We start from the raw sequence: 112,360 nt of genomic DNA, 5'->3' as shown, positions 1-112,360 counted from the left end.
ATCCGCGAGGTGGTGGGCGGTTGGGGCAACCAGATGTGGCGCCTCGGCGACGAGTTGGTCGTGCGCATGCAGCGCATGGACCCCACCCCGGAGCTCCAGCTCAACGAGCGGCGGTGGTTGCCCGTACTGGCCCCGCGCCTGCCGCTCCCGGTGCCGAACCCGGTACGGTTCGGCGAACCGTCCGAGCGCTTCCCCAAGCACTGGACCGTGATGACGTGGGTTCCCGGCGAGCCGCTGGACCACGGCTCGATCAGCCGCGGCGCCCACGCGGCCGACACACTGGCGGACTTCCTCAAGGCACTCCATGTGGAGGCGCCCGCCGAGGCGCCGATCAGTACGGACCTCGGCGCCCATCCCAGGGACTGCACGGACGGTTTCGAGAACTTCCTCCAGGCCGTTGCCCTCGGCGACATCGCTGCCGACGTCCGGGCCGTCTGGGCCGACGCCGTTGCGGCCCACGCGTGGGAGGGTCCGCCGGTGTGGGTGCATGGCGATCTTCATCCCGCGAACGTCGTCGTCTCGGACGGAACGCTCTCGGGCGTCATCGACTTCGGTGCCATGTTCGCCGGTGATCCGGCGTGGGATCTCGCCGCCGCATGGGTGCTGCTGCCCGCGGGCACGGCCTCACGGTTCTTCGACAGGTACGGGCGTGCGGACGAGGCGGCGATCCGGCGCGCCCGCGGGCTGGCCGCCATGAAGAGCCTCTTCCTGGTGCTCATGGGACAGAACGGAGATCGGGGCCTTCCCGGCGGCAAGCCGCACTGGGGACCTGCGGGCCGGGCGGCACTTGATCGTGTTCTGAAGGGCGTTTAACGCGCCTACTTCTGAGACCGGTCGAGGGCCATACGGCAGCCCATCTGCGTGGGGTTCGCCGGTCACCGCGCGTGGCGGCATGCCTAGGTCCACGGCAGACCGTCTGTGATCGGCCGTTCAGGTCTGTTCGTGCGGCCTCCGTCACCACCAGGCACCCAAATGCCGCTCTGCGCGGAAGCAGCAACCGCGCAGGAACTCGTCATGACGCTCAGGCGCCCGGGCGGTCGACGGAGTCCATCGCCTCCGGACGTCCTCGCTCCGGGACCAGTGGCGTCAAGGTGGCCGCCGGGCTTCGGGGCCTGAGCCCCTGGACGATGCATGGCGCGCACGACGCCTGGTGACCTACGCGGCATCGTCCCTTCGGATAAGGATCATGTCGCCATCGTGTCAGGGGCAGGGAGGGGGTGGCCGTTCGTCCGGGCTCGGCTGGTCCTTGTGAGGTCCGTACGGGTTGGGCCACGGAGGTCGCTGAGGTGGGGGAGCCTCGGAAGGGTGTTGCGCGGCGAGGCCATCGCTAGGGGTGACGTTCCTGCACGTGGGTCAGGGGACGACCCCAAGGACGCGACCGGGGCGACGGCGACGAGTGCGGGTCAGGGGTGGCGTTCCTGGATGCGGATCAGGTTGCCGGAAGGATCGCGTACGGCGCAGTCGCGAACGCCGTACGACTGGTCCATCGGTTCCTGGACGATCTCGGCGCCGTTGGCCTTCAGTCGTTGGAACGTGGCGTCGAGGTCGGTGGTGGCGAGGTTCACGCCGGCGAAGGTGCCCTTGGCCATCATCTCGGTGATGGTGCGGCGTTCGTCGTCGGTGATGCCGTAGCCGTTCGCGACCGGTGGTTGCAGGACGATGGAGGTGTCCGGCTGCCCGGCCGGGCCGACCGTGAGCCAGCGCATCCCCTTGTAGCCGACGTCGTTGCGGACCTCGAAGCCGAGGACGTCGCGGTAGAAGGCCAGGGAGGCTTCCGGGTCGGTCTGTGGGAGGAAGCTGGAGTGGATGGTGATGTCCATGGAAGTCACGCTAATTGGGGTCAGGTAAGCGCGGTCTCTCGGTTCCTGACGGGTCTGGTCACCTGTTTGGCCACGCACGACGGCATGCCCGCGGTCGCGCTCGCCGCGCGGCGGCGGTAGACGCTGGGGGGTACGCCGACCAGTTCGGCGAAGCGGGTGCTGAAGCTGCCCAGCGAGGAACAGCCGACCGCGAAACAGACCTCGGTGACGCTCATGTCGCCGCGGCGCAGGAGCGCCATCGCGCGTTCGATGCGGCGGGTCATCAGGTAGCCGTACGGGGCCTCGCCGTACGCGCGGCGGAACTCGCGGCTCAGGTGGCCGGCCGACATGTTCACGCCGCGGGCCAGGGCTTCGACGTCGAGCGGTTGGGCGTAGTCGCGGTCGATGCGGTCGCGGACGCGGCGCAGCAGGGCGAGGTCACGCAGGTGCTGCGCTTCGGCGGGTCTGCTGGTCACATGCGCCATCGTACGTCGCTCGGAGGGCGGGACGCGCCGCAGGACTCCCAGCTCACAGCGGGCCCGTGCCCCTCCAGCCCCGCACAAGGACGATGGGGCCCCCAAAGCCGGAAGGCCCGGTTGCCGCCCCTCAAGAAGGCCGCCCAACAGGATCACAAACGCGCCAAGGCCCTGGGTTGCGGCTCGGGGTGAAGCCCGGCGGCCAGACGGCGCGTGACGGAGGCCGGTACAGAGAGGCGCTCGGAAAGACGCGTGACAGAGGCGGAGGTCTTGAAGGAATCGCCCTGCACCGGCGCGTGACAGAGGTCGGTGCAGAAGCGGCCACATGGAAAGAGCCGGGCGCTGGGTGCGCCCGGCTCTTCTGGTGCAGGTGAAGATCAGGAGATCCTGCGCCGGCGGCAGGACCTCCGCGATCACATCTGCTGACCCAGCGCCCTTCGCAAGCGGTCGTTGGCCCGCTTGACCTCGCGTCGCGCCCGCTGTACGCGGCTTACGCGCAGGATGAGACGCTGCTCCTCCGCCTCTCGGTGGAGAGTTTGTATTCGGTCGTTCACCAAGTCATGAAACAGATACGGCACGGCCAGGCTCCTGGTGGAAGAAGTGTTCATCGGTGTTCTGGTTCTTTCTCGTTCGTAGGGCCGGAAGGTGGTCAGGCAGCGACCGGGTGCTTGCGGGGACGCCCGCGCGGACGCTTGCGGGGAACAACCGTTCCCCTGAGGATCAGTTCGCCGCCCCAGACTCCCCAGGGCTCCTCGCGCTCCAGCGCGCGGGCCAGGCAGGCCTGCTGGATCGGGCAGCCGCCACAGAGAGCCTTGGCGAACTCGACGTCCTCGGGTGACTCTGCGAACCACAGGTCAGGGTCGGTACGACAGGGGATCTTGGCTTCGTCGATCAGGTCCATGATCGTCTTCGCCCCCATCTGCTTCTCCTTTTGATCGAGCTTTTTGATCTTGGTCGGGCACCTCGGAGGTGGTCGGGGATCGCGGAAAAACAAAGAGGCCGCGGATCCTGTGTGCGGATCCGCGGCCTGGGGGCTGCTATGTGCCGGTCAGGTTATGACCGGAGCATCCCTCCAGGGTTGCGGACCGCACAGTCCACCCTTGGTGAGCTGGTTGGTCGGGGCAGCGATACCTGCGCCATAGACAGGAACGCCTTGCGGAGCGGCGACACCCGCGTGAGCCCTCGCACGGAAGGCGGGGGCCTGGATACGGGCAGACTTCTCCTGCCGCAGCTTGGCCGGCCCATCGGCGAGCCTCACCGAGTCACGGCGTGCGGAAGCGAGCCACTGCGTGGCCGACATCTTGATGCTCATCACCGGGGCTCACCTCCACTCATTTGATCGTCGGAAACAGGAGTGTCCGACTCGCTTGTCCATGACCCTAAACCGGGAAGCCGGGAAGGGGCAACATATTTTCTACCTGCGATTTTGTGACACAACCACGGTGTCACAACCCGCTGTGACGCGACTACTTCGCCACGCGGATCATCGCCTCCTGGACGACGGAGACCACCAGCTCGCCCGACGCGGTGAACATCTCGCCGCGCGCCAGGCCCCGGGCGCCCGCCGACCAGGGGGCCTCCTGGGCGTACAGGAGCCAGTCGTCGGCCCGGAACGGGCGGTGGAACCACATCGCGTGGTCGAGGGACGCGCCGATGACGTTCGAGGCTCCCCAGGCCATCCCGTGGGCCAGCAGGATCGTGTCCACGAGGGTGAAGTCGGAGGCGTAGGCGGCCAGGACGACGTGCAGCAGCGGGTCGTCCGGCAGATCGGCGTCGTAGCGGAACCACACGTTGGTCTGGGCGCTGCGCAGCTCGGGGTTCAGGTGCGCCTCCCACGTCAGCGGCGAGACGTAGCGGGCGTCCACGGGCCGCGGGCGCGAGAGCCATTCCCGCAGCTCGGGGTGGTCGCCCAGCACCTCCGACATCCTGTTCTGGAACGTCGGCAACGTCTCGGGGGCGGGCACGACCGGCGCCACCGACGCCTGGTGCTCCACGCCCTCCTCGAAGATGTGGAACGAGGCCGACATCGTGAAGATCGCCTTGCCGTGCTGGACGGCGACGATCCGGCGGGTGGTGAACGACCGGCCGTCGCGCAGGCGCTCGACGTTGTAGACGATGGGGATGGACGGGTCGCCCGGCCTGATGAAGTAGGCGTGCAGCGAGTGGACGTGCCGGTCCTTGGGGACGGTGCGGCCGGCCGCCACGAGGGCCTGCGCGGCCACCTGGCCGCCGAAGACGCGCTGGATGCGCTCCTCCGGGCTTCTGCCCCGGAAGATGTCCAGCTCGATCTGCTCAAGGTCGAGCAGGTCGAGCAGCTCCTTCAGCGCCTCGTTCACAGGGCCCCCTCACAGACGAACATTCCACGGACAAGTCTGACGTGCCCCGCCTGTTCCCCCAAACCCGCCCTGCCTTGCCGGAAAACCGCCTGGCCATCGTTTCGGCCGGTGGCGAAGGACGTCACACGCGTGAGGGGCCCGGCCGTACGTGAGGGATCTCACCCGCGGCACAGGCCGAGGACGGCCTCGCCGTAGCGGTCGACCTTGACCCGGCCGATGCCGGCGATCGACAGCAGCTCCTGCTCGGTGGCCGGCGCGCGTTCGGCGATGGCCTGGAGGGTGACGTCGGTGAAGACGACGTACGGCGGGATCTTGGCCTCCTTGGCGGTGGCCGTGCGCCAGACCTTGAGGCGTTCGAGCAGGGCCTCGTCGTAGTCGGCCGGGCAGGTCGCGCAGCGGCCGAGCTTCTGCTCGGCGGCGGCCACCAGCGTCTTGGCGCAGACCCGGCAGCTCACCGGCGCGGCGACCTGGCGTCGTTCGCCGGCCGGGGTGCTCATGCGGGGCGGCGTCGAGGCGCGGCCGGTGAGCCCGTCGAGGAAGCGGGAGGGGCGGCGGCTCTTGCGCCCGCCGGGCGCGCGGGCCAGCGCCCAGGACAGCGACAGGTGCTCGCGGGCGCGGGTGACGCCGACGTAGAGCAGGCGGCGCTCCTCCTCGATCTGCTCGGGGGTCTCGGCGTAGATGATCGGCATCATGCCGTCGGTGACGCCGACGAGGAAGACCGCGTCCCACTCCAGGCCCTTGGCGGCGTGCAGCGAGGCGAGCGTGACGCCCTCCACCGGCGGCGCGTGCTGCTCGGAGGCGCGGCGTTCCAGCTCGGCGACGAAAGCGGGCAGGTCGGCGCCGTCGGCGGCCATGTCCTCGGCCAGGTCGGCCAGCGCCTTCAGCGACTCCCACTTCTCCCTGGCCTTGCCGCCGCCGGGCGGGGAGGGGATCAGTCCGACCCCGCCCAGGATGTGGTGCACCTCCGAGGCCAGCGGCTCGCCCGCGGCCGACCGGGCGGCGCCGCGCAGCAGCACGACCGCCTGCCGCACCTCCGGACGCTCGAAGAAACGCTCGGCGCCGCGCAGCACGTACGGGATCTCGGCCTTGGACAGGGCCTCCTCGTAGGACTCCGACTGGGAGTTGACCCGGAACAGCACGGCGATCTCGCGCGAGGGCACGCCCTTGTCGATCAGCTTCCTGATCGCCCGCGCGACGCCCGCGGCCTCGGCCGGCTCGTCGTCGTAGTCGGAGAAGACCGGTTTGGGGCCGTCGGGGCGCTGGGCGATGAGTTCGAGGCGGTTGGGGGTCTTCGACTTGGCGATGACCAGGTTGGCCAGGTTCACCACCTGCGGGGTGGAACGGTAGTCGCGGACCAGCCTGATGACGGCGGCCCCCGGGTGCTCGACGGCGAAGTTGGTGAGGTAGCGGGGGCTGGCGCCGGTGAACGAATAGATGGTCTGGTTGGGGTCGCCGACCACGCAGATGTCGTCGCGGCCGCCGAGCCAGGTGTCGAGCAGGAGCTTCTGGAGCGGGTTGACGTCCTGGAACTCGTCCACGACGAAGTAGCGGTACTGCTGGCGGATCTGGGCCGCGACCTCCTGGTGCTCGGTCATCACGGCCGCGGTCAGTTCGAGGATGGTCTCGAAGTCGACCAGGTGGCGTTCGCGGCGGAGGCGTTCGTACGCCTCGTAGAGCCGGGCCACCTCCTCCGGGGAGCCGGGCGGCGTGCGGTGGTGCTTGGCGGCGGCGGCCACGTAGTCCTCCGGGCCGACCTGGGAGACCTTGGCCCATTCGACTTCGGCCGCGATGTCCCGCAGCTCGGACCGGTCGGGATTTTTCCGGATCTGGCGGCAGGCTTCGACCAGCACCGGCAACTTCGACTCGATGACCGAAGGGGCCTCGCCGCCGATCACCCGGGGCCAGAAGTAGGTGAGCTGGCGCAACGCGGCCGCGTGGAACGTCCGGGCCTGGACGCCCGGCGCCCCCAACGCCCGCAGCCGCTGCCGCAACTCCCCCGCCGCCCGGGTGGTGAACGTCACCGCGAGCACGCTCGGCGCGTCGACCACCCCGGTGCGCACCGCGTGGGCGATGCGATGGGTGATCGCCCTCGTCTTGCCCGTGCCGGCGCCGGCCAGCACGCACACGGGGCCGCGCACGGCCTCGGCGACCTCCCGCTGCTCCGGGTCGAGGCCGCTCAGGACGTCATCCACGCTGTTCACCCGATCTTCCTCCCCGCAAGTGGCGCCGAAGCACTTTATTCTGGCAACATGCGGCCCGACGTATGTTCATAGTCACCGAGATGCAAAGGAATGGTCTCTTCCCCCACAATGGGGCCGACCATGCTGCATGGGGGAAAGGAAGGCCGTGCGAACAGCGGTTACGGTGAGCGCGCTCGCGCTCGCTGCGGTGGCGCTCACACCTGCCGTCGCGTTCGCGACCGAGCCGCCCGTGCCCGTGGTGACCAACCCCACAGACCCCGACGGTCTCGGCGGGCTGGCCACGGAGACCCTTTCCTACGGTTCCCAGCGTCATCAGGACATGGACGTCTGGTGGACGCCCGACGGCCAGAAGCGCCCCGGCGTCTTCCTGATCCACGGCGGCTGGTGGTCGAGCGGCGACAAGAAGTACATGAAGGAGATCACCCGCAGCTACGCCGACCTCGGGTACACGGTCTTCAACCTCAACTACCGCCTCTCCGGCGAGGCCGCCTGGCCGGCGCAGCGCACCGACGCGCTGGCCGCCATCGCCCTGGCACGCAAGCAGGCCGACCGCTGGGCCTTCGACGCGAGCAAGTACGTCGTCGTCGGCTTCTCGGCGGGCGGGCACATCGCCGCCTCGGTCGGCACGTACGGCAACGGCATCGCCGGGCTGAAGGGCGTGGTCGGGCTGTCGCCGATCATCTCGCCGCTGCGCGCGTACGCCGACGGCGAGAAGACCGCCGACCACGACAAGCGCAAGCTGCGCGAGGCCGCGATCCGGCTGGCCGGCGGCTGCGAGCCCAAGGGCAAGTGCTCGCGCGTGTGGGCGAGCATGGAGGTGGCCTGGCACGCCAGCGCCAAGGACGCCCCGATCCTCACCGTGCACTCCGAGGACGAGTTCGTGCCGCCGACGCAGAGTCAGCTGCTCAAGCAGATGCTCGGTCAGGTGGGCGTGCCGATGACGATCATCACGGCGCCGGGTACCAATCACAGCGCTCCTCTCTACCGGGAACCGGGCGTGGCCGAGCGGGTGCAGGCGTGGATCGCCGAGCGCATCGGCTAGAGCGCCTCGGGTAGGGATTAAGCGGACGCCTCCACGTTGTTGCACGGAGCGCCTGATTTCCTGACCTTGGAGGGACAACCCGACATGGCGCTCACGGTCTACAGCACTACCTGGTGCGGCCCCTGCAAGCGGCTCAAGTCGCAACTCGCCCGCGAGGGCATCGCGTTCGACGAGGTCGACATCGAGCGCGACCCGGCCGCCGCCGAATTCGTCATGAGCGTCAACAACGGCAACCAGACCGTTCCGACCGTGGTGATCGAGACCGCCCACGGCCGGGTCGTCCGGACCAATCCCTCCGCTCGGGAGGTCAAGGCCCTGCTCGGCGCGGCCTGATCACCAGTCGCCGATGAGCTCGCCGCCGTACCACGTCTCGATCAGGCGGCGGGCTATCGACACCGGGGGCGGCAGGCGCACCTCGCCCGACCGCAGGGCGGCCACCAGCTCCTCCCGGCTGAACCAGCGCGCCTCGGCGATCTCGTCGGCGTCGGGGATCAGCGCGGTCGTGGTGGCGTCGGCGAAGAAGCCGAGCATGAGGCTGCGCGGGAACGGCCACGGCTGGCTGCCCAGGTAGCGCGGGTTGACGACGTTGACGCCGACCTCTTCGGCGACCTCGCGGACCACCGCGTACTCCAGGGACTCGCCCGGCTCCACGAAGCCCGCCAGGATCGACAGCCGCCCCTCGGGCCACTGCGGGCCGCGGGCCAGCAGGCAGCGGTCGTCCTCGTCCCTGATCAGCATGATGACCGCCGGGTCGACGCGCGGGAAGTGCTGGCTGGCGTCTTCCGGGCACACCCGGACGTGGCCGCCGGCCTGCACCGCCGTGCGGGCGCCGCAGCGCGGGCAGAACTGGTGGGTGGCGTGCCAGGCCTCCAGCGCCACCGCGTGGACCAGCAGGCCCGCGTCGCGGTCGCCGAGCAGGCCGCCCACCTGGCGCAGCCCCGCCGGCACCGGACGGCCCTCGGGCGTGTCGGACAGGCTCATCGGCATCGTCACCCGGCCGTTGAGGTCGCCGGCCGGCGTGCCGGGCAGCGGCGCGGACACCGCGAAGTAGACCGTGCCGCCCTCGACGCCGAGCAGGTAACGCTCGCCCGGCGGCGCGTCGGCGGGGGTGTAGAGCACCGCGTGCACCTCGTCCCCGGACCGCCGCACCAGAGTGTGGCCGTTGTCGATCACCAGCACCCTGGTCCCGGGGTCGGCCCACGCCTTCTCCAGCCATCGATCGTCGGCGCGCAGCGCCGACGATCTGTCGATGGTCCCCCGTGCCAGGAGCAGTGGGCCGATGAGTTGCTCTTCCGCGGTCTTTTCCACTGGCCGCCCCTCCCCAAGTTCCTTGTCATCCTATGACCTCGCGGTTAGCCGCCGATTAGGCTGTGCGGGCCCCGGAACGATCATCGACAGGCTAGGATCGTCGAGTTAGGTTAGCCTTACCTGATTCTTCCTCGGGGGTGCCTTGGCGTTGCGGCTCTACCTGACCGCCCTCAAGCCGACGGACTCGGTGACGTACGGCTTCCTGCCCGCCGCGCGGGCCCTCGGGTGCGAGGTGATCGTGCTGACCGACCGGCCCGAGCGGCATCCCGGCTCCGTACGCTGCGACGTCCGCGACCCGCGGGCCCTGATCGACGCGGTCGAGCACCTGGGCAGACCCGACGCGATCTTCTCCAACTCCGATCACCTCCAGGCGGAGACCGCTCTCGCGGCGTCGTACTTCGGGCTTCCGGGCAAGGACTGGCGGGCCTGCCTGGCCGCCAAGAACAAGTTCCTGATGCGACGGGGGCTGCTGGAGGCCGGCGTCGAGACCGTGCGTACCGTGCGGCTCGCGCCCGCCGACCCGGTGCCCGCGCGCCTGCCCTGTCCCGTGGTGCTCAAACCGCGCGAAGGGGTGGCCAGCGAGGACGTCGTGCTGGTCGAGGACGACCTCCCCCGCGCCGTGGCCGAGGCCAGACGGCGGCGTCCGGGCGAGACGCTGGTCGTGGAGGAGTACCTCGAAGGCCCGCTGCGGACCCTGGAGACCCTCGGGGACGGCTCCGCGACGCGGGTGCTGGGCGGGTTCGCGACCACGCTGGGCCCGCTGCCGCACTTCGTGGAGGAGCGGCTCGACTGGGCGCCCGACGCCGACGCGCACGTGCTCGCCGCGCTGCGGGCCCTCGGCGTGGGCTTCGGCGCCTGCCACACCGAGTACGTCCTGACGGCCGCCGGGCCCCGGATCGTCGAGGTGAACTACCGGGCGATCGGCGACCACTGCGACTTCCTGCTGGCCGACGTGCTGGGCGTGCCGCTGTTCGAGTGGATCCTGCGCACCCATCTCGGGGAGCCGGCACCCGGGCCGCCGCCTTCGTCCCGGCACGGCTGCGCGGTCAGCGTGGTCGCGGACCGGCCGGGCGTCATCCGGGAGGCGCCGCCGCAGGAGGACGTCGAGGACGGCGGCGTACGGCTGTGGCACCGGCCGCTGCGGGCGATCGGGGACGTCGTCGAGCTGACCCACACGAACCGGGACTACCTGGGCGTCATCCGGGCCGTGGGACCGGACCGGGCCCGCGTGGACGCCGCCGTCGAACGGTACCGGGCGGCCCGGCCGTGGGTGGTCGGGTGAGGTCGCGGGAGGCGTACCTGGCCGCCCGGGTGCTGGACGCGCTGGTCCGCGAGGACTACGGCGGGCTGGCCGCCCGTCTCGACCGGACCAGGGCCGGGGCCGGGCTGCTGCTGGCCGACGGGCGGTGGGTCCGGCTGGTCCCGGGATCGCCGTTCCAGGACTTCGTGGTGGCGCCGGACGAGCGGCTGGGGCTGGAGCAGGTGCTGGAGACGCTCGTGGAGGTGGCCGACCCGGCCGACGCCGAGGGGGTGGCGGCCTTCTTCGACGAGTGCCTGACCGCCCTGTCCGCGCTGGAGCTGCACGACGCGCACGCCGAGGAGGTGCTGCGGCGCGGGCCGTCGTACGAGTCGCTGGCGGCGTTCGCCGACCATCCCGTCTATCCCACCTCGCGGGCCAGGATCGGCGCCTCGGACCGGGACCTGCTGGCGTACGCGCCGGAGTTCGCGCCCTCGTTCGCGTTGCGGTGGGCGGTCGTCCCGCACGCGGCGACGGGCCTGCCGGCGGACGTGCCGCGGCCGGCGGGCGAGGGCGTGCTGTTCCCGGTGCACCCGATGGCCGTCGAGGAGGTGGCGAAGATCGACGGGGTACGGGTGCTGGCCGAGGAGGCGGTCACCGTACGGCCCACCCTGTCCATGCGGACCGTCGAGGTGGGGCCGCGTACGCACCTCAAGCTGCCGCTGCCGGTGAGCACGCTCGGCGTGCGCAACCGGCGCTCGATCAGGCCGGGCACGCTGGAGGACGGCGCCAGGGCCGAGCTGCTGCTGCGCCGGCTGGCCGATCCCGGCGTGCTGCTGGCCGACGAGCAGACCCACGCGCACGCGGGCCACGAGTACCTGGCGTGGATGGTCAGGCGGCTGCCGGAGGGCACGATCGTGCCGGTCGCGGCGCTGGCGGTGCCCGGCGTGCTGGACGGGCTCGGGCCGGACGTGCTGCCCCGCTACCTGCGCCTGCTGCTGCGCTGGAACGTGCGGCTGTTCGTCCGGTACGGCGTCGCGCTGGAGGCCCACCAGCAGAACCTGGCCCTCGTCCTGCGGGACGGCGACCTGCGGCTGCTGGTCAAGGACAACGACGGCCTGCTGGCCTCGCCGGCCAGACTGGCGGCGGCCGGGATCGAGGTGCCCGACTTCTCCGACGGTCGCATGCTCACCGACGACCCGCACGCGCTGGCCGACGTGTTCGTCACGATCACGCTGCACCTGGCCGCGGCGGCGGTGGCGTTCGCGGTGCTGCCGCCGGGGCGGGCGGCGGCCCTGGTGCGCGACACGCTCGCCGCGGCGCTGGACGAGCACGGCGACCACCCCATGGCCCGGCTCCTGCGCGCCAGGACGCTCGGCGCGGCCAGGCTCACCGGCAAGTCCATGGTCACCGCCGGGACGCTCGTGGCCAAGGAGCGGTCCGGGGCGCGGGACGTGAACAAGTTCTACGGCATCAGCGGGCCCAACTACCTGAGGAGAGCGTGAATGGACGTCCTGGCCATCGGGGCGCCGGCCGAGGAGGCGACGCTGGCGGCCCTGCTGCGGTGTTGCGTGCGCGAGGTGGCCGGGCCCAGGGGACTGGTCTGGCCGGCGCCGCCGTACGTGCTGCTGCGGGTGGCCGGGACGCTGCTGCGCGCCCGTACCCACGGCGGGGCCGCGCTGCGCCTGGACGGCCCGCCCGAACGCCTGGAGGGCGGCTCCTGGCGGCCGCTGACGGTCACCGAGCTGGTCCGGCTGGCCGAAGCCGACCTGGCCGACCGGCAGGACGAGCACGCGCGCCAAGGGCTGGGAGCCGGTCCGGCGCACCTCCCCGTCGAACCCAACGGCGAGTTCGCCGGCCAGGTGGCCGCCAGCCGGGACGCCATCGCGGCGATCCTGGCGGCCAGGCCGGCGGCCGAGCCGCCCGCCGATCCCTGGCTGGCCTCGGAGCAGGCGCTCGTGTACGGCCACCCCTTCCACCCCACCCCCAAGGCCCGCGACGGCGCCGACTGGCTGCGCTACGCGCCCGAGGCCCACGCCGCCTTCCCCCTCCGGCTCCTCGCGGTACGCCACGACGCGCTCGCCGAGGAAGGCGACCTGACGGCCCTCGACGCGCTGGGACCGGCGCCCGGGGGCTACCGGCTGCTGCCCGCCCATCCGTGGCAGCTCGCCCTGCTGCGTCCCGCGTACGGTCCCGAGCTGGTCGATCTGGGGCCGGGACCGGTCGCGGTGCCGACCTCGTCGGTCCGGACGGTGTACGTCCCGGACGCGGAGGTGTGCCTGAAGTTCTCCCTGGACGTGCGGATCACGAACTGCGTGCGCAAGAACGCCTGGTACGAGCTGGCCGGAGCCGTCGAGCTCACCTCCCGGCTGGCCCCGGTCCTGGCCGAGGTGGCCACGCGTCACCCGGCCGCCCGCTGGCTCCCCGAGCCCGGCTACCGCACGGCACTCGGGCAGCGCGAGGGCCTGGGCGTGATCGTCAGGGCGAGCCCGTGGACCGTCTGCGACCCCGGCGTCACCCCGGTGCTCGCCGCCGCCCTCGCCCTGGACGCCGCCCCCCCGGACCCCCTGGCCTGGTGGACGGCGTACGTGTCGGCGGTCGCGCTCCCGGTCGTGGACCTGTACTTCACCCACGGCGTCGTCCTGGAGCCTCACCTTCAGAACGTGCTCGTCGGCCTGGACGCCGCCGGGACGCCCGTCCAGGCGATCTTCCGCGACCTGGAGGGCGTCAAGCTCGTCGCGGGCCGCCACAACCTCGGCGGACTGCACCCGGCCGTGGCCTCCGCCCTCACCCACGACCCGGCGCGCGGCTGGGCCCGCGTCGTCTACTGCCTGTTCGTCAACCACCTCACCGAGATCGCCGCCACCCTGGCGGGCCGCGACGACGGGCTGCTGCGGGCGTTGTGGCGGGCCGCCCGCGACCTGCTCGACCGGCAGGCCGCCGAGCTCGGTCGGCCGCTCCCGCTGCGCGACCTGCTGGCCGGGGCGCCGCTGCCCGCCAAGGCGAACCTGCGGGTGCGGTGGGCCAGGGCGGCCGACCGCGGTGCCGGTTACGTCCCGATCGCGAACCCGCTCGCGTGAACGGCGTCCTGGAGCGCGAGCCCGCTCGCCCGGACCGCGTCCTGGAGGCCGCGGCCCGGCTGCCCGCGCTGCCCGCCTACCTCTACGACCTGCCCGCGCTCGACGAGCATGCCGCGTCGGTGCGCGCGGCGCTGGGCGAGGTCGAGCTGTTCTACGCGGTCAAGGCCAATCCCGACGCCGAGCTGCTGCGGGTGCTGTCAGCGCACGTGGACGGGTTCGAGGTGTCGTCGGCGGGCGAGCACGCGCATGTCTCGGCGCTGTTCCCGGGCGCGCGGCTGGCGCTCGGCGGGCCCGGCAAGACCGACGCCGAGCTGCGGCTGCCGCATCACCGGCTGCACGTCGAGTCGCCGTACGAGCTGCGCCGTCTGCTGGCGACCGGGCTGGAGGCGGACGTGCTGCTGCGGGCCAACCCGGACCTGCCGGTCGAGGGGGCCGCGCTGACGATGAGCGGGCCGTTCGGCATGGACGAGGCGGGCCTGGCCGAGTGCCTGCCGCTGTTCACCGGCCGGGTACGGCTGCGCGGCCTGCACGCCCACCTGGCCAGCGGACTGGCCGCCGCCCAGCTCCTCCGGCTGGCCGAGGCCCTGCTGGAGACCGGGCATCCGGAGGTGAACCTGGGCGGGGGGATGGCGGTGTCGTACACGTCGGGCGAGCGGTTCGACTGGGCGGCGTACGGCGAGGGGCTGGCCGCGCTGCGGGCCGGACGGCGGCTGCGCGTCGAGCCGGGCCGGTCGCTCACCGCCTACTGCGGCCACTACGCCACCGAGGTCGTGGACGTGAAGCGGGTGCGCGGGCGGGCGTACGCGATCGTCCTGGGCGGGACGCACCACCTGCGCACGCCGGTGACCAAGGGCCACGACCAGCCGTTCACGATCCTGCCCACGGGCGGCCGCGGGCCGGGGGTCACCGACGAGCCCGTGACGTTCGCGGGCCAGCTCTGCACCCCCAAGGACGTCTTCGCCCGGGACGTCGTGACCTCGGTGCGGGTGGGGGACAGGGTGGTGTTCGGCATGGCCGGGGCCTACGCCTGGAACATCTCCCACCACGACTTCCTCATGCACCCCGAGCCCGCCTTCCACCACCTAGGACTCTGAGACCGGCTCCGCCGCCGGGACCGCCTCGATGAGCGCGACCAGCCCGGCGGCGTCGAGCAGGTTCACCGGCCGCACGGTCCTGTTGGCCCGGACGTAGTGGAAGGCCGCGCCCACCTTCTCCAGCGGCACCCCGGCCAGGTGCGACCACGCCAGCCGGTACGCGGCCAGCTGCACCGACGCCGTCCGGGCCGCCTTGCCCCTGGGCGGGACGCCGGTCTTCCAGTCGACCACCTCGTAACCGCCGTCGGGCAGCTCGAACACGGCGTCCATCCGCCCGCGCACCAGCCGGTCGGCGATCATGGTCTCGAACGGCACCTCCAGGTCGACCGGCCGCCGGTCGGCCCACTCGCTCTCCTCGAACCGCTCCTGCAGCTCGGCCAGCCGCACGTCGGCCTCCTCCAGCTCGTCCAGCGGGTCGAGGTCGAAGTCGTCGATCAGCCGCTGCTGGTCCCAGCGGCCCTCCAGCCACTTGTGGAACGACGTGCCCCGGCGGGCCAGCGGCGCCGGCTTGCGCGGCACCGGGCGGCGGATCCTGCGGGCCAGCTCGCGCGGGTCGGTGGCCAGCGTGACCAGCGACGACACCGTCAGCTTGGCCGGCAGCTCGACGGTGGTGGCCGGTCTGCGCCGGTTCAGCTCGCGCTCGCGCAGCAGCAGGTCGGTGTCGCGCTCCCAGGCGCGCAGGCGTTCCTCCTCGAACGGGCGCAGCGGCTCGTCGTCGTCCTCGCCCAGGTTGCCGGCCAGGGCGTCCTCGACCAGCCGGGCCCCGTCGAGCACCGACTCGTAGCGCAGGCCCTCGGGGGTGACCGGCCAGACGGCCTCGGCGGGCTCGGCGAGCAGCGGGTTCGTGGCGCCCTCGGCGAGGTCGCCCGCCCAGTAGGACACCCGGTCGGCCGTGTCGCGGATCTCCAGCAGGAACTCCGACGGCTCCAGCGGCTTGGTGGCGGTGCCCCAGCGGTAGCCGGAGGCGATGAGGTGGTAGTGGGCCCGGGTGACGGCCACGTACGCCAGCCGCCGCTCCTCCATCAGGTCGCGCTCGCGGCACTGCTCGTCGAACGCGGCCAGCTCCTCCTTGCTCAGCCCGCCCAGCCGGGGCAGGTCGGCGGCGTCGCCGCGCAGCGGGTAGGGCAGTTTGCGCGGGTTGTCGGTCCAGCGGCTGTTCATCACCGGCGTGGCCGGGAACACGCTGCCCGTCGCGATCGTGCCCTTCGAGCTGACGAGCTGCGACAGGCCGGGCACGACCACGATCGGCCACTCCAGCCCCTTGGACGCGTGGACGGTCATCAGCTTGACGCTGTTGCTCTCACCCACCCGGCCGGCCTCAAGCCCGAACTCCTCGCTCTCGGCCGCCTGGAGATAGGCCAGGAACGCGCCCAGCGTCGGGTCCTCGGCGTCGCCGGCGAACCTGGCGGCCGCGTCGATGAAGGCGTCGAGGTCGGCCCGCGCGGCGAACGCCGAGACCGTGCCGCTGCGGGCGGCCACCTCGATGTCCAGGCCGAGCCTGCGTTCGACCTCGGTGACCAGGTCGGGCAGCGGCTGGGCGGTGTGGCCGCGCAGCTGGCGCAACTCCTGGGCGAGCGCGACCAGCCGCGTACGGGCCAACGGCGAGAACGACTCCAGCCACTCGGGCCGGTCGGGCAGCTCGTCGAGCGCGTCGACCAGGCTGCCGCGCTCCTCGGCCAGGTCGGCCACCACCTGGTCGAGCGGGTCGTCGGCGCGGTGACTCTCGCTCAGCTCGCGGGCCAGCTCCCTGGCGTGCTCCCCCAGCACCCGCAGGTCGGCCGGGCCCACCCGCCAGCGCGGCCCGGCCATCAGTCTGGCCAGCGCGTCGCCGGCGGTCGCGTCGTAGAGCACCCGCAGGGTCGCCACGATGTCGTTGACCTCGGGCACGGTCAGCAGGCCGCCGAGCCCGACCACCTCGACCGGGATGTCGCGGTCTTCGAGCGCCTTGCGCAGCGCGGGGAACTGCGAGCGCTTGCGGGCCAGGATCGCGACGTCCTGGGGCTGGACGGCGAGCGTCTTCTTGCGCTCCCGCTCGCCCCAGGGCAGGCCGTCGGGCGCGGTCTCCTGGCCGAGGATCCTGGCCACGCCGTCGGCGATCCACTTCGCCTCGTCCTCGGCGGTCTCGTGGAAGGCGCAGGTGACGCGGCCCCGATCGACCCGGTTGGGCCCCGGCACCAGCACGGGGACCTCGCGGGCCTCCATGCGCAGCGGGAGCTGGACGCGGGCGGCGACGTCGAGCACCCGGTCGCCGTTGCGGAAGCTGACGCTGAGCTGGCGGACCGGCGCCTGCTCACCGGCGCCGGTGCGGAAGTCGCGGGGGAAGCGGCGCAGGTTGCCCGCCGAGGCGCCGCGCCAGCCGTAGATGGACTGGCAGGGGTCGCCGACGGCGGTGACCGGATGGCCGCCGCCGTAGAGCGAGCGCAGCAGGACGAGCTGGGCGTGGCTGGTGTCCTGGTACTCGTCGAGCAGGACCACGGAGTAGCGGGACCGTTCGATCTCGCCCACTTCCTTGTGGTTGGCGGCGATCCGGGCGGCCAGCGACATCTGGTCGCCGTAGTCGATGACCTCGCGGCGGCGCTTGAGCCGTTCGTACGCCTCCACCAGCGGCAGCAGCTGCTCCCTGGCCGCCTGCACGCCGACCGGCTTGCGCTGGGCCAGGGTCGTACGGCCGGGCAGCGCGGCCAGCCGGGCCTCCAGCCACTCCCCCATCCGCCGTACGTCGGCCGCGGTGCGCAGGTGCTCCGACAGCTCGCCGGCGAGTTCGAGCAGGGCGGCGGTGACCGAGGGCGGGCCCAGCTCGATCTTGTCCATCGGCCCGTCGTACAGGGCCACCACCCGCGAGGCGAGCTGCCACGACACCGCCGGGGTGACCAGGCGCATGGTGGGTTCGAGCGCCTCGCGCAGGGCGTGGTCGGTGACCAGCCGGGCGGCGTAGGCGTGGTAGGTGGAGACGGTCGGCTCGTTGTCGAGCGCGCCGGGCGCGACCAGGCCCGCCTCGGCGAGCCCGGTCAGGCGCTCCCTGACCCGGACGGCCAGCTCGGCCGCCGCCTTGCGGGTGAACGTCAGCCCCAGCACGTTCTCCGGTTTGACCAGGCCGTTGGCCACCAGCCAGACCACCCGCCCGGCCATCGTCTCGCTCTTGCCCGAGCCCGCGCCGGCCATGACGACCATCGGTTCGAGCGGCGCCTCGATGACCGCGGCCTGCTCGCTCGTCGGCGGCAGGATGCCGAGCTTGTCGGCCAGTTCGACCGGGTTCAGCACACCTGGCCCCCGTTGTCGTTGACCGGGCAGCTCGCCCGCGCCGCGCACGTGCGGCAGCCGTCGTTCACCTTGGCCTGGAAGAACGGGCCCGACATGCCCGTGGCGACCGTGTCGACCAGGTCGGCGGCCCAGCCGGGGTTCCTGTCGTCGGCCAGCGCGCCCTGCCGCTGCTCGGTGGCGGCGTTCTTGCCGGCCGCCTTGCCGAGCTGGACCAGCGCGGCGCCGCCGGGCTCGGTCATGCCGTGCCGGGCGAACGCGCCGAGCAGCGCGGCGAGCTGGTAGACGCCGAGCTGCGGATGACGGTCGAGCTCGCCGGCCTTGGGCTTCGAGCCGCCCGTCTTCAGGTCGATGATCACCGCCCGGCCGTCGTCGTCGCGCTCGACCCGGTCGACCCGGCCCTTGATCTGCACGCCCTCGGAGACCATCGCGACGAACGACTCCTCGATGGCGACCAGCTCGCGCGGATTGTCCTTCTGCCAGCGCAGGAACTTGCCGATCATCTGCTCGGCGACCTGGCGCTGCTTGCGGTTGTACCAGACGCCGCCGAAGTCGAGCTCGTTCCAGACCTGGTCGAGCCGCTCGCTCAGCACGTCCTCGCCGGGCAGGTCGGTGGCGGCCAGCATGGCCAGCGCGTGGATGACGTTGCCGAGGCCCTGGGCGGTGCTGGTGCCCGCGGCGCCGACCGCCGTCTCCAGCAGCCAGCGCAGGCCGCACTTGGTGAAGCTCTCGACCGCGGACGGGGAGATGTTGACGATGTCGTCCGGCCAGCTCAGCGGGCGGTCGTCGGTGATGGGGGTGAGGGCGTACCAGTCGTTGGGGTGGGCGCCCTGGACCCCGGCTGCGGCCAGGCGGGCGAGCTGCCGCGCGGCGCGGCGCCGGACCTTGGCCGGTCTGGTGGGGTCGGTCACCGCGCTGCGCAGGTCGGCCACCAGCGCCGACATGGTCAGCCAGCGCGCCCGGTCGTCGACCGTCGCCGACTCGACCTCGCCCGGCATCAGCTCCGACAGGAACCGGGAGGGCCGCTCGTCGGTGTCCTCGCCGCCGACCGCCGTGACCACCAGCCGCCGCCTGGCCCGCGTGGCGGCGACGTAGAACAGCCGGCGCTCCTCGGCCAGCAGCTTGGAGGCCAGCGACGCGGCGCTCGGCTCGGCCCCCTCGACCACCTCCACCAAGTCGTCGGCGCCCAGCAGCGACCCGCGCAGCCGCAGGTCGGGCCAGACCCCCTCCTGGACGCCCGCCACGACCACGATGTCCCATTCGAGGCCCTTGGACCGGTGGGCCGTCAGCACCCGTACGGCGTCGCCGTCGGGCGCGCGGTCGGCCAGCGTGTCGCCCGGGATCTCCTGGGCGGCCAGGTTGTCGAGGAACACCTCGGGGCCCGCCTTGGGCATGCGGTCGACGAACTTGGCGGCGTGGTCGAACAGCGCCACCACCGCGTCGAGGTCGCGGTCGGCCTGCGCGCCGCGGGAGCCGCCGGACAGGCTCTGGTCGGACCAGCGCCGGCCCAGGCCGCTGGCGTGCCACACGGCCCACAGGAGGTCTTCCGCGGTGCCCTCCTGCGCGGCGGCCTCGCGGGCGGCGGCGAGCAGCTTGGCGACGCGTTCGGCGGGGACGGCGACGTGCGGCTCGACCCGGGTGAGCTCCCGGACGTCCTGGAGGGCCGCCACCAGCAGCTCGCCCGACGACCGCGCCTCGGCAGGCTCCTCGCCGGTCCCCTCGGCGGCCTCCTCGGCGGCCTCCTCGGCGGCCACGGCCTCGTTCTCGGCTATCTTGAGCGCCCGGCGCAGGCGGCGTACGCCGATCATGTCCGTGCCGCCGAGCGGGCCCGTCAGCAGCTCCTCGGCCACCCCCTCGTCGAGCTGCGCCGGGTCGAGCGCCACCCGCAACATCGTGAGCAGCGGCCGCACCCCCGGCTCCTGGGCGATCGGCACCTCGTCACCGGCGATCATCGTCGGCACCCCGGCGTTGACCAGCGCCCGCCGCAGCAACGGCACCTGGCGCTTGGCCGAACGCACCAGCACCGCCATGCGGTTCCAGGGCACCCCCTCGATCAGGTGCGCCCGCCGCAGCGTGTCGGCGACGATCGCGGCCTCCTGGCTGGTGCTGTCGGCCAGCAGGACGCGCACGTCGCCGAGGTCGGCGTCGGCCGTCGGGACCAGGTCACGGTGGCCGTGCCGCTGGTCGTGGTCGGGGGCCGGGGCGATCGGCAGGCGGGCGGCGACCCGGCGGGACGCCTCCAGCAGGTCGGCCCCGCTCCTGCGGCAGACACGCAGCGCCAGCACCGGCGCCTCGCGCCCGTCGAGCGTCCTGAACCGCTCGGGGAACTTCATGATCCCGTGGACGTCGGCGCCCCGGAACCCGTAGATCGACTGGTCGGGGTCGCCCACCGCGACGAGGTCGCGCCCGTCGCCGGCGAGCTGGCCGAGCAGGTGTTCCTGCGCCGGGTCGGTGTCCTGGTACTCGTCCACGAACAGCACGTCGTGGGCGGCCCGCTCGCGCTCGCGCACCTCGGGCCTGGTCAACAGCGCCGAGGCGGCCCCGATCAGCTCGGCGTAGTCGTAGGTCTCCTCGGGGTCGAGGTCGAAGCGGTCCTGGTAGCGCTCGTAGAAGCGGCCGGTGGCGATCCAGTCGCTCCTGCCGTGCCGCCGGCCGAGCGCGACCAGCCGCTCGGCGTCGAGGCCGCGCTCGGCGGCCCTGGACAGGAAGTCGCGCACCTCCTCGGCGAAGCCGCGCGTCTTGAGCGCCTCGCGCAGCGACGGCGGCCAGTCGAGCGCGCCGGTCTCCAGCTCGCCGTGGAGCAGCCGCCGGATCTCCAGAAGCTGCTCGGGACCGGTCAGCAGGCGCGGCGGCGCCTTGCCCTCCAGCACGGACTCGCGGCGCAGGAGCGCGTAGGCGTAGGAGTGGAAGGTCAGCGCCAGGGGCGAGCGGGTGGTGCGCCGCAGCCGGCCGGTGACGCGCTGGCGCAGCTCCTCGGCGGCCTTGCGGCTGAAGGTCAGGATGAGCACCCGCTCGGGGTCGACCCCGCGCCGTTCGATACGCTCGACCACGCTCTCGACGATCGTCGTCGTCTTTCCCGTGCCGGGCCCCGCGAGGACGAGGAGCGGGCCGCTCCGGTGCTCGACCACGGCACGCTGGTGTTCATCCAGCGCAGGAGGCCCAACAGGGCTCCCGCTGCCACGCCGCACCAACCGCCAGGTCTGACCACTCACAGCACTAGATTCCACCAGACCACAGGGACAGATCGTGCCGTCTTGCCCGGCCTCCCCCGCGATCCGCCCACCGTATCGAGGCAAATATCCGAATATCGTGCGACACGCCGAGGCCGGGGTTTCGCCGTGAGCGTCCCGCGGCCTCGGACGATGCAACGATCAGCACGATTGCCCCACACACGCAGCGTTGTCTCTTGTAACGTTGGGTTGATACCCGTGCCTCTGCTGGGGGGTTGGTCACATGCGCTGGCAGGTCCACTCCGAAACGTCGCTCTACGCCGACCAGTGGCTGGACATCCGGATCGCGGATGTGGAGCTGCCCGACGGGCGGCACCTCGATCACCGGCTCGTCCGCACCGCACCGGGCGCGGGCGCGGTCGTCACCGACGAGCAGGACCGGGTGCTGCTGATCTGGCGCCACCGCTTCATCACCGACAGCTGGGGCTGGGAGGTCCCGCTCGGCCAGGTCGACGAGGGCGAGATGCCGATGGTGGCCGCCGCCCGCGAGGTCGAGGAGGAGACCGGCTGGCGCCCGGGGCCGCTGCGCCCGCTGATGTCCGTCCAGCCCACCAACGGCTTCACCGACAGCCTCAACCACATCTACCGGGCCGACTCGGCCACCCACATCGGCCCGCCCAGCGACCCGTGGGAGGCCGAGCGGATCGAGTGGGTGCACCTGTCGGGCATCCGCCGCCTGGTCGAGGCCGGCGAGATCGTGTGCGCCACGACCCTGTCAGCGCTGCTCTACCTGCTCGTTGAGCACCTTCCCGCCCCGCCGCCCCCCTTCGGGTACGACGCCGGCAAGCCCTTCATGCTCTCGGACCTGCCGATCGACCTCTGAGCCGCCCTCAGGAGAACAGGTGGTCGACCACGCGGGCCGTCGCCTTGCCGTCGTCCTTGGGCGCGAACGTGGCCCGGAAGGCGTCGTAGCGGTCGGCGTGCGCGGCGGCCACCTCGTCGATGGAGCGCAGCGCGTCGATCACCTCGGCCGACGTCGGCAGCACCGGGCCGGGCGCCTGTTCGGGCAGGTCGAGGTAGAGCCCCCGCTTGGAGGAGTACTTCGCCAGGTCGTAGCCGTAGAAGACGATCGGCCGGCCGGTGGCGGCGAAGTCGAACATGACCGAGGAGTAGTCGGTCACGAGGACGTCGGTCACCAGCAGCAGATCCGCCATGTCCGGATAAGTCGTGACGTCGTGAGCGATGTCGGGGACGGCGGGCATGGCCTGCATCGGGTGGGCGCGTACCAGGATCTCGTGGTCGGCGCCCAGGGCCTCGCGGGCCTTGGCCAGGTCGAGCTTGACCATGGCGTTCTTGCGGTCGTAGTCACGCCAGGTCGGCGCGTAGAGCACCACCCGCTTGCCCTCGACCAGCCCGAGCCGCTCGCGGACGGCGGCGGCCCTGGCCTCGCGCTCGGGCGAGTTGAGCACGTCGTTCCTGGGCAGGCCGCTCTCCAGGATCTCGCCCTTGTAGCCGAAGGCCCTGCGCAGCACGGTGGTGGCCCACGGCGACTGCGACAGCAGCACGTCCCAGCCGCGTACCTCGGCCGCCTGCCGGTGCCAGATCGGCGGCCGGGGGTCGCGGGCCATGTGCGGCTGGTCGTTGCCGATGCGCTTGGCCGGGGTGCCGTGCCAGGTCTGCAGCACGACCTGGTCCTCGCGGGCGCGGAACCAGGCGGGCAGGAACGAGTTGGTGACGATGTGGCTGGAGCGGGCCAGCGCGGCGTGGTGCTCGCGGCTGCCCGCCCGCACGGCCCGCGCGCCGCCCGGCGGCACGAACGCGGCGTCCTTGACGATCCAGATGTGCTCGCGGTCGTCGCCCCTGCGCAGCCGCTCCTCGTAGATGGCGCGCACGCTGTCGGCGTAGAGCCGGCCGTCGTTGACGACGTAGACGGTCGCGTCGTGCAGCGGCTCGGTGCGCTGGGCCGGGTAGAAGACGCGGCGCAGCACGTGGGTGCCGGCCACGCCCCGCTCGTCGTTGGGACGCTCCTCCTCGACCGTGATCACCGGCACGTCGAACCGGGTGGAGATCATCCGGTACGCCCGGCCGTCGGCCGTACGCGGTTCCTCGTCGAGCCCCGGCAGGGCGGCGTGGTCCATCCGGAACGGCACGATCTCGCCCGACGGGTGCCGGAAGGACATGTTCCAGCTGCCCGCCGCCAGCGGCACGGACTCGCCGAAGCGGTCCATGGACGAGGGCGTCACGCGTACGGAGAAGTCGTCGCCCGACCGCTCCATGGGCAGCGAGTACATCAGCCCCGACCGGTGGCGCAGCGTCAGCACCCGGGGGCCGGGCGCGTCGGGGTAGTTGCCGCGCAGGACCAGCGTGGAGCCCTCCCAGACCGCGGAGGTGATCACGGGCCGGATGCGGTGGGCGGAGACCACGACGCGGTCGCGCCGGTCGCCGAGCACGGTGATCTCCCGGTCGCCCACCGGGGTGCGCGTCTCGACCAGGTCGGCGAGCATGACGGAGGCCGCCGGGTCGCCCTTGGGCTCGACCCAGAGACGCCGCCCGTCCTTCTCCTGGAGCAGGGCGGGCACGGCCAGCCCGATCAGCACCTCGGTGCCGCCGCCGGACGGCGTGAAGTCGGCCGCGATGCGGTGGCCGCCCAGCCTGGCGTGGCCCTTGGTCACGCTGCGGCCGGGCAGGAAGATCTTGAGTTCGAGGCGTTCGTCCTGGACGGACACGCCGGTGAGCTCGGCCCTGTTGGGCTGGAGCACGACCTGGAGCGCGCGGTCGGACGTCCAGACCGGACGGACCCACCAGCCGGGCCGCAGCTTGAGCCCGGCCGGGCGCTCGGGCCTGCCGATGGCCGAGCCGCGCAGCAGGCCGATCGCCCGCGCGCCACGGCTCCAGAAGACGATCTCGGCCCGCCAGGTCGTCGCGTCGGGCACCCCCGGACGGTGGCGCAACCGCCGCCGCACCGCGTGCACCATGCCGCGCACGGCCCCGCGCCAGCGCAGCGGCCAGGGGCTCAGCTCGGCGGTGAAGCCGGACCAGTCGTAGTTGCAGCCGGGCTCGCGGGCCCCGTGGGTGGCCTCGGGCGCGAGCACCCGCCTGGTCCGCATGCGGATCGGCGGCAGCCAGCGCGGCCCGCGCAGCACCACGGTCGCCCAGTTGAACCTGCGGCTCCGGACGGACAGCCCGGCCAGGTAGGCGAAACCGGTGACGCGCAGTTTGCCGTCGACCCACACGATGTCGTCGATGTGGGTCACCGGCACCATGTCGGCGCGGCGCAGCCGGTAGAGGTCGGGCGGCAGCTCGTCGCGGAGGGGCAGGTCGGCGTACCAGCTCAGGCCCTTGCGGATGCGCTTGGACGGCTCGGCGGCCGCGGTGACGACCTTGACCAGCGTCTCGCCGTCGATCAGCTCGTCGTCGGGACGGTGCTCGATCAGGTGGCAGATGACGCGGCGGGCGACGGGCAGGTCGCGCTTGACCTCCGCGGACACGCCGGCCAGGTAGGGGCGGATCAGGGTGAGCAGCTCGCGGCGCCGCGCCGGGCCGCGCTTGACCGCGAGGTCGATGCGCGACCCCAGGGGCCCGCTGAGCAGCTCGGTGTCGAACGCCGCGTCGCGGCCGCCGGGCCCGGCGGCACGCATGACCGCCTCAAGAGGCTCGCCACGATCGCAGAGATCCTGGACAGCCTTGAGGCGGTCGGCGAGCGTGTCGCCGCTGTGGCGCTGGGCTGTGACGCCGGTGGCCATCGTGGAGGCACCGCCTTTCGGGCCTGTCAGTGTTCAGCCCATGGTAATGGGAGTCACATGTCACAGAATCGCCTCAACAGCGAAACCGCAGGTCAGACCCCTTACTGAAAATCCGCTGAACGCCCGTCCCAGCGGGCCCGCCTCATGTCGACGCGTTCGCCGCGCAGCGGGGTGCCCTCCTCCTGCCAGTGGGCCAGGCATCGTCGCAGGTGGTCGGGGGCGGCGCCGCTGCCGTCGGCGTGCACGACGCGCCACCACGGGACGCCGCCGCCCAAGGTGGACATCACCTTGCCCACCTGGCGGGGGCCGCCCTCGCCCAGGTATTCGGCGATGTCGCCGTAGGCCATGACCTTGCCGGGCGGGATGCGCTCGACCAGGTCGAGCACCCGCTCGGCGAAGGGGTTCAGGGGGTCCATGCGGCCGGGCCCGCGTCGATGATCTCCTCGAACTTGCCGATCTCCATCACCGTCCCGCCGGACAGTACCTCGATCACGCCGTCGCGCAGCGCGTAGACCTCGCCGTCCTCGCCCACCAGGCGGGCGCCGAGTGCGGCCGACAGCCGCAGGAGCTGGGCCACCTGCCAGTCGGAGCCGGGCTCGCCCACGACCTGGCCCTGCCAGCGCGCCACCGCGTGCCGGCCGCCGTCGTGGCCGGCCACGATCTCCTCAGATCCGCGCAGCTCGAAACCGGCCGGCGCGATGGCCTTCGCGAGCTCCGCGAAGGCGAGTGGCGACTCGCGCACCACCCGCAGCTCGTATCCCATGACGCGCGACCATAGCGGATCTTTACCCTCCACGCGGACGAAGTACGAGCGGTTCATCACTCTTTGCGCTGATTGAGCACGATGATCGCCCCGCAGAACGTCACCAGCGCGACCAGGACACCGCCTCCGTACAGCCACAACCGCCACGGATCGGCCCCGGGACGGCTGGGCACCGGGGAGTCCTCGCCCCGGCCGAAATGGTCCTTGCCGGCGGCCGCGACGCTGCGCTGCTGCCCGGCCAGGCGCTCGGCGGCGTTGAGCGCGGCCCCCGCGTCCACCACGCCGAACCCGGTGTTGTCGTCGTAGCCCGCGGCCGGACGGCCCCGCGCGCTGGAGGCCAGCGCCTGGGCCACCTGCTCGGGCGGCAGGGCGGGGTAGCGCGACTTGATCAGCGCGGCCACGCCGGCCACGAGCGCGGCGGCCGAGCTGGTGCCGTCGGACAGCTCGTAGCCGCTGGGCCGCTTGACCACGGGCACCTGCACGCCCGGCGCGCCGACGAGGACCGACAGGTTGTCGCTGCTGAACGTGGCCTTCCTGCCCTGCCTGTCGGTCGCGGCGACGCCGATCACGCCCGAGTAGCCGGCCGGGAAGCTCCAGAACGAGGTGCCCTTCTCCTTGGCGTACGGCGTCTGGCCGTCGTTGCCCACGGCGGCCACCAGCACGACGCCCTTGCTCAGCGCGTACGACACCGCCTCCCGCTCGGACCTGACCGGGCCGTAGGAGCCGATCGACATGCTGACCACCTGGACGCCGTGGTTGGCCGCGTACCGCAGGGCGCGGGCCAGCGAGCTCTCGGGCGACAGGGCGTCCGTGGGCGGAAGCAGGTCGAAGTCCGGCTCGTCGTCGGTGACCAGGGGCAGCGACAGGATGCGCGACTCGGGCGCGACTCCGATCAGCCCGTCGTCGGCGCCGGAACCGGCGATCAGTGCGGCCATGGCGGTGCCGTGCCGCCCCGGGCGCACCTCGCGGGCCACCGCGCCCGGGCTCATGTCGGGCCCGGTCGTCACCCGGTCCTTCAGCTCCTTGATCCCGGTGTCCACCGCGCTGTCCACGACGGCGACCGTGACGCCCTTGCCCTTGGTCACGTTCCACGCCTGCTCGACGTTGAGCGCGTCCAGCACCCATTGCTGCTGGTCCCTGACCGGGGCGGCCGTGGGCCCGAGGAGGACGAGCAGCGTGGCCGTGAGCGCCCGTACGGCGGTCAGCACACGTTCCCCTGGGTGCACGGCGGGACCTTGGGGGGATCCGCCAGGAAGTAGGCGATCTGGTTGCCGACGGACTTGGCCGCCGGCCAGAGCTCACTGTGCAGGATCTCCTCCGGGGGGATGGCGGCCCTGGTGCGCCCGTCGGCGTACCCGGCGGTGGAGAAGACGATGTACGGCCCGGCGCCCACCCAGCCGGTGCGCTGGCGCTGCTCGGAGCCGAAACGTTCGGTCACGGTGCCGGGGAAGGCCACGGGCAGCACGCCCACCCGGTCGTCCTGGCCCAGTTGCTCGCTCGCCGACACCCTGGACTCCTCGTCCTTCAGCACGGCCACGCCGACGGTGATGACGAAGGTGGAGGTCTGGTCGACGTACGTGGCGCGCAGCATCGTGACGCACCCGTGGCTGTCGAGGACCCCGGCGACGGAGGCGTCCACGCCCTTGCCGCACTCGGTCTCGGGGGCGATGCCGACCCGCCTGGCGTACTGCTGGGCGCGGTCGAGCCCGAGGTACTTGACCTCCTCGGGGAAGACGCCCGTGGCCGGCCACGCCTGCCAGCGCCTGGCGATCTCCTCCTGCTTGTACTGGTTCTGCTCGGCCGGGGTCAGCGGGCGCGAGCGCGTCTCGTTGAGCAGGCCGATCGTGCCCAGCAGCACCACGACGGCCGACACGGCCACGATGGCGCCGACCAGCACGACGAAGATGCGCCGAAAGCGCATGCCCTGCTGGAGGGCCGCCAGCTCGGCGCGTTCCTTGGCCGCGGTGCGCGTACGGGAGTTCGCCGCCGGCCAGGCACGCACGCGTGACCGGCGGCCGGTCGACGCCCCGAGCGGGTTGCTCCCTCCCGGTGTGGCCTCGCCGGCGCGCGGTAGCCCTGAGGTCGACCTACGTGCCTTCACCACCCTGGCCTCGCTCCCGCGTTCGGTCGGTGTCTATTTCGTCCCCGTTAGGCGGCGGATCATGCGTCGTGTGCGTCGTGGTCGCGTCGTACGCGTCTGACCAGGAAGAATATGACTCCCAGCGACGCGAGCGCCCCGGCCGCGGCCCCGGCGGAGACGGCCGCGTAGATCGTCACGCGGCGGCGGTCCCTGGTGGTGACCTTGATGGGCCCGGCGGGGCCGCCCGCCAGGGGCTTGGCGGGGTCCTGGGCCTGCGGGCCGGTCGCGGTCTCGGTGTGCGTGGCCAGGCGGGCGGCCTCGGCCAGGGCTCTGCGGGCGTTGACGACGCCGAAGCCGGTGCCGGTGTCGTAACCGCCGGGCGGCCGGTCGTCGGCGCTGTCGGCGAGCGCCTGGACGACCAGCGGCGACGACATCTGCGGAAACTTCGCCTTGATGAGGGCGGCCACCCCCGAGACGAGCGCGGTCGCCTGCGAGGTGCCCCGGCCCACCCAGTACTCGTCGCCGGGCCCCGCGCCCATGATGTCCACGCCCGGCGCGGCCACCAGCACCGAGGAGTTCCAGTTGGAGAACGTGGCCCGGCGCAGCCGCCGGTCGGTGGCCCCCACCGACACCACGCCGGGGAAGGACGCCGGGTAGGAGTAGGGCGCGAAGTCCCCGCCGGTCTTCCTGTCGCCGTCGTTGCCGGCCGCGGCCACCAGCACGACGCCCCGGGAGATGGCGTACCGGATGGCCGCCCGTTCCTCCTTGGTCGCGAGCTCCTTGGAGATCGACATGTTGACGACGTCCGCGCCCTCGTCGACCGCGTAGCGGATGCCCCTGGCCACGACGTCCTCGAAGCGCTCGGCCGAGTTGAACTCCCTGAACCCCGGCTCCTCGTCCTCCAGGATGACGCGTACCGACAGGATTCCGGCCTCCGGCGCGACGCCGATGACGCCCTGCCTTCCGCCGGGCCCGTGGCCGTGCCCGGCGATCAGGGAGGCCATGTACGTGCCGTGCAGCCGCCGTGGCGCGACCCCCGGCGGGTTCGCGCCCTCGGTGAGGTCGCGGCCCACGGTCACCGAGCCGGCCAGGTCGCGGTGGGCCGGATCGACCCCGGAGTCGAGCACGGCCACGGTGACCCCCGCGCCCTTGCTGGTGCGCCAGGCCGCGGGCAGGTCGAGCGTCTCGATGACGGCCCGCTGGCCGCCGCGCACGTCGTCGTCGGCGAAGGCGGGCAGGACGGCGGGGGTTGCGGAGACCACCACCCCGGCCAGCGCCGTCGCCGCGCCGCGCCTCAGCACCGCCACTCCTCGGCCGCGCAGTCGGGCATCCTGGGGGTGCTCAGGTCGAGCAGCACGCGTTCGGACAGCTCGGTGGCGAAGGCGAAGATGGCCGGTCGTGACTCGCCGGCCGTGCTCGCGGGCCGGCCGTCCACCTGGCCCGCCGTGGTCAGCACCACGTACGGCCCCGCCTGCCGCACCGACCCGGCCTGCCGCATGGACGACGTGAACCGTTCGGCGACCGTGCCCCTGAAGGCCAGCGGCCGCAGCCCCGGCACGGGCTTGCCGTTGTCGGCGAACGCGCTCCTGGCCCGGACGGCGCGCGACTCGTCGGGCAGCGCGACCACGCCGACGGTGACGAGCACCCCGCGCAGCGCGTCGATGTAGGTGGCCCGCAGCACGCCTCTGCATCCCGCCTCGCGCAACGTCCTGACCGCCTTCACGTCGAGGGACTCCGCGCCGCAGCCGGTGTGCGGCGAGATGCCGATGCGCTCGGCCCGTTCCTGCCCGCCCTGCTCGGCCGCGTACGGCAGGGCCGCCGGGAAGACGCGCCCGGCGGGCCAGGCGCGCCAGCGTTCGGCGACCTCCCGCGTGGCGGCGGCCCGCAGCTCGGACGCGCTCGGCCCGCGGGTCAGCTCGGTGCCCGCCGCGCTCCCGGCCACCCCGGCAGCCACCGCGCAGACCAGGGTCAGCGCGGAGGACACCACCAGAGTGGGCCAGGGGCGGGCGTGGTTCACGACACCGACCTTAAGCGCCTCGGCGGACGGTTCCCCGGAAAACGCCTCAGTAGCTGGGCAGGCTGGGGTCGACGGTCTTGACCCAGCTCAGCACCCCGCCGCCGACGTGCACCGCGTCGGAGAAGCCCGCGTTCTTGACGATCGCGAGCGCCTCGGCCGAGCGGGCGCCCGACTTGCAGTGGAGCACGATGCGCTTGTCCTGGGGCAGCTTCTCCAGGGCCGAGCCGTTGAGGAACTCGCCCTTGGGGATCAGCGTGGCGCCCGGGATAGAGACGATCTCGTACTCGTTGATCTCGCGGACGTCGACCACGTAGATGTTGTCGCCCTTGTCCATCATGGACTTGAGCTCCTGCGCGGTGATCGTGGAGCCGCTGGCGGCCTGCGCGGCCTCGTCGGAGATCGCGCCGCAGAACGCCTCGTAGTCCTCGAGCAGCTCGGTGACCGTCGGGTTCTTGCCGCACAGCACGCACTCGGGGTCCTTGCGGACCTTGACGTCCCGGTACTTCATCTCCAGGGCGTCGTAGATCATCAGCCGGCCGACCAGCGGGTCGCCGATGCCCGTCAGCAGCTTGATGGCCTCGTTGACCTGGATCGAGCCGATCGACGCGCACAGCACGCCGAGCACGCCGCCCTCGGCGCACGACGGCACCATGCCGGGAGGCGGGGGCTCGGGGTAGAGGCAGCGGTAGCAGGGCCCGTGCTCGGCCCAGAACACGCTGGCCTGACCGTCGAAGCGGTAGATCGAACCCCACACGTACGGCTTGCCGAGCAGCACGGCGGCGTCGTTCACCATGTAGCGGGTGGCGAAGTTGTCCGTGCCGTCGACGATGAGGTCGTAGGCGGAGAAGATCTCCATGACGTTCTCGGTGGTCAGGGCCGCGTTGTGGACGACGACCTCGACCAGCGGGTTGATCTCGCGGACCGACGCCGCGGCGCTCTCGGCCTTCGGCCTGCCCACGTCGGACTGGCCGTGGATGATCTGGCGCTGCAGGTTGGACTCATCGACGACGTCGAAGTCGATGATGCCGAGGGTGCCGACACCCGCCGCCGCCAGGTACATCAGGGCGGGCGAGCCCAGGCCGCCGGCGCCCACGCACAGCACCTTGGCGTTCTTCAGCCGCTTCTGCCCGGCCATCCCGACATCGGGGATGATCAGGTGGCGCGAGTAGCGGCGCACTTCGTCTACGGTCAGCTCTGTGGCCGGCTCGACCAGCGGTGGCAACGACACGTTCTACGCTCCCGTTTCAGGGGGTCACATCTCTAGCTGAAACCTACTCGGCGAGTGGGGCATTCCCCAATCTCGTCTCACCGATCAGACGGCGTGCCTCCGCGGCCACCACTCGCGGCATCTCCATCATCGCCACGTGGCCCGCCGTCGGCAGCAGCACGAGCCTGACCTGCCGGAACGTACGGGCCGCCTTCGCCGCCATGGCCGGGCGCACCAGACGGTCGTGCCGCCCGTGGACGATGAGGGTCGGCGCCTCGACCTTGGCCGCCTGACGCCACAGGGTGTCCTCGCCCCGCCGGAAGTACTCGGCCACGATGCCCCTCGCCGAACCGATCATGGCCTCGCCCGCGTACGGGACGTCGTCGCGCCGGCGCAGCTCCTCGACGGCGTCGGCCAGGCGGACGGGGTGCACGGCGTTCATGTTCGCCCAGACCATGGCGAAGGAGGCGTTGATGCGCTGCTCGGCGGGGAGCAGGCGCAGCTTGCCCGCGACCCACTCGCCCACCCTGGGCACGGCGGCGGCGGCCACGCGGACCGGGCCGTACCTGGGGAGCAGGTCGGGCAGGGCGGGCGAGACCAGCGTGAGCGAGCGGACCAGGTCGGGCCGGGACGCGGCGACCCGTACCGCGACGGCGCCGCCCAGCGAGTTGCCGAACAGGTGGGCCGGGCCGGTGTGCTCCAGCAGTCCGATCACCGCGGCGGCGTGGCCGGCCACGGTGTAGTCGCCGTCCTCCGGCGCCGGTGAGAAGCCCGCGCCAGGCAGGTCGAGGGCGTGGCCGGTGACGGTGTCCTTGAGCTCGTCCATGAGGTCGGTCCAGTTGGTGGCCGAGCCCGCCAGCCCGTGGACGAACACCGCCTGCTCGGCGGGGCCGTCTTCGGGGGTGGATCGCACGTACACCGAGCCGATCATGCGTCCCGGCCAGTGAGGGATCGGCTCCGCCGCTGTCATTACGTCCTCCTCGTCGCTCTTCCACGATAACCAGCGCGCTCAGGCGGGCTCTGCATTCCGTGACTATCAGAGCATCGATGGACATACGGGACGCAAGCGGGTGTCGTGCCCCTCCAGCCGCATCGGTGGGCACGTCCGCGCGGGCGGACATGTGGGACCAGCCCCGAAATTTCCGCTCATAGAGATCTAATGGATCTCTTGGCAGCTTAAGTGTGCGGCAAAAGCTGTCTGTCACCGTTTACCGGGGTCAGTACGGGTAAGCATCAGAAGCGGATACAGTGCGCGACTCACCGGACACTCTCCGTCAGCTATCGGAAGGTCGCGGCCACTGGAATTCCATCGGGGAAGCGTCATGGCGTTCCCCGAACGATCCCGACGACAGCATCGTCCCGCTTTTCTCATGTCCGGCGCATCGGTGTGCCGCGGCGAGCATTTTCAGCGAGCCGTCAATACACGCATGGCCGCCGCCTGTCGGCGCGTATGGCCATGCCGTCATTCCATGAGAAAAGCGCGGGCGGTGCTGCCGGAACCCGATGTGATGGGCACCCCGTCATATGTACATAATCGGACATATCATGGCATTTCATTCGATAGAGCTGTAATGCAAGCAATAAGATTGCTAATGCATAGCAAAATAGGGCCACTCCTGTTTGCTGTAGCTCTGTCCCGGAAATGACATTTCACGGATGGCTCATCAGCTAGTCGTTCAAGACCTGTTTCCGGGTCTCTCGGGAACGTCGAGAACGGGGCAACCAATCCTTTAGGGGGAAAACGCAATGCCCAAGCTCAAAAGTGTTATCGCAGGTCTCGCCGTCAGCACCGCGCTGACCGGCGGCGTGGTCAGCCTGGGCGCGACGACCACCGCCAACGCGAGCACCGCCAACAACGTCACCAGCCCGACGACCCTCAGCTGGGGCGATGGGGACGGCCACGGCTGGTGGCACCGTCGCCACCACCGCTGCAACAGGAACCGCCACGGCTGGGGCGGCGGCTGGGGCGGCGGCGGCTGGGGCTGGGGCGGCGGCTGGGGTGGCGGCTGGCGCCGGCACCGCGGCGGCGGCGTCTGCGTCAAGATCTTCAACGAGAACACGAACGACAACGTCGAGACGAGAACCAACAACGAGCTGCGCGAGAACCGCGAGAACCGTTGGAACCGCGAGAACTGATCGCTCGGGGATGGCGCCCGTGATCCATGGATGGTCGCTCTTCACGGCGAAGTGAATTCGACCGGCGAGTACTGGGCTCCCAGGAAGTGACCGCACCCGGACATTGCGGGGCCGCCTGAGATCCCTTTCTCTTCTGTCACCGCGGCAATTCCCGGTGAGGGCTCCACTGGCATTCTGCCGGTGGAGCCCTCACTGCGTTTTCCCTCAAATGCGCGCTCCGCCCACCCCCTCGCCCTACCGAGTCCGAAATGTCCGATTATGCACCATGATGCGCCATAGTGTCGGACAAGAGAGGACAATGTCCGTTTGTGGGGTATTCGGTGGGATATATCCCTAACATGGATGTTCGCTAGCGGGCATCCACGCCGCTCCAACAGAAATCCAGAAGGCTCGGATTTCGCGGAGCGACGAGTACGGGGCAATCAATCCTTTTAGGGGGAAACACAATGCCCAAGCTCAAAAGTGTTATCGCAGGGCTCGCCATGGGCACCGCGCTGACCGGCGGTGTGGTCAGCGTAGGCGCGGCGACCACCGCCACCGGGGCCAACGCCGCCAGCGTCACCGGCTCGGCCACCGCGGCCACCCTCGCCGGCTGCTTCCGGGAGACCCGGTGCGGCTGGGGCGGCTGGGGCCGCAGCTGGGGCAACCGCTGGGGTGGCGGCTGCCACCGCCGCTGCGGCGGCGGCTGGGGCTGGGGACGCGGCGGCGGCTGGGGCTGGGGACGCGGTGCCGGCTGGGGCTGGCGTCGTAACAACACCCCCCGGGTCCGCGTCGTCATCCACAACACGAACCACAACAGCAACCACAACAACAACAACGTGCAGCGGCACGACGACCGCGAGCACAACGACAACTAGGCGGGAGGTCTCACCCGGTGAGAGCCCGCTCAGCGAGAGCCTCGCCTGAGAAGTGAGACCACGCCGACACGGAGGAGTGCCCGCATCCGGCCGATCCCGCTCTCGACGGAGAGCGGGGATCACCCCCCGGATGCGGGCACTCACCTTGTCTCCCGCCCTCCCCGCCCTCCAGACGCCCCCCAAGGGCCTGCCCTACAGGAGGCGTCGCCCGGTCCCGAGACCGTACGGACAAGAAGGTGAGACGAGTGAGTGCCCGCACTCCCTGCCGAGAGCTCGTTCTCAGGAGGAACGAGGGTTCGGCGGAATGCGGGCACTCAGTTGCGCGATCGTGGTTCGCGCCCCGGATTCAGAGCCTCTGGTCAGCGCCAGTCACGCTCGACGTCGTCGTCAGCGCGAACCTGCTGACGAGCGTCACGCGCGAGCACGTCGTGGTTCCGGTTCCGGTTGACGATGATGATGCGGATCCGAGGGAGCCGGTGGCGACGCCAGTTGTTGCGCCAGCCCCAGCCGCCGCCGCACCAGGAGCGACGGAAGCAGCCGGACAGAGTGGTGGTGGTCGCCGCGGCGGTGACGTTGGTGGCGGCTTCGGCGCTGGTGGCCGTGGTCGCCGCACCGAGGGCGATCATTCCGCCGCTCAGCGCCGTGCTCATGGCGAGGCCTGCGATAACACTTTTGAACTTGGGCATTGCGTTTCCCCCTAATGGTTTGGATGCCCCGTTGATCGACGCTTCCGGATTCCCAGGAAACGACGTGGACGGTATGGCTTGCCTTGCCTGCCATCCATGACCTTGATATATCCCCATGTATGGCCAGCAAACCGCAATTGTCCACTTTTGCCGGTAGGCACAGATTTGCATGGTAAGTCGCGCTGGAAACGCAGGTGAGGGCTTCCCGGCCGATGCCGATGAAGCCCTCACCAGAATTTCCGAAGGGACGGAGAGAACGATTCCTCCAGCGCGCCGGCCGCGATTCAGACCGTTGTCCGAGCCCGGTACCCGGTGGTCGAATTCAGCGCGGCGCCGCCTTCATGAGGACGACGGTTCCCTCCCCGTTCGTCAGCCCCAGTCGTCGCGGTCGTGGTCGTGGTCGTGGTCGCGGTGGCGGATGAGAGGCTTCACGTCCTCCCGCTCCGTCACCCGGTTACGGTTGAAGTTGCGGTTGTGGATGCTGACCTTCACCTTGCCGACGCGGTTGCCGTGGCGGCGCCAGCCCCAGCCGCCACCGCCCCAGTTACCCCAGCCACCGCCGCCGCCCCAGCCCCAGCCGCCGCACCGCGACCTGCGGAAGCAGCCGGCCTGGAAGCTGGTGGACGTGACGACACCGGCGCTGGTGGCGGCGTCGGCACTGGTCATGGTGGTCGCCGCACCCAGCGCGACGACACCGCCGCTCATGGCCGTGCTGACGGCGAGGCCTGCGAGAATACCCTTGAGCTTGGGCATTGCGTTTCCCCCTAAAGGATTGGTTGCCCCGTTCTCAACGCTCCCCGGTTGCCAGGGAACTGCCCTTGGACGACCTGTGATGAGCCATCCGTGAAATGTCATTTCCTGGACGCGGGCATGGCAACACAGAACCGCCGCCTTTTTGCTATGCATTAACAGCCTTATTGCTTGCATTAAACAATTATTGACTGATATGCCATGATATGTCCGAATCTATCATGATCACTGGAGACGGGTCGGCCGAGCGGGGTCTGGGGGGATCCGGAAATCCGACACCCCTCTCCAGCGGCGAGGCCCGGCCGATTCACGGCGGGCAATTGGTGCCACTTATTGCGATATGAAGATAATGTCCGCTTTATGGCTAATGAGCGTTATGTGAGCCCGAGATGCTGTGCCCACCTCCGCACCAACACGCCCGCAAGCCGTAGAACCCGCAGGGCCGCAGAACCCACAGGGCCGTAGATGCGGGATCCCAGAACCCGCAGGGGCGTAGAACCCGCTGGGTCGTAGAAGCTTCAAGGCCGTAGAACCCGCTGGGTTGTAGAAGCTGCAGGGGCGTAGAAGCTGGGAAGCCGTAGAGCCCGCAGGCCGTAGATGCCAGGGGGCGGTGGGGGCAGCCGAGGTCAGGGGCTCGTCAGCACGTCAGCCCTGGAGCGCTCGGACCCCTTCCAGCGGCGCAGGTCGGCGCCGTGCCGGTGGTGGCCGCCTCCTTCGCTGTCGCGATCTCCGTCGCCCTCCGCAACCCCACGGACAGGCGGGCGTCCACCACGGCGCGGGCTGACGCTGCACACGAAGGTGGGAATCGCGCGTGAGGGCAGGATCGTGCGTGAGGACGGGGATCACCATCGGCCCGGCCCTACTCCCCGCCTCCTCTCCCAACCAGGCCGACAGGCACCCTCATCGGCCGGCACCTCAACTGGCGGGTGACCCTCGCCGCCGTCGCCGTGCTCACCGCCACCACCGCCCGGGTTCTATATGCCACTTCTGACGCCGCACACGTCCTCCGGCCGGCTCGCCTCGGCCGTTGCCGGCTCCCCCAGCGGGCAAGCGCTACGTGTTCGCCGGATGGGCCCCTGCTTGCCAGCCGCTCTGCCCCTCCTAGAGGGTGATCGCCGTCTTCAGCTCCCGACGCCGCCGAGCAGACGACGTCGGCGAGGTTCACCCATGAGACGGTGCCGCCCTCACGGGATTGGGCAGCCGGTCACCCGACGCCCTCGCCGACGGGTCTGCCGACCGCGCCGATCCTCACGGTGGTCGGGCGGATGTGCCCACGGTGAGTTGGGGGCGTACTGGCAAGGGGCCTGCAGGCGTACTCGCGGTGGGCCGACGGCTGGTCAGGCGGACTTGCGGGCCTTGCGCTTGGGTGGGGCCTTCTCCTCTTCCTTGGCCTCTTTGGCCTCTTTGGCCTCCTTGGAGGACTTGCCGCCCGCCGCCTTCTTCGGTTTGGCCGGTTCCCCGGTCCGCTCCCGCTTCGCCGCCTCGACGCTGGCGCGCAGGGCCGCCATGAGGTCCACCGCCGGCCCCGCCTCTTCCTCCTCAGGCGCCGCCACGACCTCCTTGCCCGCTACCTTCGCCTCGATCACCTGCTGCAACGCCTCGCGGTACGTGTCGTGGTACTCGCTCGGGTCGAAGTCCGACTCCATCGTGGTGATCAGCGACTCGGCCATCTTGAGCTCCTGTGCCCGGACCTCGATGTCCTCCTCCAGGAACTCGAAGTCGGGGGCGCGGATCTCGTCCGGCCACAACATGGTCTCCAGGACGAACACCCCGTCCCGTACGCGCAGGGTGGCCAGCGACTCCCGCTGCCGCAGCGCCACCTTGACCACGGCCACCTGCCCCGAGCTCTCCAGGGCGTTCCGCAACAGCACGTACGGCTTCGCGCCCTGGGCGTCGGGCTCCAGGTAGTACGACTTGGCGAAGTAGATGGGGTCGATCTGCTCGGCCGGGGTGAACTGGAGGACGTCGATCCTGCGCGACGTGCTCAGCGGCAGGTCCTCGAAGTCCTCGTCGGTGAGCACCACCATCTCGCCCGAGGCCAGCTCGTACCCTTTGGCGATGTCCGCGTACGGGACCTCCTCGCCGTCGACGGTGCACACGCGCTTGTAGCGGATCCTGCCGCCGTCCTCCCGGTGGACCTGGTGGAAGCTGACGTCTTTCTGCTCGGTCGCCGAGTACAGCTTCACCGGGATGGTGACCAGCCCGAAGGAGATCGCGCCCTTCCAGATGCTGCGCATGGGCACTCCTCAGCAGTAGCGGGCTCACCATATGGGCACATACCCGTCATGGGGCAAGGAATGCCATACCCGGTTGAACCAATGCTGGCCGTACCTGGGGAACTACCCTCCGATCGTGACCGGTACGGCCTGGAGGTCAAGTGGGACGGCATCCGCGCGCTCGTACACCTCACCGACGGACTGAGGGTGACCGGACGGCACGGCGTGGAGTACACCCGGCGATACCCAGAAATTTCGGGGTTCGGGGTTAAGAACGCCGTCATCGACGGCGAAGTCGTGGCCCTGGACCGGCGAGGCAGGCCCAGTTTCGTCCGGCTCCAGCATCGTATGCACCTGACCGATCCCGAACCGGCCGTGCTGGAGCTCTACCCCGTCACGTACATGCCCTTCGACCTGCTCTGCCTGGACGGCAGGCCGCTGTTCGACCTGCCCTACCGCGACCGGCGCGCGCTCCTCGACGAGCTGGACATCGGCGCGCCGCCGTACTTCCCCGGGGACTCCGACCTGCTCACCGCCACGCGGGAGCAGGGCCTTGAGGGCGTGGTGGCCAAGCACCTCGACTCGCCGTACCGGCCGGGCGTGCGCTCGCCGTGGTGGATCAAGGTCAAGCACCTCAGCACGAGGGACGTCGTGATCGGCGGCTGGAAACCCGGCAAGGGCCGCCGGGCGAACGGGATCGGCTCGCTCGTCATGGGCGTCTTCACCGGTGAAGGGCTGACGTACGTCGGCCACGTGGGAACCGGGTTCACCGACGCCATCCTGGACGACCTCCACCAGGCGCTACAACCTCTGGAGATCCCGCGCAGCCCCTTCACGAACGCGGTCCCGTGGAGAAATCGGTGGGTTAGGCCCGATCTCGTCGGGGAGGTGGGCTACACGATGTGGACCGACGAGCTGCGGCTGAGACATCCGGTCTGGCGCGGACTGCGTGCCGACAAGGTCCCCGCGGAGGTGACGTTGTGAAGAAGGTGCCGGTCAGGGTCGACGGGCGCGAGCTGACGCTGAGCAACCTGGACAAGGTGCTCTACCCGGAGATCGGCTTCACCAAGGCCGAGGTCATCGACTACTACAGCCGCGTGGCCCCCGTCCTGCTGCCGCACCTCGCGGGCCGGCCCCTGACCGTCAAGCGTTACCCGAACGGCGTCACCGGACAGTTCTTCTTCGAGAAGAACGCGCCCGAGCACACCCCCGACTGGGTCAGGAAGGTCAACCTGCCCGCCCCCGGCAGCACCAAGAACCGCGGGACCATCGACTTCGCCGTGGTCGAGGACCTGCCGACGCTCGCCTACTACGCCAACCTGGCCGCGCTGGAGCTGCACGTGCCGCAGTGGCGCGTGGACGATGACGGCACGGCGCTGCCGCCCGACACGCTCGTGTTCGACCTGGACCCGGGCGCGCCGGCGACCATCGTGGAGTGCTGCCGCGTGGCGCTCGTGCTGCGCGAGCTGCTGAAGGACGAAGGGCTCACCGCCAGGCCCAAGACCAGCGGCAACAAGGGCATGCAGCTCTACGCCGACTGGGACTGCCGCGAGGAGCCCTCCGCGTACGCCAAGAGGCTGGCCCAGACCCTGGAGAAGGAGCACCCGAAGGAGATCGTCAGCGTCATGGCCAAGAAGGCCAGGCCGGGCAAGGTGTTCATCGACTGGAGCCAGAACAATCCGTCCAAGACCACCGTGGCGCCGTACTCGCTGCGGGCCAGGGAGCGGCCGACGGTCTCGACGCCGCTGCTGTGGAAGGAGGTCGAGGGCTGTGAACACCCCGATGACCTGGTGTTCACCGCCCCTGACGTACTCGCCAGAGTGGAGAAGCACGGCGACCTTTTCGGCCGGGCGTAGTCTGGACCCGTCCACACCAAGAGGGGGACCGAGATGTCGGAAATGGACACCCGCGGGGACGAGAATGTCTACGACGAGGAGGAGGAAGAAGAGGAATTGTCGCCGGAGACGCCCGAGGCCGACGCCGCCGAGCAGCATCGCGAGGTCCGGCAGGAGGCCGGCGGGGCGCGCCGCGAGGTCCCGCTCGACGCCGACCCCGCCGACGCCGCCGACCAGGACCGCGTCGTCGATTACGACGACGACGACTACCGCTGAGCCACGGGCCACCCGCCAGACCGAGCGTGTATGACGATGACCACCGAGGTGTCGACCGGCCGCACGTAGGATGTCGGCACAGTTCGCTGAGAGACCAATGGAGACCCGCGTGACCGCAACCCCGGACGCGAAGCCCCGGGGCACCCGGCTGCCCCGACTGGCCCGACGCCGGCAACTGCTGAGCGCCGCGCAGGAAGTTTTCGTGGAGAACGGCTACCACGCGGCCGCCATGGACGAGATCGCCGATCGGGCCGGGGTCAGCAAGCCGGTGCTCTACCAGCACTTCCCCGGCAAGCTGGAGCTCTACCTCGCGCTGCTCGACCTGCACGTCGACGACATGGTCAACCGGTGCCGCGAGGCCCTGGCCTCCACTCACGAGAACAAGCTGCGGGTGCAGGCCACGTTCAGCGCGTTCTTCGACTTCGTCTCCACGCAGGGGGAGGCGTTCCGGCTCGTCTTCGAGTCCGACCTGCGCAACGTCGCGCCCGTGCGCCAGCGGGTGGAGCGGTCCCTCCAGGAGTGCGCCGAGATGGTCAGCGCGGTCATCCAGGAGGACACCGGCTGCACCAGCGACGAGGCCCACCTGCTCGGCGTCGGCCTGGTCGGCATGGCCGAGGTGAGCGCCCGCTACTGGGTCACCGCACAGGGCTCGATCCCCAAGGACGCGGCCGAGCAGCTCATGGCGCGGCTCGCCTGGCGGGGGATCAGCGGTTTTCCGCGTACGGCATAACCCGTTCGCTGGGCGCGATCATTCACCGTCTCCGGGCCTCGGAGCGGCGACGATGGGACTGAGCGCTAGCCCAGTCGACTAGGGAGCCACGATGGAAGTCAAGATCGGCGTACGCTCCGTACACCGCGAACTCGTTGTCGAGACCGACCTCTCCGCCGAGCAGGTCGAAGAAGAGATCAGGAACGCGCTGTCGGTCGATCGCGGCGTGTTCGCCATCACCGACGTCAAGGGCCGGCGCGTGGTCGTGCCGGTGGCCTCGTTGGGGTTCGTCGAGATCGGTGAGGACGAGTCCAGGCCGGTCGGCTTCGGCGGCACCCTCTAACCCACCCACCAGGGGTACGGCCAACTGCCGTACCCCTCACGAGGCCACACGGCACCCCTCACCACGCCCCCCAGGGGACCCATCACCTTTGACGTGAGGGGAGCCGAGGTCAGGGGTGGCCGGGGTGGTCGCGTGGGTCCGTGAGCCGGCAGCCTCGGGCGGGGCGGCGCCGGTCGGCGTCATCCTGTTTCGGCTCGCCCGTCGGACACTCAGCGCTCCCCCTCCGCAACACAGCGCGCGAGGTCCAGCGATTCGGCCCACATCTCGTCAAGGAACTGCCGTAGCGGCGCGAGGCCCTCATGTCTGGCACGTTACATCCCTTTTGTACCCTCGCCCCCCTCCACGACCAGACCGGCATCTTCAACATCTGCAAGCCGTATCGAAATGTTCGACGCCCCGGCCCGCGAGCTGCTCCCGCCGGGTGACCAGCTTGAGCATCGTCCGCCCCCCTCGATCCCGTACGGCGGGCGGTCCTGCCACCGAGCACCTCGTCATCGACGTCCACCGTCGGCTCCCTCCCCGGACGCCACAAGCTCTTGTGAAGGTCGATGGGGAGCTAGATGCCGAGCGCGGCCATCCGCTTGTTGTGCGCCTCCGTCAGGGTCGCGAAGAGGCGTGAGATGTCGGCCGCCTCCCCGCCGGCCGCCTTGGCCGACTCCACCAGCAGCATCGCCAGCTCCGGCCGCGCCGCCGCCACCTGCTGCCCCTGGCTGAGCGCCTCGCCGACGAGCCGCCGGGCCCACAGCGCCAGCCGTCCGCCCGCCGTCGGATCGGCCTCGATCCCCGCCCTGACCCGCTCGACGGCGAACTGCGACCGCGCCTCGTCGACCAGCACCTCGTCCACCAGCTTGCCGATCGACGGTTCCAGGTGCCGGGCGGCCTCGCGGTAGAAGTCGAGCGCGATCCCGTCCCCCACGTACGTCTTGACCAGGGCCTGCAGCCAGTCGGCCGGCCGGGTCTGGGCGTGCCAGGCGTCCAGGGCCGTCACGAAGGGCGTCATCGCCTGCTCCGGATCGGCCCCCAGCTCGGCCAGGCGGTCGCGCAGCAGGCGGAAGTGGGCGTACTCGGCCGCGGCCAGCTCGCTGAGCGCGGCGCGGTCGGCGAGCGAGGGCGCCAGGGTGGTGGCGTCCTCGGTCATCCGGGCGTACGCGCTGAGTTCCGCGTAAGCTAGAACACCGAGCAGGTCGACGACTCCAGGAGACTCCTTCATGGGGGCAGCGTACTTCGCTGAATCTTCGGGAACATAAGCGAGCTCGGCCAGCGTTGTGGTATCGAGTACACTGCTCTGTGAAAGTGCGACCGCACTGTGTTAGTTCGGGGGATTCCCCCGATAACCCCCGATTCCCCGGGTGCGCGGTCGCGATGACGCGAGAGGGCTGGCTCTACCGCGAGGACCCACGTAACGGGGGCTGTTTTCCGCCCGTCGGTCCCGGCAGGCCCGCCTTCATTTGAGACTGAGGCAGGCCACGCTGACGACTTTCCGAGACCTCGGAGTCACACCAGAAATCGCCGATGCCCTCGAGACCGAGGGTATCGTCACACCGTTCCCCATCCAGGAGATGGCGCTACCGCTCGCCCTGAGCGGCCAGGACCTCATCGGCCAGGCGCGCACGGGTACGGGCAAGACCTACGCGTTCGGCATCGCGATGCTCCAGAGCATCGGCAAGCCGCGCAAGAACCGCAAGAAGCCCCGCGGGCTGGTCGTCGTGCCGACCCGTGAGCTGGCCGTCCAGGTCAGCGAAGACCTGGTCACTGCGGCCGGCAAGCTCGGCTCCCGGGTCCTGACCGTCTACGGCGGCCGGGCGTACGAGCCGCAGATCGAGGCGCTCAAGGCCGGGGTCGACGTCATCGTCGGCACCCCGGGCCGTCTGCTCGACCTGGTCAAGCAGAAGCACCTCGACCTCAGCCAGGTCACGTCCCTCGTGCTCGACGAGGCCGACCGGATGATGGACCTGGGCTTCATGCCCGACATCGAGCGGATCTTCAAGCTGATCCCCGCGGAGCGGCAGACGATGTTGTTCTCGGCCACCATGCCGGGCGAGATCGTCTCGCTGTCCCGCAAATACCTCAACCGTCCCACCCACGTACGCGCGGAGATGGAGAGCGGCGAGGGCGAGGCCACCCCGCAGGTGCGTCAGATCGTCTGGCGCGCCCACCGGATGGACAAGATCGAGATCGTCGCCCGGCTGCTCCAGGCCGAGGGCCGCGGGCTCACCATGGTCTTCTGCGAGACCAAGCGGGCCTGCGACATGGTCGCCGAACAGCTCGACACGCGTGGTTTCGCGGTCGCGGCCGTCCACGGCGACCTCGGTCAGGGCCAGCGCGAGCAGGCGCTGCGGGCCTTCCGGGCGGGCAAGATCGACGTGCTGGTGGCCACCGACGTGGCGGCCCGCGGCATCGACATCGACGACGTCACCCACGTGGTCAACTACGACTGCCCCTCCGACGACAAGACCTACGTGCACCGCATCGGCCGTACCGGCCGGGCCGGGCGCACGGGCATCTCGGTCACCTTCGTGGAGTGGGAGGAGCTGACCCGCTGGAAGATGATCAACCAGATGCTCGGCCTCGACTTCGCCGAGCCCGAGGAGACCTACTCCACCTCACCGCACGTCTACACCGAGCTGAACATCCCCGCGGGCACCAAGGGCGTCCTGCCGCACGCGAGCCGTTCGCGCGCGGGGCTGTCGGCCGAGCGCATCGAGGACCTCGGTGAGACCGGCCGGGCCCGGACCCGCGGCGGCAACCGCCGTCGCGAGGAGCGGGAAGAGCGCGAGGAGCGCCCGGCCCGCGCCACGCGCCAGCGTCGCCGCACCCGCGGCGGCAGAGAGCTGGCCGAAACCGCACCCGAGACGCCGGAGGTCGAGATCGTGGCCGCCAAGACGGAGGAGACTCCCGCCATCTTCACGCCCGACGAGGTCCAGGCCGCAGAGCCGAAGCGCACGCGTGTCCGCAGCAGGGGGGCCGCGTCGTCGGCCATCGAGCAGGCGCTGACCGAGACGCCGGAGACCCCGGCGAAGCGGACCCGCTCCCGCAGGGCCGACCAGGCCGAGGCCCCCGACACGCGTTCCCGCGAGAAGGCCGCCGAGGCGCCCTCCAGGCGCCGTGCGGCCGAGGCCGCTCCCGAGCCGGTCGTGGAGCCGGTCGTGGAGCCGGTCGTGGAGCCGGTGAGGGCGCCGGTCGTGGAGTCCGTGCCGGAGCCGAGCTTCCTGGCCACGCCTCCGCCGCCGGTCCGCCAGGAGCCGGAGCGGATCATCCCGCCGAGCCCGTTCGCGGTGATCTTCCAGTCGCCCGACCTGGCCACGGACGACGACGACATCGCGCCGTCCGCGGCGACCGAGCGCAAGCAGCAGCGCCGCCAGTCCCGTGGCGGTGGCGGTGGCGGCAACCGCCGCCGCGCCGGCTAGCGACAACATCGAGAAGGCGCGCGTCCCGTTCGCGGGGCGCGCGCCTTCTCGTCTGTACGGATGGTTTGTACGGGCCTATGCCAGGCCCAGCCGCATGACCGGACGCGTCGGCGACCGGCGTCCGGTCTCCTTGAAGCCGGCGTCCTCGAAGAGCGAGAGCCAGCCGTGGTAGAGCTCACTGGCCTGGAGGCTCCTGCCGGAGTCCGTGGGGTATCCCTCGACCGCCCGCGCCCCCTGCTCGGCCGCGTACGAGACCGCGCCGGCCAGCAGGGCGGCGGTGACCCCCTGGCCGCGTCCGGCGCGGGTCACGTAGAAGCAGGTCACCGACCACACACCGGTCTCCTCCGGGTCGGCGGGCTTGGTGACGGGCGAGCGGACGAGCCGTACGTGCTCCTCACGCGGCCCCACAGCGCACCAGCCGACAGGTGTGCCCTCCAGGTAGGCCAGGACCCCCGGAGCCGCCCCAGGGCCCTCCACGAGCCCCTGGAGGCGGTCACGGCGCTCACCGGCCTCCATGGCCCGGAATTGTGCCCCGCCCACCCTGAACCACATGCACCAGCAGTCGGCGCAGGCACCACGCGGCCCGAAGACGGTGAGCACGTCCGCCCACGAGGTCGCCGGGCGGACATCGAGATCACGCATAGCTCACAACTCCCCAGAACTCGCATCAGCGTAGTCCGTTTGCCGGTGTCGAGGCGCTGACCTCTGGGTATTGTTGCCCCACGTGAGTACGCCGCGATTCCTCGACCTGCCGCCCGGTGTGACGCCGCAGAAGCTCGAAACGCCCCAGGGTGCGTTCGCGGCTCTGGAGGCGCTTCCGGTCAGCGGAGTGGTCGAGCGCTGGCCCGCCCTCCTGGTCCCCGGCCTGACCGGCAGCAAGGAGGACTTCATCGCGGTCCTGATGACCCTGGCGCAGTCCGGCCGCCGGGTGGTGGCCGTCGACCTGCGCGGCCAGTACGAGACCCCGGGCCCCGACGACCCCGCCGCCTACACCTGCGCCGCCCTGGGGGCCGACGTCGACCTGCTCGCCCAGGCCCTCGGCGGCGGCGACCCCGTCCACCTGGTGGGCCACTCCTTCGGCGGCCTGGTCGCGCGCGAGGCCGTGATCGACGGGCGCACCCGGTTCGCCTCGTTCACGCTGATGAGCTCCGGCCCCGCGGCCATCGAGGGCAGGCGGGCGCGCAACGGCCGGGAGATCATGGAGGAGATCCCGTCCCAGGGGCTCGAACACCTCTGGCACCACCGGATGGAGCCCGAGGCGCTGGCCGCCGACGTCTCCGACGAGATCATGGCGTTCCTGCGCAAGCGGCTGCTGACCAACTCCCCCACGGGCCTGGCCCAGATGGCCGAGCAGGTCCTGCACATGCACGACCGCACCGACGAGCTGCGTCAGATCGAGATCCCCACCCTGGTCCTCTACGGCGAGCACGACGACGGCTGGTCGCCCGAGACCCAGTCCGAGACGGCCGCCCGGCTCGGCGCCGAGTGCGTGGTCGTACCCGGCGCGGTCCACTCCCCCGCCGTCGAGGCGCCGGAGACGACGGCCGCGGCGCTGGTCAGGTTCTGGAACGCGGCCGAGAAGCACTATTTGGACACAAGGTCCAATGTGATGTAATCATGCACCTGCTATGACGGACGAACTCGTCGTCCAGGCGCCTCGGAGCGCGACCTGGCAGGTGCATCTCGACCGCTCGATGTGGGTGGGCGGCGTACGCGGCCTCATGTTGCAGGCGTTGCATCCCCTGGCCATGCTCGGCGTCTGGCAGAACTCCAACTTCCAGGACGACCCGTTCGGCCGCCTGCGGCGCACCGCCGACTTCGTGGGCCGGGTGACGTTCGGCAGCCCGGCGGAGGCCGACGAGATCGGCCGGCGGGTGCGCGGCATCCACAGGGCGCTGCGCATCACCGATCCGCTTACCGGGCGCACGCACCGGGTCGACGATCCCGAGCTGCTGCTGTGGGTCCACTGCGCGGAGGTGTCGTCGTACCTGGAGGTGGCCAGGCGCGGCGGGCTCGGGCTGAACGAGCGGCAGGCCGACCGCTACCTGCGCGAGCAGCGCAGGAGCGCCTCCTACGTCGGGCTGCACCCGGAGGACGTCCCCGGCTCGTGCGCCGAGATGGACGCCTACTTCAAGCAGGTCCGGCCCGCCCTGCGGGTCACCGAGGAGGCGGCGGCGACCGTGCGGTTCCTGCTGTGGCCCCGGCTGCCGAAGGAGCTGCGCAGGTTGTCGCCGGGCAAACCGGCCTACTTCCCCTTCGGCGCGCTCTGCTACTACACGCTCCCCGAATGGGCCCGCCGCATGTACGGCGTCCTGCCCGAGGTGCCCCCGGCGGCGGTCAGCGCGGCGCTGAGGGCCTTCCGGCTGGGCATGAACGCGCTGCCCGAGCCGGTGCACGACCGGGCGTTCATGCCGTCCACGCGGGCGATGCTGGCCGGCGCGCGGGCCCGGCTCGGCGCGGCCGGCTACGACGTGAGCAAGGGGCTCAAGGGCCTGACCGACCCCCGCCGCTGGCCGGCGACGGGGACGGACGTTCCCGGGGGTCAGCCGGCGAGGCCGTCCCAGGGATTGCGGTCGGATCCGGCGGTCTGACCCTCGGGGCAGTGGCGGCGGAAGTCGCACCACGAGCAGAGCGGGCCGGGGCTGGGCGCGAACACCGTGTCGAGCTCGGCGGGAACCCGGGCCGGGCCGACGACGGGACGCTCTCCCGCCCCCCGCCCGGCCGCCGAGGCGGGCCGCTTGGCCGAGGTGGGGGCGCCCATGACGGCGCGGTAGCGGTCGTCGGCGGTGGCGGCCTCGACCCCGATCTCCTCGGCGCGGCGCAGGTGCCGGCCCAGCGACTCGTCGGTGTGGCGCCACTCGACGACCTCGCCGGTGGGCAGGTGGTGCAGCTCGACCGCCCGGCACGGCGTGCGCATCATCGTGGAGGCCGCGATCGCGTACGTGGCCAGGGCGAGGGACGAGCGGGCGTCGTCCTGGGTCAGCGGGCGGCGGCCGGTCTTGTAGTCGACCACGACCAGCTCGTCGCCGCGCCGGTCGAGCCGGTCGATGCGCCCGGACAGCGCGATCACCTTGGTACGGGTGGCGACCGTGCGCTCGACGCCGACCGGATCGTCGGCCGGATCTAAGGTCGTGACATATCCGGACACGAGGTCGCGGGCCCGGCTCAGCCACTCCCCCGACTGCTCGGCGTCCCTGAAGCCCTCGGTGATCCACCCGTTCGTGAGCAGGACGGCGGCCGTCAGCGGCGTGCGCCGCTCGTACGGCTCACGCCACCACGCCGCCAGCGCGTTGTGCACGCTGGCGCCGACGCTGTTGTGCGCCCAGGCGGGCCCCTTGGAGGGCTGCGGCCGGTCCAGGTAGGTGAACCGGTAGCGGCGGCGGCAGTCGAGCCAGGTGTTCAACCGCGACGGCGTGCACGCGTAGAGCCGCCGCGGCATCCCGTCCAGCGGAAGCTGGTCGTACACCTATTCGTCGCTGGGGCCGAGCTTGATGCCGGAGATCCTGGTGCCGTCGGTCAGCGGGCCCTCGTCGTCGCGGGCGGCGGCCGGGTCGCGGGTCAGCGAGCCCGACACCCAGTCGTCGAAGTGCGGCTCAAGGTCGCCGACGGTGACCTCGTCGCCGTGGTTGGCCAGCACCCGCGTGTCGGCCGGGAGCGTGAACAGCCGGCCGCCGATCGAGGTGAGCTGGTCGGCCAGCGCCGGGTATTCGCCGCCGAGCTTGCCCGGCCCGTCGGCCTGCAGGGCCTTGCCGGTGAAGACGGCCCCGAGCGCCTCGCAGTAGAGCGAGATGCCGCCGGGCGAGACCCCGGGCGTCTCCATGACGTCGAGCTGGACGTCGGCGACGCCGAAGACGCCGTCGTCCTCCATGTCGATGTCGGGCCAGGTCTCCCGCCAGGTCTCCCGCCACAGCGGCTTGTCCTTGGGGTGCAGGGCGACGACCGCCTCGTCTCTGCTGGCCACCTCGATGGCCGCGCCGACGTGGTCGGGCAGGCCCGCGGTGCAGATGACGGCCAGCACCTCACGCTCGCCCACCTGCTCGAGGATCTTCTCGGCGTCACGCGCCGCGTCGATGACGATGACTTCGTCGTCGTCACCGATGATCCAGGTGTTGTTCTCGACCTTGTGCTCGGTGCCGTCGATGTCGACGACGCCCTCGGTCACCACTCGCTCGATACGCGCTGTCACGCTTCCGAACTTTAGCCCGTCTGCATGAGAGCGCGAATCGCGTTGATGATGAGTTGCACCGCGAGCGCCGAGAGCAGCAGGCCGGCGATCCTGGTGACCAGCTCCACGCCGTTCTCCTTGATGACCCGGATGATGCTGACCGAGAAGCGCATGAACAGCCACAGCAGGATGTGCACGGCCGCGATGGCCAGCATCAGCGCGGCCAGCCCGTCGGCGCGTCCCTCGGCCTGCTGGGCGAAGACGATGGTCGCCACGATCGCGCCGGGCCCGGCCAGCAGCGGCGTGCCGAGCGGGACCAGGGCCACGTTCACGTTCGAGCGCACGGTGTCGGTGCGCGGCTCGGCCGCGCCGCGCAGCAGTTCCAGGGCCACCAGCAGGAGCAGCAGCCCGCCCGCGATCTGCATGGCGGGCACCTCGACGTGCAGGTACGACAGGATGGCCCGTCCGAACACCGCGAACACCACCACCAGGCAGAACGCCGTCACCGCGGCCTGCCAGGCGATGCGCCTGCGCTCGGCGGGGGTGCGGCCGAAGGTGTAGGCGAGGAAGAGCGGGATGACGCCCGGCGGGTCCATGATCACGAACATCGTCACGAACGCCTCGACGAAGAACCTGACCCCGGACACCGCTCCCCCAACCGGCCGCCCGGGGGAGGCGATCCTTGTGCTCAGCCCTGCACTCAGCCCTGCGCTCGACTCCGTGCTCCAGACCGTGCTCAGCCCTGCACTGCGCCCGCTCAGTCTTCCAGCCGCGGCGAGAAGCCGCCGAACGGCACCTCGAAGTCGCGGTCGCGGGCGTCCTGGAGGGACAGCTCGGCCATCGCGATCATGCAGCCGGCCTCGGCGGGCCAGGCGATGGTCCACAACCAGTTGCCGAGTGCCTCACCGGCGTAGACGGCGCGGTCGTCGATGCCGTCCAGGCACCACATCGCCGTGGGATGCCCCATCACCTCGATCTTGGCGTTGGGCGGCCCGGAGTCGAACCCCTCACCGGGGTCGGGCCCGTCGAGCCCCGCGAACGTCGCGCCGAGCCCCACGCCCGGCTCCTCGGCGATGACCAGCAGGTCGGCCGGCCCCTCGATCGGCGAGGGCCCGCTGAGCGCGACGACGCTGGCCCGCGAGCCGGTACGTTCGTCGCCGGCCTCGCCGAACCCGGTCACCGTCCAGCCGGGCGGCAATGGCCAGGGCAGCCACACGGGCACCACCGAGCGTTTCCGCATGGCCTCCAGCGATTCGCCCGTAGGCGCTCTCGGAGGCTGGTACGGCAGGACATCGCCGTGTGTGTCGCAATGGAACACACCGGACAGGCCGCTCGACCCGTGAAGCGGGCCGAAGCACCTTGGACAGGTAGGAGCCGCTCTCACAGCTACCCACGGTGCTTCCTCCGGCACGGCCGCGTCAAGACCGGCATCTGTTATCCCGTCGTAATCTTGGCCATGTGCGCGTAAATTGTGTCGGCGCGATCATTTTCGACGCCTCTGACCGGCTTCTTCTCGTCCGGCGCGGCCGTCCGCCGGGCAAGGGCCTGTGGTCGCTGCCCGGCGGGCGGCTGGAGCCCGGCGAGACCGATGCGGAGGGCGTGCGCCGCGAGGTCATGGAGGAGACCGGCCTGCGCGTCGCGGTGGGCCGCCTGGCGGGCGCGGTGGAGCGTCCCGGGCCGGGCGGCGTCACGTACGTGATCCGCGACTACCTGGCCACCTCGGACGGCGGCGTGCCCGTCGCCGGTGACGACGCCGCCGACGTGCGGTGGTGCGCCCCCGGTGAGCTGGCGCTGCTCCCTCTCACCGAAGGGCTGCTCGGCTGCCTGACCGACTGGGACGTGCTCACCGGTCCACGGTGAGGCTGGAGGTCCACAGGATCAGGTGGTCGGTGTCGTACGTCGTGGACCTGCCGAGCGCCACCACCTCCGTGCCGCTGACCGCCACCGCCGTCAGGGCCTGCATGCCGGGGCCGGCGAGCCGGTCCCTGGTCAGGGACATGCGGTTCCACGACAGGCCGTCCTGGGACACCCAGGCCGCGCTGTCGCCCTCACCAGGCGTGCCGTGCCAGCCGACCGCCACCAGGCCCTGGTCGGCCGCGGCCAGGTCGTGCACCGCCGCCGCCTGGTCGGCGGGCAGCCACGCCGTCGTCCAGCTCTCGCCGTCGTCGTCGGACACGGCGGAGAAGGCGCGGCGTGAGCCGTTCGTCACGGCCGTACCGATGGCGACGAGCTTGTCGTGGTACGTCGTGACCTGCCGCAGCCCGGCCGACGTGGCGTCCGGCGGGGTGAGGCGCTTGCGGGCGGTCCAGTTCACGCCGTCGTCGGAGAACCAGACCACGCTGCTCTCCCGGTCGCCGGATCCGGACCCGCCGACCGCGACGTACCCGCCCTGGGTCGCGATCACGTCGTGGACGCGTACGCCCGAGCCGCCCTGGGGCAGCTTCTTGGACCGGGTGAACTTGCGCAGGTCGGGCGTGAACCACATGGCGGCGGCCGCCGAGCCCGCCTGGTCGCGGGACTCGCCGGCCAGCACGTAGCCCTTCTTGCCCGCCGCGACGGCGTGGGTGTCCAGGTAGGGCTGGTCGCGGTCGCGGGCCAGGTCGCCGGAGACCGGCACGCGCCGCCAGGTCTCGCCGTCCTCGGAGGTGACGAGCAGGGGATCGGTGACGGCCAGGTTCGTCTGGGTGCTGCCGGCCGCCAGCCAGCCGCGCCCGCCGTGGGCGACGTCCTCCAGGATCTGCCTGCCGGGGCCGCCGAGGCTCATCGACTTCCAGCGCTGCCAGTTCCTGATCGTCCACAGGCCGGCGTCGCCCGAGGCGGAGCCGACCGCGACGTACCGGCCGCCGGCGGCGGCCAGCCTGGTGGTCTCGCGCGAGACCCTGGTCAGCCCCTCCACCTGGCCGAGCTGGACGCGGGAGGCGGCGCCGCGCGGCGGCGCGGTCATCAGCACGAGCTGGTTGTCGACGTCGGAGGCGGCCTGGTCGCCGCCGGCGAACAGGGTGCCGCCGTCGGAGATCGTGAACCCGCGCAGTGTGGCGCCCGACAGGTCGCCGAGGTCGGCCCGCTTGGCCCAGCCGCGCCCGTCGGCGCTGGTCAGGACCGAGTACTTGCCCAAGGTGGCCTGGTAGATCGCGGCCACGCCGGACCGGTAGGAGACCAGCGACTCCACCCCCGGGCTCTCGCCGCTCAGGCCGCCGATGGAACCGCATTGCGACCACTGGGCGCCGGTGGGCGAGCAGTAGACGCGGACGTCGCCGTCGACCGTACGCTGCCTGGTCGGCACCAGGACGAACCGTTCGGGCAGCACGGCCACCGTGCCCGTACGCGGCTCGGCCTCGGGGAGCTGGAAGCCGGTCGCCTGCCACCGGCCGCCGCCGTCGGAGGAGCGCAGCACCCGCGAGCCGCCCCCGTCGGCCGGGCGGCCGACGGCCACGACCGTGTCGCCCTTGGCGACGACCGCCCTGAGCTCCTGGACGTCCAGCCCCCTGGTCTCCACACGCTCCCAGGACCGGCCGTCGGACGAGCGCCAGGCCGCCGGGCCGGGGCCGCCCTCGCCCGCCGTGGCGCCGACGGCGACGAAGCCCGAGGCCGTCCTGGCGATGTCGTGGACCTGGTCGCCGGGCCGGAACGCGGCCATGCCGGCCGGGTCGACGGTCGTCCAGCTGAAGCCGTCGGTGCTGGTCCACAGGCCGCGCTCGCCGGACGGGCCGTCGCCGCCGCTGGCCAGCCAGCGTCCGTCGCCGCCGACCACGCGCTGGACGGTGGGCGTGGAGGCGCCGCTCACCTGGCCGAGCTGCCAGTGCCGGCCCGCGTCGGGCGAGAACAGGAAGAGCGGGCGCGGGGTCGGGCTGGTGGTGTCGCTGCCGACCGCGACCACCGCGCGGCCGACGGAGACCAGGTCGTTGAGCTTCTGGTCGGTGCCGACGCCGGCGGCGGGGACGGTGAAGAGGTCGTCCCCCGAACGGCCGGTGCCGGCCTCCAGGCGCAGCCCTGTGGGGTCGGTGTCGCTCCAGCGCCATACGAGCACCCCGGCGGCCACCAGGAGCGCCAGGGCCATGGTGAGGGCGATCGGGGCCGCTCTGCTGCCCCGGTGCACGGGGCTGGACCTGCGTACGGCGGCGGGGGCAGGGCCTCTGTGGTGCCTGCCGCCGGCCCCGCCGGGACGCGGCGGGCCGGTGGCGACCAGCAGGTCGGGTCGGGTGGGACGCCCGCCGGGAGGGCGGCCGACCCGCCTGACCTCGGGATCGTCCTGCCCGGCCACGTCGGATGCGGGCTCGGGGACCTCGGACTGCGGAGCTGGCTCTTCCGCAGCGGGTTCGGGGGCCTCGTCGGCGGGGAGCGGCAGGTGGTACGGCGGCTCGCGGTGGGGTCTGACGGGGGCGGTGCTCTCCCCCGGCTCCTCGGCGGGCGGGGACGGCGGCTCGGCGGGCGGCTCGGCGGGCGGCTCCTGGCGCGGCGGACCGCCGGCGACCAGCTTGTCCGGGCGGTTGACCACGCGCCGGGGACGGCGGCGCGGCTCGACCTCGGGCTCGGCCGTCGGCGAGCTGTAGGGCCTGCGCCCCTTGGGCGGCTCCTGCGGGGATTCCTCCGGGATCGGGGACGCGAACGGCGGCATGCCCCAAGGGGAGGTCAAGGGTAAGCCCCGGGCCCGATCGTCGGTGGGACCGGGCGGGGAGTGGCGGATCCTGGGCTCCTCGGCAGAGGGGGGCTCCGAGGCGTCCTCAGGACGCGGGTCGTCGTCGTCCGGCGGTCGCCGTGGCGGATCGCTGGGGCCGGAGGCCACGCGCCGCACCTCCTAGTCGAACTCGTCGTACAGGTGGAACCCGTCTAATCGGACCTGGTCAACCGGGTTGCGCGGGAGAAACGGTGAGTGGACGGGCCGTTTGTGGCGGACCGTTCCACAAATCCTGTCCCACCTTATGCGCCTATTTTCTACCCAGTCCCACCAAAACGATCACCTCCGTGACACCCTCGCCTGGCCCACAGGAACCAGACCAGCATGCCTGAGCCGGATTGGCGAGACCTCTCTAGCGAGATTTCCCGCACCTCTCGCCTGATTTATCCAGAAATAGCACTGACTGACCGCTTTTTGGATATATACAACACACCAATCGCATACACCCCGAGCTGCACCACCGTTCCCGACAACGCCTGCCACGGGATCGCCGTCTTGCCCTGGTCCAGCGCGTCCTGGAGGCTGCCCGAGGCCGCGCTGAGCCCGAAGGCCAGCATGTTGTTGATCACGTGCAGGGCGATCGGCGCCTCCAGCCCCCCGGTCCGTACGGCCAGCCAGCCCATCACCGCCCCGAAGGCGAACACGTCGAGCAGCCCCACCCACGAATAGCCGTGCAGGGACGCGAACAACAACGACCCGAGAACGATCGCCCACACCGGATTCCGCACGTGCACCCCGACCGCCTGGACGAACCAGCCGCGGAAGATGTACTCCTCGGTCGCCGCCTGGAACGGCACCAGCAGCACGATCACCACGAGGGCGGGCAGGAACCGCCCCCAGCCGACCCAGCCGAACAGGTCGGAGTACTCCTCGCCGGACAACGACAGGGCCGTGACCTGCGCGATCTGCCCCAGCACCAGGGCGAGCACGGCCAGACCGAGACAGCGCAGCAGCCACGACCAGCGCAGCCGTCCCGCGACCGACGACAACGTGCCCGGCCGGCGGCGCTGGACGAGCGCGGCCGTACCGAAGACGAGGGGCAGCACGGCCGCGATCGACAGCAGCACCATGACCAGCCCGAACACCGGATCGCCGAAGATCTGCCCGGGGTCGGTCGGCACGGGCAGGCCGAGGATCCACTCGATCGCCTTGCCCACGAGCAGCACGCCGGTGCCGATGACGAAGAACCCGAGGCCGACGACGATCGTGCCGACGACGGCCCGCCACGGCTCGTTCGCCGGAGTGCGGGCGAGATGGTCGTAACGCGCACCCTGCGGCGTCGGCAGGAACCAGGACCGCTGGTGCGGCACGGGCGGCGGCGCATAAGGATAGACGGGCGGCCCAGGCGGCTGACTGCCATATGGCGAATTCGGTCCAGGGTTCTCCTGCATCCATACATTCTGTCTGCCGGGTGAGCATTAGTTCACAGACGGCTCACCCCTTTGGGCGGATGCTCGGATTCGTACGGCATTCCGACCCTGGGAGCAGTCCATGTCAAGGCTGGGACCTTTCATCACCCTGGCGGCGGGCGCAGTCCTCGCCGCGGGGCTGGGTGTCGCCAGCATCACCGCGACACCGGCGCCCGACACCGCAGCCGCCGCCGCGCCGACCCCGCCCCCGTCCCCGTCCCTCAGCTCGTCCCCGACTTCGTCGCCGTCGCCCTCGCGGACGGAGGCCGAGAAGATCCCCAAGGCCGACTACGGCGGGTACGTCAAGGGCAACGGCGGCCTGATAGCGATCTCCGTCCGCGACGGCACGGCCGTCGGCTACTTCTGCGACGGCAAGGCCGAAGCCTGGTTCAAGGGCGGCGAGGCCGGCGGCAGGGTCGTGCTGAAGGGTCCGGGCACGGCTCGCGTGACGGCCACGCTCGGCGGCGGACGGGCCAGGGGCAGCCTGACCGTCGGCGGCTCCAGGTGGAGCTTCAACGCGCCCGCGGTGGTCCGGCCGTCCGGGCTGTACCGGGCGACCGCGCAGGTCAGAGGTGCCAGGCTGCGGGCCGGCTGGATCCGCGTCCCGCGTCCGGGCGGCGGCTACGACCAGGTCGGCGCCGCCTTCGTGGGCCAGGACCAGGTGCGGATCCCCCCGCTGGACGCCGGGCGGCCGACCACCCCCGTGACCGTCGCCGGCGCCACGGTCCGTCCGCAGGACGTCGACGACTTCATCGAGGAGATGCAATGACCGCCATCCAGCAGCCGTCGCGCCGGACGGCCGCCGTGCTCCTGGTCCCGCTGCTGGCCGGCGGCCTGGTGGCGGTGGCGCTCGGCGTCTACGGCCGGGCGCACACGCCCACCGGGTTCGCGGTCGGCCCGGCCGGGTTCTCCGGCGCGCTGCCGATGAAGGCGTGGCTGACGACGGGGGCGTTCGCGCTGGCGGTCGTCCAGGTGGTCTCGGCGCTGTCGATGTGGGGCAGGCTCGGCGTCGAGATCCCGGCCGGCGTCCACCGCTGGTCGGGGCGGCTCGCGTTCCTCCTGACGATCCCCGTCGCCTTCCACTGCCTGTACGCCCTGGGCCTCCAGTACGACGTGCCGCGCGTGCTGGCCCACTCGCTGCTCGGCTGCTTCTTCTACGGCCTGTTCACGGCGAAGATGCTGGCGCTGCCCAGGCGCGGCGCACCGGGCTGGACGCTGCCCGTGCTCGGCGGCCTGGCGTTCACGGCGCTGATCGGGCTCTGGCTGACCTCGTCGTTCTGGTTCTTCACGGCGGTCGGCGTCAAGGTGTGAACGACTTCGTCCTGCTCAGACCGGCCGCCCGGCCCTTGGCGGCCACGACGAGCGCCATCTTGCGGGACGCCTCGTCGATCATCTCGTCGCCCAGCATGACCGCGCCGCGCCGCTCCACGGTGGTGTAGTGCTCGTACGCCTCCAGGATCAGCTCGGCGTGGTCGTAGTCCTCCTGGCTGGGTGAGAACACCTCGTTGGCCGCCTCCACCTGCAAGGGGTGCAGCACCCACTTGCCGTCGAACCCGAGGGCGGCGGCCCGGCGGGCGACCCTCCGGTAGCCCTCGACGTCCTTGATCTGGAGGTAGGGGCCGTCGATCACCTGGAGGTCGTGCATCCTGGCGGCCATCAGCAGGCGCATGAGGATGTAGTGGTAGGCGTCGCCCTCGTCGTAGCCGGGCGGCTGCTCGCCGACCACGAGGGTGCGCATGTTGATCGAGGCCATGAAGTCGGCCGGCCCGAACACCAGGGCCTCCAGCCTTCTGGACGACCCGGCGATGGCGTCGACGTTGACCAGGCCGCGGGCGTTCTCGATCTGGGCCTCGATGCCGATGCGGCCGACCTCGTAGCCCATCGACCGCTCGATCTGGGTCAGCAGGGTGTCGAGCCAGACGACCTCGGTCGGGTCCTGGACCTTGGGCAGGATCAGGCAGTCGAGGAACTCCCCCGCGCCCTCCACGACCTCAATGACGTCCCGGTACGTCCACATCGTGGTGAGGTCGTTGACCCTGACCACGCGGGTCTTGCCGGTCCAGTCGCCCTCGCGCAGCGCGGTCACGACGTTCTTGCGGGCCTCGTCCTTGGCCAGGGGCGCGACGGAGTCCTCAAGGTCGAGGAAGACCTCGTCGGCGGGCAGGGTCTGGGCCTTCTCCAGGAAGCGGGGGTTGCTGCCCGGCACGGAGAGCACGGAACGACGTGAGCGCATGCGCCCACGCTAACGGCTGCGGGGGCGCCTCCGGCAGGCGTCCCCCGTCTATGGGGACGATCAGCTGTTCCAGTAGCGCTGCTCGCGCCACGGGTCGCCGTAGTTGTGGTAGCCGGCCCGTTCCCAGAAGCCGGGCCGGTCGCGGTCGAGCAGGCGCAGGCCCTTCACCCACTTGGCGGACTTCCAGAAGTACAGGTGCGGGACCAGCAGGCGGGCCGGGCCGCCGTGCTCGGCGGGCAGCGGGTCGCCGTCGAAGGTGTGGGCGATCCACGCCTTTCCGTCGCGCAGGTCCGCCAGCGGCAGGTTGGTGGTGTAGCCGCCGTGGCAGTACGCCTCCGCGAACTCCGCCCCGGTGTCCACGTCGTCGAGCAGGACGTCGAGCGACACGCCCTGCCAGTCGGTGTCGAACTTCGACCAGCCGGTGACGCAGTGGATGTCGGTGTGCGGGGCGCTCTGGGGCAGGTCCAGCAGCTCGTCCCAGGTCCAGACGCGTTCCCGGCCGGCCTCGGTGACCAGGGTGAACGTCCAGTCCGCGGTGTCGAGGCGGGGCGTCGGGCCCGCCGACAGGACGGGGAAGCCGGTCGTGAGGTACTGGCCGGGCGGCAGCCGGTCGTCGTGCCCGCCACGCCCCTTGAAGCCCTTGGAGACGACGGCCACGGTCACCGCCCTCCCTGCACGGACGTCTCCAGCATGCTCAGGCCCGGCATCGCGGCCATCATCCGGCCCGGCGCCTCCACCAGGGTCATGAGCACGTTGTCGCAGTTCGGGCAGCGCAGCACGGTGCCGGGGGCGGGGCCGTACACGGTGGCCTCCCCCAGCGGGCCGTTCATGCCGCACTGCGCGCAGACGCCCTGGGCCGCCGTCATGTCCCGGCCGAAGAACTGGGCCAGCGGGCCTGCCGCCGCGTTGCCGTCCACGGGTTGTTGCATGGTGTCTCTCCTAGCCGTACCGCTCGGTGCGGACGTCGGTGGGCGGGTAGCCCAGGGCGGTGAGGATCTCGGCGACGTGCTCGACGAACGCGGTCGGGCCGCACACGTAGGCCAGCGGCTCGTGGGCGGGCGGCCAGGCCAGCCGGGCCAGTTGCGAGCGGTCCACGCGGCCCACGGGCTCGGGCCAGTCCGTCGGGGCCGATCGGGTGTAGACGAAGCTCACCTCGCCGTCGGCGGACTCCAGCTCGTCGCGGTAGATCACCTGGCCGGGGTCGCGCACGGAGTAGATCAGCCGTACCGGGGTGCCGTCGCCCAGCCGGGCGCGGTGACGCAGCATCGAGCGCAGCGGCACCACGCCGGACCCGCCCGCGACCAGCAGCAGCGGCCGCCGGTCCGGCGCCGGCTCCCACACGAAGTAGCCGCCGATCGGGCCGCGCACCTCCACCTGGTCGCCGGCCTCGGCCACGTCCACCAGGTACGGCGACACCTCGCCGCCCGCCACCCTGGCCACGGTGAGCGCGGGCCGCTCGCCGGGCGCGCCGGCCAGCGAGTACGCCCGGGTCGCCTGGTAGCCGTCGTCGGCCGTCAGCCGCACGTCCACGTGCTGACCGGCGCGGTGTCCCGGCCAGCCGGGCACGTCGAGCAGCAGCGTACGCGTCTGGTCGGTCTCCGGGACGACCTCGGCGATCGTGGCCGGCTGCCAGGTCAGTCGTCGTAGTACCGCTGTTCCCGCCATGGGTCCCCGAAGTTGTGATAGCCGGACCGCTCCCAGAAGCCGGGGCGGTCCTCGTCCATGAGCCACAGCTCGTGGATCCACTTGGCGCTCTTCCACAGGTAGTGGGCGGGCACCAGCATCCGTACCGGGCCGCCGTGCTCGGGCGGGATCGGCGCGCCCTCGTAGGCGTAGACCAGCCACGCCTTGCCGTCCACGATCTCCTCGACCGGCAGGTTGGTCGCGTAGCCGCCGTAGCTGACGGCCAGCGCGTACCCCGCCGCCCGGTCGGCCCCGGTCAGCAGCCGGTCGAGGGACACGCCCGTCCAGGTGGTGTCGAGCTTGCTCCAGTGGGTGACGCAGTGGATGTCCACGGTGAACTGCTCGGCGGGCAGCGACAGCAGGTCCGTCCACGTCCAGGTGGGCTCGCCCGCGCCGCCCCTGACGGTGAACGACCACCGCTCGGTCCGGATGTGCTGCGTCGCCCCCGCCGTGAGCACCGGGAACCCCTCCGCCAGATACTGCCCCGGCGGCACCCGCCCGGCCAGCTCCGGCCGCGGCCGCCGGAAGTGTTTTCCGGCGAAGCCGCGCGAGACGATCCCCATGAATGCGGTTCTCCCCGGCACAGCACCCGGCGGACACCAGAAAAGGGCAAAGTGTTCAGCCGGTGAATCCGTGGGCGTACAGGCGGGCGATCAGGCCGTCGATGCCGCACGGCTGGTTCCAGCCCGGCGAGGAGAAGATCTCGTCCCTGCCTCCGACGGCCCGGCCTCCCGGATCGTCGGTCACCTCGTGCAGGATCACGCCCTGCGGCGGCGTGGAGTGGACGACCGGACGTCCCTCGACGACCTTTCCGGACGGTCTGGCGTCGTTCATGAACAGCAGCACCCGGGTGCCGGCGGGCACGGCGCGGGTGAAGTCGGCCACGCTGTGGACGGGCGTGCCCGCGTCGTCCAGCGCCGCTCCCTGGTAGAAGGCGACGTCCACGACGTCCGCGGCGGCGCCCTTGAGCCGTTTCCCGACCTGGGTGCGCATGAGGACGTACCGGGTGCGGTCCCCCGGGATGCCCTCCTCGATCACGGGCCCGGCGACCCAGCCCGTCACGTGGCCGGTGACGACGGTCTTCACCTTCCCGGCGAGCGCCTCGGGCGACGGGGAGGCGGGGTAGTCGTACACGACCTGCCGCAGGACGCGGGTGTCCAGCGGGCCCGTACGGGCGGAGGTCCCGCACGCGGGCGGCGGCTCGGGTCCGGCGACGCCGCACCCCGCGACGAGGACGAGCAGAAGGAAGATCGACCGCATACCGGTGAAACGCGCGCGAGCCCCGAGCGGTTCGAGGGTTACAGTCTGAGCGTGAGCGACGACATCGCGGCCATTGAGGAGGGCGCCAAGAAGTCCGGCATCCTCTGGCTCACCCTCGACCGCCCGCGCCTGGCCTGGCACGCCTGGCACGACGGCGCCATCTACCTCGTGACCGGCGGCGGCGAGCAGGACCTGCCGGGGCTCGGCGCGCTGGACCGGGTGCGCGTGACGCTGCGCAGCAAGGACAACGGCGCGCGGCTGGTGGAGTTCGACGCGGCGGTCTCGGTGGTCGATCAGGCCGCGGCGGCCGACGCCGTGGCGGTGCTGGCCAAGGAGCGGCTCAACGCCCCCGACAGCGAGCACCTGCCCGAGCGCTGGGCCCGCGACTCCACCGTCCTGCGCCTCACCCCGGAACGCTGACCCGGGAACGCCGGGTTCAGACCTGGGCGGTGACCTCGACGGGCCGGTCCGGGACGGGGTCGGGCTGGGCGCCCGCGGTGGCCGTCTGGGCCAGCAGCGCGCCACTGAGCACGATCAGCCCGCCGACGATCTGGAACACCCCCAGCGTCTCGCCGACCAGCGCCCACGCGACCACCGCGCCGCCGATGACCTCCAGCGAGGCGACCGTCGCGCCCACCGCCGCCGACAGCCGCTTCACCATGTTCATGCTCAGGATGTACGCCAGCGCCGTCGCCACCAGCACCAGCCACAGGTACGCCCCCAGCACCGGCAGCGTGGTGCCGCCCTGCGGGGCGACGGAGAGGGTGAAGGCCTCCCAGGGGATGTTCCAGGGCTGCGCGAACGGGACCAGCACGACGGCCGAGCCGATCATGCCCCAGGTGACCAGGCCGAGCAGGTCGATGTCGGGGCCCATGCTGTCGCCCATCAGGAAGTACCCGGCGCAGCACGCCCCGGCCAGCAGCCCGAGGAGCAGGCCGAACGCGTCCAGCCGCATGCCCTGCCACGCCTCGACGACGATCGCCAGGCCGGCGAACGCGATCACCGCGCCCACGTACGCGGCCTTGGCCAGGCGGACCTTGCGGACGAGCCTGACCCAGGCCACCACCATCACCGGGGCCATGAACTCCAGCAGCAGCGCGATCCCCACCGGCAGCCGGGTGATCGCGACGAAGTAGAGCGACTGCACGCCCGCCACGGCCATCACGATGTACAGCCCGAGGAACGGCAGCCGGGCGCGCGGGATGCGCAGCGCCCGCGGCTTGACCACCACGAGCACCGCGACCAGCAGCAGCCCGGCGCCCGCCATCCGCGTCCAGACGGCCTCGACCGGCGCCAGCCCGGCGGTGATGAGGTACTTGGCCATCGGCCCGGAGAACGCGAAACAACACGACGACACGAATGCCAGTGCGAGCCCCGTCAGCCTCATGGTTCACCTCTACGTGCAGTAATCAGCGTTAAATGCGTTTGATACTGACATGCCAGGCAACCGGGGCGCAACGGCGTCCCACTGTTAGCCTGGCCCTCGTGAAGATCTTCGTGGCCCGGCTGGCGGGGACCCCCGTCTTCGACCCCACGGGCGATCAGATCGGCCGGGTGCGCGACGTCGTGGTGGGCCTGCGCCTCACCGGGAATCCCCAGGTCCACGGGATGGTCGTCGAGGTGCAGCCGCGCCGCCGGGTGTTCCTGCCGATCACCCGCGTGCGCCGCATCGAGGCGGGCGCGGTCGTCTTCACCGGACGGCTGAACATGCGCAGGTTCGAGCAGCGCGCCACCGAGACCCTGGTCATCGGCGAGATGCTCGACCTGTCCGTGAGCGTCGGCGACGAGCCCATGACCGTCTACGACGTCGCCATGGAGGAGCCCCTGCCCTCCCGCTGGGAGATCACCAAGGTCGCGCTCTTCAAGGGCCGCCGGCGCGAGCCCAGGACGGTCGACTGGAACGAGGTGTCCGGCTTCGACACCCTGCAGAAGGACCAGGGCGCGGCCGGCCTGATCGCCGCGTTCGAGTCGCTGCGCGCCGCCGACATGGCCAGCGCCCTGCACGAGCTGCCCAGCAAGCGGCGCATCGAGATCGCCCGCGAGCTCGCCGACGACCGCCTGGCCGACGTGCTGGAGGAGCTGCCGCCCGACGACCAGATCGGCATCCTCGGCACCCTCGAACCCGAGCGGGCCGCCGACGTCCTGGAGGAGATGAGCCCCGACGACGCCGCCGACCTGCTGCACGACCTGCCTGAGGACCAGGCGGCCAGGCTGCTGGCGCTCATGGAGCCCGGCGAGGCGGCCCCGGTGCGGCGGCTGCTGACCTACGCCGACGACACCGCGGGCGGCGTGATGACCAGCGAACCGGTCATCCTGCCGCCCAACGCGACGGTGGCCGAGGCGCTGGCCCACATCCGCCAGCAGGACCTGCCGCCCGCCGTCGCCGCCCAGGTCTACGTGACCAGGCCGCCCACCGAGACGCCGACCGGCACGTACCTGGGGGTCTCGCACTTCCAGCGGCTGCTGCGCGAGCCGCCCTCGACGCTGCTCGGCCGCGTGCTCGACCCCTCGCTCGACCCGATCAGGCCCGACTTCACCCTGCGCCAGGTCCACGCCTTCCTCGCCAACTACAACCTGGTCGCCGCGCCGGTCGTGGACGAGCTGGGCAGGCTGGTCGGCGCGGTGACCGTCGACGACGTCCTCGACCACCTGCTTCCCGACGACTGGCGCGAGGGGGCCCACCGTGACCATTGACCGGCTCGACCAGCCTCGGGCGCTGCGCCGATCGCTGCGCCCGCACTACGACCCCGAGGCGTTCGGCCGCCTGTCCGAGCGCATCGCCCGCTTCCTCGGCACGGCCCGGTTCATCGTCTACATGACGGTGTTCGTAGCGATCTGGGTGATCTGGAACGTCGCCGCCCCTCCGGCGCTCAAGTGGGACCCGTACCCGTTCATCTTCCTCACGCTGATGTTGTCGCTCCAGGCCAGCTACGCCGCGCCGCTCATCCTGCTCGCCCAGAACCGCCAGGACGACCGCGACCGCATCCAGTACGAGCAGGACCGCGAGTCCGCCGACCGCAACCAGGCCGAGATCGAGTACCTCACCCGCGAGATCGCCGGCCTGCGCCTGGCCCTGAACGAGGTCGCCACCCGCGACTACCTGCGCGCCGAGCTCGGCCGGCTGCTGGAGGAGCTCAACAAGCGTCAGTGACGTCGAGCCGGGCCAGCAGCGCCCGCACCTCGCCGACGTCGCCCCCGCCCAGCAGGTCGAGGAACTGGCTCTTGACCCCGCGCAGGTAGGTGGGCGTGGCCTCGGCCAGCCGCGCGGCCCCCGGCTCGGTCAGCACCGCGAACAGCCCGCGGGCGTCGTCGGAGCACGCCTCCCGGCCGACCAGCCCGTGCCGCTGCAACCGGTCGATCAGCCGGGTCAGCCCGCTGCGCGTGAGCAGGACGCGGTCGGCCAGGTCGTTCATCCGCAGCCGCCGCCCCGGCGCCTCGGCCAGCTGCGCCAGCACCTCGTACGACGCCAGCGGCAGCCCGTGGGCCACGAGCAGCTCGGCCTCCAGGCGGCGGGCGATGCGCACCTGGGCCCGCTGCAACATCCGCCAGACCGCCAGTTCCTCGGCGGTGAGCCCCTCGTCGCGCAGAAGAGTCACGCAGTAACCTTAGACGTTGTTGCACAGACATCTAACAGCCACCCAAACAGCGCGGATTAACTCAGCGGCTCCCCGGGTTCATACCATGGAGGGGCATTTTCCGCTGGCTCCCAGCGCCTGTCACACATAGACCGACTAAGGAGGGACGGCACTCCCTCGTGCCGAGACTTCGATGGCACCAACCCAGGAACAGGTGACGGCCGCCCTCGCCACCGTCATCGACCCCGAGATCCGTCGCCCGATCACGGACCTCGACATGGTCAAGAACATCGAGATCGCCCCCGACGGCGCGGTCCGGGTGGGCGTCTACCTCACCGTGTCAGGCTGTCCGATGAAGGACACCATCACCCGCGACGTGAAGACGGCGGTCGGCAAGGTCGGCGGCGTGACGGACGTCCAGATCGAGCTCGACGTCATGAGCACCGAGCAGCGCAAGACCCTCCAGACCAAGCTGAGGGGCGACCGGGGGCCGGAGAAGGAGATCCCCTTCAACCAGCCCGGCTCGCTGACCCGCGTCTTCGCCGTCGCGAGCGGCAAGGGCGGCGTGGGCAAGTCGTCGGTCACCGTCAACCTGGCCGCCGCGATGGCCTCCAGCGGCCTCAAGGTCGGCATCGTCGACGCCGACATCTACGGTCACAGCATCCCTCGCATGCTGGGCGCCGCCGAGCGGCCCACCAAGGTCGAGGACATGATCATGCCGCCGTCGGCGCATGACATCAAGGTCATCTCGGTCGGCATGTTCAAGCCCGAGGGCAACACGCCGGTCGTGTGGCGCGGGCCGATGCTCGACCGGGCGCTCCACCAGTTCCTGGCCGACGTCTACTGGGGCGACCTCGACGTCCTGCTGCTCGACCTGCCGCCGGGCACCGGCGACATCGCCATCTCGGTGGCGCAGCGGCTGCCGTCGGCGGAGATCCTGGTGGTGACCACGCCGCAGCAGGCCGCCGCCGAGGTGGCCGAGCGGGCCGGTTCGATCGCCGCCCAGACCCACCAGCAGATCGCCGGCGTCATCGAGAACATGTCGTGGCTGCCCTGCCCCCACTGCGACGAGCGGGTGGCCGTGTTCGGCGAGGGCGGCGGCCAGACCGTCGCCGACGCCCTGACCCGTACGCTGGGCGCCCGCGTCCCGCTGCTCGGCCAGGTGCCGATCGACCTGCGCCTGCGCGAGGGCGGCGACGAGGGCAAGCCGCTGGTGCTGACCGACCCCGACTCGCCCGCCGCCGCGGAGCTGCGGAAGATCGCCGCCGGTCTGAGCAAGCGCTCCTCCAGCATCAAGGGCATGCAGCTGGGCCTCTCGCCCAACCGCTCCTGACCCAGAACGCCGACGGGCCCGCTCAGCTTTCGCTGAGCGGGCCCGTCCCGCGTCTGCAGGGTGTGTCAGGTGGCCTCGGAGTCGTAGGGGGGCAACTCGCCAACGGCGAGCTCCGACGGCGGCTCAGGCGCGTCGTAGGCCCCCACACCGGCCGGCTCCAGGTCTTTGGACCGGCCGTTCCAGTCGTCCTCAAGGTCGTCGAGAAGGTGCTTGCGGACGAAGTTCTTCGGGTTGAGGTCGGCGGGGTCGAAGTTCTGGAACTCCGGCCCGAGACCCGCCCTCAGGTCGTCGCGCGCGTTGTTGGCCATGCGCCGCAGGTTGCGCAGTGTCTTGCCCGCCTGCGAGGCGGCCTGCGGCAACTTGTCAGGACCGAAGACCAGGAGCGCGATGACGATCAGCGCTCCGACCTCCATCCACCCGAGTCCGAACACCGTACGCTCCTACCCGCAGTCCACAATCCTCTCCACAGACTAAGGGCTCCAGCCCGTGGCCGGACCGTCCCCCCTGGGTCATATCACTCAGGACGGGGTGGGGGCCGGCAGGTCGTCGGCGACGATGGTGAGGGTGGCGGTGCGCTCCTGGCCGGCACGCTGGTACTTGACGGTGAGCTTGGCGCCCGGCGCCTTGCTGCGGATCAGGGCGATCAGCTCGTTGCCGTCCTGCAACGCCAGCCCGTCGACCTCCAGGATGACGTCGCCCGCCTTCAGCCCGGCCTTGTCGGCGGGACCGTTGGCGTCGACCGGCTGGCGGCCCTCGGCGGGCTCGGAGGCGATGCGCACGCCCTGGCCCTTGTAGTCCTTGTCCAGCACGATCCCGATCTTCGGACGCTTGGCCTTGCCCGTGGTGATCAGTTCCTCGGCCACGCGCCGCGTCTGGTTCACCGGGATCGCGAAGCCCAGGCCGATGCTGCCGCTCTGGCTGTTCACCGAACGGCTGAGGGTGGCGATGGCCGAGTTCACCCCGACCACCTCGCCCCGGCCGTTCACCAGCGGGCCGCCGGAGTTGCCGGGGTTGATGGCGGCGTCGGTCTGGATGGCGCTGATGTAGGCGGGCTCCTCGGTGGCGGCGCCCGTCTCGTCGCCGGCGATGACCGGACGGTTGAGCGAGCTGACGATGCCCGTGGTGACCGTGCCGCTGAGGCCGAGCGGCGAGCCGATGGCGATCACCGGGTCGCCCACCACGACCTGGTCGGAGTTGCCGAGGGTGATCTCCGGCGTGCCGAAGGTCTCCTCGGGCTTGACCACGGCCAGGTCGGAGCCGGGGTCGCGGCCGACGATGCGGCCCGCGGTGGTCTTGCGGTTGTTGAACATGATCTTGATCTCGCCGCCCTTGGCGGCCATGGCGACCACATGGTTGTTGGTCACCACGTAGCCGTTCTTGATCAGGAACCCGGAGCCGGAGGCGCCCTCGGTGTTGGCACCGTTGCCGACCTCCAGCGAGACGACGCTCGGCAGCACCCGCGCGGCCACGCCGGCCACCGAGTCGGGCGCCCTGTTGGTCGCGCCCGTCGGGGCGGGGCCGAGGCTGTAGGAGGGGTCGGTGCCGCTGCTGCCCGACCTGGTCAGCAGGTACGTTCCAAGGCTGCCGAGCACGGAGGCGACCAGGGCGATGGCCACGGCGATCGCGATCAGCGCGCCGGGGTTGAGCCCGCGCCTGGGCAGCGCGCCCGCGCCGGGCCCGGCCGGCGGCGGCGCCCATCCCGGGCCCATGCCCAGGGCCTGACGAGGCGGCGGCGGCTGGTGACCGCCGTACGCGCCCATGAAGGGTGGCGGTTGCATCGGCCGCGGCCCGGTCTCGGCCGGCCCGAAGGACGGGTTCTCGTAGACCCGCGTGCCGCCGGGGCTCTCGAACCCGCGCGGCCCGCCGGGACTCTCGAAGGACGGCCCCTCGTAGGCCCGCGTGCCCCCCTCATAGGGCGGCACACCCTCAGAACGACCCGACGGCTCGTACGGCGGCACACTCTCGGTACGACTCGACGGCTCGTACGGCGGCACGCCCGCGCTCTCGGAACGGCCCGACGGGTCGCCCCAGGACGCGCCGAACGAGGCGGGCGGGTCCGACCGCGGCTCGGTCGGCTCGGCCTGCTCGGCCCGCTCGCCCGGCTCGTCGGCGGGCAGGAACTCCGGCCGCCCCTGTGGTTCGGGGAAGTCCGACGTCGTGCGTCCTTCGCCCGAACGCGTCTCGTCGGTCATCTACGTCTCACCACTCCTTGCTCGGCCGCCGCAATCTTCGCTCTTGCGGCATACGAGGGTCATAAAAGGCTTTGTTTGCGACAAATCCCGAACCCAGATCGTATGCCCCAAGCATCGTCGACTACGCCACCCGAGTATTCCAGGCGAGCCCCCGATTCAGGGCGTGGCGGTGGGCGGCGCGCTGGTGGCCGGCGACTGCTGGACCCGCCAGAGCTCGACCGGCGGCGACGGGGTGTGGCTCCCCGTGCCCGAGACCGCGAAGAACGTGCCGAGCGCCACGGCGGCGGACACCATGCCCACCGCGACGTAGGCCCCGCGCCGCCTACCGCCCCGACCAGGGCCCGCGGCCCCACCGGTGGCGTCCCTGCGCGGGCGGTTGTCCAGGGGCGCGATGCTGTGGGGCCCAGGAATGGGCACTCCCCCGAACGTACGGGTAGGGAAAGGGCGCTCCCTCGGCGGCAGCGGCCCACCGGGCTCCGCCATGCGCAGCAGCGACATGGTCAGATCGGCCGGCATCGCCGGGCCGTCGAGCGACCGCAGGCGCGACTTCAGCGCCCGCATCGACTCGACCTCGCGCCGGCAGTCAGCACAGAAGGTCAGGTGGGCGAGCGCGCGATCGCGCTCGGTGTGGTTCAGCTCTCCGTCCACGAGCGCGGAGACGCGCTCTCCAAGATGAGCCATATCAGACTTCCTCCCCATTGATCACGGTCGGGGGGAGTTGGGTAGTACGGGGGGCCCGATGGTCGAGCGCCTCCCGCAACTGCGCCCGGCCACGGTGAATACGGCTTCGGACCGTACCCAGCTTGACGCCGAGCGTGGCCGCGATCTCCTCGTAGGACAGACCCTCGATGTCACACAGCACGATCGCGGCCCGGAACTCGGGGGCGAGCGCGTCGAGGGCGGCTTGGATATCGGGCTCCAGGTGGGCGTCGTCGAACGCCTGCGCCGGCGACGGCTCACGGCCGCGCAGCCGCTCGGCGGCGTCGTCGGCCAGCCCCTCGAACCGGATGCGCTGCTTGCGCCGCGCCATGTCGAGGAACAGGTTCGTCGTGATCCGGTGCAGCCATCCCTCGAACGTGCCGGGGGTGTAGCTCGACAGCGACCTGAAGACCCTGACGAAGACCTCCTGCGTGAGGTCCTCGGCATCGTGGACATTGCCGGTAAGCCGGTACGCCAGCCGGTACACACGTGCGGAGTGAGTCCGCACCACTTCCTCCCATGTGGGAGGCGTCCAATCAGACGACACGGGAGTATCCGCCTGGTGGTCGCTTTCGTCCACCAGCACTCCTCTCTCTGGGACCACCGCTACCGTCATAGTGCCTGGTTTCGTCCCTTCGTGCGCACTGCCTGCCTTCCGGACCGGCAAAGCCCGTTTAAACCTGCAACGCCTTCGGACCGTCCTGAGTTCCCGTCCCGGCGTGACTCCCCTAGGCTGCGATCGGTGACCAATCGCACGAAAGCGGGGGGAGGAGGCCGATGACCAGTCCAGCGGAGGCCACTCTGGCCTATGCGGAGCAGTTCCATCACGAGGACGAGCTCCTGCACGCGGCGCGTCAGCGCGGGCTGGAGATGGGTGCGGTGCCCATCCTTCCCGGGGGCGGGGCCGCGCTCTGCTTCCTCGCCACCGTCGTCAACGCCAAGTCGGTCGTCGAGATCGGCACCGGCTGCGGCGTCTCGGGGCTGTGGCTGCTGCGCGGCATGCGTGGCGACGGCACGCTGACCAGCGTCGACGTCGAGCCCGAGCACCAGCGCCTGGCCCGGCAGGCGTTCGCGGAGGCGGGCTTCTCCGGCGGGCGGGTGCGGCTGATCTCGGGCCGGGCGCTCGACGTGCTGCCCCGGCTGTCCGACGGCGGCTACGACATGGTCTTCGCCGACGGCGCCAAGCAGGAGTACGTCGACTACCTCGCCGAGGCGGTCCGCCTGCTGCGCGTGGGCGGCGTGGTGGCCTTCGACAACGCGCTGTGGCACGACCGGGTGGCCGACCCCACGCGGCGCGACCCCGACACGGTCTCGCTGCGCGAGCTCGGCAAGCTGGTGCAGGGCGACGACCGGCTGCGCTCGGTGCTGATGCCTCTGGGCGACGGCCTGCTGGCCGCCGTCAAGATCGCTCAGTAGCCCCGGGTCAGCCACTCCAGCAGCACGCGCACGCCGAACCCGGTCGCGCCCTTGGTCAGGACGCCCTCGTCGACCGTGCTGCGGCCGACCCCGGCGATGTCGAGGTGCGCCCACGGACGCTTGCCCGCGAACTCCCGCAGGAACAGCGCCGCCGTGATCGAACCCGCGCCGTAGCGGGACCCGCTCTCGACGTTGGCCAGGTCGGCGATCGACGAGTCGAGGGCCGGGGCGTAGTCGTCGATCAGCGGCATGCGCCAGAGCCGGTCGTCGCTGGCCTGCCCGGCCGCCACGAGCTGGGCGGCCAGGTCTTCGTCGGAGGCGTAGACGGCGCCGACGTTCCGGCCGAGGGCCACCGAGATGGCCCCGGTCAGGGTGGCGATGTCCACGACCGCGTCGGGGTCGAGCTCGGCGTCGGCGTAGGCCAGGGCGTCGGCCAGCACGAGCCGGCCCTCGGCGTCGGTGTTCAGCACCTCGACCGTGCGGCCGCCGTAGTGCCTGATGACGTCGCTGGGACGCTGGGCGGTGCCGGACGGCATGTTCTCGGCGGCGGCGATCAGGCCCGTCACGCGTACGGGGGCGCCCAGCCTGGCCAGCGCGGCGAGCACGGCGATCACCACCGCGCCGCCCGCCATGTCGGTCTTCTGGGTCTTCATGTTCTCGGTCGGCTTGAGCGACAGGCCGCCCGAGTCGAACGTGATGCCCTTGCCCACCAGCACGACGTGCCGCTCGGCCGGCTGCTCGGGGACGTAGGAGAGCTGGATGAGCCGGGGCGGCCGCACCGAGCCGCGCCCGACGGCCAGGATGCCGCCGAATCCCTCGGCCTGGAGCTGCTCCTCGTCCCACACCCGCACCGGCAGGCCCTGCTCGGCGGCGCGCTCGGCGAGCCAGGCGGGATGCTTGACCGAGGAGGGCATGTTGGCCAGGTCGCGGGCCAGCGCGACGGCCTCCGCCACGACCCCGGCCCGCCGGACCTGCTCCTCGTCGGCGCCGGCGAGCTCGATCGCCCGCACGCCCTTCCTGCCCTCTTTGCCGATCTTGAAGGTGTACCCGGCCAGCAGCGCGGCCTCGGCGAACGCGGCGACGTCGCCCTCGGGCGGCACCACGGTCAGCGTGTCGCGGCCCTTGACCTTGCGCGCCAGCGCGGCGCCCGCCCTGCGCAGCGCGCGCGGCGAGCCGTCGCCCACGCCGTAGAGCAGGACGCGCCCGACCCCGCCGGCCCGTGCCACCGGCACCTCGACGATCTCGCCCGCCTCTCCCTTGGCCTCGTAGTGGGCCAGCAGATCGGCGACCGGCAGGTGCAGCTCGGCGTGCGGCTCGACCGCGGGGCGCAGGTCTGAGGCGTAGGGCACGGCCAGCAGCTCGGCACCCTCAGGGACCTCGGCGACCGCGGCGGCGGTGGTCTCGATGGGCACGGAACCCTCCAAACGTCGGCGACCCTGGCGCCGGACTTACGCCAGGGTCGGAGGATCAGGTTGTCTCGGGAGCTCTCAGCCGACGACGTTCTTCAACGCCTCGCCGAGCGCCTTTGCCTCGTCGGCGGAGATCTCCACGACGAGCCGGCCGCCACCTTCGAGAGGGACCCGCATGACTATGCCGCGCCCTTCCTTGGTGACCTCGAGCGGACCATCGCCGGTCCGCGGCTTCATCGCCGCCATGCGTGCATCCCTTCCTGCCTTGGGCTCCCGCGGCCCGCGATTTCCGACCGCCCGAGGGGGTGGTCGGCGCATTCACGTCTTCTGTGATGTCCTATTCTCCCGCATCGAGAGCCCTCATGGGTAACGATCTCCTCCCAGAATGCGTTGTCGAGGCTGGCGATGGCGTCCAAACTGGACTTCGTGCACGCTCGCGCCGCTCTCTTCGACCTGTACGGAGACCACCTGCGCTCGCGCGGCGGACAGGCGACCGTGGCCGCGCTCGTACGGCTCATGAAGCCCCTGGAAATAGCGGCTCCGGCCGTCCGGACGGCGGTCTCGCGGATGGTCCGGCAGGGCTGGCTGCGGCCGCTGCGGCTGCCTCAGGGACCCGGGTACGGCCTCACCCCGAAGTGTGTCAGGCGCCTGGACGAGGCAGCGCTGAGAATTTACCGATCAGGGACACTCGCCTGGCACGGCCGCTGGCACGTGATCGTCTTCGAGCCGGTCAGGGAGCGCCAGCGCCGCGAGCGGATCAGGGCCGACCTCACCTTCCTCGGCTACGCCTGCCTGTCGGAGACGACGTGGATCGGGCCGCGCTCCTCCATCGAGCTGGACAACCTGCTGGAGGGCGAGGGCGTGCGGGCCGACCGGTTCGACGCGGCGCTGGAGGGCGACCCGCGCGAGCTGGTGGCGCGGGCCTGGGATCTGCGGGCCATCGGCGAGGCGTACGAGCACTGGCATGCCGAAGCTGTCACGCTGATCAGCGCGCTGCCCGGGGACGCCCCTCCCGACCGGGTGTTCGCCACCAGGAGCAGACTCGTGCACGGTTGGCGTAACTTCCTGTTCCAGGACCCCGGGCTGCCGGCCGAGCTGTTGCCTCCGGGCTGGCCGGGCGAGAAGGCCCGCACGTTCTTCGAGCAGGAGGCCACCAGGCTGCTGCCCGCAGCCGCCGCGTTCGTCGACAGGGAGCTCATGTGATCCGTTACGACATGGCCGACGCCGTCGCCACCGTCACCCTCGACCGGCCGGAGTCGATGAACTCGCTCACGGCCGAGACCAAGGCCGCGCTGCTGGAGGCGGTGGGCAGGGCGGCGGCCGACCCCGAGGTCAGGGCGGTGCTGCTCACCGGCTCGGGCCGGGCCTTCTGCGCCGGCCAGGACCTGCGCGAGCACGCCGACAACCTGGCCGCCGGCCGCGGCCTGGCCGACACCGTGCGCGAGCACTACAACCCGATCGTCGAGCTGATCGCGACCATGCCCAAACCGGTCGTGGCGGCGGTCAACGGCGTCGCGGCGGGCGCGGGCGCGGCCCTGGCCTTCGCCTGCGACCTGCGGATCGCCTCCGACAAGGCCAAGTTCGCGCTGGCGTTCGCGGGCATCGGGCTGGCCCCCGACTCCGGCGCGTCCTGGACGTTGCAGCGCCTGGTCGGCCGGGGCCGCGCGGCCGAGCTGCTGCTGCTCGGCGAGCCGATCGACGCGGCCACCGCGCTCGGCCTGGGCCTGGTCACCCGCGTGGTCCCCGCCGACGACCTGCCGAAGACCGCCCACGAGCTGGCCGTACGCCTGGCCGCCGGGCCGACCGCGGCCTACGCCGCCACCAAGCGCGCGCTGGCCCACTCCGCCACGCACGCGCTGGCCGACTCCCTGGCGCTGGAGGCCGATCTCCAGGACGCGTGCGTGGCCACCCAGGACCACCAGGACGCCACCCGCGCCTTCCTGGCCAAGGAGCGGCCGGTGTTCAGGGGCCGCTGAGACCCCCCGAGAGGCACGCGGGCAGGCGGCCGGTCAGCCGGGGCGTCATGGGACGGTCTGGTGCTGCTCAGCGGGCCAGGCAGCCCTCGATGTGGTCGTTGACCAACCCGATCGCCTGCATCAGCGCGTACGCGGTGGTCGGGCCGACGAACTTGAACCCGTGCCTGCGCAGTTCCTTGGCCAGGGCCTTGGAGCCAGGGGTGATCGCGGGCACGTCGGCCATCGTCCGGGGCACCGGCGAGTCGGGGTCGGCGAAGCGCCACACCAGCTCCGACAGGCCCTCGGGCAGGTCGAGCGCGGCCCTGGCGTTGCCGATCACGGCCTCGATCTTGGCCCGGTTGCGAACGATGCCGGGGTCGCCGAGCAGCCGTTCGACGTCGTGCTCGGTGTAGGCGGCCACCTTCACGGTGGAGAAGCCGTCGAAGGCGGCGCGGAAGTTCTCCCGTTTGCGCAGGATCGTCAGCCACGACAGGCCCGACTGGAACGCCTCCAGCGCCACACGCTCGAAGACCTCGTCGTCGCCCTTGACCGGGCGGCCCCACTCCTCGTCGTGGTAGGTGATGTACAGCGGGTCGGCCATGCCCGGCCAGGTGCAGCGGATGAGCTCGGTCACGGGCGCTCGTCCTTGTCCTCGTCCTTGCTCAGCGTGGCGGGCACGGACTTGTCGTCGTCCTTCTCGGGCTCGTCCTTCTCGGGCTCGTCCTTCTCGGGCTCGTCCTTCTCGGGCTCGTCCTTCTCGGGCTCGTCCTTCTTCTCCGGGACGCGCCACTCCGGCTCCTCGGACGGGTCGCGCAGCTCCGGCTCGCCCTCCCACTCCACCGACGCGCCGCTCGACGTGACCGGGTCGCCGGACTCCGGCAGCTCCCTGGGCATGGTCGGCGCCTCCGGCTCGTGGTCGGTGCGCAGCCCGGCCCCCGGCGCGGCGTAGATCTCCTGGCGCGCGTGCAGCCGACTGGACAGCAGCTCCGACACCCGCTGCTCCAGCACGGCGATCCTGGTGTCGCGGGCGCTGATGGCCTGGGCGGCCCGGCGCAGGGTCTCGTCGACGCTCTGCGTGTGGTAGCCGACCAGGTTGACCGGCAGTTGGAGCGCCATGAAGTCGACCGCCGTGAGCTGTCCGGCCTCGGGCAGGTCGAGCGGCGGGACGTCCGGCGGGAACTCGGTCAGCTCCCCGCCTCTGCCGAGGGAGACCAGGACCACGCAGGCCAGGATGGCGATCGCGGCGATGGCGAGTATGACCAGCACATTGGCATCGTACTCATATGGTGGAGCGCGTTCAGCGATCTACCACAAGTGTGGGTAATCGGGGCACGCTGGTCAGCCGGTGGCCTCCCCCAGCTCGGCGATGCTCGGACGGACCGGCTGGGGACGCGCTTCGAGGTGCGCGAACGCCTCCTCGACCGTGGTGGTCCAGGAGATCGCGTCGAAGACGTCGGCCCGGGTGAAGCCCTCGGCGTGCATGCCGGAGACGAGCTGCCGCAGCGGCTCGTACAGGCCCCAGGGGTCGAGGATGACCAGGGGACGGTCGTGAATGCCGAGCACCCGCGCCGTCCAGATCTCGAACAGCTCCTCCAGGGTGCCGATGCCGCCGGGCAGCACGAGGAAGGCGTCGGAGCGGGCGTCCATGACGCCCTTGCGCTCGCGCATCCCGGCGGTGACGATCAGCTCGTCGGAGTCGGTGTCGGCCACCTCGACGTCCACCAGCACCTGCGGGATCACGCCGACCGTGACCCCGCCTGCGGCACGGGCGGCGGAGGTGACCGCGCCCATGCACGAGACCGTGGCGCCGCCGCTCACCAGCGTGTGGCCACGCCTGGCGAGCTCGGCGCCCACCTCCGCGGCCAGGTCGACGTACTTCCTGTCGATGCGGAGGCTGGAGGCGCAGAAGACGCAAATGTTCACGGGCCGACAGCCTATTGCGGCTCCGCGGTCTGGGCGGCGGCGGCCTCCAGCTCCTCCTCCCGCTGGCGGGAGCGGGCCCGGTCGGAGTCGGCGATGATCCGCACGGCCTCGTCGGGGTCGTCGGTGACGGAGATCAGGTCGAGGTCCTGGGCGGCGATCTTGCCGGTGCCGAGCAGGGCGCTCTTGATCCAGTCGAGCAGGCCGCCCCAGAACTCCGAGCCCATCAGCACGACCGGGAACGAGGTGACCTTGTGGGTCTGGACCAGCGTCAGCGCCTCGAAGAGCTCGTCGAGCGTGCCGAAGCCGCCGGGCAGGGCGATGAAGCCGCGCGAGTACTTGACGAACATCGTCTTGCGCACGAAGAAGTAGCGGAACTCGATGCCGAGGTCGACGTAGTCGTTCATGCTCTGCTCGAACGGCAGCTCGATGCCGAGCCCGACCGACACCGCGCCCTCGACCTCGGAGGCGCCCCGGTTGGCCGCCTCCATGACGCCCGGCCCGCCGCCCGTGATCACCGCGTAGCCGGACTCGGCCAGCGCCCGGCCGAGCCGCCGGCCCATCTGGTATTCGGGGGTGCCCTCGGGGGTGCGGGCCGAGCCGAAGACCGTGATCGCCGCGGGCAGCTCGGCGAGCTGGCCGAACCCCTCCACGAACTCGGCCTGGATGCGCAGCACCCGCCACGGGTCCATGTGCACCCAGTCGGACGGGCCCTGCCGGTCGAGCAGCCGCTGGTCGTGGGTGGAGCTGGGGACGAGACTCCCGCGCACGACCGCCTGCCCCTGACGGCGTTCGGCTCGTTGCTTGTGTTCCATGCTGGTCACGCTAGTCCTCTCCGTACCGGCCCGCGGCGTCGTTCTCGCCTCCGGCCGCGCACCCCGAAGAGCGCACTTCGAGGATGAACGCCCAGGTCGAAGGCCAGATGAAGGCGCCGAAAAAAACTTGGAAAAAGCAGGGAACCGAATTTCGACCCCCCTGCGTCTAACTGCCGAGGGTGCTGCTCGGGACTGAAAGTGGCTTTCCCCGCCAAATGGCCGGCGAGGAAAGCCACTTTCATTTGGTCAGCCAGTTCAGCAGGGCCCGCTCGCTCTCGACGATCTTCGGCAGCGACACGTACTCGCCCTGCTGGTGCGCCAGGTTGGGGTCGCCGGGACCGTAGTTCACCGCCGGGACGCCGAGCGCGGAGAAGCGGGAGACGTCCGTCCAGCCCAGTTTGGCGCGCGGCGTGCCGCCGACGGCGGCGGTGAAGGCGGCGGCCACGGGATGCGTCAGGCCCGGCCTGGCCCCGGGCGCCGCGTCGAGGAAGCTGACCCGGTAGCCCTCGAACACCTCGCGCACGTGCTGCTCGGCCTGCTCGATCGTCAGGTCGGGGGCGAAGCGGTAGTTGACCGTGACCACGCACTCGTCGGGGATGACGTTGCCCGCCACGCCGCCGCGCACCGCGACCGCGTTGAGCCCCTCGTGGTATTCCAGCCCGTCGACCGTCGGCAGCCGCGCCTCGTAGGCGTTGAGCCTGGCCAGCACCGGCTCGATGCCGTGGACGGCGTTGACGCCGAACCACGACCGCGCGCTGTGGGCGCGCTTGCCGGTGACGGTGACGTCGGCGCGCAGGGTGCCCTGGCAGCCGCCCTCGATCACGCCGTCGGTCGGCTCCATCAGCACCGCGAAGTCGGCCGCCAGCCACTCGGGGTGGTCCCTGGCGACCCTGGTCAGGCCGTTGCGCTCGGCCTCGATCTCCTCGCAGTCGTAGAAGACGTACGTCACGTCGCGGTTGGGGGCCGGGACGGTGGCCGCCAGCCGCAGCGCGACCGCCACGCCCGCCTTCATGTCGGAGGTGCCGCAGCCGTAGAGCAGGTCGCCCTCCACCCGGCTGGGCAGGTTGGCCGCGACCGGGACCGTGTCGAGGTGGCCCGCGATCAGCACCCGCTCGGCCCGGCCCAGGTTCGTGCGGGCGACGACGGTCTCGCCGGAGCGGTCGACCGTCAGGTGCGGCAGCGCGGTGAGCGCCTGCTCGACCGCGTCGGCCAGGGCCTTCTCGCCGCCGCTCACCGACTCGATGTCCACGATCGCGGCGGTCAGCGCGCGTACGTCCTGTGTCAGGTCCAGCATCAGGTGTTCACTCCATGTTCGCGCAGCACCTCGTTGAGTGCCGCCTTGTCGTGCCGCTGCTCGGGCTCCAGACGCTTGATCACCAGCACGCACGGCAGCCCGAACGTGCCGCCGGGGAACTCCTTCTGCCGGGTGCCGCCGACCGCCACGCACCAGTCGGGCACCCTGCCCCGGGCCAGCTCCTCGCCCGTCTGCACGTCGATCACGGGGATCGTGCCGGACAGGATCGTGCCCGCGCCGATCACCGCGCCGCGGCCCACCCGCGCGCCTTCGACGATCATCGAGCGGCTGCCGATGAACGCGTCGTCCTCCACGACGACCGGCACCGCGCCGGGCGGCTCCAGGACGCCGCCGATGCCCACTCCGCCCGACAGGTGCACGTTCTTGCCGATCTGGGCGCATGAGCCCACCGTGGCCCACGTGTCGACCATGGTCCCCGAGTCCACGTACGCGCCGATGTTCGTGAACGACGGCATCAGCACCACCCCCGGCGCCAGGTACGAGCCCCAGCGCGCGATGGCTCCCGGCACCACCCGCACACCCTCGAAGGACGTCTTGAGCGGCACCCTGTCGTGGTGCTGGAAGTCGCCCACCTGGGAACGTGCCATGCCCAGCAGCCGGAAGCTGAGCAGGATGGCGCGCTTGGCCCGCTCGTCGACCACCACCTCGCCGCCCACCAGGCGCGCGACCCTCGCCTCGCCCTTGTCCAGCAGGTCGACGGCGCCGACCACCTCGATGCGCGCCTCCACGTCGGCCGGGGACAGCTCCGCGCGTCGTTCCCACAGCTCGTCCACCACCGGGGACATCACGTGACTCATGGCCACGGAGCTTATCCGGCCAGGTAGGTTCTTCAGGGTGCGCCTGCGCTTCTCCCGTGGAGTCCTGACCATAGCGATCATCGTCGTGATCCTCGCCGTCGGCGTCTCCGTGGGGCTCTATCTCCTGCTCAGGCGGGCCACGCCGCTGGTCCTCCCGGAGGCGTACTGCATGGTGCGCACCCCCGAGGGCGTTCTGTCCCTCGATCCGGAGCAGGCGCAGGTCTCGGCCACCATCGCCGCCGTCGCGGCCCGCCGCCGCCTGCCCGAGCGGGCCGTCGTGATCGCGTACGGCACCGCGCTGCAGGAGTCGAAGCTGCGCAACCTCAACTGGGGCGACCGCGACTCGGTGGGCGTGTTCCAGCAGCGCGAGTCGCAGGGCTGGGGGCGCAAGAAGCAGCTCATGGACCCCGTCTACGCCAGCAACAAGTTCTTCGCCGCGCTGGTCAAGGTCAAGAACTACCGCAAGCTGCCGCTGGCCGAGGCGGCCCAGGAGGTGCAGCGCTCGGCGGGCGGCTACGCGTACGCGCAGCACGAGCAGGACGCCAAGCTCCTGGCCGCCGCCTTCACCGGCCGGGTGCCCAAGGCCGTCCACTGCTGGTACCCGCCGGCCAAGAAGACGCCCGCGCCGCAGGCCAGGACGGCCGAGGCGCGCAAGCAGCTCGCCAGGGCGCTCGGCGACACGGCGATCACGACGAAGAAGCGGGGCTGGCTGGTGGCGTCCTGGTCGGTGGCGTACGCGGAGAAGTACCAGTTGCGGCGCGTCGGCTACAGCGGCGCGACCTGGGTCAACGACGTCGACGCGGACGGCTGGAAGCAGGGCGGCAAGGCCGGCGACGGGGAGGTCGAGCTGTCGTGACCTCCCGTCACGGGGACGTCAGGTGGCGCGGGTGACGATGGTGATCGAGCCCGGCGGCAGGGGCTGGGCGTAGCTGGCGCTCCAGGGGTGGCCCTGGATGCGCTCGAAGGAGAGCAGGCGGCCGTCGGAGGCGTGGTAGTCGGCGAAGTCGAGCAGGCCGCGTTCGGGGTTGCCGGTCTCGCCCTCGCCCCTGAAGGCCGCGGTGCCGCGCTGCACCGGGAAGAACTCGACGCCCTCCATGATCAGCATGCTCTTCGCCGGGACCATGCCCTGCGTGGGCACCTCGGTCCAGAGCAGCACCTCAAGATGGGACGCCTCGCCCGCGGACTTGCCCTCGCGCACCTCGACCGAGAGCCACAGGCGGCGGCGGGCGACGTCGCGCAGCAGGTACTCGATCCACTGGTGGCCCTGCCAGGAGACGTACATCGCGCCGAGCACGCGGTAGGGGGTGCCGTGCACCTCGATCCGGTCGGCGACCTGAATGGTGCGAGGGTCGGCGTAGTCGGTGCCGGCATGCCCGGGGACCTCGACCGGCGCCGGCAGCGGGGTCTCGACCGGGGCGACCTCGACCGGCGGCGGCGCGCTCGCCCGGCCCCTCCTGTCCTGCCGCATGGTGGCCAGGAACGCCCCCAGCAGCAACAGGACGGTGGCGATGCTCAGCCCGAGTACGACCATGGAGGTCATGCTCATCGAATAGCTCGCTCCACTCGCGGTCTGTCTCGGCAGACGCCTTTTTCAATTTGTCCGTGCGCTACGACGGGCGATCCTACTGGAGGCGGCGCACGGCCGCACTGATGCGTTCGTCGGTCGCGGTGACCGCGACGCGGATGTGCCGTTCACCAGCCGATCCGTAGAAGTCTCCCGGCGCGACCAAAATCCCGATTTCGGAAAGCTTACTCACTTGATCCCAGGCGTTCTGCCCATTCGACGCCCATAGGTACAGACCGGCGGTCGAATGGTCGATCGTCCACCCCGCCCGCTCCAGCGCGGGACGCAACGCGGCGCGCCGGGCCGCGTACAGCTCGCGCTGGCGTTCGGCGTGCGTGTCGTCGCCGAGCGCGACCGTCATCGCGTCCTGGACGGGCTTCGGCATGAGCATGCCGGCGTGCTTGCGGGTCTCCAGCAGCCGCTTGACCAGGACGGGGTCGCCCGTCACGAACCCCGCCCGGTAGCCGGCCAGGTTGGAGCGCTTGGAGAGCGAGTGGACGGCGAGCAGCCCCTCGTGGGAGCCCCCGCAGACGTCGGGATGGAGGATGGAGACCGGCCGCTCTTCCCAGCCGAGCTCGATGTAGCACTCGTCGGAGGCCACGACCGTGCCGCGCTCGCGCGCCCAGGAGACCACCTTGCGCAGGTGCTCGGCGGGCAGCACGCGCCCGGTCGGGTTGCCCGGGGAGTTGATCCACAGCAGGTCGACGTGTTCGGGGCCGACCGACAGGGTGCTGTCGGAGGCGGTGGCGGTCGCGCCGGCGAGCCGGGCGCCCACGTCGTAGGTGGGGTAGGCCAGCTCGGGGAAGACCACCCGCCGGGCGCCCAGGTAGGTGGGCAGCCAGGCGACGAACTCCTTGGAGCCGATCAGCGGGAGCACGTCCTGCTGGTCGACCGTGACGCCGTGGCGGCGACGCAGCCAGCCCGCGGCGGCCTCGCGCAGGGCCGGTGTGCCGTGGGTCAGCGGGTAGCCGGGGCTGTTCGCCGACTCGCGCAGAGCCTGCTGGACGGCCTCGGGCACCGGGTCGACGGGCGTGCCGACCGAGAGGTCGACGATGCCGTCGGAGTGCGCGAGGGCGCGTTCCTTGTACGGTTCGAGCCGGTCCCAGGGGAAGTCGGGCAGCTTGTTCACGGTTCTCCAGGGTCGCTCGTGGCCGTACACGCCTGTCGCGCACGCGGGCGCACGGGGCCCGCCCGATGTGGACGGCCCCGGCGCACGCGACTCGCTAGTGGTCCTCGCCCTGCGGCGGCAGCGCGGCCACCACCGGGTGGTCCTTCTCGATCTTGCCGACCTTCGAGGCGCCTCCGGGCGAGCCGAGGTCCTCGAAGAAGTCCACGTTCGCCTTGTAGAAGTCCTTCCACTGCTCGGGAAGGTCGTCCTCGTAGAAGATGGCCTCGACGGGGCACACAGGCTCGCACGCGCCGCAGTCCACGCACTCGTCGGGGTGGATGTAAAGCATGCGCTCGCCCTCGTAGATGCAATCGACGGGGCACTCCTCGATGCACGCCTTGTCCAGGACGTCCACGCAAGGCTGCGCGATGACGTAGGTCACCTCGAGCTCCTTTTTCTCCGCACCATGGCACCGACTCTGACCGCGGTTTGCTACGCCCTAGTATTGCCGTGCTTGCCAGCTGGCCGAAACGGAGGGTGGCAAACTCATGGCCGCACGCCTCGTCGTCGCGATCACAACTCAGGACATAGGCGCACGGATCACCACGCGCAGACGGGTTCCCGGAGGCTTCCGGGACGCTGTGGGCGTACTCGAATCGTGGACCGGCGGCGTGTTGCGCGTTCGCAAGCGGGACGGCACTTTGGTGGACATCGACGAGGAATCGCTGGTCGCGGCCAAGGTCGTTCCGGTCGCGCCTCCTCGACCTCGGGCGAAGTAACGGTAAGTATTCGTTGTGTGACCGTTCGTATCTGCGCCGCCGTAGCAGCCATTCTCGCCAGCGCCGGATGCGGCGCGTCAACGTCCCAGTCCACGTCCGCGGGGGCCAAGGACCTGCCGCCGCTCAACGTCCGGGCCGTCTCGCTGAAGCAGGGCTTCGGCACGATGGAACGCCTGGCCGAGGCCGCCAAGCACGAGGGCCAGCTCACCGTGATCGCCCTGCCGCACGACTGGGTGAACTACGGCGAGATCCTCGACACCTTCTCCGACAAGTACGGCATCAAGGTCAACGAGCTGGAACCGGGCGCGAGCAGCAAGCGTGAGCTCGACGCCGCCGCCCAGCTCAAGCCGGACGTGTTCGATCTCACCCTGGACATGGCCGTCTACGGGGCCGACCAGTTCGCGCCGTACAAGGTGACGGGCTGGCAGGACCTGCCCGACCACGTCAAGGACCCCAAGGGCGCCTGGTACGGCGCCTACGGCAGCTACATGTCCATCGGCTACGACCCGCGCGAGGTCAAGGCCCCGGCCTCCTTCGCCGACCTGCTCAAGCCCGGCTACCGCGTCGCGCTCGACGGCGACCCGCTGCGTTCGGCGGCGGCGTTCGGCGGCGTGATGGCCGCGTCCATGAAGGCCGGGTCCGCGCCGGACGCCCGGCAGGGGGTGGACCTGTTCGCCAAGCTCAAGCAGGCCGGGCAGCTCGTCGAACCGGCCAAGGCGAACGTGATCATCGACTGGGACCACCTCAACGCGACCCGCAGCGCCGACCACGCCGACTCCTGGGAGGTGACGATCCCGCGGGACGCGCCGTTCGGCGGGTACCACGTCCAGGCGATCAGCAAGACCGCTCCTCATCCGGCCGCCGCGCGGCTGTGGCAGGAGTTCCTGTTCTCCGACGAGGGCCAGAACCTGCTCCAGAAGGGCTACGCCCGTCCGGCGCGCGGCGAGGCCATGCTCATGAAGGGCAAGCTCGACGCCGAGCAGGCCGCCCGGCTGCCCAAGGCCGCCGGGCCTCCCGTGCTCATGACGATCCCGCAGACGGACGCGGCAAAGGCGTACCTCAAGCGGGAATGGAGCAAGAGCGTGGGATGAGTCCGTTGTGACTTGATATGTCGTAGAGGCGATCAGGCTCTAAAGTGAACGGACAGCACGGCCACGGGGGCCCGATGTCTGACGAATGTGAGCTGATCGTCTTGCGATACGACGCACCGAGCTTGGAGCGGTGGAACAGTCGCGCCTACGACAGCAGTTTCGGGTACGTCTCCACCCAGGGCGCGCCGCTGGTCGACCTGCTCGACCCACAGCCCGGGGAGCGCGTGCTCGACCTCGGGTGCGGCACCGGGGTGCTGACCGCGCAGATCGCCTTCAGGGGCGCGGACGTCCTGGGCATCGACGGTTCCGCCGCGATGATCGAGAAGGCGCTGGCCCAGTACCCGGGGATCGACTTCATCATCGGCGACGGCCACGACTTCACCGTGGTCGACCCGTACGACGCCGTCTTCTCCAACGCGGCGCTCCACTGGATGAGCCGCGACCCCGCCACCGTGATCGCCAACGTCCGCGAGGCGCTGAAGCCGGGCGGCCGGTTCGTCGCGGAGATGGGCGGCGCGGGCAACTGCGCGGAGCTGACCGCCGCGATGCTGACCGCCTGGCGCGAGTACGGCCTACGCGAGCCCGATTTGCCCTGGTATTTCCCCACGCCCGCCGAGTACGCGCGACGGCTGGAGCAGGAGGGCTTCGTGGTCCGGCTGCTGGAGTACTTCGACCGGCCGACCCCGCTCGACGAGTGCCCCGGCGGGGCCGCCGACTGGGTGCGCATGTTCGCCTCGTCCGTGCTCGAAGGGCTGCCGCCGGAGATCGTGGAGCCCCTGCTGGGGCGGGTCAACGAGCTGGCCGCGCCCGCGCTGCGCAGGGAGACGGGCTGGATGGCCGACTACGTGCGTCTACGCTTTGCCGCTGTTCGGCGCTGATGCGTAGTGCATGATGCGTAGGGCTGTTTTGCCGGACTATGGTCTGTTCCGTGGGCGGCGAGATGTTGGCTGCGCCGCTCCGGCGGCGTGAGGGGCTGGTGAACGGAACGGGATGAACTTCTGCCTGAGCGACCTCGTTCCACCTTTGAGGTGGAGCGACGCGTCGACGATCACGCTACTGACCGGGCAACCGGATCTGCCGGACGCGTGGTGGCGAAGCCTGCCCATGCCGCTGGTGCTCACGGCCATCGGCCCGGAGTCGCTGGGCGAGCTGCTGACGGAGATCGCGCTGGAGCACTGGCCGGCCGCCGCCGTCGGTGACGTCCTGCCGGCTCTGCACGTCCTGGACCCGGACGAGGCCGACGAACCCGCCGTCGCCATCGCGCTCGACCGCGCCGGGTCGTGGACGGGGCTGCTCTCGCTGACCGGGCGGGAGCTGGTGGACCAGCCGTTCATCCAGGCTCGGCCGGTGCTCAACACGCTGTTCGGGGCGGTGCTCGTACGGCTCGCGCATCCGTACGCGGGTGGGCGGCAGGTGGAGGCGCACGTACCGGCGGGGCTGGTGGCTCCGGCCTCCGCGGAGGCGGACCTTCCCCGGACGCCCGCGCCGCACGGCGCCGAGCACCCCGCCCCGGAGCCTGCGGTCGCCGAGGCCGCGCTTCATGAGGGCTCGTTCGGCGAGGACGCGCCCGAGGAGGACGTGGCGGCCGAGGACCTGGCTGCGGAGAGGGCCGCTGACGAGGGGGCCGCTGACGAGGGGGCCGCTGACAAGGGTGCGGGGCGCGACGGCGAGCCGGTGCTCGACGCCGACTCCGAGCCGGTCGTCGAGGAGGGGCTTCGGCCCGAACCGGAGCCCGTGCTCGACGCCGCCGATGAGCCCGCGCCCGAGCCCGCCGCCGAGGAGGCGTCCGCGCTGGAGGCGGCGCTGGAGGCCGAGGGCGTCGGCGGCGAGCCGGCGTCCGAGCCCGAGCCGGTGGAGGCGACCGCGCCGGACGATCACGACGAACGGCCCGAGCCCGCCGACCACCCTGAGGTCCTTGAGGCTTCGGCGGGAGAGGAGCCGGCCCAGGCCGCGGCGCCCGCCGACCACCTGGAGGTCCCTGAAGCCCTGGTGGAGGAGGAGCCCGCCGAGGCCGCGGAGCCCGAGGTCCCCGCCGACCACCCGGAGGTCCCTGAAGCCCTGGTGGAGGAGGAGCCGGCCCAGGCCGCAGCGCCCGCCGACCACCTGGAGGTCTCTGAGGCCCTGGTGGAAGTGGAGCCCGCCGAGGTCGCGGAGCATGAGGCTCACGGCGAGGACGCCGTGGCAGACTCGCAGGGTGAGGCCGATGGGCCGGATGGGCAGGAGCTGCCCGAGCTGATCGAGGCCGCGTTCGCCGGGCTCGACGACAAGAGCTGGGCCGTGGCGCAGAACCGGGTCTTCACCGACGAGCCCTCGGCGGTCGACCAGCTCGCCAAGCTGTTCGCCGTCCCCCCGGCCGACATCTCCGCCACCGAGCAGGAGCTGCGCGTCCGCCTCGACCACTGGCTGGCCAGCGAGGAGGCCGCGCCGTACCGCGCCCACCTGGACGAGCTGCGCAGGACGCTGGGCCCGGCCGCCCCCAAGGAGCAGCTGATCGGCGCGGCCGACTGGCACGCCAGGGAGATCCGCGCGCTGGAGGTCCCGGCCTGGCAGTTCGTGCTGGCGACGCTGCCCGCGCAGACCGCCCAGCCCCGCCCGCCGGCGGAGTTCCAGCAGCCGCACTCGGCGTTCGGCTCGATGCAGCCGCCACCTCCGCTGCCGCCGCCCCCGCCTCCGCCCGGCCCGCCGCAGTTCCAGGCGTTCACGCCGGCCCCGCCGCCCGTGGAGGCCAACGGCGGGGAGCAGAACAAGCCGTACCAGCCGCTCAAGGACGTCTCCCAGACCAGGCGCTGCTTCCGCCAGCCGGACGGACGCTGGTGGCTGCGGATCGACGTGACCGCCGAGCAGCTCGCCGGCGGCGAGTGTGCCCTCCCGACGGGCTTCGCGGCCTACCTGGGCCTGTCCCCCGGCGAGAGCAGGGCGGTCAGGAGCGCGGCAGGCGAGCTGACCATGACCTGGCACGGCAGGCCGGTGCTGGAGTCCATCGAGCGCCTGCTCGTGGACGTCGGCGCCAAGGAGGGCGGGCACCTGTTCCTCACGCTGTCGGACGAGGGCGTGCTGCGGGCCCGTCACCTGCCGGTCGCCGCCCAGAACGCCGAGAACATCACCAAGGCGCTGCGCCTGGTCGGCTACACGGCGCCGGGCGGCACCCGGGACCAGGCGGCCAGGGTGATCGCGACGAGGATCGGCCTGACCGGCCCCGTCGGGCTGCCGGACCTGCTCACCAGGCTCCGCGAACGCGGCGACCGCGACCTGCTCGCCCTCTTGGACTGACCGCCCGTGCCGCGGCTCGCGATCGGCCCTGACTTCCCAGGGGAGCTCGGCGCACTGGCTCAGCCGGTGCGCAGGGACGCCGTGGTCGCGCTGCGCCGTTTCCTGCTGAACGTGTCCGGAGCCCCGCATCCCGAGCGGGTGCGGGGCTGCCGGGACGCGAAGGTCGCGACGCTGCGCCTGGCCGACGGGCATCGCGGCGTGGTGGTCCGGCAGCGTGACGTCTACTGGCTGCTGTCCGTACGTCCCGACCCCGAGGCCTGGTCGTACGCCCAGCGGCACCGGTACGGCGTCAACCCGGTGATCGGCGTCGTCGAGGAGTGGGACGCCGAGACCCTGGAACGGGTCGAGCCCGCCTTACGCAGATCGGCCCGCCCGTCGCGGCTGTTCGAGCAGATATGCGACGGCGACCTGCTCGCGCTCGGCATCGACGTGCACGCGCTGCCCCTGGTCAGGCTGATCTCCACCGAGGCCGACGTGGCCGCGCTCGAACCGCTGCTGCCGCCCACGCAGCACGCGCCGCTGGCCGTGCTGGCCCGGGGCGGCACGCTGTCGGAGGCGTGGCGGGAGCTGGACAACTGGCGCGCCCGGGACGAGGAGCCCGGCGCGATCGACCCCGACGACCTGCACGCGGCGCTGCTGCGCAGCCCGGACCGCGCGGTGTTCGCGGCCGACAAGGTGGAGCTCGACCGGGTGCTCGGGGCCCCGGACTGGTGCACGTTCCTGCATCCGACGCAGCACCGGCTGGCCAGGACCGGACGGTACGAGCAGCCGGTGCTGGTCGTGGGCGGCGCGGGCACCGGCAAGACGATCATCGCCCTGCACCGGGCGGCCTATCTGGCGGCGCGCGGCAGCGGGCCGGTGCTGCTGGTGACGTTCTCGCAGGGGCTGGCCGAGGAGCTGTCCGGCCGCCTGGACGTGCTGATCGACGACGAGAGCGTGCGCAAGCGCGTCGAGGTGGACAACGCCGAGCGCCTGGCCATGCGGATCGTCACCGACGCGGAGGGACGCCGTCCTCCCCTGGTCGGCCCGGGGGCCCGGTCGCTGGCCCAGCTCACCGACGAGGCGATCAGGCTCCTGTCGATCACGACCGGCGACCTGCTGGACGACGTGGAACCGGGGCGCAAGCCGTACCGGCACATCGTGGTGGACGAGGCGCAGGACATCAGCCCGGCGCAGTGGCGGCTGCTGCGGGCGGCGGCGCCGCACGCGCACGACGACCTGTTCGTGGTGGGCGACCCGCACCAGCGGGTGACCGACACGCGGGTGGCGCTCGGCGCGGTGGGCATCCCGGCCGTCCAGCACGACCTGCGCATCTCCTACCGGCTGCCGCAGGAGATCCTGTCCTACGTGGTCCGGCTGCGCGGCGGCGGCCCGGCGAACGGCCTGGTCAAGGGCGTGGCCGAGCTGTACGGCTACCGCGCCACGCACAACGGCCGGCGGCCGGTGATCCGGTCCTACGACACGCCCGAGTCCGAACTGGCCGGGCTGCGCACCACGGTCGGCGGCTGGCTGGCGGACGGCGTGCCGGAGGGCGAGATCGCCGTCGGCGCGCGCACCCCCACGCTGGCCCGCGCCGCCCGCGAGGCCCTGGACGGGCTGGACGTGCGTGTGGCGACCTTCCAGCATCTCAAGGGGCTGGAGTTCGACCGGGTGGCACTCGTCGGCGTGGCGGAGGGCGTGGTGCCCGGGTCGCTGCCCGAGGAGCCCGCCGCGCGGGCCCGAGCGCTGCAACGCGAGCGGAGCATACTGTTCGTCGCCTGCACACGGGCCCGAACGATGCTCTATATCTCGCATTCCGGAAGGGGGAGCCCATTTCTGTCCCCCTGATCACATAGTCTGAACTGCGGATATCTTCCCTTTGCCGGTTGGACCTCAATGAACCTCAGCCTGAGCGACCTCGCGCCACCCCTGCGCTGGACCTCCCCTGGTCAGATCGCGCCGATCGTGGAGGAGCCCCAGCTGCCCGAGGCCTGGTGGCAGGCGATCCCCCTCGACCGCGCGTGCGCGATCGTCGGGACGCAGACCGTGGCGGGTCACCTGGCCGATCTGGCCGTGGCCTGCTGGGGGCACCTGCTGCTCGGCGACATCCTGCCGCTGCTGCGTTTCAGCGACCCCGCCGAGGCCGAGCGCACTCCGGAGTCGCTGGGCAAGGACGTGGTGCAGAAGCTGTTCAGCGGTGTGTTCGAGCGGCTGCTCGAACCCGCGCCCGCCGCAGTGCCCGCCCCGTCCAGGCCCGACAAGCCCCTGCCCGAGCTGATCGACGCGGTGTTCGCGGCCCTCGACGAGCGGCAGCGCGCCATCGCCCGCGACCGGCTCTACGCGGCGCAGCGCGCCACGCTCGACGAGCTGGCGCAGCGCTTCTCGGTCACGCGCGAGCGGATCAGGCAGATCGAGCGTGACCTGCGCGACCACGTGGAGGCGTGGCTGGGCTCGCCGGAGGCGGCGGCGCTGGTGGCGCACGTGGCGTGGCTGAGGGGCAGGCTGGGGTCCGCGGTCCCGGCCGACGACCTCGCGGCCGCCGTCCCGTGGCACCGCGGCGACCTGCGCACGCTGGGCATCCCCGCGTGGCGGTTCGTCCGTACGCTGCTGACCGGCTACGAGCAGGCCGACGGATGGCTGGTCTCCGGCGGGGCCGACGAACTGCGGGAGAAGACGCGGCAGCTCTTCGCCGACGGGCCGCGTCCGCTCGGCGAGGCGGTGTCCATGGTGTCCCAGCTCGGCGTCCGTGAAGACGTCGCCGAGCGGTGGATCCTGGCCGTGCCGCAGCTTCGCGTGCTGGGCCGGCACGTGGTGCCCTGGCCGCGCAGCATCAACGAGAAGGCCGAGGCGGTGCTGGCGGTGGCGGGCACGCCGCTGGCGCCCGAGGAGATCCAGGAACGCATCGGCGAGGACTACAGCCTGGTCGGCATCCGCAACCAGCTCACCGCCGACGAGCGCTTCCGCCGGGTGGACCGGAACAAGTACGGGCTGACCAGGTGGGGCGGCGACGAGTACCTGGGCATCAGGGAGATGATCGCCAGGGAGATCGAGCGGGCCGGCGGCGAGGCCTCGGTGAGCACGATCGTGACGAACCTGACCTCCCGCTACGACGTGAGCGAGAGCTCGGTGCGCGCCTACTCGGGCGGCCCGGGGTTCGAGCGCACGCAGCGGGGCTGGATCAGGGTGGCCGGCACGTCGCCCACCGGGGAGTCGGAGCCGTACCAGCCGCGCAAGGACGTCTCCGAGACGCGGCGCAGCTTCCGCTCCCGCGACGGCCGCTGGTGGCACCGCGTGGACGTCAACGCCGAGCACCTGCGCGGTTCGGGCTCGCCCCTGCCGACGGGGTTCGCCGCCTACCTGGGCATGGCTCCCGGCGGTTCGCTGACCGCCTCTACGCCGTCGGGCGACGTGGTGATCAGCTGGCACAACCAGCCGACCATGGGGTCGATCCGCAACGTGCTGGCCGACTTCAAGGCGAGCGAGGGCGACCACGTGTTCCTGACCGTCTCCGACGGCGGCGAGCTGCTGACCCGCTACCTGCCCGCGGCCGCCGTGGCGATGCCGCCGCTGAACCGGGCGCTGTACCTCATCGGCTACACCGCGCCGGTGCACTCGGAGATGGAGGGCCTGCGGCTGATCGGGGCCCGCATCGGCATGCCCGACACGGCCACCCGCGAGGAGGTGCTGGCCAGGCTCCGCGAGCGCGGGGACAGGGACATCCTCGGCTTCCTCGGCGGGTGAGGGCTAGGCTCGGGTGATGTTGCGGATCCACGACACCCGGGCCAGGCAGGTCGAGGAGCTCGCGGGCGGGCGGGCGGTGCGCATGTACACGTGCGGGCCGGCGCCCGGCCGCCGCGCCCATCTGGGCGACCTGCGCACGTACGTGCTGTCCGACCTGGTCAGGAGGGTGCTGGAGCGGCGGCGTACGCGGGTCGTGGCGTGCCGCAACGTCACCGACCTCTGGCCGCTCGCCGGGGAAGATCCTGGGCCCGACCTGGTCCGCCGGCACGAGGACGACTTCAGGAGCGACACGGCCGCGCTCAACCTCCGGCCGCCGGAGCACAGCCCGCGTTCCAGCGAGACCGTCGACGCGATGATCGAGCTGATCGTCAGGCTCGTCGAGCGGGGGCACGCGTACGCGGCGCCGGACGGCTCGGTGAACTTCGACGTACGGACGTTCCCGACGTACGGGGAGATCTCCGGCAAGCGTCTGGACGACGTCAAGCCCGGCGAGCCGTCCGGCTGGGCCCTGTGGCTACCCGCCGACGGCGACCAGGGCCGGGACGCGCCCTGGGGGCGTGGCCTGCCCGGCCCGCACGTGGAGTGCTCGGCCATGTCGCTGCGCCACCTCGGCGAACGGATCGACCTCCACCTCGGCGACGCCGGCCTGCGCTTCCCGCACCACGAGGACGTACGCGCCCAGTCGGACGCGGCGACCGGCCACGAGGTGGTGCGCCACTGGGTGCACGGCGGGAGCCTGCTGTTCGGCGGGCGCGAGCCGGCCGGGTCCACGGGGAACGTGGTGCTGCTGACGGACGTGGTGGCGGCCGGGCTCGACCCGCTGGCGGCGCGCCTGGCGTTCCTGGAGCACCACTACCGGCAGCGGCTCGACCTCACCTGGGACGTCCTGCGGGCCGCCGACCGCACGGTCCGGCGGTGGCGGGCGCGGGTGGCCGAGTGGTCGGAGTCGCCCAGCGCGCCCATGGCCTCCTCGTACGCCGAGCGCGTCGAGTCCGCCTTCGACGACGACCTGGACACCCCGGCGGCGCTGCGGATCCTGCGGGAGCTGGAGCGGGACGAGTCGGTGGCGCCCGGGTCGAAGTTCGAGACGTTCCTGCACCTGGACCAGGTGCTGGCGCTCGACCTGTCCACGGAGATCGGCAAGCCCCGGGGGCTGCCCGCCGGGGCCGGTGAGCTGCTGGAGCGGCGCGACCGCGCGCTGGAGGCGAACGACTGGGCGGCGGCCGACCTGCTGCGGGACGAGCTGGCCGAGCTGGGGGTCCGCGTCACCGACACGCCCGAGGGGCAGAGCTGGGCCCTCTGATCGGGAGCAACTCCGCCCAAGGCGCTCCGACCACCTGAAACGGCCGGAGCAGTGAGCCGGTACTGCCAGACTTGTTCCAGTTCGGCAAGATGGAGGTATCGGTGAGACCCTTTGCGTGGATGCCGTGGCCTTTGCGGTGGTTCGCCCGGGTGTTGACCGTGCTTCTCGCGCTGGCGATCGTGCTGGCCGGGGTCCTGGTGTACACCGTACGGAAATCGTTCCCACAGCTGGACGGGACGCTGCGGTTGCCCGGCCTAACCAGCAAAGTAGAGATTTATCGCGATAAATCGGGGATTCCGCATATCTACGCCGACACTTCGGCGGACCTGTTCATGGCGCAGGGTTTCGTCCACGCCCAGGACCGGTTCTTCGAGATGGACTTCCGCCGCCACACCACCGCCGGACGCCTCTCCGAGCTGTTCGGCAAGGCCACGCTCGGCAACGACAAGGCGCTGCGGACCATGGGCTGGCGCAGGGTGGCCGAGCAGGAGCTGCCCGGCCTCGACCGGCAGACCCAGGACTTCCTGGCCGCGTACGCGAAGGGCGTGAACGCCTGGCTGGACGCCAACCCCAACGCCTCCGACCGCAGCCTCGAATACTCGGTGCTCAAGCTGCAGAACGGCGACTACCGGCCGGAGAAGTGGACCGCGGTCGACTCCGTCGCCTGGCTCAAGGCCATGGCCTGGGACCTGCGCTCCAACATGGAGGACGAGATCGACCGCGCCCTGGCGCTGACCAAGCTGCCCAAGGAGCGCGTCGACCAGCTCTACCCCGGCTACCCGTACGACCGGCACGCCCCGATCGTCGGCGAGGGCGCGCTCTCCCAGGGCCGCTACGACCAGCGGGCCGAGCCGCAGACCGGCGGCGTGCGCGCGCTCTCCCAGGCCGCCGCGACGCTGGACGCCGTGCCCAGCACGATGAGCAGCGAGGAGCGCGAGGGCATCGGGTCCAACTCCTGGGTGGTCTCCGGCCGGCACACCACCAGCGGCAAGCCGCTGCTGGCCAACGACCCGCACCTGTCGCCGCAGATGCCGTCCGTCTGGTACCAGGCCGGGCTGCACTGCAGGACGCTGTCCGCGAAGTGCCCGTACGACGTCACCGGGTTCACCTTCTCCGGCGTGCCCGGCGTGATCATCGGGCACAACGACAAGATCTCGTGGGGGTTCACGAACCTCGGTCCCGACGTGGCCGACCTCTTCCTGGAGAAGGTGGACGGCGACACGTACCTGTACAAGGGCGAGCAGGTCAAGCTGGAGACCAGGCAGGAGCAGATCAAGGTGGCGGGCGGCGACCCCGTCACGATCACCGTGAAGAGCACCCGGCACGGTCCGCTGATCAACGAGGTGATGGAGGACGCCCGGCCCAGCGGCGAGGCGAACGCCGTGGCGCTCCAATGGACCGCGCTCACCCCCGGCAGGACCGTGGACGCGATCTTCGCGCTCAACAAGGCGGGCGACTGGCCCGAGTTCCGGTCGGCGGCGGCGCTGTTCGAGGTGCCGTCCCAGAACCTGATCTACGCCGACACCAGCGGCAAGATCGGCTACCAGGCGCCCGGGCGCATCCCCGTACGGGAGAAGGGCGACGGCACCTGGCCGGTGCCCGGCTGGACGGGCGAGTACGACTGGAAGGCCGAGCCCATCCCCTACGACCAGCTCCCCACGCTGGAGGACCCGGCCGACGGGTTCATCGTCACGGCCAACAACGCCGTCATCGACCCCCGCCGCTACAAGCCGCTGCTGACCAAGGACTGGTCCTACGGCTACCGCTCCCAGCGCATCCGCGAGCTCGTCGAGAACGCGATCGCGAAGGGCAAGATCGACGCCGGGACGATGTCGGACATCCAGCAGGACACCTCCAACGAGTTCGCCGAGACGCTGGTGCCCGCGCTGCTGCAGGTGGACCTGGCCGGGTCCGCCCGCCAGGCCCGCGAGCTGCTCAGGAACTGGGACCACTCCCAGGGGCTCGACTCCGCGCCCGCCGCCTACTACAACGCGGTGTGGCGGCACCTGCTCATGCTCACGTTCGACGACGACCTCCCCGAGCAGGTGTGGCCCGCCGGCGGCGACCGCTGGTACGACGTCGTCGCCAACCTCCTCACCGCCCCCGAGGACCCCTTCTGGGACGACGTGACCACCAAGAACCTCACCGAGACCCGCGACGACATGCTGCGGCAGGCGATGGCCTCGGCGTACCAGGAGCTGTCCGAGCTGTTCGGCACGGACGTCAAGTCCTGGAAGTGGGGCGATCTGCACCAGCTCGAACTGGTCAACGGCACGCTCGGCACCTCGGGCCTCGCGCCGGTGGAGGCGCTGTTCAACCGCGGCCCGTTCGCCGTCCCGGGCAACAAGGACGCGGTGAACGCGACCGGGTGGAACGTGCAGAAGGGGTACGGGGTCACCGCGGTGCCGTCGATGCGCATGGTCGTGGACCTGTCGGACCTGGACAAGTCCCGCTGGATCAACCTGACGGGCGCCTCGGGACACGCCTTCCACGACAACTACTGGGACCAGGCCGAATCCTGGGCCCGAGGCGACCTCCTCCCGATGTACTCCAAGCCCGAGTCCGTCAAGAACGCCGCCACCCACACCCTCACCCTCACCCCCTGACCCACCGCGCCGGCCCCCGCCCCGGGGCCGGCACCCATTTCCCGCCCGAGTTCCGCGAGCCGCGCCTCCCGACCGCGAGTTCCGGGCGGCGGGACCGAACCCCTGGGCCGCGCCTGAGTGTCGGCACCCCGCTCGTGCGTCCGGGGGGCGCGCGTTCCGGTCGGCGCGTCCGATGTACGACCGTGGTTGTAGTCGAAGGCCAGACCGTGGTCCGACGCGCAGGCGAACCCGCCGCTGTCAGCATGGCCGCATGACTCGCCTCCGGTACTCCGATCGCCTCTGGTACTCCGTCGGGGTCTTCCTCCTGCTCGTGGGCCTGGCACACCTGGGCGTGCTCGTCGTGGCGGGCGGTCCGTGGGAGGGGGCCGTGTCGTGGCGCAAGCCGTTCACGTTCGGGGTGTCGTTCGGGTTGAGCGTGCTGACCCTGACCTGGGTGTCCCAGTGGTTACGGCTGCGCGCCCGTGCCCTCGTCCTCGGGGCGTTCGCGGTGGCCTCCACGGTCGAGGTGGCCCTGATCACCCTTCAGGCGTGGCGCGGGGTGCCGTCCCACTTCAACATGGAGACCCCCCTCGACACGGCCATCGCCCGCACGCTGGCCGCGTTCGGCGTCACGCTCATCGTCATCGCGATCACCATGACGATCGCCGCCTTCCGCCCGGCTCCGGCGGTCGCCCCGAGCACCCGGCTGGCCGTGCGGGCCGGTTTCGCCACGCTGCTGGCGTCCATGGTGTTCGGCGGAATCATGATCGCTCGTGGCGTGGTCGAGGTGGTGACGGGCAACCAGCAGCTCGCCTACACGGTGGCCACCGCGCTCAAGCCGGCCCACGCCGTGCTCATGCACGGGGTGCTCCTCCTGCCGGCCCTGTCCTGGCTGCTGTCCCGCACGCTCCCGTCCGAGGGCGCGCGGCTGAGGGCCGTACGCCTGGCCACCTGGGCGTACGTCGCGGTGGCCGCGCTGGTGTCCGGCCTGGCCGTGGCCGGGGTCGCGGTCGTGGGGCCGTCCACGGCGTCGGTGTCGTCCGCCGGCGCGATCTCGGGTCTCGCCATCGTCGCGATCGCCCTGGGCCGGCTCAGACCCGGCCTCACCCAGGAGAAACTTTGAGGACGCGGGATTGGGTCAGCCGTTATGCCGTCGCGCCCTCCGCCACCACACGGGGGCACGCGGGTATCCACCGTCGTCGAGGTCGGCCAGCCGCTCGAACACGTTGTACGACGCCTGATGCCCGCACACGACGACCGACATCAGCATGGCCAGCAGGTAGAGCGGGAGCATCGGCAGCCCGACGCAGCAGGCCCACTGGGTGGCGTGCCGTCCTTCGTGCCGGATGAGCCGGTCGTCCAGCCAGTTGTGCCTGGTCAGGACGACGTTCCCCACCGTGAACGCGCCCGCGACGGGGAAGCGGTAGCGGTAGCCGAAGGCGAGGATGAGCCCGTCGGGGCCGGGTTGGCGGGCCGCGCCGCCGACGATCGAGATCAGTAGGCCGAGCGGGGTGGCGAGGTTCAGATAGTTCACCACCCGCCGGAACCGATAGCGCCTGTTCATGCGTCTCAGTCTTGACCAATCTTGACAAGTCGGAATAATGATCTGCGTCCTGAAATCTCCCACAAGAGCAGGATTATGAGATTTTCCATCCTGGGCGCGCTGCTCGGCACCGTTGCACTGGCCGGAGCCGGCGGAGTCGCGATCACCCAGACATCAGCCACCGATCCCCTACGATCCACCGATTCTCCCTCCGGCGCGCAGGTGGCGTTACCCGTCGCCGCGACCCCGACGGCAACACCGACGGCGACACCCACGGCGACGCCCACGGTCGGGGATTACACCGCCACGACGAAGGTGGTCAAGAAGAAGGGCGTCTCGTACTTGAATGTATCCGTCAAGTACGAGGGTGCGGCCCGCTTCACCGTGAAGCAGAAGGTGTGCAGGAGCAAGTCCTGCAAGAGCGCCACCGCCCAGGTCCCCGTCACCACCGGGGCCGGGGCGACCACGAAGAAGCTGGGCAAGGGCACGTACAAGGCGAGGGGCAAGCCGGCCGTCAAGGTCCAGCCGCTGCCCTGGCCGACCCGCACCGTGACGGTCTCACCGACCGCCACGGCCGCGCCGAGCGCGACGGCGACCGTGACGTCCACGGTGACCGAGCAGGCGACGGTGACCGCCACGGTCACCCAGCCCGGTCCCACCGTGACCGTGCCCGGCCCGACGGTGACCGTGCCGGGGCCGACCGAGACGGTGACGTTCACCTGTCAGCCCGCCCCGCCGACGGACACCCTCCCGCCCCCCGAACCGCCGACCGCCACGCCGTCGACCTCGGTCTCGGAGACCCCGGAGATGCCGGAGGCGCAGGCCCAGGCCGCCCCACCGGCGACCGACACCCCGACCCCCACCCCGACGCCGACGCCGAGCGTCCCGACCGACAACCCGACAAACGTGCCGACCGACGTACCGACGGACGTCCCCACGGGCGCACCGACGGACATCCCGACGTGCGCGCCGCCGACGGACCTCCCCTCCGAGACCCCGACCGCGACCTCGTCGGACACCGGCTCCCCCACCGACACCCCCACGCCGCCGGAGACCCCCACCCAGTAACCGACCGACACCACGCTTCACCCCGGGCCAGGCACAAACGCCTGGCCCGGCCCCATGTCCGCCCCCGGACCGTGACCAGGAAGCCCGCCCGTGCGCCAGACCGTCACCCTGGCAGGTCCCGCCCACGGTGGCGGACCGGTGATGACGTGCCGGGCACGGGCCACCGTCGGTGACGGCGACCTCGGTGTCAGGCGGGTGCCGGTGGCGTCCGGGCCGGTGCGGTTACGGTGACGTCCGGGCCGACGACAGTGGCGGACGGTGACGGCTGTGTGGAGCGGCCCGCCTTGGCGGGGTGTGTCTCACAGATCAGGGCCGAGCGGCGCTCCGGCGGGGACGTCGCCCGCCCCTTCCTTGAGCTCGACGAAGATCGCGTGGGTCTCGGTGTCGCCGATGTTCCGCCCGGCGTGCTCCTGGGCGCCGAGCCACCGGGCCTGCCCCGCCTCCAGGGACAGCTCGACCTGCTGCCCGCCCGAGGCCAGACGGCGGGTGAAGGACGACAACGTGATCATCACGCTGTCGGGATGGCCGTGCGGGCTGGTCGCGTCCCCAGGACGGTCCCGGTAGCGCAGGACCCGGACGCGCGCGTTCTCGAAGACCACCGTGTAGAGCTCGGGGTTCGTCGAAGTGGGATCGGCGCTCATGGACCACCTCACAGGGCGAGTCAGCTACATGGGACGACGGTACCATGATGGGCATGTCGGTACCATATGAGCAGACCGGCCGCCACCGGCAGAAGGCCCGCACCCGCGCAGCCCTGGTCGAGGCCGCCCGCCGCCTGCTGGCCGACGGCGCCGACCCCGCCGTCGAGGACGCCGCCGCCGCGGCCGGCATCTCCCGCACCACGGCCTACCGGTATTTCCCCAACCAGTACGCCCTGCTGGCCGCCGCCCATCCCCAGATCGAGCAGGCCTCCCTGCTCCCCGCGGACCCGCCCGCCGATCCCGCGGCCCGGCTGGACCTGGTGATGGCCGCCTTCACGCAGCTCACCCTCGACTGGGAACCGCAGTTGCGCACCTCGCTGCGGCTGTCCCTGCAACCCGGTGCCGCCCAGCCGCACCTGCGCGGCGGCCGCGCCATCGGCTGGATCGAGGACGCCCTAGCCCCGCTCCGCGACACCCACCCCGGCCTGGACGTCCACCGCCTGGCCGTGGCGATCCGCTCGGCCACCGGCATCGAGTCGCTGGTCTGGCTCACCGACATCGCCGGGCTCACCCACCGGCAGGCGGCCGACACCATGCGCCGGTCGGCGCGGGCCCTCCTGTCCGCCGCCCTCGACGAGCACACCCACCCTTGACGGGACAGACGCGTTGACCGCGACGCCCCGCCCCTGACCGAAGCGACCCACCTTCGCCCGGCACGGGCCTCCACACAACGCGGGCCGCCGCACGTGAGGTCAGGCAGGACCCTGAGGTCGGGCGGAGGCCGTGGGGTCAGAGGTTCTTGTAGCGGCCGTCGTGGTACAGCAGCGGAGGCCCGTCCGCCGGGGTGCCGAGGGCCGTCACCCGGCCGAGCACGATCGAGTGGTCCCCGCCGTCGTACACCGCCGTCGTGGCGACCTCCACCGTGGCCAGGGCGCCCGTGAACAGGGCCACCCCCGAGTCCCCGCGATGGTGCTCCCACCGGGACAGTTGCCCGTTCAGCGGACGGCCGCGATGGGCGAAGAAACGGGAGACGTCCTCCATGGAGGCGTGCAGCACCGACACCCCCCACACCCCGGCCTCGATCACCGCGTCGTGGAAACGGGCCACCTTCTCGGCGCAGAACAGCACGAGCAGGGGGTCGAGGGACACCGACGTGAAGGAGTTGACGGTCATCGCGTGGTCCACGCCGTCGAGCCGGGTCGTGACGATCGCGACTCCCGTGGCGAAGCGGCCGACGACCTTACGGTAGTTTCCCGGGTCCACATGCCGCTCTATGGAATGCACGACGTTACTTTATGCCTCTACGTCGGATTCTTTGGAGGTGGGTATCCCCGCAACAACCACGATCCCCCACCCGATGAGGGCGAGAACATGAACGCCACCACGAGAGCCAGCAATCCGCCATACAGGTAGGCATACCCCGCGGCCCCCTGGGAGATCACCAGATCCCCGGCGCTGAGCTGGAGCGTGAACGGCATCGTGACCAGCAGCCAGCCGAGCCCGGTCGCGAACGCCGCCAGCTTCGTCCGCATAAGCCTGCCCGCCCCCAGCGGGATCAGGAACAGCGCCAGCACCCACCCGATCGCCGCCCACGGCACGGCGCCGTGCTGGTCCTGGGCGTGCGTGAACCCGCCCACGACCCCGAGCACGACACCCAGCACGAACAGCATGCCGTACGCCGCCCCGCCCAGCGCCGACTCCGTCTGGCTGCGATGCTCCATGGGCAACGAGGTTAGTGGATGCCCGCGAAGAGATCGTTCTCGCGGTTGTGCGGCTCGCCGAGCCCCCCGGCGTCGACGGGCGGTCCGGGCACCGGCCGGCCGGGCACGCCGATGGCCAGGATGAAGTGCTCCACGCCGAGCACTTCCTGCCCGATGTTGTTGGACAGGGCGTACCACGGGCCGTCCACGGTGATCTGGGTGGCGTGGGCGCGCATGGCCTCCCGCTTGTTGCCGACCCAGGGGCGGGCGTCGATCTCGGTGGTGATGTCCTCGTCGGGGCTGCCGAAGGGCACGTCGTCGACGTCCTCGACGAGGAAGCCGTTGCCCGAGTCGCGCATCGCCTCGGCCGTGCGCCGCATGACGGACCTGGGCACGGCCGTGTGGTAGAACTTCGCGATCTGCCACGGCTCGTCCTGGCGCGGAGCCGGACGGCCACCCGGGACGTAGTCGGGCTTGGCGGCCAGCTCGAAGGCGCGGCGGGCCACCCGGTGGGCCTGGATGTGGTCGGGATGGCCGTAGAAGCCGTTGGCGTCGTACGTCACCAGCACCTGCGGGCGCACCTCGCGGATGACCTTGACCAGCTCGCCGGCCGCGTCGTCGAGGTCGGCCTGCCAGAAGGCGTTCGGCCGGTCGTTGGAGGCGACGCCCATCATGCCGGAGTCGCGCCAGCGGCCCGGCGTGCCGAGGAAGCGGTGGTCCTCGACGCCGAGCGCCTGGCAGGCGGCCGCCAGCTCGCCGATCCGGTACGGCCCGAGCAGGTCGTCGCGGTCGGCCGCCAGGTGGGCGAGGTCGGCGGGAATGACCTCGCCCTCCTCTCCGAGCGTGCAGGTCACCAGCGTGACGTGGGCGCCTTCCGCGACGTATTTGGCCATGGTCGCGCCGGTGCCGATCGACTCGTCATCCGGATGGGCGTGCACGAGCAGCAGGCGTCGATCAGTCATAGTCATGAGCGTAACAATGGCTGGATACTGGCAGGATTGAGCCCATGAGTGAGAGCTTCCCGCGACTGTCGGCAAGGACCCGCCGGTTCACCCTGGGAGTGCCCAGGGGGTTCACGATCTCGCCCGACGGCGGACGAGTGGTCTTCCTGCGCACGAAATCCGGCACCGACCCGGTCACCTGCCTGTGGGAGCTCGACACCGAAACCCACGTCGAACGCCTGGTGGTCGACCCCCGTACCCTCCACGCCGACGACGAGGACCTGCCGCCGGAGGAGCGCGCGCGGCGCGAGCGCAGCCGTGAGGCCGCGGGCGGCGTGGTGGCCTACGGCCCCGACGCGGCGCTGACCAGGGCGGCCTTCGCCCTGTCCGGCGGGCTCTACGTCGTCGAGCTGGCGAGCGGCGAGAGCCGCAGGCTGGAGACGCCGGGCGCGGTCGTCGACCCCCGGCTGTCCCCCGACGGGCGGCAGGTCGCCTACGTCACCGGCGGCGCGCTGTACGTCCAGGACCTCGCCTCGGGGCGCGGCCAGGTGCTCGCCACGCCGGAGTCGCCGACCGTCACCTACGGCCTGGCCGAGTTCATCGCCGCCGAGGAGATGGACCGGATGCGCGGCTACTGGTGGTCCCCGTCGGGCGACGCGCTGCTGGTCGAGCGGGCCGACGAGGAGCCGGTCGACACCTGGTACATCGCCGACCCGGCCAACCCCTCCCGTCCGGCCGTCGCCCAGCGCTACCCGGCGGCGGGCACGCCCAACGCCCGCACCGAGCTGTTCGTGCTCGGGCTCGACGGGTCGCGGGTGGCGGTGCCGTACGAGGAGGAGTACCTGACGACGGCCGCCTGGGACGACCACGCGCTGTCGATCGTGACGATGACGCGCGACCAGAAGACGTTGCGGCTGTTCTCCGTCGACCCGGCGACCGGCCGGTCCACGCCGGTCCGCGAGGACACCGACCCGGCCTGGGTCGACATCGTGACCGGCGTGCCCGCCCACCTCGACGACGGCTCGCTGGTCTGGGTGGCCACGTCCGAGGGCGGGCACCGGCTGTTCGTCGGCGACCGCGCGGTCACGCCGCCCACCCTCCAGGTGCGCTCGGTGCTCGACGTCGACCACGACAGCGTGCTGTTCAGCGCGAGCGGCGGCGACCCGACCGACGTCCATCTGTGGACCTGGGACGGTCACTCGCTGCTGCCGGTATCGACCCGTTCCGGGGTGTTCTCGGGGCGGATGTCCGGCGGCGTCGGCGTGCTGTCGGAGCAGAGCCTCGACGCCGAGGGCGTCTCGACCACGGTGGTGCGGCGCGACGGCATGGCGGTCCCGATCCCGTCGTACGCCGAGCGTCCCGGGCTCGACCTGCGGGTGTCGCTGGGGCGTTCGGGCCGCCGGGAGCTGGCCACGGCCGTGGTGCTGCCATCCTGGTACGAGCAGGGCTCGGGCAGGCTGCCGGTCCTGATGGACCCGTACGGCGGCCCGCACGCCCAGCGGGTGCTCAACCGGCGCGGCGCGTTCCTGGAGAGCCAGTGGTTCGCCGAGCAGGGCTTCGCCGTGATCGTGGCCGACGGCCGCGGCACGCCGGGCCGCGGTCCCGCGTTCGAGCGGGCGGTGCTGGGCGACCTGGCGACCCCGGCCCTTGAGGACCAGATCGACGCCCTGCAGGGCGTGGCCGAGCAGTACCCCGACGACCTCGACCTGTCGAGGGTGGCCATCCGCGGCTGGTCGTTCGGCGGCTTCCTGGCCGCGCTCGCCGTGCTGCGGCGTCCCGACGTGTTCCACGCGGCGGTGGCCGGCGCGCCGGTGACCGACTGGCGGCTCTACGACACCTGCTACACCGAGCGCTACCTGGGCCACCCCGACGAGCAGCCCGAGGTCTACGACAACTCCTCGCTGTTCGCCGACGCGCCCAAGCTCGAACGCCCGCTGCTGCTGGTCCACGGCCTGGCCGACGACAACGTGGTGGCCGCCCACACGCTGCGCCTGTCCTCGGCCCTGCTGGCGGCCGGTCGCCAGCACAGCGTGCTGCCGCTCTCGGGCGTGACGCACATGACGCCCCAGGAGGTCGTCGCCGAGAACCTGCTCCTGCTCCAGGTCGACTTCCTGAAGAAGGCGCTGGGCTAGGCGGCCCGGAGGGCGTCGAGCAGCCTCGACGCCCCCAGGCCGATCAGCACGACCATCCCCATGACCAGCATGAACACCCACACGGGGGCGCCGAGGTAGGCGAGCAGGCCCTGCGCGACGGCCAGGATCAGCACGCCGAGCACGGTGCCCGCGACGCCGGCGCGCTCGCCGTACGGGCTGGTGCCTCCGAGGAGGACGGCGGCGAGCGCGAACACGGTGCTGTAGAGCCCCTGGCTGCCGGGGGTCGCCGCGCCGAGGCGCAGCAGCAGCGCGATGCCGCCCGCGGCGGCGAGCATGCTCGACCCGGCGAGCCCGAGCACCGCGCCGGGCCAGCCGGCGCCCAGGTCCTTGCGCACCTCCTGCCGGGTCCACAGCAGGCCGCCGGCGATCGAGACGACCGCGAACACGGCGAACCCGAGCGGGCCGGGATAGAGCGCGGCGGTCTCCAGGGGGATCGTCCCGCCGCCGAGCAGCGCGACGACCAGGGCCTCGCACACGACGGCGGCCCCGAGCGTGACGGCCCAGGCCGGGGCCGACAAGACCATCGTGAACACGCTCATGGCGACCCCCGCGAGCCCGGCGAGCACGAGCGCGAGCAGCATCGCCAGCGGCAGCGGCACCCCGGCGGTCGCCGTGGACGCCACGAAGGCGCCGCTCGCGGCGGCGACGGCGCCCACGGCGAGGTTGGGCGTGCCGGTGCGCAGCGACAGGCCGAACCCCATGACGATCAGTCCGAGCTGCCCGGTCCGGGCGAGGACGTCGAGGACGAGCTCACTGCGCGTGGTGATCAGGACCAGCGCCAGGCCCAGGACGGCGAGGAGTCCGAGCACGCCTTCCCAGGCGCGCTGCCAGGTGCTCACTCCGACGATGCTGACAGCGCCGGACGATCACCGCAACCCCCCGGGCGTCGCCTGAGGGGCGGCGGGGGTGCCGTGCCAGCTCGCCCACAGGGCCGCGTACGAGCCGCCCTCGGCGACCAGCTCGTCGTGCGGGCCCAGCTCGATGATCCGGCCGTCCTCCACGACGGCCACCCGGTCGGCGTCGTGCGCGGTGTACAGCCGGTGGGCGATGGCGATCACCGTACGGCCCTCCAGGACGGCCGCCAGCGAGCGTTCCAGGTTCCGCGCGGCCCGCGGGTCGATCAGCGAGGTGGCCTCGTCGAGGACCAGCGTGTGCGGGTCGGCGAGGACCAGCCGCGCCAGGGCGAGCTGCTGGGCCTGGGCGGGCGGCACGGCCGTGCCGCCGGACCCGACCTCGGTCTCCAGCCTTTCGGGCAGGCCGTCCACCCAGTCGAGCGCGTCGACCGCGGCCAGCGCCGCGCGCACCGCCGCGTCGTCCGCGTCGGGGCGGGCGATCAGCAGGTTGTCGCGGACGGTGCCCTTGAAGACGTGGTGCTCCTGGGTGACCAGCGCGACGTGCCCGCGCAGGTCGTCGAGCGGCAGGTCGACCAGCGGCACGCCGCCCACGCTGACCTCCCCGGTACGCGGCCCGTGGATGCCGGCCAGCAGCCGTCCGAGGGTGGACTTGCCCGCCCCGGACGGGCCGACCATGGCCAGCCGCTCGCCCTGCTCGACGGTCAGCGACACGCCGTGCAGCACGTCGCGGCCCTCGCGGTAGGCGTACCGGACGTCGTCGGCCTTCAGCAGTTCGCCGGCCGGGCGGGCGGCGGAGGGCTCGCGGTCGTCGGGCACGTTGGCCACGCCGAGCAGCCGGGCCATGGCCGCGCCGCCCACCTGGAGCTCGTCGATCCACATGAGGAACCGGTCGAGCGGGTCGATGAGCTGCTGGGCGTAGACGACGGCGGCGGTGACCTGCTGGAGCGTCACCCAGTCGTTGGTGTAGAACAGGCCGCCGACCAGCAGCGTCGAGACCACCGGGATCACGTAGCCCAGCTCGACGGCGGGGAACCAGATCGTCCGCAGGCCGAGGGTGTACCGCTCGGCGGCGTAGGAGCGGCCGATGTCGCCGTCGGTGCGCCGGCGACGGCGTTCCTGCAGGCCCAGCGCCTCCACGGCCCTGGCGCCCTCGACGGTCTCGGCCAGCCCTTCGGTCATGTCGGCGTACGCGGCGTTCTCGCGCAGGTAGCCGTCGCGCGCCCGCTTCAGGTACCAGCGGGTCGCGAACCAGATCAGCGGGCCGGCGACGAGCATCGGCAGCATGAGCAGCGGGCTGACCAGCACCAGCGCGCCCACGGTGATCACGAAGGTGACCAGCGCGATGAGCGTCTCGGGCACGGCGTGCCGGACGGTCCTGGACAAGGAGTCGACGTCGCGGGACGTGCGGGTGATCAGGTCGCCCGCGCCGGCCCGCTCGACCGTGGACAGCGGCAGGCCGAGCACCCGGTCGACGAACTCCTCGCGCAGCTCGGCCAGCACCTTCTCGCCCAGCCTGGCCGAGGCCAGCACGGCGAAGCGGATCAGCAGGCCCTGGAGGAAGAGGAACGCGCCGATGACGGCGGCCACGAGCAGCCCGTTGACCTCGCCGCCGTCCTGGACGGTCTGGACCAGGCTGCCGAGCTGCCACGGCACGACGAGCCCGGCGACGGCGGCCAGGCCGTGCAGGGCCAGCGCGACGGTGAGCTGGCGCGGGTACTTCAGCGTCAGCCTGCGCGCGTAGGCGCGTACCTGTTTCCGGTCGGCGACCGGCAGGATCTCGCGGGCCATGGTCAGCCCTCCCCTCGGGTCACGGTCGCGGCGTATTCGGGTGAGGCGTCCAGCAGGTGCCGGTGTGTGCCCTCGGCCAGCACCCGGCCGTCGGCCACGTAGATCACGTGGTCGGCCCGGTCGAGCACCAGCGGGCTGGTCGTGCAGATCATGGTGGTGCGGCCCGCGCGCGCCTTGGCCAGCCGCTCGGCGATGCGGGCCTCGCTGTGGGCGTCGACGGCGCTGGTGGGCTCGACCAGGATGAGCACCTCGGGGTCGGCGACCAGGGCCCGCGCCAGGCGCAGCCGCTGCTGCTGGCCGCCGGAGAACTCGCGGCCGGCCTCGGACACCAGGGCGTCGAGGCCGTCGGGCAGCGCCTCGACGATGTCCTCGGCGCAGGCGGCGTACAGGGCCTGGCGCACGTCGTCGTCGGAGGCGGCGTCGCGGACGTCGAGCTCGGCCCTGAGCCTGCCGGTGAACAGGCGGGCGTCGTTGCCGGCGACCAGGATGCGGGAGCGGATCTCGGCCATGGGCAGCGTGGCCAGCTCGACGGCGCCGAAGGTGACGTCGCCGGGCGCGTACCGGCCGAGCCGGTCGGCGATGGCGGCGGCCTCCTCGGGGGCGTCGGCCGCGACGGCGGTGAGCATGCCGGGTTGGAGGGTGACGCCGCTGTAGGAGTCGCGCAGCACGCCGCCGGCGCTGGTCTCGGTGCCACCGGCGACCTCGGGCTCGATCGACAGGATGCGGATGACGCGGCGGGCCGCGACGTGGCCCTTGGTGAGCTTGTCAGCGGCCTCGGTCAAGGTGCGCAGCGGCCCGATCAGGAAGGCGGCGTAGCCGTAGAGCGCGACGAGGTCGCCGGTGCTGATCTCGCCGCCGACCGCGAACGTGGCGCCGATGCCGGTGACGACCGCGACGAGCAGGCCGGGCAGCAGGATCTGGGCGCCTTCGAGCAGCGACTCGACCCGGGCCACGCCGACCCCGGCGTGGCGCACGCGCTGGGACTCCTCGCCGTAGCGGCCGGCGAACACCTGCTCGCCGCCGATGCCGCGGAGCACCCGCAGGCCGGCCACGATGTCGGCGGCCCTGGTGGACAGGTCGCCGGTCAGCTCGCGCTGCCGCTTCTGCCGCCGGTGCAGCGGCTTGAGCAGCGGCGAGACGGCGACCGCCATGAGCGGCACGCCGAACAGCACGAGCAGCCCGAGCGGCACGGAGGTCGTGAGCAGGATCACGGTGACCGCGACGATGGCCACGACCGAGCCGGTGCCGCGCAGCAGGATGTCCATGGAGCTGCCGATGTGGGCGATGTCGGAGTTGCCGACGCTGACGACCTCGCCGGTCGAGACCTTCTTGGGCAGCGTCGCCCCGAGCCTGGCGGCCTGCCGCGCGGTCACCTGGACGGTGCGGTAGGCCGCCGACAACCAGTTGAACACCGCCATCCGGTGCCGCATGATCCCGGTGAACGCCTGCAGCAGGCCCAGCCCGAGCAGGATCGACGCCCACGTCAGCAGCGCCCTCGTGTCCTTGGCCGTGACCGCGTCGATGCCCTTGCCGAGCACCGCGGGCACGAGCGCCTGCACCAGCCACCACAGGGTGGCGAAGCCGATGCCCGTCAGCAGGGCACGCGCCTGGCGCCGCGCGTTCCACCACAGGTAGCGGAGGGGGCTGCGGATGTCGGGCACGCCGGGATCGGCCTCAGGAAGGGAGCGCATAGCCTGACAAGGTTGACAAGCCATTGCCCGGCCCGGCAAACGGTTTTTCGCCAGGCTAACGCTCGGGCACGTGCCTGAAGGCGCGCACGGTGTAGAGCAGCGCGACCAGGGCGGTCAGCGCGAGCAGCAGGTAGCCGACCGTGTACGACCCGGACGCGCCGTAGACGGCCCCCATCACCAGCGGCGGGAAGTACCCGCCGAGCCCGCCGGCCGCGCCCACCAGGCCGGTCACCGTCCCCACCTTCGACGCCTCGACCAGCTTGGCCACGAGGGCGAAGACGCCGCCCGTGCCGAGGCCGAGGAAGCCGGCGATGAGCACGAAGCACGCCCCGGCGGGCACCTCGGCGGACGGCCGGAACGACAGCGCGACCGCCATCACGACGGTCCCGGCCAGCGAGATGAGCAGCACCTTGACCGGCCCGATCCGGTCGGACAGGGTGCCGCCGGCGGGCCGGGCGGCGACGGCGGCGATCGAGAACCCGGCCGCGCGCAGCCCGGCGCCGGTCTGGGCGAAGTGGTAGACGTTCTGGAGCAGGGTGGGCAGGTAGGTCGAGAACGCCACGAAGCCGCCGAAGGTGACGGCGTACAGGAAGGCGCACTGCCAGGTGGCCCTGATCTTCGTGGCCTCGCGCATCCGGGGCAGGGCCGGGGCGGTGGCGGGCGACCAGGCGGGGGAGTCGCGGCTGCCGCCGATCATGATCACGCCCATCAGGGCGAGCACCGCGGCCATGAGCAGGTGCGTGGGGAACCGGCCGAAGTCCTCGACCAGGCGAGGGGTGAAGAACGACGACAGCGCGGTCCCGCCCATGCCGGCGCCGAACACGCCGGTGGCGAAGCCTCTGCGCGCGGGCTCGTACCAGGCGTTGACGAACGGGATGCCGATGGCGAACGACGTGCCGGGGATGCCCAGGAGGAACCCCCAGAACAGCAGCCACCCGTACGAACTGGACAGGCCCACGAGAAGGACGGGCACGATCGACACGAAGCAGATGATCGCGAACATCCGCCGCCCGCCGAGCCGGTCGGCCAGCACGCCCACGGGGATGCGGCCGAGCGAGCCGACCAGCACCGGGATCGCGACCAGCAGCGAGGTCTGTGTCGGGGAAAGGTGCAGTTGCCTGCTGTAACTGCCGGACAGGGGACCGATGAGGTTCCAGGCCCAGAACGTCACGGCGAAGGCCGCCGTGGCCAGCGCCAGGTTCCGCACCTGACCTTTACGAAGCACAGCCATATACCCTGTGTAACAGAGAGTCACTTTCTGTGATGAAGTGGGGGTATGAGTGCCGAGGATCTCCTGCTGAAGACCGGCCGGTTCCTCCGCAGATCGGCCACCAGCGGCGACCTGCGGACCCTCTACCTGAAGGGGGGCACGGAAGGCGACGCCTTCTACCGCGACCGGTGGAGCCACGACAAGGTGGTCCGCTCGACGCACGGCGTGAACTGCACGGGCTCGTGCTCGTGGAAGGTGTTCGTCAAGGACGGCATCATCACCTGGGAGACGCAGGAGACCGACTACCCCGGCGTGGGCCCCGACCGGCCCGACTACGAGCCGCGCGGCTGCCCGCGAGGGGCGGCCTTCTCCTGGTACACCTACTCGCCGACCCGGATCCGCTACCCGTACGCGCGGGGCGTGCTGGTCCAGCTCTACCTGGAGGCCAGGGAGCGGCTGGGCGACCCGGTCGCCGCCTGGGCCGAGGTCACCACCGACCCGGACAAGAGGGCGGCCTACCAGGGCGCCCGGGGCAAGGGCGGTCTCGTCCGCGTCACCTGGGACCTGGCCGTCGAGATGGTCGCGGCGGCGCACGTGCACACCATCCAGGCGTACGGGCCCGACCGGGTGGCGGGGTTCTCCCCCATCCCGGCGATGTCGATGGTCTCGCACGCCGTCGGGTCCCGGTTCGTGTCGCTGATCGGCGGCACGATGCTCTCCTTCTACGACTGGTACGCCGACCTGCCCGTGGCCTCCCCTCAGGTGTTCGGCGACCAGACCGACGTCCCGGAGTCGGCCGACTGGTGGGACGCCGCGTACCTGATGATGTGGGGCTCCAACGTCCCGGTCACCCGCACGCCGGACGCCCACTGGATGGCCGAGGCGCGCTACCGGGGCCAGAAGGTCGTGGTGGTCTCCCCCGACTACAGCGACGCGGCCAAGTTCGCCGACGAGTTCCTGAGCGTGCGTCCCGGCACGGACGGCGCCCTGGCCATGGCCATGGGGCACGTGCTGCTGAAGGAGTTCTTCGTCGACCGCCAGGTCCCCTACTTCACCGACTACGTCAAGCGCTTCACCGACCTGCCCTTCCTCGTCACGCTGCGCGAGCACGAGGACGCGTACGTGCCGGACAAGTTCCTCACGGCCAAGGACCTGGGCTCGGCGGAGGAGGCGGCCGAGTGGAAGACCGTGCTCATGGGCGGGTCCGGCGAGCCGGTGGTCCCCAACGGCTCGGTCGGCTTCCGCTGGACCGACTCCGGCGAGGGCCGCTGGAACCTCGACCTGGACACCGACCCGAAGCTCACCCTGTACGGCGGCGAGTCGGCCCAGCTCCTGCTGCCGCGCTTCGACGGCGAGGGCGCCCTGCGCAGGGGCGTACCCGTCGCCCGCGTCGCCGGACGGCTGGTGACGACGGTGTTCGACCTGCTCCTGGCCCAGTACGGCGTCCCCAGGCCCGGCCTGCCCGGCCTCTGGCCCGGCGGGTACGACGACGCGGAGCAGCCGTGCACGCCCGGCTGGCAGGAGCCGGTCACCGGCGTCCCGGCCGAGCGGGTGGTCAAGATCACCCGCGAGTTCGCCAGGACGGCCGAGACCACCCGCGGCCGATGCATGATCATCATGGGTGCGGGCGCCACGCAGTGGTTCCACGGCGACACGATCTACCGGGCGTTCCTGTCGCTGCTGCTGCTGACCGGCTGCCAGGGGCGCAACGGCGGCGGCTGGGCCCACTACGTCGGCCAGGAGAAGTGCCGCCCGCAGAGCGGCTGGTCGGTGCTGGCCGGCGCGCTCGACTGGTCGCGGCCGCCCCGGCAGGCGCCCGGCACGCCGTACTGGTACCTGCACACCGACCAGTGGCGTTACGACCGGTTCGACGCGGGCGCCCTGACCTCGCCGCTCGGGCCCGGCGCGTTCCGCGGCAGGCACACGGCCGACCTGGTGGCCGAGGCCGTGCGCAACGGCTGGATGCCCATGTCGCCCGCCTTCGACCGCAACCCGCTGGAGCTGGGCGAGCACGAGGACCCCGTGGCGTACACGCTGGAGGAGCTGCGGCAGGGCAGACTCAGGCACGCCGCCGACGACCCGGACGACCCGGCCAACTGGCCGCGGGTGCTGACCCTGTGGCGGTCGAACCTGCTCGGCTCGTCGGCCAAGGGCAACGAGTACTTCCTGCACCACCTGCTGGGCGCCACGTCCAACCTGGAGCACCCGGACGAGGAGGCGCCGAGGGGCAAGCTGGACCTGCTGCTCACGCTCGACTTCCGGATGACCTCCTCGACGATCTACTCCGACGTCGTGCTGCCCGCCGCCACCTGGTACGAGAAGTACGACCTGTCCTCCACGGACATGCACCCGTTCGTGCACGCCTTCAACCCGGCCATCTCGCCCCCCTGGGAGACCAGGACGGACTTCGCGGCCTTCCACGCCATCGCCAGGGCCTTCAGCGCGCTGGCCAAGGAGCGGCTGGGGGTGCGCAAGGACGTCGTGGTGGTCCCGTACCAGCACGACACGCCGGGCGAGACCGGGCAGCCCGGCGGGCGCGCGTCCGGCACGCCGGAGCCGACGCTGAAGGTGGTCGAGCGCGACTACGGCGCGGTCGCGGAGAAGCTGGCCGCGCTCGGCCCGCTCACCGAGAAGCTGGGCCTCCAGGTCAAGGGCGTCACGTTCACGCCGGACGAGGAGGTCGCCTGGCTCGGCCAGCGCTGCGGCCTGGTGCCGCGCGGCGTCGCCAAGGGCCGGCCGGAGCTGGACACCGACGCCAAGGCGTGCGAGACGATCCTCGCGCTGTCGGGCGTGAGCAACGGCAGGCTGGCCGCCCAGGGCTTCCGCCAGCTCGCCCGGCGCACCGGCGGCAACTTCGACGACCTCGTGGACGAGGGCCACCGCATCGTCTTCGCCGACACCCAGGCGCGGCCCACGCACGTCGCGGCCAGCCCGGAGTGGTCCGGCAAGGAGGCGCACGACCGCCGCTACTCGCCGTTCACGATCAACGTCGAGAACGGCAAGCCCTGGCACACGCTCACCGGCCGCATGCACTTCTTCCTCGACCACGACTGGATGCACGAGTACGGCGAGGCCCTGCCGATCTACCGCCCGCCGCTGGACATGGCCGAGCTCTTCGGCGAGAGCGCCACCCTGCGCTACCTGACCCCGCACTCCAAGTGGTCGATCCACTCCGAGTACCAGGACAACCTGCTCATGCTGTCACTGTCGCGCGGCGGTCCGACCATCTGGATGTCCACCGAGGACGCGACCCGGCTCGGCATCGCCGACAACGACTGGATCGAGGCGGTCAACCGCAACGGCGTCGTCGTGGCCAGGGCCATCGTGTCCCACCGGATGCCGAAGGGCACGGTGTACATGTTCCACGCCCAGGACCGGCTGATCGACGTGCCGAAGTCGGAGGAGACCGGCCGCCGCGGCGGCATCCACAACGCACTGACCAGGGTCCTGATCAAGCCCACGCACATGATCGGCGGCTACGCCCAGCTCTCGTACGCCTTCAACTACTTCGGCCCCACGGGCAACCAGCGGGACGAGGTCACCACCATTCGCCGCAGGTCGCAGGAGGTGCGCTACTGATGAAGATCATGGCTCAGATCGCCATGGTGATGAACCTGGACAAGTGCATCGGGTGTCACACCTGTTCCGTCACCTGCAAACAGACCTGGACCAACCGTCCCGGCGTCGAGTACGTCTGGTTCAACAACGTCGAGACCCGCCCCGGCCAGGGTTACCCCCGCCGGTACGAGGACCAGGAACGCTGGCGGGGCGGCTGGAAGCTCGACCGCAGGGGCCGGCTGACGCTCCGCGCCGGAGGACGGCTCCGCAAGCTGGCGAACATCTTCGCCAACCCGCTCATGCCCTCCATCCAGGACTACTACGAGCCCTGGACCTACGACTACGAGAACCTGACCCGCTCCCCGCTCTCCGACGACGTCCCGGTCGCGCCGCCGAGGTCGCTGATCAGCAACGAGCCCATGAAGATCCGCTGGAGCGCGAACTGGGACGACAACCTGGGCGGCGACCCGTCCCCCGACCCGGTGCTGGGGAAGCTGTCGGAGCAGGTCAGGCTGGAGTTCGAGCAGGCGTACATGTTCTACCTGCCGCGCATCTGCGAGCACTGCCTGAACCCCTCCTGCGTGGCCTCCTGCCCGTCCGGGGCCATGTACAAGCGGGCCGAGGACGGGATCGTCCTGGTGGACCAGGACAGCTGCCGGGGCTGGCGGATGTGCGTGACGGGGTGCCCGTACAAGAAGGTGTACTTCAACCACCGGACCGGCAAGGCCGAGAAGTGCACGTTCTGCTACCCGCGGGTCGAGGTGGGGCTGCCGACGGTGTGCTCGGAGACCTGCGTGGGCCGCCTGCGCTACCTCGGGGTCCTGCTGTACGACGCCGACCGGGTGAGCGAGGCCGCCTCGGTGCCGGACGAGCGCGACCTGTACGAGGCTCAGCTCGGCGTCTTCGTGGACCCCGACGACCCGGCCGTGGCCACGTCGGGGCTGCCCGCCGACTGGATCGAGGCGGCCCGCAGGTCCCCCGTGTACGACCTGATCACGAAATATCGCATAGCGCTCCCCCTGCACCCGGAGTACCGGACGCTGCCGATGGTCTGGTACGTCCCGCCGCTCTCCCCCGTCGTGGACGCCCTGGCGAACACCGGGCACGACGGCGAGGACGCCGACAACCTGTTCGCCGCCATCGAGTCGCTGCGCATCCCCGTGGAGTACCTGGCCGAGCTGTTCTCGGCGGGCGATCCCGTGCCGGTGACGGCCGCGCTGCGCCGCCTGGCCGCGATGCGCTCGTACATGCGGGGGGTCAACCTGGGCCAGGAGCCGGTCCTGCCGGACACCGGCCTGACCGAGGACGACATCAAGGCCATGTACCGCCTGCTGGCCCTGGCCAAGTACGACGAGCGGTACGTCATCCCGACCGCGTACGGCAACGTGCCCGGCGTGGTCGAGGAGGCCGGATGCAGCCTCGACTACTACGGCGGCCCCGGCATGCAGGCCCCCTTCGGGGAGGCGTCGGGCAAGCCGCTCCCGGTCTCCGTCGAGTCCTTCCACGGCCTCAAGGACCGCCAGACCAGCGACGAGATCACCCACGACCGGGTGAACCTCCTCAACTGGGACGGCCGGGGCAGGCCGGCAGGGCTCTTCCCGCCGAAAAAGGGAAAATCATGAACAAGGCCGTGATCTGGCAGGCCGCCGCACACCTGCTCGCCTATCCCGACGAACGTTTCCACCGCCGCCTCCCGCTGATCAGGGAGGCCGCCGAACCGCACTTCGCGGCGTTCCTGGCGCGGATCGCGGACATGGAGGCGGGCGACCTGGCCGCCCACTACGTCGAGACGTTCGACCTGCACCGGCGCTGCTGCCTCTACCTGACCTACTACACCGACGGTGACACCCGCCGCCGCGGCGCGTCCCTGGCCGCGCTCAAGCAGCGTTACCGCGTGGCCGGGTGGGAGCTGATGGAGGACGAGCTGCCCGACTTCCTGCCGGTCGTGCTGGAGTTCGCGGCGCTCGACCCGTCCGGCGTGGCGGTGCTGAGGGAGCATCGCATCGGGCTTGAGCTGCTGCTGTCCGCCCTGACCGGGCTGGGCTCGCCGTACACGGAGGTGATCGGGGTGGTCTGCGCGGCGCTGCCGCCGCTCACGTCCGCCGAACGCGCCGCCGCGCAACGCCTGGCCGCAGGGGGGCCGCCGGCCGAGACCGTGGGAGGTTACCGGTGAGCTGGGGCGAGAGCATGCTCTGGACGGTCACGCCGTACGTCACCCTGGTGATCTTCATCGGCGGGCTGGTCTGGCGGTACAAGTACGACAAGTTCGGCTGGACCACCCGGTCGTCGCAGCTCTACGAGAGCCCGCTGCTCCGCGTGGCCAGCCCGGTGTTCCACTACGGCCTGATCTTCGTGATCATCGGGCACGTCACCGGCCTGCTCGTCCCGATCTCCTGGACGGACGCGGTCGGCGTGTCGAACGAGGCGTACCACGCCAACGCCCTGATCTGGGGCGGCCTGGCCGGGCTGGCCACGCTGGTGGCGCTGGTCCTGCTGGTCTACCGCCGCCGTACGAACGGGCCCGTCTTCCTGGCCACGACGAAGAACGACAAGACCATGTACGTGGTGCTCGCCGCGGCCATCATCGCGGGCGTGGTGACGACGGTGGCGGGGTTCGTGCCGAGCGAGGTGAGCTACCGGACGACGGTCGCCCCCTGGTTCCGCGGCATCTTCGCCCTCAACCCGGACACCGCGGCGATGGGGCAGGCGAGCATCCTTTACAAGGTGCACACCGTGATCGGGATGGCGTTGTTCGTGCTTTTCCCGTTCAGCCGCCTCGTGCACGCCCTTTCGGCGCCGATCACCTATTTGTTCCGCCCTTACATCGTGTATCGGGCCCGGTCCCGATAGCGCGCCGCACCGCCCGGAACGGGGGCGGGTGCGCCAGAATCGTTGGCTGTGGAGCACGGGTACACC

The 112,360-nt window shown here is 71.6% G+C and carries 106 protein-coding genes (2 of these 106 cut by a window edge); 47 read left to right on the top strand and 59 right to left on the bottom strand.

Annotated elements, in window-relative coordinates:
• A protein-coding gene (locus ACWCSU_RS40295; RefSeq protein ID WP_449942007.1) for an aminoglycoside phosphotransferase family protein crosses the window boundary here: on the top strand, positions 1-813 show its 3' portion. It extends 84 nt beyond the left edge of the window; 813 of the gene's 897 nt are visible here — the last part of the coding sequence; its start codon lies beyond the left edge, outside the window; it ends in the stop codon at positions 811-813.
• A gap of 590 nt (positions 814-1,403) precedes the next feature.
• Here ACWCSU_RS40295 and ACWCSU_RS40290 read toward each other — a convergent pair.
• From ACWCSU_RS40290 to ACWCSU_RS40270, 5 genes are all read right to left on the bottom strand, one after another.
• On the bottom strand, positions 1,404-1,820 hold the full coding sequence (locus ACWCSU_RS40290) for a VOC family protein (protein ID WP_449942006.1): 417 nt from the start codon (positions 1,818-1,820) through the stop codon (positions 1,404-1,406).
• Between the two features lie 20 nt (positions 1,821-1,840).
• The gene (locus ACWCSU_RS40285; protein ID WP_357708300.1) at positions 1,841-2,284 is read right to left on the bottom strand and encodes a helix-turn-helix transcriptional regulator; all 444 of its coding nucleotides are present in this window, start codon (positions 2,282-2,284) and stop codon (positions 1,841-1,843) included.
• Between the two features lie 640 nt (positions 2,285-2,924).
• Positions 2,925-3,194, bottom strand: coding sequence for a WhiB family transcriptional regulator (locus ACWCSU_RS40280; RefSeq protein ID WP_125636897.1), 270 nt, complete (start codon positions 3,192-3,194; stop codon positions 2,925-2,927).
• 547 nt (positions 3,195-3,741) lie between these two features.
• Complete coding sequence (locus ACWCSU_RS40275; protein ID WP_189652464.1) at positions 3,742-4,611, bottom strand: acyl-CoA thioesterase; 870 nt, start codon at positions 4,609-4,611, stop codon at positions 3,742-3,744.
• A gap of 158 nt (positions 4,612-4,769) precedes the next feature.
• Positions 4,770-6,803, bottom strand: coding sequence for an ATP-dependent DNA helicase UvrD2 (locus ACWCSU_RS40270; protein ID WP_449942021.1), 2,034 nt, complete (start codon positions 6,801-6,803; stop codon positions 4,770-4,772).
• 154 nt (positions 6,804-6,957) lie between these two features.
• Between ACWCSU_RS40270 and ACWCSU_RS40265 the strand changes: the two genes are divergently transcribed.
• Positions 6,958-7,854 carry an alpha/beta hydrolase gene (locus ACWCSU_RS40265; protein WP_357708301.1) on the top strand — a complete coding sequence of 299 codons (897 nt, stop codon included), beginning with the start codon at positions 6,958-6,960 and terminating at the stop codon, positions 7,852-7,854.
• Positions 7,855-7,938: 84 nt separating this feature from the next.
• Positions 7,939-8,187, top strand: a complete 249-nt coding sequence (locus tag ACWCSU_RS40260) for a mycoredoxin (protein WP_357708302.1) — start codon at positions 7,939-7,941, stop codon at positions 8,185-8,187.
• On the opposite strand, the gene nudC is transcribed toward ACWCSU_RS40260, so the two are convergent.
• Positions 8,188-9,162, bottom strand: a complete 975-nt coding sequence (gene nudC, locus ACWCSU_RS40255; RefSeq protein ID WP_357708303.1) for an NAD(+) diphosphatase — start codon at positions 9,160-9,162, stop codon at positions 8,188-8,190.
• 142 nt (positions 9,163-9,304) lie between these two features.
• Here nudC and ACWCSU_RS40250 point away from each other — a divergent pair, with 142 nt between their 5' ends.
• Genes ACWCSU_RS40250 through ACWCSU_RS40235 form a run of 4 tightly spaced genes read left to right on the top strand, consistent with a single transcriptional unit; the run spans position 9,305 to position 14,573 of the window.
• On the top strand, positions 9,305-10,444 hold the full coding sequence (locus tag ACWCSU_RS40250) for a siderophore biosynthesis protein (protein ID WP_449942005.1): 1,140 nt from the start codon (positions 9,305-9,307) through the stop codon (positions 10,442-10,444).
• Positions 10,441-11,904 carry an IucA/IucC family protein gene (locus ACWCSU_RS40245; RefSeq protein ID WP_449942004.1) on the top strand — a complete coding sequence of 488 codons (1,464 nt, stop codon included), beginning with the start codon at positions 10,441-10,443 and terminating at the stop codon, positions 11,902-11,904. The genes ACWCSU_RS40250 and ACWCSU_RS40245 overlap by 4 nt, the downstream gene beginning before the upstream one ends.
• Positions 11,905-13,479 (top strand): IucA/IucC family protein, encoded by a 1,575-nt coding sequence (locus ACWCSU_RS40240; protein ID WP_449942003.1) that lies wholly within the window; start codon positions 11,905-11,907, stop codon positions 13,477-13,479.
• The gene (locus ACWCSU_RS40235; protein WP_449942002.1) at positions 13,476-14,573 is read left to right on the top strand and encodes a type III PLP-dependent enzyme; all 1,098 of its coding nucleotides are present in this window, start codon (positions 13,476-13,478) and stop codon (positions 14,571-14,573) included. Before ACWCSU_RS40240 ends, ACWCSU_RS40235 begins: the two co-directional genes overlap by 4 nt.
• On the opposite strand, the gene ACWCSU_RS40230 is transcribed toward ACWCSU_RS40235, so the two are convergent.
• Positions 14,562-17,834 (bottom strand): ATP-dependent helicase, encoded by a 3,273-nt coding sequence (locus ACWCSU_RS40230; RefSeq protein ID WP_449942001.1) that lies wholly within the window; start codon positions 17,832-17,834, stop codon positions 14,562-14,564. The two genes, ACWCSU_RS40235 and ACWCSU_RS40230, sit on opposite strands and share 12 nt — an antisense overlap.
• Complete coding sequence (locus tag ACWCSU_RS40225; RefSeq protein WP_449942020.1) at positions 17,828-21,019, bottom strand: ATP-dependent helicase; 3,192 nt, start codon at positions 21,017-21,019, stop codon at positions 17,828-17,830. Before ACWCSU_RS40225 ends, ACWCSU_RS40230 begins: the two co-directional genes overlap by 7 nt.
• Positions 21,020-21,284: 265 nt before the next feature.
• Here ACWCSU_RS40225 and ACWCSU_RS40220 point away from each other — a divergent pair, with 265 nt between their 5' ends.
• Positions 21,285-21,884: an NUDIX hydrolase gene (locus ACWCSU_RS40220; protein ID WP_397038645.1), complete on the top strand. Its 600-nt coding sequence runs from the start codon at positions 21,285-21,287 to the stop codon at positions 21,882-21,884.
• A gap of 7 nt (positions 21,885-21,891) precedes the next feature.
• Here ACWCSU_RS40220 and ACWCSU_RS40215 read toward each other — a convergent pair whose 3' ends face one another.
• The 9 genes from ACWCSU_RS40215 to ACWCSU_RS40175 all read right to left on the bottom strand — a co-directional run bounded on the left by ACWCSU_RS40215 (position 21,892) and on the right by ACWCSU_RS40175 (position 31,781).
• Complete coding sequence (locus tag ACWCSU_RS40215) at positions 21,892-24,744, bottom strand: CDP-glycerol glycerophosphotransferase family protein (RefSeq protein WP_357708313.1); 2,853 nt, start codon at positions 24,742-24,744, stop codon at positions 21,892-21,894.
• A 101-nt stretch (positions 24,745-24,845) separates the two neighbouring features.
• Positions 24,846-25,160, bottom strand: a complete 315-nt coding sequence (locus tag ACWCSU_RS40210) for an MGMT family protein (RefSeq protein ID WP_357708314.1) — start codon at positions 25,158-25,160, stop codon at positions 24,846-24,848.
• Positions 25,148-25,507 (bottom strand): hypothetical protein, encoded by a 360-nt coding sequence (locus tag ACWCSU_RS40205; protein ID WP_357708315.1) that lies wholly within the window; start codon positions 25,505-25,507, stop codon positions 25,148-25,150. Before ACWCSU_RS40205 ends, ACWCSU_RS40210 begins: the two co-directional genes overlap by 13 nt.
• A 56-nt stretch (positions 25,508-25,563) precedes the next feature.
• Positions 25,564-26,733, bottom strand: a complete 1,170-nt coding sequence (locus ACWCSU_RS40200; RefSeq protein WP_357708316.1) for a S8 family serine peptidase — start codon at positions 26,731-26,733, stop codon at positions 25,564-25,566.
• Positions 26,709-27,509, bottom strand: a complete 801-nt coding sequence (locus ACWCSU_RS40195) for a hypothetical protein (RefSeq protein ID WP_449942000.1) — start codon at positions 27,507-27,509, stop codon at positions 26,709-26,711. Before ACWCSU_RS40195 ends, ACWCSU_RS40200 begins: the two co-directional genes overlap by 25 nt.
• Positions 27,510-27,667: 158 nt before the next feature.
• The gene (locus tag ACWCSU_RS40190; RefSeq protein ID WP_449941999.1) at positions 27,668-28,888 is read right to left on the bottom strand and encodes a S8 family serine peptidase; all 1,221 of its coding nucleotides are present in this window, start codon (positions 28,886-28,888) and stop codon (positions 27,668-27,670) included.
• Positions 28,882-29,604 (bottom strand): hypothetical protein, encoded by a 723-nt coding sequence (locus ACWCSU_RS40185; protein WP_449941998.1) that lies wholly within the window; start codon positions 29,602-29,604, stop codon positions 28,882-28,884. Before ACWCSU_RS40185 ends, ACWCSU_RS40190 begins: the two co-directional genes overlap by 7 nt.
• 46 nt (positions 29,605-29,650) lie before the next feature.
• Positions 29,651-30,832, bottom strand: coding sequence for an adenylyltransferase/sulfurtransferase MoeZ (moeZ, locus tag ACWCSU_RS40180; RefSeq protein ID WP_364102787.1), 1,182 nt, complete (start codon positions 30,830-30,832; stop codon positions 29,651-29,653).
• A 43-nt stretch (positions 30,833-30,875) separates the two neighbouring features.
• Complete coding sequence (locus ACWCSU_RS40175) at positions 30,876-31,781, bottom strand: alpha/beta fold hydrolase (RefSeq protein ID WP_357708322.1); 906 nt, start codon at positions 31,779-31,781, stop codon at positions 30,876-30,878.
• A gap of 776 nt (positions 31,782-32,557) precedes the next feature.
• Here ACWCSU_RS40175 and ACWCSU_RS40170 point away from each other — a divergent pair.
• Positions 32,558-32,947, top strand: a complete 390-nt coding sequence (locus ACWCSU_RS40170) for a hypothetical protein (protein ID WP_449941997.1) — start codon at positions 32,558-32,560, stop codon at positions 32,945-32,947.
• Positions 32,948-33,393: 446 nt separating this feature from the next.
• Positions 33,394-33,804 carry a hypothetical protein gene (locus tag ACWCSU_RS40165; protein ID WP_357708324.1) on the top strand — a complete coding sequence of 137 codons (411 nt, stop codon included), beginning with the start codon at positions 33,394-33,396 and terminating at the stop codon, positions 33,802-33,804.
• A 359-nt stretch (positions 33,805-34,163) separates the two neighbouring features.
• On the opposite strand, the gene ACWCSU_RS40160 is transcribed toward ACWCSU_RS40165, so the two are convergent.
• The 3 genes from ACWCSU_RS40160 to ku form a co-directional block, all read right to left on the bottom strand.
• Positions 34,164-34,490, bottom strand: coding sequence for a hypothetical protein (locus ACWCSU_RS40160; protein WP_357708325.1), 327 nt, complete (start codon positions 34,488-34,490; stop codon positions 34,164-34,166).
• Positions 34,491-34,859: 369 nt separating this feature from the next.
• Complete coding sequence (locus tag ACWCSU_RS40155; protein WP_449941996.1) at positions 34,860-35,243, bottom strand: hypothetical protein; 384 nt, start codon at positions 35,241-35,243, stop codon at positions 34,860-34,862.
• A 1,334-nt stretch (positions 35,244-36,577) separates the two neighbouring features.
• A complete protein-coding gene (gene ku / locus ACWCSU_RS40150) occupies positions 36,578-37,477 on the bottom strand; it encodes a non-homologous end joining protein Ku (protein ID WP_449941995.1) in 900 nt (299 codons plus the stop codon).
• 81 nt (positions 37,478-37,558) lie between these two features.
• On the opposite strand from ku, the gene ligD (ACWCSU_RS40145) reads away from it, so the two are divergent.
• The 5 genes from ligD (ACWCSU_RS40145) (at position 37,559) to ACWCSU_RS40125 (ending at position 40,619) form a co-directional block, all read left to right on the top strand.
• Positions 37,559-38,440, top strand: coding sequence for a non-homologous end-joining DNA ligase (gene ligD, locus ACWCSU_RS40145; protein ID WP_449941994.1), 882 nt, complete (start codon positions 37,559-37,561; stop codon positions 38,438-38,440).
• Positions 38,437-39,312 (top strand): non-homologous end-joining DNA ligase, encoded by an 876-nt coding sequence (gene ligD / locus ACWCSU_RS40140; RefSeq protein ID WP_449941993.1) that lies wholly within the window; start codon positions 38,437-38,439, stop codon positions 39,310-39,312. Before ligD (ACWCSU_RS40145) ends, ligD (ACWCSU_RS40140) begins: the two co-directional genes overlap by 4 nt.
• 33 nt (positions 39,313-39,345) lie before the next feature.
• Positions 39,346-39,567, top strand: coding sequence for a hypothetical protein (locus tag ACWCSU_RS40135; protein WP_364102808.1), 222 nt, complete (start codon positions 39,346-39,348; stop codon positions 39,565-39,567).
• A gap of 109 nt (positions 39,568-39,676) precedes the next feature.
• Positions 39,677-40,297 carry a TetR/AcrR family transcriptional regulator gene (locus ACWCSU_RS40130; protein ID WP_352319259.1) on the top strand — a complete coding sequence of 207 codons (621 nt, stop codon included), beginning with the start codon at positions 39,677-39,679 and terminating at the stop codon, positions 40,295-40,297.
• 91 nt (positions 40,298-40,388) lie between these two features.
• Positions 40,389-40,619, top strand: coding sequence for a DUF3107 domain-containing protein (locus ACWCSU_RS40125; protein ID WP_352352848.1), 231 nt, complete (start codon positions 40,389-40,391; stop codon positions 40,617-40,619).
• 556 nt (positions 40,620-41,175) lie between these two features.
• Here the strand turns inward: ACWCSU_RS40125 and ACWCSU_RS40120 are convergent.
• On the bottom strand, positions 41,176-41,829 hold the full coding sequence (locus ACWCSU_RS40120; protein WP_357708336.1) for a ferritin-like fold-containing protein: 654 nt from the start codon (positions 41,827-41,829) through the stop codon (positions 41,176-41,178).
• Between the two features lie 349 nt (positions 41,830-42,178).
• On the opposite strand from ACWCSU_RS40120, the gene ACWCSU_RS40115 reads away from it, so the two are divergent.
• Positions 42,179-44,026 carry a DEAD/DEAH box helicase gene (locus ACWCSU_RS40115; protein WP_449941992.1) on the top strand — a complete coding sequence of 616 codons (1,848 nt, stop codon included), beginning with the start codon at positions 42,179-42,181 and terminating at the stop codon, positions 44,024-44,026.
• 75 nt (positions 44,027-44,101) lie between these two features.
• On the opposite strand, the gene ACWCSU_RS40110 is transcribed toward ACWCSU_RS40115, so the two are convergent.
• Entirely contained in the window at positions 44,102-44,668 is a 567-nt protein-coding gene (locus ACWCSU_RS40110; protein ID WP_449941991.1) for an N-acetyltransferase family protein, read from the bottom strand.
• Positions 44,669-44,750: 82 nt separating this feature from the next.
• Between ACWCSU_RS40110 and ACWCSU_RS40105 the strand changes: the two genes are divergently transcribed.
• Positions 44,751-45,641 (top strand): alpha/beta fold hydrolase, encoded by an 891-nt coding sequence (locus tag ACWCSU_RS40105; protein ID WP_357704322.1) that lies wholly within the window; start codon positions 44,751-44,753, stop codon positions 45,639-45,641.
• 13 nt (positions 45,642-45,654) lie between these two features.
• Positions 45,655-46,617, top strand: coding sequence for an oxygenase MpaB family protein (locus ACWCSU_RS40100; RefSeq protein ID WP_449941990.1), 963 nt, complete (start codon positions 45,655-45,657; stop codon positions 46,615-46,617).
• Here the strand turns inward: ACWCSU_RS40100 and ACWCSU_RS40095 are convergent.
• The 4 genes from ACWCSU_RS40095 to ACWCSU_RS40080 all read right to left on the bottom strand — a co-directional run bounded on the left by ACWCSU_RS40095 (position 46,569) and on the right by ACWCSU_RS40080 (position 49,575).
• A complete protein-coding gene (locus ACWCSU_RS40095) occupies positions 46,569-47,492 on the bottom strand; it encodes a RecB family exonuclease (protein ID WP_449941989.1) in 924 nt (307 codons plus the stop codon). The genes ACWCSU_RS40100 and ACWCSU_RS40095 overlap by 49 nt on opposite strands.
• Positions 47,493-48,212, bottom strand: a complete 720-nt coding sequence (locus ACWCSU_RS40090; protein WP_449941988.1) for an MBL fold metallo-hydrolase — start codon at positions 48,210-48,212, stop codon at positions 47,493-47,495.
• 11 nt (positions 48,213-48,223) lie between these two features.
• Entirely contained in the window at positions 48,224-48,838 is a 615-nt protein-coding gene (locus tag ACWCSU_RS40085; protein WP_357704315.1) for a MarC family protein, read from the bottom strand.
• A gap of 110 nt (positions 48,839-48,948) precedes the next feature.
• Positions 48,949-49,575, bottom strand: a complete 627-nt coding sequence (locus ACWCSU_RS40080; RefSeq protein ID WP_449941987.1) for a DUF6758 family protein — start codon at positions 49,573-49,575, stop codon at positions 48,949-48,951.
• A gap of 74 nt (positions 49,576-49,649) precedes the next feature.
• Between ACWCSU_RS40080 and ACWCSU_RS40075 the strand changes: the two genes are divergently transcribed.
• Positions 49,650-50,051 (top strand): NUDIX hydrolase, encoded by a 402-nt coding sequence (locus ACWCSU_RS40075; RefSeq protein ID WP_357704311.1) that lies wholly within the window; start codon positions 49,650-49,652, stop codon positions 50,049-50,051.
• Here ACWCSU_RS40075 and ACWCSU_RS40070 read toward each other — a convergent pair.
• Both ACWCSU_RS40070 and ACWCSU_RS40065 read right to left on the bottom strand, forming a co-directional pair.
• Positions 50,035-52,806: a hypothetical protein gene (locus ACWCSU_RS40070; RefSeq protein ID WP_449941986.1), complete on the bottom strand. Its 2,772-nt coding sequence runs from the start codon at positions 52,804-52,806 to the stop codon at positions 50,035-50,037. The genes ACWCSU_RS40075 and ACWCSU_RS40070 overlap by 17 nt on opposite strands.
• 443 nt (positions 52,807-53,249) lie before the next feature.
• A complete protein-coding gene (locus ACWCSU_RS40065) occupies positions 53,250-54,176 on the bottom strand; it encodes a lysostaphin resistance A-like protein (RefSeq protein WP_397038609.1) in 927 nt (308 codons plus the stop codon).
• Positions 54,177-54,357: 181 nt separating this feature from the next.
• Here ACWCSU_RS40065 and ACWCSU_RS40060 point away from each other — a divergent pair, with 181 nt between their 5' ends.
• Positions 54,358-55,044, top strand: a complete 687-nt coding sequence (locus ACWCSU_RS40060; protein WP_449941985.1) for a hypothetical protein — start codon at positions 54,358-54,360, stop codon at positions 55,042-55,044.
• Positions 55,041-55,586 carry a DUF6529 family protein gene (locus tag ACWCSU_RS40055; protein WP_449941984.1) on the top strand — a complete coding sequence of 182 codons (546 nt, stop codon included), beginning with the start codon at positions 55,041-55,043 and terminating at the stop codon, positions 55,584-55,586. The genes ACWCSU_RS40060 and ACWCSU_RS40055 overlap by 4 nt, the downstream gene beginning before the upstream one ends.
• On the opposite strand, the gene ACWCSU_RS40050 is transcribed toward ACWCSU_RS40055, so the two are convergent.
• Genes ACWCSU_RS40050 through ACWCSU_RS40025 form a run of 6 tightly spaced genes read right to left on the bottom strand, consistent with a single transcriptional unit; the run spans position 55,576 to position 59,451 of the window.
• Entirely contained in the window at positions 55,576-56,508 is a 933-nt protein-coding gene (locus ACWCSU_RS40050; protein ID WP_357704301.1) for an HpcH/HpaI aldolase/citrate lyase family protein, read from the bottom strand. The two genes, ACWCSU_RS40055 and ACWCSU_RS40050, sit on opposite strands and share 11 nt — an antisense overlap.
• Before the next feature lie 60 nt (positions 56,509-56,568).
• Positions 56,569-57,165, bottom strand: a complete 597-nt coding sequence (locus ACWCSU_RS40045; RefSeq protein ID WP_449942019.1) for a sulfite oxidase-like oxidoreductase — start codon at positions 57,163-57,165, stop codon at positions 56,569-56,571.
• A 2-nt stretch (positions 57,166-57,167) separates the two neighbouring features.
• The gene (locus ACWCSU_RS40040) at positions 57,168-57,437 is read right to left on the bottom strand and encodes a DUF6510 family protein (RefSeq protein ID WP_364098760.1); all 270 of its coding nucleotides are present in this window, start codon (positions 57,435-57,437) and stop codon (positions 57,168-57,170) included.
• 10 nt (positions 57,438-57,447) lie between these two features.
• Positions 57,448-58,173, bottom strand: coding sequence for a ferredoxin reductase (locus ACWCSU_RS40035; protein ID WP_357704297.1), 726 nt, complete (start codon positions 58,171-58,173; stop codon positions 57,448-57,450).
• The gene (locus ACWCSU_RS40030) at positions 58,143-58,754 is read right to left on the bottom strand and encodes a molybdopterin-dependent oxidoreductase (protein ID WP_357704296.1); all 612 of its coding nucleotides are present in this window, start codon (positions 58,752-58,754) and stop codon (positions 58,143-58,145) included. The genes ACWCSU_RS40035 and ACWCSU_RS40030 overlap by 31 nt, the downstream gene beginning before the upstream one ends.
• A 55-nt stretch (positions 58,755-58,809) precedes the next feature.
• A complete protein-coding gene (locus ACWCSU_RS40025) occupies positions 58,810-59,451 on the bottom strand; it encodes a hypothetical protein (RefSeq protein WP_449941983.1) in 642 nt (213 codons plus the stop codon).
• Positions 59,452-59,502: 51 nt separating this feature from the next.
• On the opposite strand from ACWCSU_RS40025, the gene ACWCSU_RS40020 reads away from it, so the two are divergent.
• Positions 59,503-59,871, top strand: a complete 369-nt coding sequence (locus ACWCSU_RS40020) for a hypothetical protein (protein WP_357704288.1) — start codon at positions 59,503-59,505, stop codon at positions 59,869-59,871.
• A 16-nt stretch (positions 59,872-59,887) separates the two neighbouring features.
• Here ACWCSU_RS40020 and ACWCSU_RS40015 read toward each other — a convergent pair whose 3' ends face one another.
• Positions 59,888-60,838: an EamA family transporter gene (locus tag ACWCSU_RS40015; RefSeq protein WP_397038599.1), complete on the bottom strand. Its 951-nt coding sequence runs from the start codon at positions 60,836-60,838 to the stop codon at positions 59,888-59,890.
• Positions 60,839-60,936: 98 nt separating this feature from the next.
• On the opposite strand from ACWCSU_RS40015, the gene ACWCSU_RS40010 reads away from it, so the two are divergent.
• Together ACWCSU_RS40010 and ACWCSU_RS40005 are read left to right on the top strand one after the other, a co-directional pair.
• Positions 60,937-62,145, top strand: a complete 1,209-nt coding sequence (locus ACWCSU_RS40010) for a magnesium transporter MgtE N-terminal domain-containing protein (protein WP_449941982.1) — start codon at positions 60,937-60,939, stop codon at positions 62,143-62,145.
• The gene (locus ACWCSU_RS40005; RefSeq protein ID WP_357704284.1) at positions 62,135-62,602 is read left to right on the top strand and encodes a DUF1003 domain-containing protein; all 468 of its coding nucleotides are present in this window, start codon (positions 62,135-62,137) and stop codon (positions 62,600-62,602) included. Before ACWCSU_RS40010 ends, ACWCSU_RS40005 begins: the two co-directional genes overlap by 11 nt.
• Here the strand turns inward: ACWCSU_RS40005 and ACWCSU_RS40000 are convergent.
• Positions 62,586-63,047 carry a MarR family winged helix-turn-helix transcriptional regulator gene (locus ACWCSU_RS40000; protein ID WP_357704282.1) on the bottom strand — a complete coding sequence of 154 codons (462 nt, stop codon included), beginning with the start codon at positions 63,045-63,047 and terminating at the stop codon, positions 62,586-62,588. The two genes, ACWCSU_RS40005 and ACWCSU_RS40000, sit on opposite strands and share 17 nt — an antisense overlap.
• 172 nt (positions 63,048-63,219) lie before the next feature.
• On the opposite strand from ACWCSU_RS40000, the gene ACWCSU_RS39995 reads away from it, so the two are divergent.
• On the top strand, positions 63,220-64,359 hold the full coding sequence (locus tag ACWCSU_RS39995; protein WP_357704280.1) for an Mrp/NBP35 family ATP-binding protein: 1,140 nt from the start codon (positions 63,220-63,222) through the stop codon (positions 64,357-64,359).
• A 65-nt stretch (positions 64,360-64,424) separates the two neighbouring features.
• Here ACWCSU_RS39995 and ACWCSU_RS39990 read toward each other — a convergent pair whose 3' ends face one another.
• From ACWCSU_RS39990 to sigE, 4 genes are all read right to left on the bottom strand, one after another.
• Positions 64,425-64,790: a sec-independent translocase gene (locus ACWCSU_RS39990; protein ID WP_357704278.1), complete on the bottom strand. Its 366-nt coding sequence runs from the start codon at positions 64,788-64,790 to the stop codon at positions 64,425-64,427.
• Positions 64,791-64,877: 87 nt separating this feature from the next.
• Positions 64,878-66,551: a trypsin-like peptidase domain-containing protein gene (locus ACWCSU_RS39985; protein WP_357704276.1), complete on the bottom strand. Its 1,674-nt coding sequence runs from the start codon at positions 66,549-66,551 to the stop codon at positions 64,878-64,880.
• A 156-nt stretch (positions 66,552-66,707) separates the two neighbouring features.
• Complete coding sequence (locus ACWCSU_RS39980; protein WP_449941981.1) at positions 66,708-67,232, bottom strand: anti-sigma factor family protein; 525 nt, start codon at positions 67,230-67,232, stop codon at positions 66,708-66,710.
• A 1-nt stretch (position 67,233) separates the two neighbouring features.
• Positions 67,234-67,866 (bottom strand): RNA polymerase sigma factor SigE, encoded by a 633-nt coding sequence (gene sigE / locus ACWCSU_RS39975; protein WP_357704272.1) that lies wholly within the window; start codon positions 67,864-67,866, stop codon positions 67,234-67,236.
• Between the two features lie 161 nt (positions 67,867-68,027).
• Between sigE and ACWCSU_RS39970 the strand changes: the two genes are divergently transcribed.
• A complete protein-coding gene (locus tag ACWCSU_RS39970) occupies positions 68,028-68,666 on the top strand; it encodes an O-methyltransferase (RefSeq protein WP_357704270.1) in 639 nt (212 codons plus the stop codon).
• Here ACWCSU_RS39970 and ACWCSU_RS39965 read toward each other — a convergent pair.
• Both ACWCSU_RS39965 and ACWCSU_RS39960 read right to left on the bottom strand, forming a co-directional pair.
• Positions 68,660-70,078 (bottom strand): leucyl aminopeptidase, encoded by a 1,419-nt coding sequence (locus ACWCSU_RS39965; RefSeq protein ID WP_449941980.1) that lies wholly within the window; start codon positions 70,076-70,078, stop codon positions 68,660-68,662. The genes ACWCSU_RS39970 and ACWCSU_RS39965 overlap by 7 nt on opposite strands.
• 75 nt (positions 70,079-70,153) lie before the next feature.
• On the bottom strand, positions 70,154-70,321 hold the full coding sequence (locus tag ACWCSU_RS39960; protein ID WP_020545024.1) for a DUF3117 domain-containing protein: 168 nt from the start codon (positions 70,319-70,321) through the stop codon (positions 70,154-70,156).
• A gap of 159 nt (positions 70,322-70,480) precedes the next feature.
• On the opposite strand from ACWCSU_RS39960, the gene ACWCSU_RS39955 reads away from it, so the two are divergent.
• Entirely contained in the window at positions 70,481-71,278 is a 798-nt protein-coding gene (locus ACWCSU_RS39955; RefSeq protein ID WP_357704266.1) for a PaaX family transcriptional regulator, read from the top strand.
• A gap of 11 nt (positions 71,279-71,289) precedes the next feature.
• Complete coding sequence (locus ACWCSU_RS39950) at positions 71,290-72,051, top strand: enoyl-CoA hydratase-related protein (RefSeq protein ID WP_364098796.1); 762 nt, start codon at positions 71,290-71,292, stop codon at positions 72,049-72,051.
• 67 nt (positions 72,052-72,118) lie between these two features.
• Here the strand turns inward: ACWCSU_RS39950 and ACWCSU_RS39945 are convergent, their stop codons facing one another.
• Positions 72,119-72,664, bottom strand: a complete 546-nt coding sequence (locus ACWCSU_RS39945; protein WP_357704264.1) for a DNA-3-methyladenine glycosylase I — start codon at positions 72,662-72,664, stop codon at positions 72,119-72,121.
• On the opposite strand from ACWCSU_RS39945, the gene ACWCSU_RS39940 reads away from it, so the two are divergent.
• Entirely contained in the window at positions 72,602-72,979 is a 378-nt protein-coding gene (locus ACWCSU_RS39940) for a pentapeptide repeat-containing protein (RefSeq protein WP_449942018.1), read from the top strand. The genes ACWCSU_RS39945 and ACWCSU_RS39940 overlap by 63 nt on opposite strands.
• Positions 72,980-73,368: 389 nt before the next feature.
• Here the strand turns inward: ACWCSU_RS39940 and ACWCSU_RS39935 are convergent, their stop codons facing one another.
• From ACWCSU_RS39935 to ACWCSU_RS39920, 4 genes are all read right to left on the bottom strand, one after another.
• A complete protein-coding gene (locus ACWCSU_RS39935) occupies positions 73,369-73,953 on the bottom strand; it encodes an LOG family protein (RefSeq protein WP_364098720.1) in 585 nt (194 codons plus the stop codon).
• A gap of 11 nt (positions 73,954-73,964) precedes the next feature.
• Positions 73,965-74,765: an LOG family protein gene (locus ACWCSU_RS39930; protein ID WP_449941979.1), complete on the bottom strand. Its 801-nt coding sequence runs from the start codon at positions 74,763-74,765 to the stop codon at positions 73,965-73,967.
• Positions 74,766-75,003: 238 nt separating this feature from the next.
• On the bottom strand, positions 75,004-76,059 hold the full coding sequence (gene dapE / locus ACWCSU_RS39925; RefSeq protein ID WP_397038583.1) for a succinyl-diaminopimelate desuccinylase: 1,056 nt from the start codon (positions 76,057-76,059) through the stop codon (positions 75,004-75,006).
• Positions 76,059-76,877: a 2,3,4,5-tetrahydropyridine-2,6-dicarboxylate N-succinyltransferase gene (locus ACWCSU_RS39920; RefSeq protein WP_357704255.1), complete on the bottom strand. Its 819-nt coding sequence runs from the start codon at positions 76,875-76,877 to the stop codon at positions 76,059-76,061. The genes dapE and ACWCSU_RS39920 overlap by 1 nt, the downstream gene beginning before the upstream one ends.
• Between ACWCSU_RS39920 and ACWCSU_RS39915 the strand changes: the two genes are divergently transcribed.
• Positions 76,876-77,733 (top strand): hypothetical protein, encoded by an 858-nt coding sequence (locus ACWCSU_RS39915; RefSeq protein WP_357704253.1) that lies wholly within the window; start codon positions 76,876-76,878, stop codon positions 77,731-77,733. The genes ACWCSU_RS39920 and ACWCSU_RS39915 overlap by 2 nt on opposite strands.
• Positions 77,734-77,751: 18 nt before the next feature.
• Here the strand turns inward: ACWCSU_RS39915 and ACWCSU_RS39910 are convergent, their stop codons facing one another.
• The 3 genes from ACWCSU_RS39910 to fdxA all read right to left on the bottom strand — a co-directional run bounded on the left by ACWCSU_RS39910 (position 77,752) and on the right by fdxA (position 79,991).
• Positions 77,752-78,423 carry a DUF4178 domain-containing protein gene (locus tag ACWCSU_RS39910; RefSeq protein WP_449941978.1) on the bottom strand — a complete coding sequence of 224 codons (672 nt, stop codon included), beginning with the start codon at positions 78,421-78,423 and terminating at the stop codon, positions 77,752-77,754.
• 76 nt (positions 78,424-78,499) lie between these two features.
• Positions 78,500-79,570, bottom strand: coding sequence for a succinyldiaminopimelate transaminase (gene dapC, locus ACWCSU_RS39905; RefSeq protein ID WP_397038580.1), 1,071 nt, complete (start codon positions 79,568-79,570; stop codon positions 78,500-78,502).
• Between the two features lie 94 nt (positions 79,571-79,664).
• Positions 79,665-79,991, bottom strand: coding sequence for a ferredoxin (gene fdxA, locus ACWCSU_RS39900; protein ID WP_106240826.1), 327 nt, complete (start codon positions 79,989-79,991; stop codon positions 79,665-79,667).
• Between the two features lie 106 nt (positions 79,992-80,097).
• On the opposite strand from fdxA, the gene ACWCSU_RS39895 reads away from it, so the two are divergent.
• From ACWCSU_RS39895 to ACWCSU_RS39855, 9 genes are all read left to right on the top strand, one after another.
• Positions 80,098-80,328, top strand: a complete 231-nt coding sequence (locus ACWCSU_RS39895) for a putative acetyltransferase (RefSeq protein ID WP_357704246.1) — start codon at positions 80,098-80,100, stop codon at positions 80,326-80,328.
• Positions 80,329-80,345: 17 nt separating this feature from the next.
• Positions 80,346-81,419, top strand: a complete 1,074-nt coding sequence (locus tag ACWCSU_RS39890) for an ABC transporter substrate-binding protein (protein WP_357704245.1) — start codon at positions 80,346-80,348, stop codon at positions 81,417-81,419.
• Between the two features lie 101 nt (positions 81,420-81,520).
• Complete coding sequence (locus tag ACWCSU_RS39885) at positions 81,521-82,297, top strand: class I SAM-dependent methyltransferase (RefSeq protein WP_357704243.1); 777 nt, start codon at positions 81,521-81,523, stop codon at positions 82,295-82,297.
• 226 nt (positions 82,298-82,523) lie between these two features.
• Entirely contained in the window at positions 82,524-84,689 is a 2,166-nt protein-coding gene (locus ACWCSU_RS39880; RefSeq protein WP_449941977.1) for a hypothetical protein, read from the top strand.
• A 6-nt stretch (positions 84,690-84,695) separates the two neighbouring features.
• Entirely contained in the window at positions 84,696-86,516 is a 1,821-nt protein-coding gene (locus ACWCSU_RS39875; protein WP_357704239.1) for a UvrD-helicase domain-containing protein, read from the top strand.
• 48 nt (positions 86,517-86,564) lie between these two features.
• On the top strand, positions 86,565-88,409 hold the full coding sequence (locus tag ACWCSU_RS39870) for a sigma factor-like helix-turn-helix DNA-binding protein (protein WP_449941976.1): 1,845 nt from the start codon (positions 86,565-86,567) through the stop codon (positions 88,407-88,409).
• 16 nt (positions 88,410-88,425) lie between these two features.
• On the top strand, positions 88,426-89,712 hold the full coding sequence (locus ACWCSU_RS39865) for a CysS/YqeB C-terminal domain-containing protein (protein ID WP_449941975.1): 1,287 nt from the start codon (positions 88,426-88,428) through the stop codon (positions 89,710-89,712).
• A gap of 119 nt (positions 89,713-89,831) precedes the next feature.
• A complete protein-coding gene (locus ACWCSU_RS39860; protein WP_449941974.1) occupies positions 89,832-92,318 on the top strand; it encodes a penicillin acylase family protein in 2,487 nt (828 codons plus the stop codon).
• 250 nt (positions 92,319-92,568) lie between these two features.
• Entirely contained in the window at positions 92,569-93,420 is an 852-nt protein-coding gene (locus ACWCSU_RS39855) for a hypothetical protein (protein WP_449941973.1), read from the top strand.
• A gap of 15 nt (positions 93,421-93,435) precedes the next feature.
• Here the strand turns inward: ACWCSU_RS39855 and ACWCSU_RS39850 are convergent, their stop codons facing one another.
• On the bottom strand, positions 93,436-93,861 hold the full coding sequence (locus ACWCSU_RS39850; protein WP_357704229.1) for a hypothetical protein: 426 nt from the start codon (positions 93,859-93,861) through the stop codon (positions 93,436-93,438).
• A 75-nt stretch (positions 93,862-93,936) separates the two neighbouring features.
• Between ACWCSU_RS39850 and ACWCSU_RS39845 the strand changes: the two genes are divergently transcribed.
• Positions 93,937-94,908: a hypothetical protein gene (locus ACWCSU_RS39845; protein WP_449941972.1), complete on the top strand. Its 972-nt coding sequence runs from the start codon at positions 93,937-93,939 to the stop codon at positions 94,906-94,908.
• A 299-nt stretch (positions 94,909-95,207) separates the two neighbouring features.
• Here the strand turns inward: ACWCSU_RS39845 and ACWCSU_RS39840 are convergent, their stop codons facing one another.
• Positions 95,208-95,549: a cupin domain-containing protein gene (locus tag ACWCSU_RS39840; protein ID WP_449941971.1), complete on the bottom strand. Its 342-nt coding sequence runs from the start codon at positions 95,547-95,549 to the stop codon at positions 95,208-95,210.
• Between the two features lie 53 nt (positions 95,550-95,602).
• On the opposite strand from ACWCSU_RS39840, the gene ACWCSU_RS39835 reads away from it, so the two are divergent.
• Positions 95,603-96,202, top strand: a complete 600-nt coding sequence (locus ACWCSU_RS39835; protein ID WP_449941970.1) for a TetR family transcriptional regulator — start codon at positions 95,603-95,605, stop codon at positions 96,200-96,202.
• Positions 96,203-96,338: 136 nt separating this feature from the next.
• Here the strand turns inward: ACWCSU_RS39835 and ACWCSU_RS39830 are convergent, their stop codons facing one another.
• Genes ACWCSU_RS39830 through mshB form a run of 3 tightly spaced genes read right to left on the bottom strand, consistent with a single transcriptional unit; the run spans position 96,339 to position 98,211 of the window.
• Entirely contained in the window at positions 96,339-96,833 is a 495-nt protein-coding gene (locus ACWCSU_RS39830) for a flavin reductase family protein (RefSeq protein ID WP_357704221.1), read from the bottom strand.
• Positions 96,834-96,850: 17 nt separating this feature from the next.
• A complete protein-coding gene (locus ACWCSU_RS39825) occupies positions 96,851-97,270 on the bottom strand; it encodes a DUF6113 family protein (RefSeq protein WP_449941969.1) in 420 nt (139 codons plus the stop codon).
• A gap of 11 nt (positions 97,271-97,281) precedes the next feature.
• Positions 97,282-98,211 carry an N-acetyl-1-D-myo-inositol-2-amino-2-deoxy-alpha-D-glucopyranoside deacetylase gene (gene mshB / locus ACWCSU_RS39820; protein ID WP_449941968.1) on the bottom strand — a complete coding sequence of 310 codons (930 nt, stop codon included), beginning with the start codon at positions 98,209-98,211 and terminating at the stop codon, positions 97,282-97,284.
• A 44-nt stretch (positions 98,212-98,255) separates the two neighbouring features.
• On the opposite strand from mshB, the gene ACWCSU_RS39815 reads away from it, so the two are divergent.
• Entirely contained in the window at positions 98,256-100,322 is a 2,067-nt protein-coding gene (locus tag ACWCSU_RS39815; protein WP_357704215.1) for a S9 family peptidase, read from the top strand.
• Here the strand turns inward: ACWCSU_RS39815 and ACWCSU_RS39810 are convergent.
• From ACWCSU_RS39810 to ACWCSU_RS39795, 4 genes are read right to left on the bottom strand one after another with little or no spacing between them, the layout of a single operon-like run.
• On the bottom strand, positions 100,319-101,182 hold the full coding sequence (locus ACWCSU_RS39810; RefSeq protein ID WP_449941967.1) for an ABC transporter permease subunit: 864 nt from the start codon (positions 101,180-101,182) through the stop codon (positions 100,319-100,321). The genes ACWCSU_RS39815 and ACWCSU_RS39810 overlap by 4 nt on opposite strands.
• Before the next feature lie 27 nt (positions 101,183-101,209).
• Positions 101,210-102,985 (bottom strand): ABC transporter ATP-binding protein, encoded by a 1,776-nt coding sequence (locus ACWCSU_RS39805; protein WP_449941966.1) that lies wholly within the window; start codon positions 102,983-102,985, stop codon positions 101,210-101,212.
• A 2-nt stretch (positions 102,986-102,987) separates the two neighbouring features.
• A complete protein-coding gene (locus ACWCSU_RS39800) occupies positions 102,988-104,676 on the bottom strand; it encodes an ABC transporter ATP-binding protein (RefSeq protein ID WP_357704209.1) in 1,689 nt (562 codons plus the stop codon).
• Between the two features lie 55 nt (positions 104,677-104,731).
• Positions 104,732-105,907: an MFS transporter gene (locus tag ACWCSU_RS39795; protein ID WP_449941965.1), complete on the bottom strand. Its 1,176-nt coding sequence runs from the start codon at positions 105,905-105,907 to the stop codon at positions 104,732-104,734.
• Between the two features lie 45 nt (positions 105,908-105,952).
• Between ACWCSU_RS39795 and ACWCSU_RS39790 the strand changes: the two genes are divergently transcribed.
• The 5 genes in view from ACWCSU_RS39790 to ACWCSU_RS39770 are tightly spaced (at most 48 nt apart) and all read left to right on the top strand, a layout consistent with a single transcriptional unit that may run on beyond the window.
• The gene (locus ACWCSU_RS39790) at positions 105,953-109,465 is read left to right on the top strand and encodes a nitrate reductase subunit alpha (RefSeq protein WP_449941964.1); all 3,513 of its coding nucleotides are present in this window, start codon (positions 105,953-105,955) and stop codon (positions 109,463-109,465) included.
• Positions 109,465-111,066 (top strand): nitrate reductase subunit beta, encoded by a 1,602-nt coding sequence (gene narH / locus ACWCSU_RS39785; RefSeq protein WP_449941963.1) that lies wholly within the window; start codon positions 109,465-109,467, stop codon positions 111,064-111,066. The genes ACWCSU_RS39790 and narH overlap by 1 nt, the downstream gene beginning before the upstream one ends.
• Positions 111,063-111,617 carry a nitrate reductase molybdenum cofactor assembly chaperone gene (gene narJ / locus ACWCSU_RS39780; protein ID WP_357704201.1) on the top strand — a complete coding sequence of 185 codons (555 nt, stop codon included), beginning with the start codon at positions 111,063-111,065 and terminating at the stop codon, positions 111,615-111,617. The genes narH and narJ overlap by 4 nt, the downstream gene beginning before the upstream one ends.
• On the top strand, positions 111,614-112,294 hold the full coding sequence (gene narI / locus ACWCSU_RS39775; protein WP_357704199.1) for a respiratory nitrate reductase subunit gamma: 681 nt from the start codon (positions 111,614-111,616) through the stop codon (positions 112,292-112,294). The genes narJ and narI overlap by 4 nt, the downstream gene beginning before the upstream one ends.
• Before the next feature lie 48 nt (positions 112,295-112,342).
• Positions 112,343-112,360, top strand: the beginning of a protein-coding gene (locus ACWCSU_RS39770) for a phosphotransferase (RefSeq protein ID WP_357704197.1). The gene runs 603 nt beyond the window's last position; the window shows 18 of its 621 coding nt (coding positions 1-18); the start codon lies at positions 112,343-112,345; the stop codon falls past the right edge of the window.

Source organism: Nonomuraea sp. NPDC001699 (assembly GCF_053596455.1).
Note: the sequence above shows the minus strand (reverse complement) of the source record. Positions and strands in the feature narration are given on the sequence as shown.

What these genes read in the sequence shown, in the direction of transcription:
- ACWCSU_RS40170 (WP_449941997.1), top strand. Translation starts at nt 32,558, where the DNA reads ATGCCCAAGCTCAAAAGTGTTATCGCAGGTCTCGCCGTCAGCACCGCG.
- ACWCSU_RS40035 (WP_357704297.1), bottom strand. Translation starts at nt 58,173, where the DNA reads ATGGCGGGAACAGCGGTACTACGACGACTGACCTGGCAGCCGGCCACG.
- ACWCSU_RS40055 (WP_449941984.1), top strand. Translation starts at nt 55,041, where the DNA reads ATGACCGCCATCCAGCAGCCGTCGCGCCGGACGGCCGCCGTGCTCCTG.
- ACWCSU_RS40030 (WP_357704296.1), bottom strand. Translation starts at nt 58,754, where the DNA reads ATGGGGATCGTCTCGCGCGGCTTCGCCGGAAAACACTTCCGGCGGCCG.
- ACWCSU_RS40160 (WP_357708325.1), bottom strand. Translation starts at nt 34,490, where the DNA reads ATGCCCAAGTTCAAAAGTGTTATCGCAGGCCTCGCCATGAGCACGGCG.
- ACWCSU_RS40070 (WP_449941986.1), bottom strand. Translation starts at nt 52,806, where the DNA reads ATGCCGCCGTTCGCGTCCCCGATCCCGGAGGAATCCCCGCAGGAGCCG.
- ACWCSU_RS40215 (WP_357708313.1), bottom strand. Translation starts at nt 24,744, where the DNA reads ATGGCCACCGGCGTCACAGCCCAGCGCCACAGCGGCGACACGCTCGCC.
- ACWCSU_RS40280 (WP_125636897.1), bottom strand. Translation starts at nt 3,194, where the DNA reads ATGGGGGCGAAGACGATCATGGACCTGATCGACGAAGCCAAGATCCCC.
- ACWCSU_RS39835 (WP_449941970.1), top strand. Translation starts at nt 95,603, where the DNA reads ATGTCGGTACCATATGAGCAGACCGGCCGCCACCGGCAGAAGGCCCGC.
- ACWCSU_RS40240 (WP_449942003.1), top strand. Translation starts at nt 11,905, where the DNA reads ATGGACGTCCTGGCCATCGGGGCGCCGGCCGAGGAGGCGACGCTGGCG.
- ACWCSU_RS39850 (WP_357704229.1), bottom strand. Translation starts at nt 93,861, where the DNA reads ATGAACAGGCGCTATCGGTTCCGGCGGGTGGTGAACTATCTGAACCTC.
- ACWCSU_RS40205 (WP_357708315.1), bottom strand. Translation starts at nt 25,507, where the DNA reads ATGGGATACGAGCTGCGGGTGGTGCGCGAGTCGCCACTCGCCTTCGCG.
- dapE (WP_397038583.1), bottom strand. Translation starts at nt 76,059, where the DNA reads ATGCTGGACCTGACACAGGACGTACGCGCGCTGACCGCCGCGATCGTG.
- ACWCSU_RS39920 (WP_357704255.1), bottom strand. Translation starts at nt 76,877, where the DNA reads ATGAGTCACGTGATGTCCCCGGTGGTGGACGAGCTGTGGGAACGACGC.
- ku (WP_449941995.1), bottom strand. Translation starts at nt 37,477, where the DNA reads ATGCGCAGCATCTGGAAGGGCGCGATCTCCTTCGGGCTGGTCACCATC.
- narH (WP_449941963.1), top strand. Translation starts at nt 109,465, where the DNA reads ATGAAGATCATGGCTCAGATCGCCATGGTGATGAACCTGGACAAGTGC.
- ACWCSU_RS39855 (WP_449941973.1), top strand. Translation starts at nt 92,569, where the DNA reads ATGACTCGCCTCCGGTACTCCGATCGCCTCTGGTACTCCGTCGGGGTC.
- ACWCSU_RS40115 (WP_449941992.1), top strand. Translation starts at nt 42,179, where the DNA reads ATGGCGCTACCGCTCGCCCTGAGCGGCCAGGACCTCATCGGCCAGGCG.
- mshB (WP_449941968.1), bottom strand. Translation starts at nt 98,211, where the DNA reads ATGACTGATCGACGCCTGCTGCTCGTGCACGCCCATCCGGATGACGAG.
- ACWCSU_RS39845 (WP_449941972.1), top strand. Translation starts at nt 93,937, where the DNA reads ATGAGATTTTCCATCCTGGGCGCGCTGCTCGGCACCGTTGCACTGGCC.
- ACWCSU_RS39805 (WP_449941966.1), bottom strand. Translation starts at nt 102,985, where the DNA reads ATGGCCCGCGAGATCCTGCCGGTCGCCGACCGGAAACAGGTACGCGCC.
- ACWCSU_RS40260 (WP_357708302.1), top strand. Translation starts at nt 7,939, where the DNA reads ATGGCGCTCACGGTCTACAGCACTACCTGGTGCGGCCCCTGCAAGCGG.
- sigE (WP_357704272.1), bottom strand. Translation starts at nt 67,866, where the DNA reads ATGACGGTAGCGGTGGTCCCAGAGAGAGGAGTGCTGGTGGACGAAAGC.
- ACWCSU_RS39795 (WP_449941965.1), bottom strand. Translation starts at nt 105,907, where the DNA reads ATGGCTGTGCTTCGTAAAGGTCAGGTGCGGAACCTGGCGCTGGCCACG.
- ACWCSU_RS39915 (WP_357704253.1), top strand. Translation starts at nt 76,876, where the DNA reads ATGGCCACGGAGCTTATCCGGCCAGGTAGGTTCTTCAGGGTGCGCCTG.
- ACWCSU_RS39815 (WP_357704215.1), top strand. Translation starts at nt 98,256, where the DNA reads ATGAGTGAGAGCTTCCCGCGACTGTCGGCAAGGACCCGCCGGTTCACC.
- ACWCSU_RS40285 (WP_357708300.1), bottom strand. Translation starts at nt 2,284, where the DNA reads ATGGCGCATGTGACCAGCAGACCCGCCGAAGCGCAGCACCTGCGTGAC.
- ACWCSU_RS39895 (WP_357704246.1), top strand. Translation starts at nt 80,098, where the DNA reads ATGGCCGCACGCCTCGTCGTCGCGATCACAACTCAGGACATAGGCGCA.
- ACWCSU_RS39955 (WP_357704266.1), top strand. Translation starts at nt 70,481, where the DNA reads ATGGCGTCCAAACTGGACTTCGTGCACGCTCGCGCCGCTCTCTTCGAC.
- ACWCSU_RS40050 (WP_357704301.1), bottom strand. Translation starts at nt 56,508, where the DNA reads ATGCGCTCACGTCGTTCCGTGCTCTCCGTGCCGGGCAGCAACCCCCGC.
- ACWCSU_RS39790 (WP_449941964.1), top strand. Translation starts at nt 105,953, where the DNA reads ATGAGTGCCGAGGATCTCCTGCTGAAGACCGGCCGGTTCCTCCGCAGA.
- ACWCSU_RS40120 (WP_357708336.1), bottom strand. Translation starts at nt 41,829, where the DNA reads ATGAAGGAGTCTCCTGGAGTCGTCGACCTGCTCGGTGTTCTAGCTTAC.
- ACWCSU_RS39980 (WP_449941981.1), bottom strand. Translation starts at nt 67,232, where the DNA reads ATGGCTCATCTTGGAGAGCGCGTCTCCGCGCTCGTGGACGGAGAGCTG.
- ACWCSU_RS39995 (WP_357704280.1), top strand. Translation starts at nt 63,220, where the DNA reads ATGGCACCAACCCAGGAACAGGTGACGGCCGCCCTCGCCACCGTCATC.
- narJ (WP_357704201.1), top strand. Translation starts at nt 111,063, where the DNA reads ATGAACAAGGCCGTGATCTGGCAGGCCGCCGCACACCTGCTCGCCTAT.
- ACWCSU_RS39860 (WP_449941974.1), top strand. Translation starts at nt 89,832, where the DNA reads ATGCCGTGGCCTTTGCGGTGGTTCGCCCGGGTGTTGACCGTGCTTCTC.
- ACWCSU_RS39970 (WP_357704270.1), top strand. Translation starts at nt 68,028, where the DNA reads ATGACCAGTCCAGCGGAGGCCACTCTGGCCTATGCGGAGCAGTTCCAT.
- ligD (WP_449941994.1), top strand. Translation starts at nt 37,559, where the DNA reads ATGCTGGCCGTACCTGGGGAACTACCCTCCGATCGTGACCGGTACGGC.
- ACWCSU_RS39930 (WP_449941979.1), bottom strand. Translation starts at nt 74,765, where the DNA reads ATGGAACACAAGCAACGAGCCGAACGCCGTCAGGGGCAGGCGGTCGTG.
- ACWCSU_RS39800 (WP_357704209.1), bottom strand. Translation starts at nt 104,676, where the DNA reads ATGCGCTCCCTTCCTGAGGCCGATCCCGGCGTGCCCGACATCCGCAGC.
- ACWCSU_RS40135 (WP_364102808.1), top strand. Translation starts at nt 39,346, where the DNA reads ATGTCGGAAATGGACACCCGCGGGGACGAGAATGTCTACGACGAGGAG.
- ACWCSU_RS40155 (WP_449941996.1), bottom strand. Translation starts at nt 35,243, where the DNA reads ATGCCCAAGCTCAAGGGTATTCTCGCAGGCCTCGCCGTCAGCACGGCC.
- ACWCSU_RS40110 (WP_449941991.1), bottom strand. Translation starts at nt 44,668, where the DNA reads ATGCGTGATCTCGATGTCCGCCCGGCGACCTCGTGGGCGGACGTGCTC.
- ACWCSU_RS39880 (WP_449941977.1), top strand. Translation starts at nt 82,524, where the DNA reads ATGCCGCTGGTGCTCACGGCCATCGGCCCGGAGTCGCTGGGCGAGCTG.
- ACWCSU_RS40165 (WP_357708324.1), top strand. Translation starts at nt 33,394, where the DNA reads ATGCCCAAGCTCAAAAGTGTTATCGCAGGGCTCGCCATGGGCACCGCG.
- ACWCSU_RS39985 (WP_357704276.1), bottom strand. Translation starts at nt 66,551, where the DNA reads ATGACCGACGAGACGCGTTCGGGCGAAGGACGCACGACGTCGGACTTC.
- ACWCSU_RS40040 (WP_364098760.1), bottom strand. Translation starts at nt 57,437, where the DNA reads ATGCAACAACCCGTGGACGGCAACGCGGCGGCAGGCCCGCTGGCCCAG.
- ACWCSU_RS40100 (WP_449941990.1), top strand. Translation starts at nt 45,655, where the DNA reads ATGACGGACGAACTCGTCGTCCAGGCGCCTCGGAGCGCGACCTGGCAG.
- ACWCSU_RS39910 (WP_449941978.1), bottom strand. Translation starts at nt 78,423, where the DNA reads ATGAGCATGACCTCCATGGTCGTACTCGGGCTGAGCATCGCCACCGTC.
- ACWCSU_RS40015 (WP_397038599.1), bottom strand. Translation starts at nt 60,838, where the DNA reads ATGAGGCTGACGGGGCTCGCACTGGCATTCGTGTCGTCGTGTTGTTTC.
- ACWCSU_RS39825 (WP_449941969.1), bottom strand. Translation starts at nt 97,270, where the DNA reads ATGGAGCATCGCAGCCAGACGGAGTCGGCGCTGGGCGGGGCGGCGTAC.
- ACWCSU_RS40175 (WP_357708322.1), bottom strand. Translation starts at nt 31,781, where the DNA reads ATGACAGCGGCGGAGCCGATCCCTCACTGGCCGGGACGCATGATCGGC.
- ACWCSU_RS40125 (WP_352352848.1), top strand. Translation starts at nt 40,389, where the DNA reads ATGGAAGTCAAGATCGGCGTACGCTCCGTACACCGCGAACTCGTTGTC.
- ACWCSU_RS39960 (WP_020545024.1), bottom strand. Translation starts at nt 70,321, where the DNA reads ATGGCGGCGATGAAGCCGCGGACCGGCGATGGTCCGCTCGAGGTCACC.
- ACWCSU_RS39950 (WP_364098796.1), top strand. Translation starts at nt 71,290, where the DNA reads ATGGCCGACGCCGTCGCCACCGTCACCCTCGACCGGCCGGAGTCGATG.
- ACWCSU_RS40210 (WP_357708314.1), bottom strand. Translation starts at nt 25,160, where the DNA reads ATGGACCCCCTGAACCCCTTCGCCGAGCGGGTGCTCGACCTGGTCGAG.
- ACWCSU_RS40060 (WP_449941985.1), top strand. Translation starts at nt 54,358, where the DNA reads ATGTCAAGGCTGGGACCTTTCATCACCCTGGCGGCGGGCGCAGTCCTC.
- ACWCSU_RS39865 (WP_449941975.1), top strand. Translation starts at nt 88,426, where the DNA reads ATGTTGCGGATCCACGACACCCGGGCCAGGCAGGTCGAGGAGCTCGCG.
- ACWCSU_RS39870 (WP_449941976.1), top strand. Translation starts at nt 86,565, where the DNA reads ATGAACCTCAGCCTGAGCGACCTCGCGCCACCCCTGCGCTGGACCTCC.
- ACWCSU_RS39840 (WP_449941971.1), bottom strand. Translation starts at nt 95,549, where the DNA reads ATGAGCGCCGATCCCACTTCGACGAACCCCGAGCTCTACACGGTGGTC.
- ACWCSU_RS40290 (WP_449942006.1), bottom strand. Translation starts at nt 1,820, where the DNA reads ATGGACATCACCATCCACTCCAGCTTCCTCCCACAGACCGACCCGGAA.
- ACWCSU_RS40025 (WP_449941983.1), bottom strand. Translation starts at nt 59,451, where the DNA reads ATGCGGTCGATCTTCCTTCTGCTCGTCCTCGTCGCGGGGTGCGGCGTC.
- ACWCSU_RS40220 (WP_397038645.1), top strand. Translation starts at nt 21,285, where the DNA reads ATGCGCTGGCAGGTCCACTCCGAAACGTCGCTCTACGCCGACCAGTGG.